This window comes from Microbacterium sp. 05N427, assembly GCF_056397105.1.
Map to the genome: position 1 here is coordinate 414453 of NZ_JBFTMT010000001.1, position 114380 is coordinate 528832.

A 114380-nucleotide genomic window follows, 5' to 3' on the forward strand; every position below is an offset into this window, starting at 1 on the left:
AGGTAATGGCTCACCAAGGCGTCGACGGGTAGCCGGCCTGAGAGGGTGACCGGCCACACTGGGACTGAGACACGGCCCAGACTCCTACGGGAGGCAGCAGTGGGGAATATTGCACAATGGGCGGAAGCCTGATGCAGCAACGCCGCGTGAGGGATGACGGCCTTCGGGTTGTAAACCTCTTTTAGCAGGGAAGAAGCGAGAGTGACGGTACCTGCAGAAAAAGCACCGGCTAACTACGTGCCAGCAGCCGCGGTAATACGTAGGGTGCAAGCGTTATCCGGAATTATTGGGCGTAAAGAGCTCGTAGGCGGTTTGTCGCGTCTGCTGTGAAATCCCGAGGCTCAACCTCGGGCCTGCAGTGGGTACGGGCAGACTAGAGTGCGGTAGGGGAGATTGGAATTCCTGGTGTAGCGGTGGAATGCGCAGATATCAGGAGGAACACCGATGGCGAAGGCAGATCTCTGGGCCGTAACTGACGCTGAGGAGCGAAAGGGTGGGGAGCAAACAGGCTTAGATACCCTGGTAGTCCACCCCGTAAACGTTGGGAACTAGTTGTGGGGTCCTTTCCACGGATTCCGTGACGCAGCTAACGCATTAAGTTCCCCGCCTGGGGAGTACGGCCGCAAGGCTAAAACTCAAAGGAATTGACGGGGACCCGCACAAGCGGCGGAGCATGCGGATTAATTCGATGCAACGCGAAGAACCTTACCAAGGCTTGACATACACGAGAACGGGCCAGAAATGGTCAACTCTTTGGACACTCGTGAACAGGTGGTGCATGGTTGTCGTCAGCTCGTGTCGTGAGATGTTGGGTTAAGTCCCGCAACGAGCGCAACCCTCGTTCTATGTTGCCAGCACGTAATGGTGGGAACTCATGGGATACTGCCGGGGTCAACTCGGAGGAAGGTGGGGATGACGTCAAATCATCATGCCCCTTATGTCTTGGGCTTCACGCATGCTACAATGGCCGGTACAAAGGGCTGCAATACCGTGAGGTGGAGCGAATCCCAAAAAGCCGGTCCCAGTTCGGATTGAGGTCTGCAACTCGACCTCATGAAGTCGGAGTCGCTAGTAATCGCAGATCAGCAACGCTGCGGTGAATACGTTCCCGGGTCTTGTACACACCGCCCGTCAAGTCATGAAAGTCGGTAACACCTGAAGCCGGTGGCCTAACCCTTGTGGAGGGAGCCGTCGAAGGTGGGATCGGTAATTAGGACTAAGTCGTAACAAGGTAGCCGTACCGGAAGGTGCGGCTGGATCACCTCCTTTCTAAGGAGCATCTGACTCTTCGGAGTCCAGAACCCAGTTCGAAGGCGTCTGTTCTTCGCTGGGAGCTCATGGGTGGAACATTTGACATGGCATCAGCGCAGCTGATCTCCGTTAGTACGTCGGGCCCTTTGGGGTTCGGTGGGAACGTGGGGGTGGGTGAGCGGGGTGTCTGCACGCTGTTGGGTCCTGAGGGACCGGATGTGGGAACACATGCGGTTTTTCTGGCCTTCTTATGTCTGCCTTTGTGGTGGGTGTTTGAGGGACCGCCCGTACTTTGAGAACTACACAGTGGACGCGAGCATCTTCGAGACGATCTTCGGATTGTCTCGTATTGATGATCTTAAAGATCATTAGTCAATTTCGAGCCGGGCCTTTCGGGGTTCGGTTTCCGATTCTTGATGAACTCATGTGATTTCAAGTCTTTAAGAGCAAACGGTGAATGCCTTGGCATCTGGAGCCGAAGAAGGACGTAGCAATCTGCGATAAGCCTCGGGGAACTGATAAGCGAGTTTTGATCCGAGGGTGTCCGAATGGGGAAACCCCGCTGGGCGGCGTGCCGACCTAGTGACTCCCGCCTGAATATATAGGGCGGGTAGAGGGAACGTGGGGAAGTGAAACATCTCAGTACCCACAGGAAGAGAAAACAACATGTGATTCCGTGAGTAGTGGCGAGCGAAAGCGGATGAGGCTAAACCGGGTGTGTGTGATAGCCGGCAGGCGTTGCATGCCCGGGGTTGCGGGACTTTTCTGATTGTTCTGCCGAACTTTCAGCGTTACAAGCAGGTATAGACGAACGGCTTTGAATGGCCGGTCATAGAGGGTGCGAACCCCGTAGTCGAAATGCCTGGCTTGGCGCGAAGAGTATCCCAAGTAGCACGGGGCCCGAGAAATCCCGTGTGAATCTGTCAGGACCACCTGATAAGCCTAAATACTCCCAGATGACCGATAGCGGACAAGTACCGTGAGGGAAAGGTGAAAAGTACCCCGGGAGGGGAGTGAAATAGTACCTGAAACCGTTTGCTTACAAACCGTTGGAGCCTCCTTAGTAGGGGTGACAGCGTGCCTTTTGAAGAATGAGCCTGCGAGTTAGCGATACGTGGCGAGGTTAACCCGTGTGGGGTAGCCGTAGCGAAAGCGAGTCTGAATAGGGCGATTCAGTCGCGTGTCCTAGACCCGAAGCGAAGTGATCTATCCATGGCCAGGCTGAAGCGACGGTAAGACGTCGTGGAGGGCCGAACCCACTTAGGTTGAAAACTGAGGGGATGAGCTGTGGATAGGGGTGAAAGGCCAATCAAACTTCGTGATAGCTGGTTCTCTCCGAAATGCATTTAGGTGCAGCGTTGCGTGTTTCTTGCCGGAGGTAGAGCTACTGGATGGCCGATGGGCCCTACAAGGTTACTGACGTCAGCCAAACTCCGAATGCCGGTAAGTGAGAGCGCAGCAGTGAGACTGTGGGGGATAAGCTTCATAGTCGAGAGGGAAACAACCCAGACCACCATCTAAGGTCCCTAAGCGCGTGCTAAGTGGGAAAGGATGTGGAGTTGCTGTGACAACCAGGAGGTTGGCTTAGAAGCAGCCACCCTTGAAAGAGTGCGTAATAGCTCACTGGTCAAGTGATTCCGCGCCGACAATGTAACGGGGCTCAAGCACGCCACCGAAGTTGTGGCATTGACATTTATGGTAGGCCTTCGTGGTCCAGCCGTGTTGATGGGTAGGAGAGCGTCGTGTGGCGAGTGAAGCGGCGGAGTGATCCAGCCGTGGACGCTACACGAGTGAGAATGCAGGCATGAGTAGCGAAAGACGTGTGAGAAACACGTCCTCCGGAAGACCAAGGGTTCCAGGGTCAAGCTAATCTTCCCTGGGTAAGTCGGGACCTAAGGCGAGGCCGACAGGCGTAGTCGATGGACAACGGGTTGATATTCCCGTACCGGCGAAGAACCGCCCAAGCTAATCCAGTAGTGCTAAGTATCTGAATCCTCATGACCGGATCCTTCGGGTGATGGCTTGAGGCCTAGCGTACGACCCCATTCTGGTGCGGTTAGCGTATTAACAGGTGTGACGCAGGAAGGTAGCCCAGCCAGGCGATGGTTGTCCTGGTGCAAGTGCGTAGGCCGAGAGATAGGCAAATCCGTCTCTCATTAAGGCTGAGACACGATGCGGATTGAAAGTGGGTGATCCTATGCTGCCAAGAAAAGCATCGACGCGAGGTTCTAGCCGCCCGTACCCCAAACCGACTCAGGTGGTCAGGTAGAGAATACCAAGGAGATCGAGAGAATCGTGGTTAAGGAACTCGGCAAAATGCCCCCGTAACTTCGGGAGAAGGGGGGCCACCCGCTTATACGGATTTACTCCGAAAAGGGTGTGGTGGCCGCAGAGACTAGTGGGTAGCGACTGTTTACTAAAAACACAGGTCCGTGCTAAGTCGCAAGACGATGTATACGGACTGACGCCTGCCCGGTGCTGGAAGGTTAAGAGGACCGGTTAGCTTCGGCGAAGCTGAGAATTTAAGCCCCAGTAAACGGCGGTGGTAACTATAACCATCCTAAGGTAGCGAAATTCCTTGTCGGGTAAGTTCCGACCTGCACGAATGGCGTAACGACTTCCCAACTGTCTCAACCGCGAACTCGGCGAAATTGCATTACGAGTAAAGATGCTCGTTACGCGCAGCAGGACGGAAAGACCCCGTGACCTTTACTACAGCTTGGTATTGGTGTTCGGTGTGGCTTGTGTAGGATAGGTGGGAGACTTTGAAGCCATGACGCCAGTTATGGTGGAGTCATTGTTGAAATACCACTCTGGTCACTCTGGATATCTAACTTCGAACCGTAATCCGGTTCAGGGACAGTGCCTGGTGGGTAGTTTAACTGGGGCGGTTGCCTCCCAAAAAGTAACGGAGGCGCCCAAAGGTTCCCTCAACCTGGTTGGCAATCAGGTGTCGAGTGTAAGTGCACAAGGGAGCTTGACTGTGAGACTGACAGGTCGAGCAGGGACGAAAGTCGGGACTAGTGATCCGGCAGTGGCTTGTGGAAGCGCTGTCGCTCAACGGATAAAAGGTACCTCGGGGATAACAGGCTGATCTTGCCCAAGAGTCCATATCGACGGCATGGTTTGGCACCTCGATGTCGGCTCGTCGCATCCTGGGGCTGGAGTAGGTCCCAAGGGTTGGGCTGTTCGCCCATTAAAGCGGTACGCGAGCTGGGTTTAGAACGTCGTGAGACAGTTCGGTCCCTATCCGCTGCGCGCGTAGGAAGTTTGAGAGGATCTGACCCTAGTACGAGAGGACCGGGTTGGACGAACCTCTGGTGTGCCAGTTGTTCCGCCAGGAGCACCGCTGGTTAGCTACGTTCGGGATGGATAACCGCTGAAAGCATCTAAGCGGGAAGCCGGCCTCAAGATGAGACTTCCATACCTTCGGGTGAGAGGCTCCCAGCCAGACTACTGGGTTGATAGGCCAGATGTGGAAGCGTGGCAACACGTGCAGCTGACTGGTACTAATAAGCCGATGACTTGATAACACACCGTTCTTGGTGCTTGCGTCCACTTTGTGGTTCTCGACGTACGGTCGAAACCGCGAACATAACAAACATTACGTTTGTGCTTGTTCGAGACACGTCAATAGTGTTTCGGCGGCCATAGCGTGAGGGAAACGCCCGGTCACATTCCGAACCCGGAAGCTAAGCCTCACAGCGCCGATGGTACTGCAGGGGGGACCCTGTGGGAGAGTAGGACACCGCCGGACTTCCTTTAACAGAAAGGCCACCCAACGCAGGGTGGCCTTTCTGCCTCGAGGTTCGCCATCGACGCGGCGGCCGCGCGGGACTAATCTGGGCGTCAGACGGGCCGTTCGCCCGCCTTCCCCGGTGGACGAAGGAGCGCGAGATGGACTCGATGATGATGGACTCGATGAAGAGCATGGACATGATGCCCGGCATGCAGGCGATGGACATGGCGCTCATGCAGGCGTGCATGGATGCGTGTTCGGCGTGCGAGCAGGCCTGCACGGTCTGCGCGACCCAGATGATGGACTGTTCTCCGGCCTGCATGAACTGCGCGGACATGTGCAACACCATGATGCGCGCGATGATGCGTATGCAGGGGATGACGCCCGCGGTCATGATGTCGATGCTGGACGCGTGCATGGCGATGTGCCAGCTCTGCATGGACATGTGCATGAAGCACGAGGCTCACAGCGACGTGTGCCGGATGTGTGCTGCCGCGTGCAAGGCGTGCATGGACGCCTGCATGGCGATGCGCGACTCCATGGTGGCGGCCTGAGCACTGCGCAGGCTCCCAGCCGCCTCCCGCTGCGGTTGGCCTAGGATCGAAGCATGCTCGTTGTTCGAGGCACCCGTTCGGTGTCGAAGGAGGTCGCTGGCGCATTCCGCGCCGGTGACAGAGGCTGACGCTCCTGCCGGTGGGTTCTCCTGCCGGCCCGATCGTCGCGCCCGCGTGAGTGTTCCGCGGGTCATCCTCCGGCTGCATTCGGCTGCCGCCTCTCCCGCTTGCCCTCCGCAGGCGATCTGACACCGCACAGAGAGTACGTCATGCTTCCCATCGACGAGCGCGCCCTTCGCGCCTCCTTCCGCAACACCTCCCGCAAGGAGGCCTCCTCCGTGACCTTGCCGCCCGAGTTCGCCCGGATCGACTTCTCGGCACTCGATTTCCTCGGGTGGTCCGACCCGAAGATGCCACGACGGGCGTACGTCGCCGTGCACCGCGACGAGGGCTCGCCGGTCGCGGTGATGCTGCAGCAGGCCGAGCAGCGCACTCTGGCCCGCGCACAGTGCTCGTGGTGCGAGGACGTGACGCTGCGCAACGACGTTCAGTTCTTCGCCGCGCGCAAGGTCGGCCCCGCGGGCCGCAACGGCGACACCCTGGGCGTGCTGATCTGCGCGAACTTCGGCTGCTCGGCGAACGTGCGGCGCTTGCCGGCGCTCGCCTACGAGGGCTTCGACCGCGAAGCAGTGCGCGCGCAGCGGATCCTGCGCCTGCAGCAGCACGTGCAGGGCTTCCTTCGAGAGCTCGGCGCGTAGCCGTGAGCGCGCCCTTCGTCTCCGTCGCGGAGACGAAGGGCGCCTTCCGGAGTCAGTGGCGGGCGACGTTGTAGCGCAGGGCGCCGATCGCGAGCACGTCCCAACGGGTGTGCACGGCGACGGGCTGCCCCGGCTCGACCTCGAGGGCGGCGCCGCCGGCGTTCCACAGCGTGAGCGTCTCGCCGTCGAGCGTGGTGACGTCGACGATGCCCGCGGCGCGGTCGACGCCCGAGACGAGCGCGTCGGTCCAGCCCGCGGTCGTCGCGGCGGCGAGACGCGCCTGGATCAGGTGCAGAGCATGCCCCGGAGCGAAAGACGAGCAGACGTCGCCGTGAGCGCACATGCACGCCGCAGCCTCACGCACCGGAAGGGGCGAAAGGGGGGTGCGGGGCGTGGTCACGATGGTCTCCTCACAGGATCGGTCCGATCAGGCTACGTCCGGGCGTGTGAGGGGTGGTAGCGGCGGTGAAATGCGCCGACACACTTCGCCGTGGTCGAGTTGCGACGGTCGCGACGGCGAGGCGTGCTCAGAGCCGGGGCGTCCGTGGCGGCGCCGTGCGGCGGTCCCCGTCCGCGCCGATCGCCTCGAAGCCTGCGCCGAGCCGCAGCAGCGCCGTGTCGTCATAGGCGCGGCCGATGAAGGTGAGCCCGATCGGCATCCCGATGTCGGCCATGAGGCCCATCGGCACCGTCACGCTCGGGATCCCGAGGTGGCGCATCGGCAGGTTGCCGTTCGCGATCCAGGTGCCGTTGCGCCAGCCGAGGTCTGCGGAGGCGGGGTTGACGTCCATGTCCGCGGGACCGACATCGGCGACCGCAGGGAAGGCGACGGCGTCGAGGCCGAGCTCGTCCATCCACTGCTCGAGGTCGATCCTGCGCGTCTCCTCGAGACCGGTCAGTCCCTCCTCGAGCTCGGGGATCGACGTGATCGTCGCGTCGGGATGCTGGCGCACCCAGTCCGGGTACTCGGCGATGTCGTCGTCGAAGCCCGTATAGCGGTCGGGCAGAGCGCCGGCCGGGTGGGGGAAGATCGTCGCGCCTTCGACGTCGGCGAGGCTGCGCAGCTGCGGATCCCCGTTCGCGTCGAGGAAGTCCTGCCAGCCCCATGCCGACAGGTCCACGATCTCGCGGCGCAGGTACGCCGGCGTAACGAGTCCGCGGGTGGCGATCGTGGGGGCGCCGGGACGGTCGCCCTCGTAGTTCGTGACGACCGGGAAGTCGACCGCCACGACCTCGGCGCCCGCGCGCTCCAGATCCGCTCTGGCCTGCTCCCAGCGGTCGATGACCGACGCGCGCGTGTCGATGCGCTGCCCGGTCGGTCCGCCGATGCCGGGACGCTCGGCCGTGCCCGCGTCGGGATCGGCGTTGATGTACATGCGGGGGATCCCGATCCGCTTCCCGGCCAGCGCCGCGGCCGCGTCCGCGGCGAGGGCGGGATACGCAGCGGGGCGGACGGCCGAGGAGGCGGGCAGGGCGATCCACGGCTGAGCGCGCCAGAAATCGCCACGGGTCTCGACATCGTCGGCGACGATCACGTCGAGGATCTCGAGCAGATCGGACATCGTGCGTGCGTGCGGAACGACGACATCCATGGTCGGAACGAGCGGCCAGTTGCCGCGCACCGAGATCACGCCGCGCGACGGGGTGTAAGCGCACAGCGCGTTGTTGGTCGCGGGCCCGCGCCCGCTCGACCACGTCTCCTCGCCGAGGCCGAACGCCGCGAAGCTCGCTGCGGTGGCGGTGCCGGATCCGTTCGAGGACCCGGACGCGAACGGCGCGGTGAGGAACGCGGCGTTGTAGGGGCTCTCCGCGCGGCCGTACACGCCACGTTGCATGCCGCCGTTCGCCATGGGCGGCATGTTCGTGAGGCCGAGGCAGATCGCGCCGCCTGCACGGAGACGCTCGATCGTGAACGCGTCGCGCTGGGCCACGAGCTCGGCGAAGGCGGGGGAGCCCGCGGCGGCGGTGAGCCCTCGCACGAGGTAGCTGTCCTTCGCGGTGTACGGGATCCCGTCGAGCGGGCCGAGGACCTCGCCGCGGGCGCGCCGGGCGTCGGCCGCCTCGGCCTCGCCACGCGCCTCGGGGTTGTGCACCACGACCGCGTTCAGCGCGGTCTCGGAGCCGGCGCCGTCGTAGGCGTCGATGCGGGCGAGATAGGCGTCGACGAGCTCGACGGCCGTGGTCTCGCCGGTCTCCAGGGCTTCACGCAGGCGTGCGATGGGGGTCTCGACGACGTCGAACATGGACTGTCCTTCGGGGGCTCGGTCGCTGCGCGAGGCAGGGCGATGGTGGATGCGGTTCGGGCGATCCGAGGCCGCGGCGCCCGCCAGGTACGAGGCGGGTGCCGCGGGAACCTCAGCGGCCGAGGGAGGGCTGCTGCTGGGTGATGCAGTGCACGCCGCCGCCGCGGTCGAAGAGCGGGCGGGCATCGACGGTCACGACACGGCGGCCGGGGTACGCCTCGGAGAGGACGTCCCTGGCGCGCGTGTCGGCGACGTCGTCACCGAACCCGCACGCGATGACGCCGTCGTTCGTGACGAGGTGATTGACGTAGCTCCAGTCCACGAAGCCCTCCTCGTCGCGCAGCGTCGACGGAGCCGGCAGATCGACGAGCTCGAACGGACGGCCCGCGGCGTCCGTCTGCGTGGCCAGGTGCGCGCGCAGTGCGGCGGACACCTCGAAGTCGGGATGCCCGGGATCCTGCTGCGCGTGCAGGAGGATCCGTCCAGGGGACGAGATCGCGGCGACGATGTCGACGTGGCCGTTCGTGCCGAAGTTGTCGTAGTCGCGCGTCAGGCCGCGGGGCAGCCAGATGGCCTTCGTTGCGCCGATCGTGCGGAGCATCTCGGCCTCGACGCGCTGCTTGTCGAGATAGGGGTTGCGCCGCGGGTCGAGCTGCACGGTCTCGGTGAGCAGGACGGTGCCCTCGCCGTCGACGTGGATCCCGCCTCCCTCGTTCACGAGAGCGGAGCTGATGAGCTCGGCACCCGCCTCGGCCGCGATGATCCGCGCGTGCTGCGCCGCGTCGTGCCAGCGCGCCCAGGCCGGGGCGCCCCAGCCGTTGAAGACCCAGTCCACGGCGCCGAGGGCGCCGGGGCGCTCCGGGTCTACGACGAACGTGGGACCTGCATCGCGCATCCAGAACTCGTCGACCGGCGCCTCGAGGATCGTCACGTCGGACGACAGCATGCGCCGGGCGCGGGCGAGCTCGCTCGGATCCACGAGGATCGACACCGGAGTGAACTCGGAGACGGCGTGCGCCACCGCGGTCCAGGTGGCATAGCCCTCCTCACGGAGCGCGTCGGTGTCGCCGAGGGTCTCGCCCTCGGCAGGGAAGGCCATCCAGACGCGGTCGTGTCGGGCGGTCTCGCTGGGCATCAGCCAGGGCATCGGTGCTCCTCGGATCGGGTTCGTCGGGCTTATTGAACAAGCGGCCAACTAGCGATACGGTATATCCCCATGAGCACCTCGTCAACCCCACGGTCGAAGCGGATGCCGCCGGAGCAGCGGGAGAGGGCGATCCTCGACGCGGCGGTGGCCCTCGCACGTCAGGGGGGGATCGCCGGACTCACCGTGCGCACGGTGGCCGCGGCCGCAGGTGTGACGCCGGCCCTGGTCGCCCACTACCGGCCGAGCATGGACGCGTTCGTCGCCGAGGTCTTCGGTGCGATCGTCGGGGCGGAGCGCGAGGAGGTCGTCGCCGTCGGTCGCGCCGGCACGGGCCTTCGTCCGCGGATCACCCGCATCGTAGAGACGCTGCTCGACGGCGATCGCGACGATGTGACCCTGGTCTGGGTGCAGGCCTGGGCGGCGGGCGCGCGCAACGACGAGCTCGCCGCCCGGGTGCGGCTCGAGATGGACCTCTGGCAGCAGGACCTCGAAAGGATCGTCGTCGACGGGGTCGCTGCAGAGGAGATCTCCGCGGAACGGGCCGAGGGCGCGGCGTGGCTCCTGCTCGCGACCGTGGACGGGATGAACGCGCACTCCCTCGTGAAGTGGGCGCCGGAAGACCGCGCCGCGCTCGCGCGCCGCACGGTCGCCGCCGTCCTGGGCTGAGCCCCGCCCCCGCCCCCGCCCCGCCGGACGCGCACCGCGCCGGACGGCTCCCCGTGACCGCGAGACCGAACCCGCGTCCCGAAACCGCCGATCAGATCCGCTGTCTCGCGACGCAGGTTCGGTCTCGCGGAAAAGGGGCTCGCGGACGAGGGGCTCGCGGGCGAGGGGGCGGTGGGGTCAGGGGTGCAGGATTCGGAGGGCGGCGGGGGTGTCGGCGACGGTGAGTTGGGGCGGGTAGAGGGACATGACCTGGATGGCGGCGGCGTGATTGGCCGGATCCGAACCTGCGCACGCGTCGGCCGCGATCGTGACGCGCGCTCCCGCGTCGGCGGCGGCCAGCGCGGTCGAGATCACGCAGCAGTCCGTCGAGACGCCGGCGAGCACGACGGGGGCAGACCCCAGGAGCCCCTCCAGCTCCGGACCCCACTTGCCGAACGTGGGCAAGTCGAGCGTCGGATGGGGAGAGAGGCTCCGCGCCTCGGGCACGAGGTCGTAGAGCGGGTCGTCAGCCGGCCGGTCCGCGAAGGGCCAGGCCGCGAAGTAGTCGCCCCACGACGTGCTCCGATCCGCGGTGGGCAGCCAACGGGTCACGAGCACCCTGCCCGCTGCGGCATCGGCGAGACGGCGGATGTTCTCGAAGGCCGCCGGGAACATCGGGGATCCCCATGCAGAATCCGGCGCCGCGAAGATGTGCTGCGGGTCGATCACGACGAGCCAGGGCTCATCGGGCTGCGCGAGAGGCGCCCTGGCCTCGGACGCGGCCCCCGGAGACGTCGGCGTCATGCCTGCTCCTGGCGGCGGATCCTCCCGGCGCGGGCGAACCAGGCCACCACGAAGCCCAGCACGAGCGCGAAGAAGACGCCGAGGTTGGCGTAGGCCCACTCGCCGTCCTTGCCGCCGATCACGCCGAGGAAGTAGCCCTGCCAGTTGTTCCACGGTGCGGCGTCGGCGAAGTTGTTGATCACGAAGCCCCAGCCGATGACCGACGCGACGACGAGCGTGCCGATCGAGACGCCGTCCCAGGCGCCGTAGCGTCCGCGCGCGTCGAAGAGCGCCTCGTCGTCGTAGTCCTTCTTCCGGCGCAGGATGTCGGCGATCAGGATCCCGGCCCAGGCCGCCATCGGAACGCCGAGCGTGATGAGGAACGACTGGAAGGGACCGATGAAGTTCTGCGCGAAGAACACCACCACGATCGTGCCGATCGTGAGGATGACGCCGTCGACCGCCGCGGCCGCGGGCCGGGGGATCCGTATGCCCAGGCTCAGCAGCGTGAGGCCCGACGAGTAGATGCCGAGCACCGCTCCCGAGACCAGGGTGAGGATCGCGACGATGAGGAACGGGAACAGCGCCCACGTCGGCAGCAGGGTCGCGAGCGCGCCGATCGGGTCGGCGGCGACCGCGGCGCTGAGTTTGTCGTCAGAGCCCGCCAGCAGCAGGCCGAAGAACACCAGCACGATGGGAGCGACGGATCCGCCGATCGTGTTCCAGGCGACGATCTGGGTGTCGGACGCCGTGCGCTTCTGGTAGCGCGACCAGTCGGCGGCGATGTTGATCCAGCCGAGCCCGAAGCCCGTCATCACCATCACCAGCGCGCCGATCGTCTGGGCGAGCGTGCCGTCCGGATGCGCGAACGCCTTGGTCCAGTCGATGCTGTTGACCGTGAGGATGAGGAACAGGACCGTGAACGCCCCGGTCAGCCAGGTGAGCACCGACTGCAGCTTCATGATCGTGTGGTAGCCGAGCACGGACGCGCCCACGATGAGCGCCGCGACGAGCACGGTCGCGATGAGGTGCACCGCGACGTCGCCGTCGGCGCCGACCCACCCGAGCGCGTGCAACACGGTCGTGGTCGCGAGCACGGCGGTGATCGTGAGCGACGTCTCCCAGCCGATCGAGGTCAGCCACGAGACGATGCCGGGGATCTTCTGCCCCTGCACGCCGAACGCGGCCCGGGAGAGCACCATGGTCGGTGCGGATCCGCGCTTGCCGGCGATCGCGATGAGTCCGCACAGCGCGAACGACACGATGATGCCGATGGCCGCGACGACCGTCGCCTGCCACAGCGAGATCCCGAACCCGAGCAGGAAGGATCCGTAGGACATGCCGAACACTGAGACGTTCGCAGCGAACCATGGCCAGAACAGGTCGCGGGGGCGCGCGGTGCGCTCGGACTCGGGGACGATCTCGATGCCACGCCGCTCGATGAGGGCGGCGGATCCGGGCTGGGAATCGGCGGACATGGCTTCATCCTGGCAGGGGTTGCGATCGTGTGGGCGCTCCGCCCGGAATTCGGTGCCCTGAGCGCCCCCGTCCCGCGGCGCGATCAGCGGTCCTGCGGTCCTCTCAGGCACTGTGGCGGGCTCGGGGCGACGCGGTACGATATCGCCGACCCGTTGATCCGGCGCGGCACTCTGCTCGTCGCCGGGCGCCCGTCGGCTTCCGGGTCGGAAGGATCCTTCATGGACGCCGCGCGCATGCATGCCGCCTCGCCCGAATCCGCCGCGATCGTCGATGCCGTGCTCGACTACTCCCGTCGCCGGATGCTCGCCACGGATGTGCCGCTCGACAAGCCGCAGCCCGAAGCCGAGCTGCGCCGCCTGGTCGGCACGACCATCACCGACCAGGGGCTCGGCGCCCAGCGCGCGCTGAGCGTGTTCGAGCACATCCTCGCCCCTGCCAGCCTCACCACGAGCCACCCCGCGTACCTGTCGTTCATCCCGACCGCACCGACCGTCGCATCGATCGCGTTCGACCTCGTGGTCTCCGCCTCCGGACTCTACGGCGGCAGCTGGCTCGAGGGCGCCGGTGCCGTGCATGCCGAGAACGAGGTGCTCGCGTTCCTCGCGGCCGAGTTCGGCCTGCCCGCGACCGCCGGCGGCGTGTTCGTGCAGGGCGGCACGATCGGCAACCTGTCGGCGCTCGCCGCCGCGCGAGACCGCGCCGCGCGTCGCCTGACCGAGGCCGGCCGGCCTCTGCCCGCGCGGTGGAAGCTCGTGTGCAGCATCGAGGCGCACTCCTCGAACAAGTCCGCCGCGAAGATCATGGACGTGGACGTCGTCGCCGTGCCCGCAGGGCCGGACGGCAGACTGCGCGCCGATGCCGTGCGCGAGGCGCTCGAGGAGCACGGCGAGGCCGCGTTCGCCGTGGTCGCCACGGCCGGATCCACGAACTTCGGCATCGTCGACGACATCGCCGGGATCGCGGCGCTCAAGGACGAGTTCGACTTCTGGCTGCACATCGACGGCGCCTACGGCCTCACCGCGATGCTCGCGCCCGAGGCGCGGGAGTGGTTCGCGGGCGTGGAGCGCTCCGACTCGCTCATCGTGGATCCGCACAAGTGGCTCTACGCGCCGTTCGACTGCTGCGCGCTGCTGTACCGCGACCCCGAGGACGGCCGCCTCGCGCACACCCAGCACGCGGAGTACCTGGACACCCTCACCGCGTCCTCCGAGTTCAGCCCGTCGGACTACTCGATCCAGCTGACTCGGCGCCCGCGCGGCCTGCCGCTGTGGTTCTCGCTCGCGACCTACGGCGTGGACGCGTACCGCACCGCCGTCTCGGCGACGCTGTCGCTCACGCGCCGGATCGCCGACGAGATCGCCTCCCGTCCGGAGCTGCGCCTGGTGCGCGACCCGCAGCTGTCGGTCGTCGTGTTCGAGCGCGAGGGCTGGGAGCGCGCCGACTACGACCGCTGGTCCGACGAACTGCTGCAGACCCAGCGCGCGCTCGTCGTGCCGAGCTCGCACGCCGGCCGCACGAACACGCGCTTCGCGATCCTCAACCCGCTGACGACGTTCGAGGATCTGGTCGGGATCCTGGACACGATGCGCTGACCCTTCGTCTCGCTGCGCTCGCTCAGGAACCGGTGGCCGGTCGGTCCCTGAGCGTCCTTCGTCTCGCTGCGCTCGCTCAGGAACCGGGTGCCAGCCGGTCCCTGAGCGTCCTTCGTCTCGCTGCGCTCGCTCAGGAACCGGTGGCCGATCCGGTCCCTGAGCGAGGAGCGCAGCGACGAGACGAAGGGCCGGGGTACCGGCTCAGCCTGCGAAGAACGCCTTCGCGACGGCGGTGAGGTCGTGCAGGTCGCTGACGCCGGCGAGCTCGCGCGCGGAGTGCATCGACAGGATCGGGATTCCGACGTCGACCGTGCGGATCCCGAGGCGGGTCGCGGTGATCGGGCCGATCGTGGATCCGCAGGGCACGTCGTTGTTCGAGACGAACTCTTGCGTCACGACGCCGGCGGCGTCGCACCAGCGGTGCCAGGCGGCGGCGCCCACCGCGTCCGTGGCGTAGCGCTGGTTCGCGTTGATCTTCAGGATCGGGCCGGATCCGAGGACCGGCTGCACGACCGGGTCGTGCTTGCCGGCGTAGTTGGGGTGCACCGAGTGGCCCACGTCGCTGGACAGGCACCACGACGCCGCGTACGCGCGATGCACGTCGACGGCGTCGGCGCCGAGGCCCGCATAGACGCGCTCGAGCACGTCCTGGAGGATCGGGCCGGCGGCGCCGGAGCGGGAACCGGATCCGAGCTCCTCGTGGTCGAACGCCGCGAGCACCGCGATCGCGTGCGGGTCGCCGTGCGCCGAGATCTCGCCGAGCGCGACGACGCCGGCGTGCACGGAGGCGAGGTCGTCCAGGCGCCCGCTCGCGAAGAACGCGTCGTCCTTGCCGAATACGGCTCCGCGCGCGCTGTCGGCGACGACGGCGTCGAAACCGCGGATCTCCTGCGGATCGACCCCAGCCGCGTCGGCCAGCTCGGCGAGCAGGTCGGCCTCCTCGGGGTCGCCGAGACCCCACACGGGCTGCGTCTCGTTCTGCTTGTCGAGTGCGAGACCGTTGTTCACGCCGCGGTCGAGGTGGATCGCGAGCTGCGGCAGCCGCAGCAGCGGTCCCGTCGCGGCGAGAACGACGCGGCCGTCCGCGAGCGCGAGCCGTCCGGCGAGGCGCAGCTCGCGGTCGAGCCACGAGTTCAGCAGCGGCCCGCCGTACACCTCGACGGCCGCCTGGAGCCAGCCCTTGGCGCCGGTGGTCGGACGCGGCTTGAGCTTGAAGCCGGGGGAGTCGGTGTGGGCGCCGAGCACGTGCGTCGGAGTGGTGGCGGTGGCTCCCGCCGGCACGACCCAGGCGATGGCCGCGCCGTCGCGCACGATCACGAAGCGGCCGCCGGCCTGCGCGGGCCAGGCCTCGGTCTCGTCGAGGCGGGTGAAGCCCTGCTCCTCGAGGCGCCGGGCGACCTCCTCCGCCGCGTGGTAACTGGACGGCGAAGCGGCGACATAGTCGGCCAGATCCTCGACGTGCGTGCGAGCGGAGGCGACGTGGGACATGAGGATCCTTCCGGGGCGGGTGCGCGACCGCCGAGGCGGCGCAGAGCACCTTCGATGCTATCCCGGCGTGCTCGTCGGCGTCCGGGGCTCATTGCGGGCGCTCAGGTCGCAGTTTCCGCTCTTCCGGCCGCCATTTTGGCGCCGAAAGTGCGACCTGAGCGGGTGGGATGACGAAAAGGGAGCGGATCCGTGCGGACCGCTCCCTGTGGTTCCAGGGTATCAGCGGGGGTGGGGCTTGCGGCAAGGCCCCCCTGCAGGGGCAGACTGTGTGGTTTCGCCCAGGAATCGGAGGATCCGTGCGCCCTGAATCCACCCCTGTCACCGCCCTCGTCACCGACCCGCAGACCCCCTCGTGGTCGCCGTCGGTCTTCGCCCTGCCGCCCGCGCTCTCCCGCAAGGCGGCTCCGACGCTCATCGCCGACGACGACGCCCACCTCATCGCGGTCCGCAGCCGCCTCGCCGAGGAGATCGCGGCCCTGGAGGAGAGACTCGTCCGGCTCCGCGCCGCCGCCGCCCGGCTGGGGCAGGAGGCGCTCGATCGCGACCTCGAGATCCATCGCTCCAGCTCGCGGCTGCAGTTGCTGCGCCGGTTCGGCGTCGACCTGTGCCTCGGCCGTATGGTCGTCGCCGGCGACGCGCAGGACGCGGCGGCCGCCGACGCCGCGGCCGCCGACGGCGCGGCCGGACCCGAGACCGTCTACATCGGGCGCATCGGGCTGTCCGACTCCGAAGGGCGACGCCTGCTCGTCGACTGGCGGGCGCCCGCGGCCGAGCCGTTCTTCGCCGCGACGCATGCGGATCCGGAGGGCCTGATCAGCCGCCGCCGGTACCGCTGGACCTCGCGACGCATCACCGACTACTGGGACGAGGTGTTCGACCCCGAGGGGCTCGAGGGGGCGGCTGCGCTCGACGATCAGTCCGCATTCATCGCCAGTCTGGGAGCCTCGCGCTCGCCTCGGATGCGCGATGTGCTCAGCACGATCCAGGCGGACCAGGACGCGATCATCCGGGCCTCGTCCCGCGCGCCTCTCGTCGTGGACGGCGGACCCGGCACGGGCAAGACGGTCGTCGCGCTGCACCGGGCCGCCTACCTGATGCACGCCGAGCAGCGGCTCGGCCACGGCGGGATCCTGTTCATCGGCCCGCACCAGCCCTACCTCGCATACATCGAGGACGTGCTGCCGGGGCTCGGCGAGGACAGCGTCCGGGTGTGCACGCTGTCGGATCTGGTCAGGGAGGGGCGGGCAGGCGACCGCATGCCGGACGAGCGGGATCCGCTCGCGAGGACGCTGAAGTCGGACGCGCGCCTGCTCGACGCGGTGACCGCCGCGGTCCGCTATCACGAACATGCCCCGAGCGCGCGGCTGTTCGTGGAGACGCCGTGGCGCGACGTGATCGTCGAGCCGGCCGTGTGGACCGAGGCCTTCGACGCGCCGGAGCCCGGCACTCCGCACAACGACGCGAGGGACGTCGTGTGGGAGACGCTGATCGGCGCCCTCGTGGAGGACAACGCCGATGAGGACGTGCCGCCGCGGCAGCTCGATCGTGCCCTGCGGCAGAGCGACGCGCTGCAGCGCGCGTTCGTGGCGGCCTGGCCCGTGCTGGACCCGGCCGGCGTCGTCGCCGATCTCTGGTCGACCCCGGCGTACCGGCGCATCTGCGCGCCTTGGCTCGCCGATGACGAACGGGCGGCGCTGCGGCGGGAGGACGCCAGGGCGTGGACGCGCCAGGATCTGCCTTTGCTCGACGCGGCCCGCTCGCTCACCGGCGATCCCGAGGGAGCGCGGCGGCGACGACGGCAGGAGGCGGTGACCGCAGAGGAACGGGAGCAGCGCGACCGGGTGCTGGACGAGCTGCTCGCCGCGGACGACGACAAGGAGAGCGCGATCACCGGGTTCTTCTTCGGCGACGAGAGCGCGGGTGTGCGCGCGATGCTGCAGGACGAGGCCGCTCTGCCGCGCCTCGACTCCGATGCGCTCGCCGGTCCGTTCGCGCACGTGATCGTCGACGAGGCGCAGGAGCTCAGCGACGCCGAGTGGGCGATGCTGCTGCGTCGCGTGCCGTCGCAGAGCCTCACGATCGTGGGCGACAGGGCGCAGGCGAGGCACGGGTTCCGCGAGTCGTGGACCGAGCGGCTGGAGCGGGTCGGCCTGCGGCGCATCGAGCAGGCGTCGCTGCGCATCAACTACCGCACGCCCGAGGAGGTCATGGCCGAGGCCGAACCCGTGATCCGCGCCGCCCTGCCCGACGCGAACGTGCCGATCTCGGTACGCGCGAGCGGGGTCCCCGTGCGCCATGCGACGCCCGCGGACCGCGACGGGATCCTTGCCGCCTGGCTCGCGGCGCACGACGACGGCATCGCCTGCGTGATCGGCGACGACCGGCCCTACCCTGATCCGCGGGTGCGGTTCCGCACGCCGGTGACCGGGAAGGGACTCGAGTTCGACCTCGTCGTGCTCGTGGATCCGGAGTCCTTCGGCGAGGGCATCGAGGGCGCGGTGGACCGCTACGTCGCGATGACCCGCGCGACCCAGGAGCTCGTCGTGCTCGACCGGGGTCGTTGAGCGCCCTTCGTCTCGTCGCTGCGCTCCTCGCTCAGGGACCGATCCATGGACCGGTCCCTGAGCGACACTTCGACTCGCTGCGCTCGCTCAGTGCGAGTCTCCGCGAGACGAAGGGCGCCCGACGGCCCGAGAGTCAGAGCGCGGCGCCGACGAGCGCCTCGCCGAGCGGGCTGCGCAGGTGCATCATCCGCGCCCCGTCGCGCGTGCTCGCGATCAGGCCGGCGTCGCGCAGGACCGTGAGGTGGTGCGAGGCGGTGGACACGGCGATCCCCGCCTCCTCCGCCACGCGGGTGGTCGTGCGCGGCACGTGCGCGGCGAGCAGGATGCCTGCGCGGACAGGGCCGACCAGCGCCCCGAGCGCGTGCACGAGGTCGTCGGCGTCCCTAGCCCAGCCGGCGGTCACGCCGCGGGCGGGGTAGTACAGCGTCGGCTGAGCGGGCTGCTCCGTGATCACCATGCAGCCCCAGGAGGACATCACGGAGGGGACCAGCACCAGCCCGCTGCCACGGCAGTCGACGTCTTCGCTGTGCCGGCGCAGTCGCACCCGCACGGATCCGTCGCCCCAGCTCACCCAGGGGTGGATGCCGGAGGCCATCGCGGCGAGCCCCTCGGTCGCGACGCTGCGGGACCGCTCTGCGACGTCCGCGCGCAGGATCCGCTCCAGCTGCGGCCAGACCGGGGCCATCGCGCTCTCCCAGACCTCGGCCCAGGCATCGGCGATGACGGTGCGGGCCCGTTCCGGACGGTCCCGCATGCGGCGCAGAGCCTCCTGTCGCCGACCGGAGGAGCGCACGACCATCTTTCCCAGGTCCACGCGCATGCCGGCGACGGGAGCGGATCTGATCGCCGCGAGCTCTTCGTCGGGGGTGAGGTCCCAGCGGGCGGTCGTGGTGAGGAAGTCCGGCATGTAGCCGTCGGCGCCGATCACCTGTGCGAGTACGCCGAATGCTTCACGCGGGACCCGACCGCGGAATTCCTTCAGCCATCCCCACGCGAGCGGGTACTGCTCGGGGCGCAGCAGCACGCGGACCGCGTGCGCGAGTTCGTGCCCGGGGGAGATGCCGAATCGCACAGCCTGGATGTCACCGGGACTGAGCCGGAAGTCGACGCGATGGTGCTCCCACTCCACGCCCTCCATGTTTCGATCCACATCGAAACTCTACGACGCGAACGACACCCCCGCGAGAGTGGGAGCACCCCCACCGAGAGGACCAGATCATGAGCAGCATCGCCCCCGACATCGCGGTCGTCGCCCCCGAGGAGATCCGCCTCGGCACCGGCAATGGACGACGCTTCGAAGGCGCCGAGCACGGCGCCGGCGTCTCGTACTTCTACGTCGACAACCAGCCGGGGCAGGGATCCCTGCTGCACTGGCACCCCTATCCGGAGACCTGGGTCGTGCTGGAGGGCGACGCTGCGTTCACGGTCGGCGACCGCACCATCACGGCGACCGCGGGCGACACGATCACCGGCCCCGCTTTCGTGCCGCATCGCTTCGAGAACGCGGGATCCGGCACAATGCGACTGATCGGCATTCACGCCTCCGCCGTCATCATCCAGACCGTGGTCGACTGACCCCAAGGAGAAGAACATGTCCTTCCAGGCATATCTCGACGCCGTCGAGACGAAGACCGGCCTCACCCCTCGTCAGATCATCGACCTCGCCGCCGCGCAGGGCTTCGCCCCGACACCAAGGCGACGCCGATCCTCGAGTGGCTGAAGACCGAGTACGACCTCGGGCGCGGTCACGGCATGGCGATCGTGCACGTGATCACGAAGGGCCCGTCCATCAGCACGAAGCACGTCGGCACCGATGGCGTGCACCGAGATGCGAGCGATACGCTCTGGCTCGATGGCAAGGACTCGAACCCGCTTCGCGGTTGATTCCTCCCACCCGCTACCAGCAAGGACACCGCACATGGCCGTTCGCGCCGACCTCAACATCTCGCTCGACGGATACGCCACGACGACCGATCAGACCCCGCAGAACCCGTTCGGCGAGGACTGGGGCCGTCTCGTGGCCGCGTACACGGCCACGCGCACGTTCCGCGAGCGCGTGCTGGGCGATCCGTCCGGCGGCGCGACCGGCGTCGATGACCGCTACGGCGCCGCGTACTTCGAGAACATCGGCGCGGAGATCATGGGCGCGGGCATGTTCGGGCTGCACAACTTCCCCGACGACGCGGAGTGGCGCGGCTGGTGGGGCGAGGAGCCGCCGTTCCATTGCCCGGTGTTCGTGCTGACGCGCAGCACGGGCCGCGCGCCCATCTCGTTCGCCAACGGCACCGAGTTCCGCTTCCTCGATGCCGCGCCGGAGGAGGTGCTCGCCCTCGCGACGTCGGCGGCCGCAGGTGCGGACGTGCGCATCGGCGGCGGCGTCGATACGGTGCGCTCGTTCCTGGCCGCGGGGCTCGTCGACCGCCTGCACGTCGGGATCACGCCGATCCTGCTCGGGCGAGGCAAGAATCTGTGGGCGGATCTGCGCGGGCTCGAGAGCGACTACGCGGTCACGAGCGAGGTCTCCGAGAGCGGCATCGTGCACGTGACGTTCGCCCGCGACTGAGCAGACCTGCGCGCGTCGCGTTCGCCGGCCGGCGGGGCCGGCGGTCGCCGGCGGTCAGGCCGCGTGGCGGGAGCCGGCGTCGCCGGATCCGTTCGATCCCGAGCCGTTCGCGTCGGATCCGTTCGGGTCCGTCCCGTTCAGGTCCGCCCCGTCGGCGGCGGGAGCCTCGGCATCCTCGATGTCCTCATCGGAGGGGGCGGATGCGACCTTCGACGAGCGCTTCTCGTAGATCGCACGCGACGCGTCGGAGAGCGGGTTGCGCAGGAACAGCAGCGAGATGCTGATGCCGATGAGCGCGGCGAACAGGGCCGCCAGCCACCAGAACTCCCGGAAGATGGGGAAGAAGAACCACAGGATCCCCAGCGGCACGAGGAACGCCAGCAGGCGCAGCACCGAGTACACGAGCAGGGGAGGAAGTTTCACGCCTTCAGTCTAGGAGGGCGCGTTCGGCACGCGCTGTGAGGCCCCTATGGTGATGCCCGGTCCGCGGGTTCTGCGGAGTGCAGCGGGGCGGATTCGCGGGCCGCAGGCATGCCTACACTGGGAGGGTGGCACGTTTCCTTGTGATCGGCGGTTTCCTGGCCGCGGTCTTCTGGGTGTTCAGCATCGTCGACTGCATCGTGCAGCCGGCGAGCCGGCACCGCGGGGTGCCCAAAAGCGTGTGGATCGCGATCGTCGTCCTCTTTCCCGTGATCGGCGGCCTGCTGTGGTTCACGATCGGGCGCACCCGGCGCGGCCGCACCGCGGATCAGGAGCGCTACCTGCCGCTCGACGACGTCGATCCTGCCGCTCGGCCCGCCGACCGGATCAGCGCTGCCGAGCAGGAGCGGCTGATCCGGGAGCTCCAGGAAGAGCTTTCCCGTTTCGACGACCGCGGCGACACCGACACCCCCGGCCCGCGCCCGTGACGGCGCCGCCCTCTGCGGATCCCATCGCCGCGGCGGCGGGGTCCGCAGGGCGTGAGGGGTCTCCTGCTCCTTCGCCCGCTGCGTCTCCCGCGTCCGAGGCCGCTGTGCGCCTGCTGAGCAGCCTTGTCGCGCACGGCGTCCGCGACATCGTGCTGTCGCCCGGCTCGCGCTCCCAGGCGCTCGCGCTCGCCGCGGTCGCCCTCGCCCGGTCCGGATCCGTGCGCGTGCACGTACGGATCGACGAGCGCGTCGCCGGGTTCACCGCCCTGGGCCTCGGCCGCGGATCCGGCGTGCCCGCGGCCGTCCTGTGCACCTCGGGCACCGCCGCCGCCGGATACCTGCCCGCGGCGATGGAGGCGTTCCACGCCGGGGTGCCGCTGATCCTGCTCACCGCCGACCGCCCTCCCGAGCTGCGCGGCATCGGGGCGAACCAGGCCACGACCCAGCCGGGCATGTACCGACCATGGGCGCGCTCGAGCATCGACGCCCCTGTGCCGGGGGAGACGGAGCCGGCACGCTTCGAAGCGCTCGCCGCCGATGCCGTGGCCGTGGCCCTCGGCGCCCCGGGCGAAGGGCTCGACGGCGTCGCCGGACCCGTGCACCTGAACCTGCCCACGCGCGAACCCCTGTCCGGATCGATGCCGGATCCGCTGCGCGCCGCGCTCGGATCCGCTCCTCGCCCCGCGCCCGGGGAGCCGCTGCGGGTCGGCCGGGGCCCGCGCACGCTCGTCGTCGCCGGGGCGGACGCCGGTCCCGACGCCGCGCGGATCGCCGGCGCCGGCGGTTGGCCGTTGATCGCGGAGATCGTGAGCGGTTCCCGCTTCGGCGCTCACGTGGTCCCCGCCTACCGCATGCGGCTGCGAGACACCGTGCTCGCCGACCGGATCGAGCGCGTGATCGTCTTCGGGCATCCGACGCTCAGCCGCGAGGTCGCGGCCCTGCTGCGCCGCACCGACCTCGAGGTGATCGCCGTGCGTCGCGGCGGCGAGCGGCTGAACCTCTCCGGCGCCGCGGTCGATGCGCGCGCGGTAGAGGTTGACATGGGCGCGGGCTCAGGCACGGACTCCGGCGCGGGCGCGGAGGCGTGGCTGGCCGCGTGGACCGGGTCCGAGGCGCTGTCCGCGGACGGCGTCGGTGCCGGTGCTGGTGCCGGTGCTGGTGCTGGTGCTGGGATCGACGGGCCGCTGGACCGCGCCGCGCTCGTGCAGGCGGTGTGGGCGGCGACCGGATCCGAGGATCGTCTGCTCTTCGGATCCTCCCGGATCGTCCGCGTGGCGGACCAGATCCTCAGGGGCAAGGACGTGCGCGTGCACGCCAACCGCGGGCTGGCCGGCATCGACGGCACGATCGCGACGGGCATCGGCATCGCCCTCGCCGCGGACGCCGGCTGCGCCGACCGTGCGCCCGAAGGGACAGGTGCCACGGGAGTCACCCGGGTGCTCCTCGGCGACCTGTCGCTCCTGCACGACGTCGGATCCCTGTTGCTGCCCGGTGATGAACCGGCCCCGCGCATCCAGGTCGTCGTGGGCAACGACGGGGGAGGGACGATCTTCGACGGGCTCGAGGTCGCCGGCACCGCCGCGGCGGAAGACCTCGACCGAGCCTTCTACACGCCGCAGTCCGTCGCCCTGGCACCTCTCGCCGCCGCGTACGGATGGGCCTATGCGCGGGCGGCGACCCCCGAGGATCTCGAGCGTGCGCTGTCCGCGGAGATCGCGGGACCGCAGCTGATCGAGGTGCCGCTGGCGCGCTGACCGATCTGCCGCGCCGAGCCCGCGGGTTTCTCCGGGGTGCCAGGGCCGGGCGGGTTTCGGAGGGGTGCCAGGGCCGGCGTGTGTGAAACTCAGTCGATTCGGGGCTCTGCGCCGTTCGTCCGCGGGGTGAGGGGCGGTATCGACTGAGCTTCGCACGCCGCGGGGTCGGTTCGGGCATCATGGGGGCATGAGCCAGCACTCCGCCGGGTGGACTTCCCCGGCCGCCGATGTCCTCCGCGTCACGCCCGCAGGTCTCGCCGGAGTGGACCCGGAGTCCACGCCCGGGTACCAGGGGAAGAAGGCGGACGGCGCCGAGTCGCTGGCATCCGGGCTCACCGCGCTGGGCGACCTGCAGGAGCGGCTCTTCGCGCGCTCCGCGGTGGGCGAGGCGCAGGCGAGCGTGCTGCTCGTGCTGCAGGCGATGGACTCGGCGGGCAAGGGCGGCATCGTCCGGCACGTCGTCGGCGGTGTGGATCCGCAGGGCATCGAGCTCGCCGCGTTCAAGGCGCCGACCTCTGAAGAGCTGCAGCACGACTTCCTCTGGCGCATCGAGAAGCGCCTGCCCGCGGAGGGAAAGATCGGCGTCTTCGACCGTTCGCACTATGAGGATGTGCTCATCGGGCGGGTGCGCGCGCTCGCGCCGGCAGAGGAGATCGAACGCCGCTACCGGGCGATCGTCGACTTCGAGAAGCGCGTGGCGGACTCCGGCACCCGCATCATCAAGGTCATGCTGCACATCTCCCGCGACGAGCAGAAGCAGCGCCTCATGGAGCGGCTCGAGCGCCCCGAGAAGCACTGGAAGTTCAATCCCGGAGACACGGACGAGCGTCTGCTCTGGGACGACTACATGGCGGCGTACGACACCGTCTTCGAGCGGACCTCGACCGACGACGCGCCCTGGTACGTGATCCCGGCGAACCGCAAGTGGTACGCCCGCCTCGCGGTGCAGGAGCTGTTGCTGGCCGCGCTCGAGGACATCGACCCGCAGTGGCCGATCGCCGACTACGACGTCGCGGCCGAGAAGAAGCGCCTCGCCGCGAGCTGACCAGCGGTCCGGTCGGGTGTGACCCCCGTTTTGGGGCACATCCTCCCGTTTTGGGGCGTGTCATGACGTGGAATCCGGGTGTGAGACGCCCCGAACCGATGGATCACGCCCCAAAACGGGGGTCGAGGATCCGGATCCTGGACTCTGGGGGCACGCCTCGGAGGTGGGGCCGTGTGCCGCAGCGCGCGGACTGGGCGCGAGGTCCCGGTCCCGGTCCCGGTCCCGGATCCGGATCCGGATCCGATCCCGTCCTGGTCCTGCCCTGGTGCTTGGTTTGGGGCGTGCTCTCTCGTTTTGGGGCGCGTCTCGCCGTGAAATCCGGGGCTCCCGCGCCCCAAAACGGCAGCCCGCGCCCAAACCGGGGATGGAGCAGCCGTGACCGGCGCGGCTGCGGTCGGGGCGGCCGAGGATCGAGCGGCCGGAGCCGGGGCCTCGGCGCCCCCTCGGGGCGCCGGCGCCCCCTCCTGTGCGCGTCCCTGCGAGGGGGCGCGGACGCTGCGAGGGGGCGCGGACCGGGGTGTGCTCGTCCACATGAGGGAGCGCTCACGCGCGGGGGCGCGGACGCAGCGCGGCGGACGCAGCGCGGCGGGCGTGACGGGCGGAACTCGGCGCGGGGCGAGGCCCCGGATCCCCTGGCCACCCCGGCCACCGCGGCCACCCTGGCCATTCGGGTTATCCGGAGTCATCCTCAGGGGTGCCCGGAGTCATCCTCCAGAGGGATGTGCGCGGGCCCCGCCGCGCCATAGGTTCGAAGGCATGATCACAGCAGAGGGCCTCAGCAAGAGATACGGACCCAAGACCGCGGTCGACAACGTGTCGTTCACCGTCCAGCCGGGTTCGGTCACGGGCTTCCTCGGACCGAACGGCGCCGGCAAGTCGACCACGATGCGCATGATCGTGGGTCTTGACCGCCCGAGCGCGGGCCGTGTCACCGTGAACGGCCAGGAGTACCGCCGTCTGCACGCGCCCCTCACCGAGGTCGGCGTGCTGCTGGACGCCAAGGCCGTGCACACGGGCCGTTCCGCCCGCAACCACCTGCGCGCGCTCGCCGCGACGCACGGACTTCCCTCGGCGCGCGTCGACGAGGTGATCGAGATCACGGGCATCGGATCCGTCTCCCGCAAGCGAGCGGGCGGGTTCTCCCTCGGCATGGGGCAGCGCCTCGGCATCGCGGCGGCGCTGCTCGGCGACCCGCACACGCTGATCCTGGACGAGCCGGTCAACGGCCTCGACCCGGAGGGTGTGCGCTGGGTGCGCGAGTTCGTGCGGCATGCCGCGTCCGAGGGTCGCACGGTGCTGCTCTCCAGCCATCTCATGAGCGAGATGGCGCAGACCGCCGATCACGTGATCGTGCTCGGTCGCGGCCGGGTGCTCGCGGACGCGCCGCTGGCGCAGCTCGTGCAGCAGTGGACCACCGCCCAGGTGCGGGTGCGGAGCCCCCGCGCCGCCGAGCTCGGCGACCTGCTGGTCGCCGCCGGCGCCGTGGTCAACCCCTCCGGCCACGACACGATCGACATCACCGGCCCCGAGTCGTGGTGGATCGGGGACCTCGCGGCCGAGCGCGGCATCCCGCTGCACGAGCTCACCCCCACCAGCGGCTCGCTGGAGGACGCCTACATGGCCCTCACCGGCGAGTCCGTCGAATACCGTACCCGCGCCGTGCCGGAAGCCGGCGCCCCGATCCCGGAGGTGGTCGCATGAGCGCCGTCGCTCCCACCGTCCCCGCCGTGCCCGGCCGGTTCCGCCTGAGCTTCCCGCGGAGCCTCCGCAGCGAATGGATCAAGCTCAGCACGCTGCGTTCGACCTGGTGGTCGATCGCGATCACCGCCGCGCTCACGATCGGCATCGCCGTGCTGATCGCGTTCGCCTTCACGTCGACCGGAGCGGTGCGCCAGGGCGTCAACGGGATCATGGCCGTCGTCTCGCCGATCCAGTTCACCGCGCTCCTCGCGGGGATCCTGGGTGCGATCGCGGTCACCGGCGAGTACTCCACGGGCATGATCCGCTCCACCCTCACCGCGGATCCGCGGCGCGGTCGGGTGCTGGTCGCGAAGGCCGCAGTGCTCGCGGTGTTCCTCTTCCTCGCCTCCCTGGTGATGTTCGTGATCGCGGCCGTCATCGTGTCGGGGATCCTCGGCGCGCACGGCCACGGGCTCGAGTGGGGTGCGCCCGACAAGGTGATCCTGCCGCTGCTCTCCGCCGCCGCGACGATGGCGGTGTGCGCGCTGATCGGCGTCTCGTTCGGCTTCATGCTGCGCTCGGGCGCCGGCGCGATCGCCGCCACGGTCGGGCTGCTGTTCGTGCTGCCGATCATGTCGAACTTCTTCGCCTTCGCCGGAGAGTCCTGGAAGTGGGTGCTCGACGCGGCGAACTACCTGCCGCTGTCGGCCGCGCAGAACGCGATCCTGCCCAGCGACACCGCACCGATGTCCGCAGGCGTCGCGTTCCTCACGCTCGGCGCCTGGGTGGCCGCGGGGCTGCTCGGATCCTGGGTGGTGCTGCGCTCGCGCGACGCCTGATCGCCTCGCACCGTCCTCATCCCGTCGCCCCCTTCGGCCGTTCGTGCCGGAGGGGGCGACGGCGTCCGCCGCCGCAGGCGCCGCGCACGGATGTGGTACCTGAGGACCACCCCGAGACGGGCGGGATCCTCCCCGAAGCGGATGTGCGGACCCGGTCGCGACCGATTTGCTGAGGATACGGCTCGTCGCAGGTGGCGACGGCCGTGGTGCCCTGCACTTGATCGTGATCGCCCTGGAGGATCCGTGACCCTGCTGACCCGACTCAGCCTCGCCAACCGCGCCGTCGTTGCCCTGTTCACTGTCCTCATCGTGGGGGCGGGGCTCTGGGCCACCGGAAGCATGAAGCAGGAGCTGCTGCCGTCCATGTCGCAGCCCGCGGCGATGGTGCTCGTGACCAAGCCCGGCGCCTCGGCGGAGACCCTCGACCACGACGTGGTGAAACCGCTGTCCGATGCGCTGGGTTCGGTGACCGGGGTGGACGAGGTGCGCACGAGCACCTCGAGCGGCAGCGGGCAGCTCACCGTGTCGTGGGCGTTCGGTCGTGACGACACCAAGATCCTCGCCGACCTCAAGGCCGCCGCGACGGCCGCCGGATCCGCCGCCGACGGCATCCGCACCGAGGTCTATGCGGGCAGCTCCGCCGACATCCCGGTGCAGAGCCTCGCGATCACCGGTGACGGCGACGTCGAGGCCCTGGCCGACCGGATCGACAAGACCCTCGTCCCCGCGATCGAGCACGTGCCGGGTGTGCGCGCCGTGCAGGTGTCGGGACGCGTCTCCGAGCGGGTGCTGGTGACCCTGGATCCGGCCAAGCTGTCAGCGCGGTCGGTCGATGCGGCGGCGGTGTCGGGGATCCTGCGCACCGCCGGCGTCGTGGTGCCTGCCGGCACCAGCAGCGACGGAACCCGCGCGATGGCGATCGAGGTGGGCCAGGAGGGCACGTCGGTCGAGCGCATCTCCGCCATGCCGATCCCGACGATGCAGGGGCCTGTGCCGCTCTCCGAGGTCGCCACCGTGGAGCTCGCCCCTGTCCCGCAGAGCACGATCTCGCGCTCCGACGGCCGTCCCGCGTTGAGCCTGACGATCACCAAGACCCCCGAGGCGAACGCCGTGCAGGTGTCGCACGCGGTGACCGCCGCGGTCGCGAAGACCCTGCCCTCCCTCGGCGCGAACGCCGCGAGCTCCGTGCTGTTCGACCAGTCCACGATGATCGAGAAGTCGACCCACGACCTGGCTGTCGAGGGCGGCCTGGGCCTCGTGTTCGCGGTGCTCATCATCCTGGTCTTCCTGCTCTCGCCCAGGGCGACCGTGATCACGGCCGTCTCGATCCCGCTGTCGCTGCTCATCGCGGTGATCGGACTGCGCGTCGGCGGCTTCTCCTTCAACGTGTTCACGCTCGCCGCACTGACCGTCGCGGTGGGCCGGGTGGTCGACGACTCGATCGTGGTCATCGAGAACATCGCCCGACGTCGCGGATCCGCACCGCTCACGCCCGCCGACGTGCTCGCCGCGGTGCGCCAGGTGGCCGGCGCCGTGACGGCGTCGACGCTGACGACGGTCGCCGTGTTCCTGCCTGTCGCCCTCGTCGGCGGCATGGCGGGGGAGTTGTTCCGGCCGTTCGCGCTGACCGTGACCATCGCGCTGCTCGCGTCGCTGCTGGTCTCGCTGACGATCGTGCCCGTGCTCGCATACTGGTTCCTGCGTCGTCCGGCCAAGGCCGCGGCCGCGGATGCCGCGCAGGCGGCGATGACCGCCGAGGAGGGCGCGGAAGGGGCGGGCACGGCCGGTCCGGATCCGCATCGGGCCGACAGGTCCGACACATCCTCCGCGACTGCTTCGGGCTCGGATCCGGTGGAGCAGGATCCCGCCGAGCGCGTCACGCGGATGCAGCGCGCGTATCTGCCCTCGCTGCTCTTCGCGCTGCGCCGGCCCGTCACCGTCGTGCTGATCTCGGTGGTGGTGTTCGCCGGCACGATCGTGGCCGCCGGCTTCCTGAAGACCGACATGCTCGGCAGCTTCGCCGACGAGCGTGCCGTGACCGTCACCCAGACGATGCCGCTGGACACCACGCTCGCCGTCTCGGACAAGGCGGCCACCGCCCTGGAGAAGAAGGTCCGCGACCTCGACGGGGTCGCGTCGTACCGCACCACCGCGGGCGAGCAGGGGGCTCCGGTCACGCTCGATATCGTGATCGCGCCGGATGCGGACCCCAAGGCCGTGCTGCCGCGGATCCGCACCGCGGTGGGCCAGCTCCCGGACGCCGACCGCATCACCGTGTCGACACAGGCGACGCAGACCACCTCCTCCTCGATCGACGTGATCGTGAAGAGCCCTGACGAGAAGGCGCTCGCGAGCGCATCCGAGAAGCTCACCGCCGCACTCGGCAAGGTCGACGGGATCGGCACGGTCAAGAGCGACCTCGCCGCCGATCTGCCGGTGCTGAAGGTCTCGGTCGACCCCGCACGGGCCGCGGCGCAGGGCTTCACCACCGCCGAGGTGGGCGCGGCGATCTCCGCCGCCGTGCAGGGCGAGAGGCTGGGCTCCGTCGGCATCGACGGCACCGCCACGGATCTGGTGGTCCGTGCGCAGTCCACGGCGACGGACCCGGAAGCGGTCAAGGCGCTCACCCTGCCGATCTCGGCGCTGCAGGCGCAGAAGACCCAGAAGGATGCGGCGGACGCACTGCAGCGCGAGCAGGAGGCGATGTCCTCGCAGGCGCGCACGGAGGCCGAGAACAAGGCCGACGAGCAGCTCTCCGCGCTCTACGATGCTCGCTCCTCGGGGGCGCAGGATCTGGTCGCGCTGCGCGAGCAGCTCGCGCGGCTGCTGGCCACGCCGCCGCCCGCGGACGCCAGCCCCGCGACGCAGGGCCAGCTCAGCGCGCTCGAGTACCAGAAGCTCGTCCAGCAGCTCACCCAGGCCGTGGCCGGGGCGGAGAGCGGGTTGAGCAACCTCGATGAGCAGATCTCCGGGGCGCGCACCGCGATCGCCGACGGATCGCGCCAGCAGGCGGAGACCGACCGGCTCACGCAGGCGCAGCGCGACCTCGAGCACCTGCGTGCGACGCCGATCCGCGTCGGCGACATCGCCGCGGTGGAGGTCGTCTCGGCCCCCGCCACGATCACCCGGATCGACGGCGCACGCGCGGTCACGATCTCGGCCACCCCCGCGGAGGGGGCGGACCTCTCCACGGCGTCGTACGGCGTGCAGACGGCGGTGGACGGGGTCGACCTGCCCGCCGGCGTGAGCCTGGACGAGGGCGGCGCCGCCGCCGAGCAGGCGCAGTCGTTCGGGGAGCTCGGCATCGCCATGCTCGCCGCGATCGCCCTGGTCTACATCGTGCTGGTCGCGACGTTCCGCTCGCTCGTGCAGCCGCTGCTGCTGCTGGTGTCGGTGCCGTTTGCCGCGACGGGGGCGATCGCGGGCCTGCTGATCACCGGAACGCCGCTCGGCATCCCGGCGCTGATCGGCATGCTCATGCTGATCGGGATCGTGGTCACGAACGCGATCGTGCTGATCGACCTCATCAACGAGTACCGACGTGGCGGTTCGGGGCTCGACGACGCCGTGGTGCACGGCGCGCGCCTGCGCCTGAGGCCGATCATCATGACCGCGTGCGCGACGATCTTCGCGCTGATCCCGATGGCGCTGGGCATCACCGGCGGCGGGGCGTTCATCTCGCAGTCTCTGGCGATCGTCGTGATCGGCGGGCTGGTGTCCTCGACCGTGCTCACGCTGCTGCTGGTGCCGGCGCTGGTCGTGCTCTACGAGCGCCGCGGCGACCGACGGCAGGCCCGGCGGGAGCGTCGGGAGGCCCGACGTCACGGCCGCAGCGCCGGCGTCGAGGTGTTCGAGAACGAGCAGGATCCTGCGACCTCGGAGGACCGTGGGAGACTGGCGACGTGACCGACGGCTCCGCGCGCGCCCTGGATCGCGCCGCGTCGCGCTGGCAGCGTCATCCGCACGCGGCGGATGCCCTCACGACGTTCAGCTGGGTCGTGCTGACGGCCGTGCCGATGTTCGCGGCGGAGTCGGCAGACCCCGCGATCTCGCCACGATCCGTCGGGCCGTGGGGCTTCGGGCTGGGACTCGTCGTGGTCGCGATCGTCGCGACGACGATGATGATGTTCCGTCGCCGCAATCCGGTGCTGCTCTTCCTCATCACGCTGACACTGCCTCTGGTGCTGCTGCCCTTCTCACTCGACGTGGGAGCGTTCGCGGTCGCCTACGCGGTGTTCGCGATCGCCGTGTACGACCGGATGTCCCGGGCGTGGATCGCGGGGGCGGTCGCCTACGCGGTGACCCTGATGCTGAGCGCCCTGCACCTGCTCACGGGATTCGGCTTCGCGCCGGTGAACCGCTCCGGGTCGCGACTGGACACCGCCCTGACCTGGGCCGCCTTCGACCTGCTGCTGCTCCTGGTCGCTCTGCTGTGGGGGCAGAACGCGGGCAACCGCCGCCGGTACGTTGCGGCGCTCGTGGAGCGGGCGCGGATCCTGGAGCACGAGCGCGATCAGGAGGCGCAGCTCGCGGCCCTGGCCGAGCGCTCGCGCATCGCCCGCGATGTGCATGACATCGTGTCGCATTCGCTGAGCGTGATCGTGCGGCTGGCCGACGGTACGAGGGCCGTCTTCGACGCGGATCCCGACCGCGCCCGTGAGGCGGTGGGCCAGATCGGAGGGGTCGCGCGTTCCTCCCTCGATGAGATGCGGAGGGCGCTCGGGGTGCTCGAGCGGCCCAACGGACAGGAGTCCGCACGCAGCGGCACGGGACTCGAGGACCTGCCGCGGCTCGCCGAGGTCTATCGCGGGATCGGGCTGCCGGTGCGGCTCGACCTCGACCTGGGGCGGGCGGAGCGGGATGATCCTCGGGGGCTCGCTGCCGTCGACGCGCAGGGGATCCCGGCGGGACTGCAGATGACGGTGTTCCGGGTCGTGCAGGAGTCCCTCACCAACGCGCTGCGGCACGCCGAGGCGCCCACCCAGGTGCGGGTCGACGTGCGGGTGACCGAGGACGAGATCCATGCCGAGGTCCGGGACGACGGCGCGACGACGCCGTCCGCGCCGGAGAGCATGCGCGCCGGGCATGCGGCCCCGGCGGAGCGCGGGCGCACGAGCGGATCCGCGTCGGTGACCCCGCCCGCCCCCGTCCGCGTCGGGCGCGGCCTGCTCGGGATGCGCGAGCGTGCCGCCCTCTACGGCGGATCGCTCGATGCCGGCCCCGTGGGCGCCCGCGGCTGGGCCGTGCGCCTCGCGCTGCCGAGGAGCGGGTCATGACGGCGGTGCGGGTGCTGATCGCCGACGATCAGGCCCTGATCCGCGCCGGTCTCGCGATGGTGCTGGGCGCGCAGCCGGACATCGAGGTCGTCGGCGAGGCGCAGGACGGCATCGAGGCCGTGGCCCTCGCGAACGTGCACCGGCCCGACGTCGTGCTGATGGACGTGCAGATGCCCCGCATGGACGGCCTCGAGGCGACGAGGGAACTCGTCGCGTCGGGCAGCGGGATCCGCGTGCTCGTGCTCACGACCTTCGACCTCGACGCCTACGCGTTCGGCGCGATCGACGCGGGAGCCAGCGGCTTCCTGCTCAAGGACTCGGATGCCGACGACATCGTCGCCGCGATCCGCGCGGTGGCCGCCGGCGATGCCGTGCTCGCCCCGCGGGTCACGTCGGAGCTGCTGCGGCGCTTCGGCGCGCTCGCGCGTGCCGCGGAGGATCCGGGCCGCCGTGCGAGGGAGGACGACCGTCGAGCCGCCGCCGCCCGGCTGCAGGTGCTCACCGACCGCGAGCGCGAGGTCTTCGATGCGCTCGTGCAGGGACTGTCCAATGCCGAGATCGCGGAGAAGCTCTGGCTGAGCGAGTCGACGGTCAAGACGCATGTGGGGCGCGTGCTGCAGAAGCTCGGCATGCGGGATCGCGTGCTGGCGGTCGTCTTCGCGTTCCGCAACGGTCTGACCGATCCGCACTGACGCACGGACTACGCTGAGACCGTGCTGCTGAGCGACAGGGATATCAGGGCGGGGCTCGACGCGGGGCGGATCGGACTGGATCCGCTCGAACCGTCGATGATTCAGCCGTCGAGCATCGACGTGCGGCTGGACCGCTACTTCCGGCTCTTCGACAACCACAAGTACCCCTTCATCGACCCGGGTGAGGACCAGCCCGAGCTGACGCGGCTGATCGAGGTGGATCCGGACGAGCCGTTCGTACTGCACCCCGGAGAGTTCGCGCTCGGTGCGACGTTCGAGCAGGTGTCGCTCTCGGACGACGTCGCCGCCCGCCTCGAGGGCAAGTCGTCGCTGGGCCGCCTCGGGCTCATCACGCACTCCACGGCCGGCTTCATCGACCCCGGGTTCACGGGGCACGTCACGCTCGAGCTCGCGAACGTCGCGACCCTGCCGATCAAACTGTGGCCGGGGATGAAGATCGGACAGCTGTGCTTCTTCCAGCTGTCCTCGCCGGCCGAGAACCCCTACGGTTCCGGCCCCTACGGCAACCGCTACCAGGGGCAGCGCGGCCCCACCGCCTCGCGCTCCTTCCAGAATTTCCATCGCACCGACGTCGGCACCACCGACGCGGGATCCACCGGAGGCTGACCAGACCATGGGCGAGACGGATCCGAACCCGGAGGAGCAGTCCGCACCGACGCCCTCCGTCACGCCCGATCAGGGGTCGGCCGCACCGCCCGCCGACGCCGCCGAGCTCGCCCCCGTGCCCGTGGAGAGCGAGGGACTGGCCGACATCCTGGCCGACCCCGAGATCGCGCCGGCCTCGGAGAGCGCGGAGCTGGCCGATCTGCTCGCCCCGCCCGCAGAGGCCGCGCCGGCGGACGAGACGCCCGGGCTCGCGGAGATCCTCGCCTCTCCCGACCCTGCGGTGTTCGGTGACGACGAGCCGGAGAGGGAGCGCCGGCGTCAGCGCCAGCGCGTCACCGAGACGGACGCCCCGCAGACCTCGATCCCCGTGGCCGCGGAGGGGAACCCGCGAATCCCGGTGACTGGTGCGGCGGACGTCTCCGCGACGGATCCCGGTCCCGCCTCCGGGCTTCCGCCGCTTCCCGCGCTGCCGCCGGAGCGGATCGATCCGCCGCTCGCCCCCGAGGTCGGGCGGGGCGGCTACCTCGGTCTCGTGGCGCTGGTGTTCCTGATCCTCGCGGTGCTGCTGATCGGCGCCATCGTGCTGATCGCCGTGCTCATCGCGAACGCGGCGTGGCCGTTCCCCGTCGCCGCCGGGCTGATAGCGGTGCTGCCGCAGGTGTGATGCCTGCGCGCGGCGCCCGCACTGTGCGCGTGCGACGCCTGCACGTCCTGGTGCGCGTGCGACGTCTGTACGACCCGGTGACGCCTGCACGACCGATCGGCCGGATCCATCGTGCAGGCGTCACGCGGTCGTGCAGACGTCGCACGATCCACGCGAGCGGAGTGCGAGTGATAGCGGTGCGGATCCGATCCGGACGATCGGTCGGATCCGCCGGACGCATGATCGGGCGCGCAACGGGCGCGCACGGAAGGCTGGAAAGCATGACCACCACCGCCCCTGTGCCCACGATCGCGGCCACCCCGCGCCGGCTGAACTATGGCGCTCTGCTCGCCATGATGGCGACGGCGTTCCTGCTCGTCACCGCAGAATTCCTCCCCGGCGGTGTGCTCACCGACATCGCGGCGGAGATCGGGGTCACGCCCGGTCAGGCCGGCCAGATGGTCACCGTGACCGCGCTCGCAGGGCTCATCGTGGCGCCGACCATCGGCCTCATGCTGCCCCGTCTGGACCGACGCTCGCTGCTGGTGTGGATGGCTGTCGGCGCGGCGGTCTCCAACCTGATCGTCGCGGTCGCGCCGAACCTGCCGCTGCTGCTCGTCGCACGCGTGCTGCTGGGCGCTGCACTGAGCGGCTTCTGGTCGATGTCGGTGACGGTCGCGGCGCGGATCGCCGGGCCGGAGCGCCTGGGCCGGGCGATGATGTTCAACTCGGCCGGCGTATCGCTCGCGACGGTCGCGGGTGTGCCGGCGGGCGTGCTGCTCAGCCAGGTGCTCGACTGGCGCGGAGTGTTCGCGATCGCCGCAGCGGCCAGCGTCGTCCTCGCGGTCCTTCTGCGGATCCTGCTCCCGAGCGTGCCCGCAGAGGGGGCCGCGCGGTTGTCGACCCTGGTCGAGACGTTCCGCCGTCGCGGCATCAGCCTGGGCGTTGTCGGCCACGTGCTGGTCGTGCTCGGGCACTTCCTCGCCTACACCTACATCCGGGTCGCCCTCGAGCGGGTGCACGAGGGCGGCGCCGCGATCACCGAGGGAACGATCATCCTGCTGCTCGCGCTGTTCGGCATCGGCGGCTTCATCGGGAACATCGCGATCGGCGTCATCGTCGACCGCCGTTACCGGACGCTCGCCGTGATCACTCCGCTCGTGATCGCAGGTGCGGTGCTGCTGATGAACGCGATGGTCGGATCCCTGTGGGCGATCGGCGCGGTCGCGTTCGTGTGGGGCTTCTTCTTCGCCTCGTGGCTGCTGATCGTGAACACCTGGATCGGACACCGCATGCCGGACCGGCTCGAGGCGGGCGGGAGCCTGGTGGTCATGGGGTTCCAGGCCGCGATCATGATCGCGGCGGGCGTCGGCGGCCTGCTGGTGGACGGCATCGGGATCGCCCAGGTCTACGTGATCGGCGCGGTCGTGCTCGTGGTCGGTGCGGTGCTGTTCGGGTTCTCGAGCAGGATGAGCGCTCGCGCGGATCGCTGAGACGGTTCTCGGCCCCGCAACTCTGAAGGACGATGGCAACTCTGCAGGAGGATCCGGGCGGATCCATCCTCAGAAGTTGCCATCGTCCTTCAAGGTGCGCGGGGATCTAGGCGGTGCGAGCCTCGCGCCACGCCGTCGGGGTCTGCCCGGTGCGGCGGCGGAAGGCGCGGCTGAAGCCCTCGTCGGAGCTGTAGCCGAGGTCGCGGGAGATCTCGCTGACGAGGCATCCGAGCACGAGCCGGTCCTGCGCGGCGCGGATCCGCACCTCGGTGACATAGCTCGCGGGTGACGTGCCGAAGGCGGCGCGGAAGCGCTCCGCGAACACCGTGCGCGACATGGCGCCGACACTGGCCAGTCCCTCGACGCTCCAGTCGTTGCCGGGCGCGGCGTGGATCGCGTCGATCACCTTCTCCAGGAAGGGGTCGCTCGTGCGCGCCGGCCACCCCGCGGGGGCGCAGCCGTGCGCGGCCCACGCTCGGATCACCGACGCGAGGACGGTGTTCGCCATCATGCGGCAGATCACGGCGTCTCCGTCGCGGCCCGCGGCCTCGAGGGCGGCGACGTCGACCGGCAGGGCCGTGAGGTCGATCCCGACCTGCGCGGCGAGGGCGGCGGCCGCCGGCTCGTGGTGGGCGAAGTCGCGCACCAGGGCCACGTCGGGCAGCGCGTTCGCGATGTGCGCCGCGTGCGGCACCAGGGTGAGCGTGGAGACCAGGATCCGCGTCTCAGGATCCGTCTTGAGCGATATCGGCGTCCGACCAGGGGTCAGCATGGCGTCGCCCTGGGCGAGCGACATCGGCTTGTCGCCGCAGCGGGTGTGCACGCTGCCCTCGATGACATAGACGACCGAGAGCGCATTGCGGTCCAGGGCGATGGTCTCGGCGGGATCCGGCGCGATGCGCACCTGCCGCCGCAGCTGCACATCGACGGTCGCGAGGAGGGCATCGACCGCGCCGCGGGCCTGCGTCGCAATGTCCGGCACGGCGTGCAGCGGCGGCATCCGGTCGGGCGCGACAAGGGTCATGTGAAAGGGAAACCGCGCGTGCGCGGGCTCTATTCCGCCGCGCGTGAGGGCGGCGTCGTCGGCGACCAGCCGGACAACGGGATCCGGCCCCTGCCGCGGAGCGCGGGCAGGGGCCGGATCGGACGCGCGAGGTCAGCCGTTGCGGTGGCGACCGTCGTGCAGGTGGATGTGGAGGTGGGCCGGGGAATGACCGGGCGCACCGTGCTCGGGCCCGCGCCCGCGGAACGGGTGCTCACCGCGCGCGTGCTCACGGTGCAGGCGCTCGCCGTCGGTGTGCCCGCCGCAGCGGTGCTCGTGACGGAGGTGCTCCTGGCGGAGGTGCTCGTGACGGAGGTGCTCGCGGTGCGGCCACTCGCGGCCGACGCCGGAACGCCCGCCGACGTGGCGACGGGGGAGGCGCTTGCCCTCCTCGTAGCCGAGGCCGCGGGCGAGCTTCTCGAGGGCGGCCGCCATCGCGGCGAACTCCTCGGGATCGAGAGCGCCGGCGACCTGCGCGCGGATCTCGTCGACGGCGGCGGTCAGGCGCGCCTTGGCGGCGGTGCCGTCTGCGGTGAGCGTCCAGCCGTCCGAGCCCTGCTCGACCCAGCCGAGCGCGACCAGGTGGCGCACCTTGCTGTCCGGGAGGTCCCGGCCGAGCGGGACGGTGCCGTCGACGGCGTTGAGGATCCGCCAGTCGCGGCGGGTGATCCCCTCGTCCTCGAAGGCGGTGGCGAATTCGGCCGCCAGAAGGCGATCGACGGCGGTGATCCAGAAGCCGAACGGGCGGCTCTGGTCTGCGGGCGTGTTCTCTGGGATGTTCTCTGTGCTGTTCATGCGAAGTCCTTCAGGTATCGGGGCGATGACGGGCGGCTCGTCGCGGTGGCGGCCGTCTCTCCGAGTTCGCTCAGATCCATGTCATCTGCCATGTACATGCAGTGTGACATGCAATTGGGTTCCATGTCAAGTCGCATGTAAAATCGGAGCATGCCTCATGATGCCGAGAACCCGGATCCGCTCGACGCGATCGTCGCCGCGCTCGGCCTGCTGCGCGGGCGGGGACCGCGACCGACCCGCGAGCACCGCCACGGGATGCACGATGGTGACCCGCGGTATGGGGAAGGGTTCCGCGGGCACGGCGGGCCGCACGGCGAGCACTCTGCGCACGGTGGTCCGCACGCGGATCCGCACGGCCGAGGCGCAGGGCCCTGGGGCGGCGGGCGCGGTGAGGCGCCCGCGCGGCTGCGCATGCTCGAGGCGCTGGCTTCGGGGCCGCTCAGCGTCAGCGCGCTGGGCGAGGCGATCGGCGTGGATCAGCCGCGCGCTTCGCGTCTCGTGCAGCAGGGTGTCGAGCGGGGCTGGCTGCGCCGCGAAGCGGATCCGGACGACGCCCGACGCACCCGGATCGTGCTGACCGACGAGGGGCGGCAGATGGGACGGGGCGTCCGCGGCGACCGGCGCGAGGCCCTGCGCGGTGCGATGTCGGCGCTGACCGCCGAGGAGCAGGCCGAGTTCGCGCGCCTGCTAGCCAAGGTCGCCGCGAACTGGCGCTGACCGGCAGGTGCTGACTGACTGGCGCTGACCGGCAGGTCCGTCGCTCAGGACGCGGTGACGGCGTGCGGGGTGCGCTGTCCTCCGGAATCGGCTGCATCGATGCCCGCGATCCCGGCGCCGACGAACGCGGCGATGGCGTCCAGCACCGGATCCGCCTGCAGTACGCGGTTGTGTCCGAACCCGTCGGTGCGCAGCAGATGCGAGCGGCCGGCGTGCGCGGAGTGCAGGCGCAGGGCGTCGGCGTCGGGCATGCGGCGGTCGGCGCGGTCGTGCACCACGAGCAGCTCGGTGCCGGAGGGCAGCGGGTCCTGCACCGCGTCGTACGCCGCCGCGATGCCCTCCCGGTCGAGGCCGAAGCGCGCGCCGAACCGCTGCTCGAAGCGCGCGGAGACCGTGGGCTCGAGGCGGAGCGTGCGGGAGAACTCCGCGAGGAACGCGGCCGGTGCGGAGGCGCCCGCGACGACCGCGATGCGGGGGGACGGCACGGTCGTGCGCGCCGCCGTGAGTGCGGCCAGCCCGCCGAAGGAGTGACCGACGATCGCCTGGAACGGGCCATCGCTGCGCTGCAGTTGCTCCGCGGTCGTGACCCAGTCCCGAAGGTCGGTGCGTCGTCCCGAGGAGTCTCCGTGCGCCGGGGCGTCGAAGGACACCACGCGGAAGCCGTCCGCGACGAGCTCGCGGACGAGCGGGGCGAACTGCGACGCGCGCCCCTGCCAGCCGTGCAGCAGCAGCACGGCGCGCTCGCCGCGTCCCCAGCGGTAGGTGACGACCTCGGATCCGCGGATCCGGATCCGTTCTCGCTGCGCGTCCCGATGCGTCGCGAGGTCGGCGTCGCGCACGGCCATGCGCGGTGCCGTCGTGAAGAACAGGTGCAGAGCGAGGCGGCCGGCGAGGCGCGGCGACACGGCTCCGGCAGCGTGGATGCCGCCGAGGATCAGGCGGGCGGAAGCGGGCATCGGTTCCCCTTCAGGAAAAGAATACGAACGGTCATACGTAGAATAAGCGAACGATCGTTCGTACACTAGGGTCATGTTGAAAGTCGCCACCCACGAAGCCGCCGACGCCGGGATCGCACGGGCTCAGACGTCGGACGGACGTCGCCTGCGCGGCGATGCCTCGCGGCGCACCGTGCTCGAGAGCGCGACCGACATCGCGTCGGTGGACGGCCTGGACGGCCTCACGATCGGGCGGCTGGCGACGGCGTCCGGGCGGGGCAAGAGCAGCATCGCGACCCTGTTCCAGAGCAAGGAGGGGCTGCAGCTCGCCACGGTCGCCGCCGCGCGGGAGGTCTTCACCGCGCTCATCGTCGAGCGCGCGCGCGTCGAGCCCCGTGGGGTGCGCCGGCTGTCCGCCCTGCTCCACAACGCCCTGGACTACTCCCGCGAGCGGGTCTTCACGGGCGGCTGCTTCTTCGCGGCGACCGCGGCCGACGTCGATTCCAAGCCCGGCCCGGTGCGCGACGCCGTGCGCACGGCTCTCGTGGACTGGTACGACTACGTCGAGGCGCAGGTGCGCCACGCGGTGTCGGCGGGAGAGCTCGACGCGGGCACGGATGCCGAGCAGCTGGCGTTCGAGCTCGTCGCGCTGAACGAGGAGGCCAACTCGCGTTCGCTGCTCCTCCAGGACGATCGCCCCTACGCCCTTGCGACACGCGCGATGCGAGACCGTCTGCGCGTCGCGGGCGCGGCACCGGAGCACCTGACCGCGCTCGACGCTTAAGGATCCGGATCCGGATCCGGATCCGGATGTGCTTCAGGTCGCACTATCCGCTCTCCATTGCCGCTTTTGGCGCAGAAAGTGCGATCTGAGCGGAAGCCCGCGCCCTGTCGGAATCTTGCCTAGTGCGAGAGGCGGACGCTCGACCGCGTCTCCTTCACCGGCAGGAGCAGCAGCAGGCCGGCCAGCAGGACGGCGACGATGCCGAGGATCCCGAACTTGGTGTTTCCGGTCAGGATGATCAGCAGCGTCCACGCGCCCTGAGCGATCCAGCTCGCCGCGCGCCCGGTCGTGGCGTAGAGGCCGAACACCTCGCCCTCGCGGCCGGCCGGCGTGACCCTGGCCAGGAACGAACGCCCCGCGGATTGCGCCGGTCCGACGAACGCGCACAGGATCAGGCCGCCGATCCAGTACGCGATCGGCCCGGTGTCGACCAGGGCGAACACCGCGATCCCCGCGATGATCATGCAGGCGAGCGAAATGATGATGAGCCGTTTCGGGCCCCAGCGGTCATCGAGGCGGCCCGCGAGGATCGTGGAGACGCCCGCGATGAGGTTGGCGGCCACCCCGAAGATCACGAGCTGGATGAACTCGAAGCCGAAGACGGTGCTCGCGATCACCGCGCCGAACGTGAAGACGGCGCTGAGCCCGTCGCGGAACACCGCGCTCGCCACCAGGAACCAGAACGTGGTGCGGGTGCTCGGATTGCGGTAGAGGCCGATGACGTCCTTCACGAGCAGCACATAGGAGGCGAAGAAGCCGACCTTCCGCTCCGGTCGGCCCAGCGACGGCTCCGGAACGTTCAGGAAGATCGGGATCGAGAACACGATCGCCCACACCGCGCAGCCGATCGCGATGATGCGGAACGGCAATCCGCCGTCCGCAGAGAGCCCGAACCAGTCCGACATGTAGAACACGATCACCAGCACGAGGGCGACGATGCCGCCCAGGTAGCCGAAGCCCCAGCCGAGACCCGAGATCCGTCCGACCGTCTTCGGGCTCGCGATCGAGATGAGCATGGCGTTCGAGTTCACCGAGGCGATCTCGCTGAAGACGACGCCCGCGGAGATCAGGGCGACGCCCAACCAGAACAGTGACGGCGTCGGCGTGACGAACCAGAGCCCGAACATGCACAGGATCAGGGCGCCGGTGTCGATCCCGAGCCACAGCTTCTGTCGTCCGGCCGCATCCGCGCGCTGGCCGAGCACGGGCGCGAGCAGCAGGATCGCGAGGCCGGCGATCGTGCCGCCGAGCCCGAGGCCGCTCGTGAGTTCTGCGATCCCGGCGACCCTGGCCGGATCCTTGTCCGCGAGCGAGGCGAGGTCAGCCGGTAGGAACGCGTCGGTCGTGAGGTAGAGCGCCGTGAAGATGAAGGTGAGGATCACCGAGTGGAACGGCTGCGTCGCCCAGTCCCACAGTGCCCAGGAGTAGATCTGCTTCTTCGGCGCCGGCTCGTCCCCGCGGAGGTCGAGGCCCACCACCGCGACGGCGCCGCTGTTCGCCGTCGCCTGGGGTTCGGGATGATCGCCGTTGCTCATGCAGGAAGTCTCGTGGGTGGCGGTGAACGAGAGGTAGCGGCGCGCCGGTGCGAGATCCGGAGCGGGTCGCGGCGTGCATGCGCGTTCCGAACTCAGTCGATTCCGTAGAGGATCCCGACGGATGGGCCTCATGAGGCGCCTCTTGACTGAGTTCGGAACGGATCTCGGGGCGGCACCGGCGGTAGCGTCGGATCTATGACCCGACCGATTGTGCTCGTCGAGGGGGAGAGCGATCGGCTCGCCCTCCTCGCCGCCGCGCGCGTCCGCGGGGACGACCTCCGCGCGGACGTGGTCTCGCTCGGCGGGATCACGAACCTGCGCTCCTGGCTCGAGCGGCGGGATCCGACGGTTCCGGTGCGCGGCCTCTACGACGCCGCCGAGCTGCGCTACGTGATCGGTGCGCTCATCGCCGGCGGGCTGCTGGCCGAGGGCCAGGCGGATCCGGCCGTCATCGCCCGGGCGGGGTTCTTCGGATGCGAGCGCGATCTCGAGGACGAGGTGATCCGCGCGGCCGGTCCGGAGCTGGTGCTGGAGACGCTGGCCGCCCGCGGCGAGCTGACGCTGTTCCGGGTCTTCCAGGGGCAGCCGGCCCAGCGGGTCCGCTCGGTCGAGGCGCAACTGCACCGCTTCGCCGGCACCGCGAGCGGCCGCAAGGCTCATTTCGCAGCCGACGTGGTGGCGGCCCTGACGCCGGACCGGATCCCGGATCCGCTGACCGCGGTGCTCGACGCCGCCGTGCACGGCTGAAGCTCACGGGGCCCTTCGCGGCGGCGTCACCCGCACCAGCACGCCGTCGCCCTCTCCGCCGATCGAGACGATCCAGGACGATCCGGTCCAGATCGCGGCGCGTGCACCGCACAGGAACGGAAGCTGCGCGGTCTCCGTGAGGGTGCCGCCGGCGGCCGACACGACGTGCAGCTCGCGACCGTCGGTGCACGTCGATGCGTGCTCGATCGAGGCGCGCGCTTCCGCCGATCCGCCGCGGACCTGGAACGTGGCGGGCGAATGAGTGGGGGGAGTGCCCGCGGGATGTCCCCACCACAGCGTCTCCTCCCTCGGCCCGACGGCGAGGATCGGGGCCGGCTCGTCCGAGCGGATCCGGTCGAGCATGCTGCCGTCGGCGGTGAGCAGGGAGAGCCCGTTCGGGGTGGCGAGGAGGATCGACCCATCCGAGAGGACCTCGATGGCGGTGGTCGCGGCGAACTGTCCGTATGCCGCCGAGGCCACGGCCATCGCCTCGGTGTGCAGCACCACGCGGGAGCCGTCGTCGAGACCGATCCGGACCATCTCGAGCCCCAGTGGGCCTGTCGTGCCTCTCGCCGCCGGCCGCAGCAGGCCGACAAGGACGTCACGGCCGTCGGCGGCGATGCCTGTGATCGACGCGATCCCGTCGTCGTCGATAACCGGCGCGACCTCGTGCCATGACATGTCGCCGGTGTCGAGCACGCCGAGCGGGCTGCGGAAGCGGGTGAGGGCGTTGCGGTCGGCGGTCAGTAGCCCCGTCGACGACAGCGGGGCGAGCATGGCCGGCTGTGCACCGGGCGCGCCGACGTCCACGGTGAAGTGCGCCAGCGTGTCGTCATCAGCGCCGACGTGCAACCCCGTGGTGCCGGAAACGCCCCAGAAGCCGCCGGATCCGTCGGGTGCGAGGGCCGCCTGTGCGTACGCGAGGTCTGTGGGCTTGATGGATCCGGCCGGCGTGAACGGGATCGGTTCGAGGGTCCACGCGGCAGGGTCGAACGGCGCGCTGCATCCGGTCGCCAGCCCGGCGAGGAGGGCGACGGCGACGAGGGCGGTGCGGCGGCGGGCTCTCATCCGCACAGGGTAACCGCGGTGCCTGACCGGATCTCGGATCCTCAGCCTGTGTAGTACTTCTACTAGATAGCGCGTACCGTGGTTGCATGGGAACCGTGACCAAGACCGAACTGAACCAGCAGACCGCGCGGGTGCTGGCGCGGGTCGCGGCGGGTGAGCACATCACCGTAACCGAACGCGGCAAGGCCGTCGCCGAGATCACCCCACCGCGGGAGTCCGCGTGGGATCGTCTGGTCGCGGCCGGCAAGGTGCAGCCGGCGACGGCGAGCGGGCCGCTGAACCTGCAGCCGCAAGATCTCGGAGCGACGACCGAAGAGATCATGGATGACGTGCGGGGCGAGCGCTGGTGATCTACCTCGACACCTCCGCCGCGGTCAAGGCTCTGCTCGGAGAGGAGCACAGCGACGCGGTGCGTGAGCTGCTCGACACGGAGGAGCGATTCGTCTCCTCACGACTGTTCGCCCTCGAGATCGCCTCCGTGACACGGCGCCGGAACGCCGACCGTGAGGCGTCCGCGAGACTCCTCGGCCGGATCGATCTCGTCACTCTCGATGACGCCGTCGTCGATCAGGCGGTTGCGGCCGGATCAGGTCTGCGCACCCTGGATGCCCTTCACCTCGCCACGGCCGTCCAGCTCGAAGATGTGATCGATGCCATGCTCAGCTTCGATCGCGAGCTGCTGCGCCGCGCAGAGCAGGCCGGGATCCCGCCCCACCCGCTCTGCGCCTGAATCGGCTCACCGGGGCTGTCCTCCCGTCGCAGAACTGGTCGCTAAAGGCGCTCTTTAGCGACCAGTTGTGCGACGGGAACTGGAGGTGATCAGTGTGCCGTCGCGACGCCGATCGAGTCGTGGATCATCACGGCGGCGACCCTGGCGCCGGCGCCCGCGGCCACGATGAGCTGCTGAGGCCCGGGGGAGGCGACGTCGCCCGCGGCGTAGAGGCCTGGCACGCTCGTGCGGCCGGCGCGGTCCGCGGCGAGGTGGCCGTGCGCGTCGAGGTCGGGCGCGAGCGCCGGCAGGAACGAGAGGTCGGTCTCCCACTCCGGGCGCACGAAACCGCCCTCGACCGCATGCTCGGATCCGTCGCCGAGGCGGATGCCCGTGAGCACGCCGCGCTCGCCGTACAGCTCCGTGATGGGGCTGCGTTCGACGCCGATCCCCGCGGACGCGAGCTCGGCCTCCTCCGCGGCGTCGACCACGTCGGCGCCGTTCGTGAAGACCGTGAGGTCGCGAGTCCACCGGGCGATGAGGCGGGCGCGGGCGGCCAGATCCGGCGTCTCGCCGATGAGCGCGAGCGCGTGGCCCTGCAGCTCCCAGGCGTCGCACGCCGCGCAGCTGAACAGGCTCACGCCGTAGAAGCCGCGCAGGTTCGGCACGTCGGGCAGCGTCTCGCGCAGGCCGGTGGCGAGCAGCACACGGTGCGCGGCGATCCTCGTCTCGGGTGCGCGTCGGCCGATCCCGGCGACGAAACCGGATCCCTCGGCCTCGATCTGGAACACGCGCTCCCTGGTGCGGATCGTGACTTGCGGGTAGGCGGCGAGCTCTTCGCGGGCGAGGCGCCGCAGCTCGTGCGGCGGGATCCCGTCGCGCGTGAGGAATCCGTGCGAGATGAGCGTCGCAGCGTTGCGCGGCCGGTCCGCGTCGACGACGAGCACGCGCGCGAGCGAGCGGGCGAGGTTCAGCGCAGCGGAGAGCCCGGCCGGCCCTCCGCCGACGATGAGCACGTCGTACGGGTCTTCATCCTCGCGCGGTTCCTGAGCGCCCTTCGTCTCGCTGACCGGTTCCTGAGCGCCCTTCGTCTCGCTGCGCTCGCTCAGGGACCGGTCGTCGTCAGGCATGGCCGTCCGCCTGCGGCGGGAGCGCGGCGACCAGGGGGTGGTCGAAGGCGTAGACGCCGACCTTGGCGGCTCCGCCCGGGGATCCGATCTCGTCGAAGAACTCGACGTTCGCTTTGTAGTAGTCGCTCCACTCGTCGGGGAGGTCGTCCTCGTAGTAGATCGCCTCCACGGGGCACACGGGTTCGCAGGCGCCGCAGTCGACGCACTCATCCGGATGGATGTAGAGGGAGCGCTCGCCCTCGTAGATGCAATCGACCGGGCACTCGTCGATGCACGCGCGATCCTTCACATCCACGCAGGGCAGCGCGATCACGTACGTCATCGGGTGAGCGCTCCGCTGCGCGAGATCTCGACCTGCTCCTCGCGCGGCACGACCTTGACCCGCTCTCGGGTGTGCGTGTGCGCGGCGCCCAGGGCGCGCTCGTGAGCGTCGAGCTCCAGCCAGCCGTCCCAGGTGGTCACCTCGACCTCGCGCTCGGCGAGGAGGTTCAGGACGTCGGCGGTCTCGGCGGGATCCACGAGGCGGCCCGCCGCGGCGTCCTCCAGCAGGTTCGCGATGGTCTCCGTCGCGTCGGACTTGGTGTGCCCGATGAGGCCGACCGGGCCGCGCTTGATCCAGCCGGTTGCGTACAGCCCGGGAACGCCGTCGACGCGGCCTGCTTCATTCGGCACCACTCCGCGCCGCGCGTCGAAGGGGGCGTCGACGATCGGCGAGCCGAAGTAGCCGACGGCCCGGTACACGGCGGTGATCGGATACTCGACGAACTCGCCGATGCCCGAGACGGATCCGTCCTCGGCCGGAGCCGTGCGCTCGAACCGCACCGACTCGACGCGGTCGGATCCGGTGATCTCGACGGGAGCGTGCCAGAAGTGCAGGTGCAGACGGCGGGTCGCACCCGTGCTCTCGCCCCGGTTCTCGGGGCGGTCGCGCCACGCGTTCAGGGTGCGCAGCATGATCTTCAGCTGGTTGTTGGGGGCTGTGGCCGGATCCACCCCCGCGAAGTCGGCGTCGTCCAGGATGATGTCGACTCCGGCGACCTCGCCCAGCTCGCGCAGCTCGATCGGGGTGAATTTGATGTCCGCCGGCCCGCGGCGGCCGAACACGTGCACGTCGGTGACGGCCGAGGCTTCGAGTCCTTGGAGCACGTTGTCCGGTACCTCCGTGCTGCGCAGGTTCTCCGGCAGCTTGGCGAGGATCCGGGCGACGTCGAGTGCGACGTTGCCGTTGCCGATCACCGCGACCTGCTCGTCGACGAGCGGCCAGGAGCGCGGCACGTCCGGGTGGCCGTCGAACCAGGACACGAAGTCGGCGGCGCCGTAGGATCCGGGCAGGTCGACGCCGGGGATCCGCAGTGCGGCGTCGCGGATCGCGCCGGTCGCGAGCACGACGGCGTGGTACCGGGCCTGCAGCTCGTCGAGCGACACGTCGCGGCCGACCTCGATGTTGCCGAGGAAGCGGATCGTGCGGCGGTCCCCATCCGAACGGTCCCTGCCCTTCGACAGGCTCAGGGACCGGTCGAAGGGCGCGTCGAGCATCTCGTGCAGCGAGTTCACGATGCCCTTGATGCGGGGGTGGTCAGGCGCGACGCCGTAGCGGATCAGGCCGTAGGGCGCGGGCAGCGACTCGAAGAGGTCGATTTCTACCGTGCTGTACCCGAGGCCGGCGGCGCCGGTGTCGTCGTCGGCACTGCCGTTGGCGCGGGCGGCCACGGCGTTCGTGAGGATGTTGCCGGCGTAGATGCCGGCCGGGCCGGCGCCGACGATCGCGACGCGGAGCGGGGCGGAGGGGTGAAGGTCGGTCACGGCTGCAGGGTCTTTCGGTCGGATCGGGCAGGGGCGGTCGCGCGCGCGGCCGCCATGGGCCGCGAAACCGAACTTCCGTCCCGAGACCGCTGATATTTAGCGCGGTCTCGGGACGCCGGTTCGGTCTCGCTGTCACTGGCGGCGGGGGCGGGCTCGGCGACGGCGACGGGGGCGGGCTCGGCGACGGCGACGGGGGCGAGGGAGGCGGCGTGGGGGCTCAGGCGCACCACGTCGCCGACGACGACGACGGCGGGGTTGCGCACCTGGCGCACGGCGGCGAGGGCGGCGATCGTGCCGAGCGTTGCGATCGTGACGCGCTCGCCGGATCCGTAGCCGTCCTCGACGATCGCGACGGGGCAGTCCGCTCCGCGGTCGCCGCGGGCCAGGATCCCCGCCGTGTGCGCGAGCGTGCCGATGCCCATGAGCAGTACGACGGTGTGGTCAGATCCTCCCGGCAGCTGCTCGATCGGATCGTGCGCGCTTGCGACCGTGAAGGCCGTCGCGACACCGCGGTGCGTGAGCGGGATGCCGGCCACGGCGGGGACCGAGATCGCGCTCGTGATGCCCGGCACGACCTGTACGGCGATGCCCTCGGCCTCGCAGTACAGCGCCTCCTCGCGGCCGCGGCCGAGCACGAACGGATCCCCGCCCTTGAGGCGCACGACCTCGCGCCCGGCGCGGGCGTGCCGCACCAGGAGGGCGTTGATCTCGTGCTGCGGCACAGGGTGATGCCCCGGGGTCTTGCCCACGTCGATCACCTCGGCGGCGATGATCACGCCCTCGGCCGCGAGCTGGTCCAGCACGGCGCGCGCACCGAGACGGTCGGCGATGATCACGTCGGCGCGCTCGAGGGCGCGCAGGCCGCGGATCGTGAGCAGGCCGGCGTCGCCGGGCCCTGCACCCACGAGGGTGACGGATCCGTTCGTCATCATGCACCTCCGAGCAGAAGTCCGCGCCGGCGCAGCACGGCCCGCTCGAGCGGCGCGAACAGCACCAGCTCGATGAGGATGCCGATCGCCAGGATCAGGATGATGGTGGCCAGCACACCGGGCAGGTCGGCGAGCTGGCGGGACTGGTCGAGCATGGACCCGAGCCCGAAGCCGATGGATCCGCCGGTTGCGATGATCTCCGCGGCCATCAGCGACCGCCAGGAGAACGCCCAGCCCTGCTTGAGGCCGGCGAGGTAGCCGGGAAGCGCCGCGGGAAGCACGATCGCCGTGGCCGCCTGCCAGCGGCTGGCGCCGAGCACGGTGCCCACCCGGCGCAGCTGCGGCTGCACCTGGTCGACACCGGCGAGCAGCCCGTTCACGATCGAGGGGATCGCGCCCATCAGGATCACGAAGTACACGGTCGCGTCGGACAGGCGGAACCAGATGATGGCCGCGGGCACCCAGGCGACAGACGGGAGCACCTGCAGCCCGGAGATCAACGGGCCCGCCGCTCGGCGCAGCAGTTTCCACTCCGCGAGCAGCAGGCCGATCGGCGTGCCGACCGCGATCGCGATGACGAAGCCGATGCCGCCGCGCTCGAGGCTGGTGAGCACCGACTCCTGCAGCCGACCCGACTGCCAGGCGTCGCCGAGAGCCCCCAGCACCTGCAGGGGGCTCGGCGCCATGTCGGGCCGGGGCCGCGCGATGACGACGTACAGCTGCCAGACCGCGAGCAGCAGGACGAGCAGGCCGACCGGCGGCAGGATCGCCCGCAGGCGCTCGCGCGTGCGGGAGACGGATCCGGGCTCTGCGGTCTGCAAGCTGTCCAGACCCGCTTCGAGGCGGGCGAGGTCGTCGTCCGCGGCGCCCACGCCCTTCGCCTCGTCGGTTCTTGAGCGAGACGAAGGACGCCCCTCGCTCAGGGACCGGCCTGTGTCAGCGGTCCCTGAGCGAGCGAAGCGGGACGATGGGCGTCCGGCCGGAACGGGGAGGGTCTTGTCAGTCGGCATTGCGGCGGATCTCCTTCCGCAGCTCGATGGTGATCTCGGCGGCCAGCGCCGAGACCTCGGGCGATTCGATGCGGCGGCCGCGGGTGCGGGCGACGCGCCATTCGCGTGAGATCCGGCCGGGGCGACTGCCGAGCAGCACCACGCGCTCGCCGAGACGGGCGGCCTCGCGCACGTTGTGCGTGACGAAGACGATCGTGCGGCCGGTCTCGCGCCACACGTTCTCCAGCACCTCGTGCAGCAGATCGCGGGTGATCGCGTCGAGCGCCGCGAAGGGCTCGTCCATGAGCAGCACGGGCCGGTCCTGGGCGAGGGCGCGGGCAAGGGCCACGCGCTGCCGCATGCCGCCGGAGAGCTCGTGCGGGCGCTTGTCGGCGGCGTCGGACAGGTTCACGATCCCGAGCAGGCGCAGCGCCTCGGCCCGCCGCTCTGCGCGGGGGACTCCGCGCAGACGCAGGGCGAGCTCGACGTTGCGCCGCGCGCTCAGCCACGGCATGAGGGCCGGATCCTGGAACATCACGGCCGTGCCCTCGTCGGGCGCGCGCAGCGAGCCCGACGTCACGGGCTCCAACCCTGCGATGAGATTGAGCAGAGTGGACTTGCCGCAGCCGCTCGCGCCGAGCAGACAGACGAACTCTCCCGGCGCGATTTCGAGCGAGACGTCGTCGAGCACGACAGGGCCGGATCCGTACCGCTTGGTGACGTGCGCGAGGCGCACCGCCGGATCCACCGGATCCGGCGCGGGAAGGACCGGGGTGACCCCGTCGAAGCTCGGCGCGAGCGGGGCGGTCATTTCTTCGTTCCCAGCCCGCCGTCGTCGACCGCGGGCTCGTTCCTGGCCTTGAGGGCGGTGTTCAGCGCGGCGAGGTCGAACAGGCCCTCGATCGAGCCCTTCGTCTGGGTGCCCGCGGTGACGCCGTTCTTCACGAGCGTCGCGAACGTGGCGGCGTTCGGATCCGCGGAGAACGACACGGCCGACAGGGACTTCGTGAGCACGTCGTCGGCCAGGGGCTTGCCGGTGGCCGTCTTCAGCGCGGCGTTCACGACGCCGGGAAGCTCGGTCGGGTGGGCCTTGATCCAGTCGAGGGAATCGAGGTGCCCGGCCAGCAGCTCCTTGACCGCGTCGGGGTGCTTGTCGGCGAAGTCCTTGCTCACGAGCAGCACCGTGGTCGGGAACTTCCCGTCGGGCCACAGGTCGCGCTCGTCCTGCAGCACGTGGGCACCCGCCTCGACGACCAGGCGCGAGGCCCACGGCTCGGGGAGCCAAGCCCCGTCGAGCTGCCCGCTCTTGAAGAGCGTGAGGGTCTGCGCGTTCTCGGTCGGCGTGATGTTCACGTCGCCGCCGCCCGTGACGCTGGTCTTCAGGCCCTTCGAGGAGAGCCAGGTGCGCAGCGCGACGTCCTGCGTGTTGCCCAGCTGCGGCGAGGCGAGCGTCTTGCCCTTCAGATCCGAAGCGCTGTTGATGCCGTCGCGCACGACGAGCGAGGCGCCGCCGCTCGTGGCCCCGGCGATCACGCGCGCCGAGGCGCCGCCCGACTTGATGAAGGTGTTGATCGCAGGGTTCGGCCCGATGTAGGCGGCGTCGATCGCGCCGGCCGAGAGCGCCTCGACGGCGGCGGGGCCGGCGTTGAACACCTCGGTGTGCAGCTTCGTGGCGCCGAGCTCCTTCTGCAGGAAGCCCTTCTCGACGCCGACGAGCGCCGGTGCGTGCGTGACCGTGGCGAAGTAGCCGAGGCGCAGCGTGTCGAGCTTCTCGCCCTTGTCGGCGGCGGCCGCCTGGCCGGAGGCGCAGCCGGCGAGCATCGCCATCGCGAGTCCGATGGTGGTGAGGGCCGTGCTGATACGTGCCGTGGTGCGGGTCTTGCGATTCACTGTCGCCTCCTTAGGCGTTTTCGGTGGGTGGTGCAGGGCAGGGTGCTCGTCCTTCGTCTCGTCGCTGCGCTCCTCGCTCAGGGACCGAAGGACCGAAGGACGCTCAGGGACCGAAGGACGCTCAGGGACTCCTAGCCGGCCGTGACGACGGTCGCGGCGGCGAGGGTGGCGCCGTCGACCGGGTGGATGAGCAGCAGGGCGCCGCCCTCCCGATCGTCGGCGTACGGCTCGAGGGGCAGGGCCGACGCGAAGCGGATCCGCACGCGGCCGATCTCGTTCACGGCCAGCTCGGCGGCGTCCTCGAGGGCGAGCGTGTCCAGGTCGCGGCGCGAGAGCACCTCGGTCACGATCGCCTGCACGGTCGAGGTGCCGTGCTTGGCGAGCACGCGGGCGCCCGGCGCGATCGGCCGTACGTCGAGCTGGAAGATCTCGACCTCGGCCTCCGCATGGCCGGTCGGCACGGTGCCGGCGGTCGCGATGAGGGCGCCGCGGGCGGCGTCCACCTCGTCGGCGAGCGTTACCGCGATCGACTGCGCGGTGTGCGCCGACTCCGCCACCCGGCCGGCGACCCTGATGCCGGTGACGGTCGTCTCGTGTCCACCGGGGAAGACCTGCACACGGTCGCCGACCCGGACGGATCCGCTCGACACCCGCCCGGCGAAGCCGCGGTAGTCGCGCAGGCCGTCGGCCTCAGCGTCGTCGATGAGCGCCGAGACGCTGCCCTGCGGACGGATCACGGTCTGCACCGGGAGGCGGAAGGCGGCGTCCTCCTCGGCCTGGCGGGCGGGGAGGGTCTCGAGCAGCTCGCGCAGCGTCGGGCCGTCGTACCAGGGGGTGCGCGCGGACCGATCGACGATGTTGTCTCCCTCGAGCGCCGAGACCGGGATCACGTGCGTGTCGATGAGGCCCAGTTCGGCGGCGACCGCGAGCGCCTGCTCCTCGACCGCGCGGAAGCGCTCCTCGTCGAAGCCGGTGAGGTCGATCTTGTTGACCGCGACGATCACGTGCGGCACGCGCAGCAGCGACACCACGGCGAGGTGCCGCCGGGTCTGCTCGACGACGCCCTTGCGCGCGTCGATGAGCACGACCACGGCGTCGGCCGTCGCGGATCCGGTGACCATGTTGCGGGTGTACTGCACGTGTCCGGGGCAGTCGGCGAGGATGAAGCTGCGCGCGTCGGTGGCGAAGTAGCGGTACGCGACATCGATCGTGATGCCCTGCTCGCGCTCGGCGCGCAGACCGTCGGTGAGCAGCGCGAAGTCGAACTCGCCGTGCGCGAAGCCGCGGTCGGCCGAGGTGCGGGCGACCTGCTCGAGCTGGTCGGCGAGGATCGCCTTCGCGTCGTGCAGCAGCCGGCCGACCAGCGTCGACTTGCCGTCGTCGACGGATCCGGCCGTCGCGAACCGGAACAGCGTGGTGTCGCCCAGCAGCGCGGTCCCGGACTTCTCTGACCGCGAGACCGAATCCGCGGCCCGAGACCGCAGTTCTGAAGCACCGTCTCGGGACGCAAGTTCGGTCTCGCGGATCTGGACGGGTGCGGACGGGGCGGGTGCGGACGGGGCGGGCGGGATGGCGGGGGTGCTCATCAGAAGTATCCGTTCTTCTTGCGGTCCTCCATGGCGGCCTCGCTGATCCGGTCGTCGGCGCGGGTGGCGCCGCGCTCGGTGAGGGTGGAACGGGCGACCTCGGCGACCACCTGGTCGACGGTCGCCGCATCCGATGTGACGGCTCCGGTGCAGCTCGCGTCGCCCACCGTGCGGTAGCGGACCACGCGGCGTTCGACCTGCTCGCCCTCGCGCGGCTGGGCGTGCTCGTTCACGGCCCACCACATGCCGTCGCGGCGGAACACCTCGCGCTCGTGCGCCAGATACAGTGGCGGCAGGGCGATCCGCTCACGGGCGATGTAGCGCCAGACGTCCAGCTCGGTCCAGTTCGAGATCGGGAACGCACGCACGTGCTTGCCTGGCGTGTGCCGTCCGTTGTACAGGCTCCAGAGCTCGGGGCGCTGGTTGCGCGGATCCCACTGGCCGAACTCGTCGCGCAGCGAGATGATGCGTTCCTTGGCGCGCGCCTTGTCCTCGTCGCGGCGCGCGCCGCCGAACACGGCGTCGTGCTTCCCGGCGGCGATCGCGTCGAGCAGCGGCTGGGTCTGCAGCACGTTGCGGGTGCCGTCGGGGCGCTCCGCCAGGCGGCCGTCGTCGATGTAGTCCTGCACGCGGGCGACCTCGAGCTTCAGGCCCAGGCGCTCCACGGTCTCGTCGCGGAACCGGATGACCTCGTCGAAGTTGTGCCCGGTGTCGACGTGCAGCACCGGGAACGGGATCCGGCCGGGGGCGAAGGCGCGGGCGGCGAGGTGCAGCACGAGCACGGAGTCCTTGCCGCCGGAGAACAGCAGTACGGGGCGCTCGAACTCGGCCACGACCTCGCGGATGATGTGGATCGCCTCGGCCTCGAGCAGGTCGAGTCCGGTGAGTCCTTCGTCTCGTCGCTGCGCGGATCCTGAGCGAGCGTCGCGAGACGAAGGGCCCTCAGGAACCGGGGCGTCGGTGCGCGCGGGCAGGGTGTCGATGATGCTCATACGTGGAGTCCGCATTCGGTCTTGGCGAGTCCGGCCCAGCGGCCGGAGCGGGGGTCTTCGCCCGCGGCGACGGGCTTGGTGCACGGCGCGCAGCCGATCGACGGGTAGCCGTTGGCGACGAGCGGGTTGACGACGACATCGTGCGCGGTGGCGTAGTCGATGAGGTCGTCGAACGACCAGCTCGCGACGGGGTTGACCTTGATCAGGCCGTTGCGCTCGTCGAAGGTGATCAGCGGCGTGTTCGCGCGGGTCGGCGCCTCGTCGCGGCGCACGCCGGTGAACCACACCTCGTAGCCGCCGAGGGCCTGGTGCAGCGGAGCGACCTTGCGCATCTCGCAGCACAGCGCCGGATCCCGGGAGAACAGATCCTTGCCGAACTCGGCGTCCTGCTCGCGCACGGTCTGCGCGGGCTTGACGTCGACGATGCGCACGTCGAGCGTGCGGGCGACCTCGTCGCGCGTGAACGTCGTCTCGAGGAAGTGGTAACCGGTGTCCAGGAACAGCACGTCGACGCCCGGGATCGCCTCGGCGACGAGATGCGGCAGCGTGGCGTCGGCCATCGAGCAGGCGACGGCGGCGAGGCGGGGCGAGATATTCGCGGCGACCCAGGCGGCGACCTCCGCGGGGGAGGCCTCGTCGGCGGCTCCGCTGCGCAGCTCGGTCGCGCCGCGCTCCGCGAGCGCGCGCAGCTCGTCGAGGCTGCGGCGGGCAGGGCGCCCCTCCTCTTGCTGCGCGGATGCGGAGCGGGCGTCCTTCGTCTCGCCTGCGGCTCGCTCAGGAACCGGGGGTGCGTCCTTCGTCTCGCCTGCGGCTCGCTCAGGAACCGGGGACGGTCGCTCAGGAATCGGGGTCGCGGTGCTCACTGCAGGGCCTCCTCGTCGGCGCGGTGCGCCCAGACGGCGAAGGTCTCATCGTCCTCGCGGTCGGCGAGGAACCGGCGCACGACGCGCTCCGTGTAGTCCGCGATGCCGTCGGCGGTGACCTTCAGGCCGCGCACCGTGCGGCCGAGCCCTGCCTCTTCCCGCAGGGGAGAGGCGAGTCCGCCGCCGAGGTGCACCTGATACCCGGGCACCTGCTCGCCGTCGATCGTGACGAGCTGGCCCTTGAGCCCGATGTCGGCGGTCTGGATCCGGGCGCAGGAGTTGGGGCAGCCGTTGACGTGGAGCGAGATGGGGTGCGGCAGGTCGATGCCGGCGAGGCGCTCCTCGAGCTGCTCGACGGCGGCGGCCGCGTTGACCTTGGTCTCCACGATCGCGAGCTTGCAGAACTCGATGCCGGTGCAGGCGATCGTGCTGCGTCGGAACAGGTCGGGACGCGAGGACAGCCCGAGTTCATCGAGCCCGGCGACGAGGGAGGGGACTCGGTCTTCCGGGATGTCCAGGATCACCAGCTTCTGGTGCGGCGTGGTGCGCAGCCGCGCCGATCCGTGCTCCTCGATGAGGTCGGCCAGCTTCGCCAGCGACGGGCCGGAGATCCGCCCGACGAGCGGGGTGACGCCGACGTAGAAGCGGCCGTCCTTCTGCCGGTGGATGCCCACGTGGTCGCCGCGACTCGTCGGCTGAGGTGCGGCCTCGCCGTCCGGGAGCGGCGCTTCCAGGTATTCGGTCTCGAGGATCCGGCGGAACTTCTCGGTGCCCCACTCGGCCAGCAGGAACTTCAGCCGGGCCTTGTTCCGCAGCCGCCGGTACCCGTAGTCGCGGAAGATCCTGGTCACTCCGTGCCACACGTCGGCGACGAGCTCTGGGGCGACGAACACGCCGAGGCGCTCGCCGAGGCGAGGGGTGGTCGACAGCGCGCCGCCGACCCACAGGTCGTAGCCCACCCCGAGATCGGGATGCACGACGCCGACGAACGCGACATCGTTGATCTCGTGCACGACGTCCTGGCTGGGGTGCCCTGTGATGGCCGTCTTGAACTTGCGGGGCAGGTTCGCGAGCTCGGGGTCGCCGATGAACCGGTCGGTGATCTCGTCGATCTGCGGGGTCGGGTCGATGATCTCGTCGGCGGCGATCCCGGCGACGGGCGAGCCGAGCACGACGCGCGGCACGTCGCCGCAGGCCTCGGTGGTCTGCAGGCCGACCGCCTCCAGGCGCCGCCAGATCTCGGGCACGTCCTCGACGCGCACCCAGTGCAGCTGGATGTTCTGCCGGTCGGTCACGTCGGCGGTGTCGCGCGCGAAGTCGACCGAGATCCCCGCGATGACGCGCAGCTGCTCGGTGGTCAGCTGCCCGCCGTCGATGCGCACGCGCAGCATGAAGTACTCGTCCTCGAGCTCTTCCGGGGTGAGCGTCGCGGTGCGTCCGCCGTCGATGCCCGGCTTGCGCTGCGTGTACAGACCCCACACGCGGAAGCGGCCGTGCAGGTCGGTCGGATCGATGCTCGAGAAGCCGCCCTTCGAGTACACCTGCTCGATGCGCTCACGCACGCTCAGACCGTTGTCGACCTGCTTCCACTCCTCGTTGCCGTTGAGCGGCGCCGTGCCGTCGATCTTCCACTGACCGTTGGGCTTGGACGACGGGCGCGGCGGGCGGGCGCGGTCGGTCGTCGGTCGTGCACCGCGCACGGCAGCAGTCGGTTCGGGAGACATGCGGACAAGCTACGTGCGGATCCGCCAGGACGCTCGTGTGTGTCAGCGCCGCCGACACGGGGCGTCATTGTTCGACATGGTGCAGATTCCTCCCGGGTGGATGCGGTTGGATGGAGCGCCGTCGCACGCGTCCTTTACGCGATCCAGGACACGACGACGGCACGGAACTCCGCGGAGAGCCCCGTGCCGCCGAGCGATCGTCGGGTCAGTGCGCGACGTACGGCACGCGCTCCCAGCTGATCGCGTGGTCCGCGCCGGGCCGGTTGATCGTCACCCGCAGCCAGTCCTTGTTGTTCGAGGATCCGTCCACGGTCACCCGAGTGAGGTTGTCGGCGGATCCGGTCACGCCGTAGGTGTCGAGCCAGTGCGATCCGGCGGCGAGGGGCTTGTCGGCGTTGTAGACATGGCTGTCGCCGTTGACGAGGTACACCTCGCCGTCGAACGCGCTCGCCTCGTCGACCAGCGTCTGCACGAGACCCTGGAACGCAGAGATGTCGGTCGGGGCCGGCGTGTAGGTCGGGTCGAACATGTCGGCCTGCAGCAGCACCATCACGGCGCGGTCGTGCTTCTGCTTCGCCGTCGCGAACGTGCTCTTCACGACCGAGGTCGCGTTCGCCATGCGCGCCTGCTCCGCGGCGAGCTGTTCGGGACGCGGGCTGGTGTCGCCGAGGCCCGCCCACGGCTGGACCCCGTCGTTGCTGCCCACCACGTGGATCACGGCGAAGTCGACGCCCTGACGGCGCAGGGTCACGTTCTCCGGGAAGCCGGCCGCGGTCTGCGCGTCGAGCTTCGCCGGGTTCTGCCCGAGGGAGACTCCGGGGTTAGAGAAGAACACGGAGCGGTCGTAGGCGAGGCGCTCGAGGGGGTTGTACGCGCCGTTGTTCGCACGGTGGCAGTCGGTCCACTCGTTGTCGCCCGGGGTGTAGACGAGGGGGTTGGTGAAGGTGTCGAAGTCGCCCTTGATCTGCTGGTAGAGGGCGTCGTCGCAGCGGGTGGATCCGTTCTTGATGTCGCCGACGTGGAACGTCATCGCCGGATCGGCGGCGTTGATCTCCTGGATCCAGTGCGGGAACAGCGCCTGCTGCGCGGCACCGTAGGGGACGTCGCCGATGACGGCGAACGAGTAGTGGCCCGGCTTGTCCTGTCCCGGGGCGTCTGCGGTCCCCGCGGCGAACGCGGGACTCGCGCCGGCCACGACGGCGGCCAGCGCGGCGGCGAGGGAAAGAAGCGCTCGAGAGGCGCGCATGCGTAGCTCCTTCGGTAGGCGTGGCGCTCCGAGGAGAGCGTCGAGAGCCACACTGCTCCGCTCGCGCGATGCCGAGGTTGCGACCGGATGAACAGGGCGGGAAGAAGTGCCGCGCTCAAGCCGACGCGAGGCCGCGATGTCGAGGGGCGTCCGCGCTCACCGACCGGACGGGGGCGGATCCGCGAGCCGTGCGGCGCCCGCGAGATAGCGGTCCACCACGAGGTCCACGAGCGGGTCAGGCGGCTCGCCGTCGTCTAACAGCGGCTCGGTGAGGGCGGACCCGGCCGCGCGCTCCGCGACGTCGAAGAAGTAGCCGTGCGCGAGCAGGTAGGTCGCCACGGGGGCGCCGGGATGCGCGACGAGGGCATCGGCGAGGTTCGGCTCCCGGGCGGCGAGGTAGGCGGGCACGACAGGGCGGCCGAGGCGCTCGCCCAGCTGCGCCGCCATCGCCTCGGCATCGGGCAGGGAGCGCGGATCCCGGGATCCCGCGACGGCGAGCACGACCGGACCATCGGCATCGGCATCGGCATCGGCATCAGCATCAGCATCGGCATCGGCATCGGCATCGGCGCCGGGATCGCGGCCGGGAGCGGGGGCTTCCGCGAGCCGGAGCGCGAGCACCTCCGCGAGCCGCGGGTCGGGCCCGAGCGGATCCGTCACGACCGCATCGCTGCGTTCCCGAGCGGCGCCGCCCAGATCCACCCGCACGTGGAAGCCCTGCGACAGCAGCAGCGGCATGACGACCACGGGCCCCTCGACCGCGGCCAGGGCCGTCGGCGCATCCGGCTCCTGCACGTCGACGAATCCGGAGTGCACGGCGACGTCGGGGAGGCGCTCGGCGACGCGGCGCACGAGCAGCGCGATCGCGGCGGCGCCGGCGGCGTCCGAGGTGCCGTGCGACACGGCGAGCAGTGCGGGGCGGGGCATGGTCGGAGTGTATGCGGATGTCCGTGGGTGGTGTTCGGAAGTCCTTCACACACCGACATCGACTCCGATGGGCGTCCGCGTCTTGTGCCGGTCCGCAAGCTCGGTTTTGGGGCGCGTCCCGCCACGTTCGGGTGTCCTGGCGCGCCCCGAACCGGCAGATCACGCCCCAAACAGGGGCGGGCTATCCGAACGACTCCGCGACCAGCTCGCCGAAGAGCTCCTCGGCGTCGACGTCCAGGCGCTGGCGGGCGAACCAGTCGCACACGTTGACGCAGTCGCGGTGCAGCAGGTCCAGGCCCTGCGGGTTCGCGACCGTATCAACGATCTGCGGGAGGTCGATCACGACCACCCGGCCGTCGTGGACGAGCAGGTTGTACGGGGACAGGTCGCCGTGCGCGACGCCGGCTCGCGCGAAGGTCCGCATGAGGGCGGCGACCTGCGCGAACAGATCGGGGAGCGCCGCCGGATCGTGCCGCACCTGGGCGAGCCGGGGCGCCGCGGCCCCGTCGGCGGATCCGATGAACTCCATGAGCACCTCGGTGCCGCTCACCTGCACCGGATAGGGCACGGGGGCGCCGAGCTCCCACATCCGGCGCAGCGCCTCGAACTCGGCCAGCGACCACTGCGCGGCGGCGACCCCGCGACCGTGCTCCGACTTCTTCGCGAGGGCGCGGGCGTCGCGGGAGTTCCGCGTGCGCCGGCCCTCGGTGTACACGGCGGAACGGTGGAACGTTCGGTGCTCCGTGCCGCGATAGCGCTTGGCCGCGAGGAGGGTGCGCTGGGCGGGATCGCCCGGCACCGCGCGCTCGAGGAGGAAGACGTCGGCCTCCTTGCCCGTCTTGAGGATGCCGAGCTCGGTGTCGACCGCGCCGGCCGAGGTCACCACCCAGCCGGGGCGCGGGTGGGGGCCGCGCTCGGTCGGAGTCGCGGCGGGCCAGGTGGTCCAGCGCTGGCCTTCGCCGAGATCGACGTCGGCGAAGGACAGGCCGAGATCGTCGTCATCGGAGGCGGAGAGGAAAGGGGAGGCAGAGGCATCCGAGGATGCGGAGAAAGGGATCACGAGAGGCTCCGGGGTCGGGGCCGCTCGCGAAGGGATCGGGCGGGCGGCCTCAGGGAAGAAGGTCGGTGAAGGGCGCGACAACAGCAGAGACGTTCATCGTCAGCTCCTTCCCTCGGATCCCGGGGTGGTCCCGGCGCTCGCCGAGTCTACGGGGCCGCGCGCCTTGCGCGGAAGCCCCGCGCGGAGGATCCCGAAGACCCATCGAAAGGTGGAGGCCTGCGGGAAGCGGCCGGCGGATCCCGATCCCTACGCTGGAGGGGACCCGACCCGAGGAGAGCCGTGTTCACCACTCCCGCCCGCCTTTTCCGCGTGCTCGCGATCGCGGAGGCCATCACCTGGACGCTGCTGATCGGCGCCCTGATCGGCCGCGCCACGGGTCTGCCGCCCGTGCTCGTGACGGTCGCCGGATCCATCCACGGCTTCGTCTTCCTCTCCTACGGCGCCACGGCGGTGCTGCTCGCGTTCCATCAGCGCTGGGGCGTCGGCGTCGCGATCCTCGCGATCGCGAGCGCGATCGTGCCCTACGCCACGATCCCCGCCGAGATCTGGCTGCACCGCAGCGGCCGTCTCGCCGGCGACTGGCGTCTGGAGCAGACCGAGGATCCGCGCGACGCGGCCTGGTACGACCGCACCATGCGCTGGTTCCTGCACCGTCCGTGGGTGCTCGCGCTGCTCATCGTCGCCGCGGTCGCCGCGCTCTTCGCGGTGCTGCTGCTGATCGGCCCTCCCGGCGGGAGCCACTGACCCCGAGCCGACCCGAGCCGAGCCGACCCGAGCCCCGAACCGACCCGAGCCGGAGAGTCAGACCGCAGCTGGGCCTGGATCGGGTGCGGGGTGCCGTGCGAGGATGTCGGTCATCCGCGCCCGCCGCCCTCTTCGGGAGTCGTCATGACCGTGCTCGAGATCCGCTCCTACGTCCTGCACCCCGGCGCGCGCGAAGGCTTCCACGACCTCTTCCACCGCAAGGTCATGCCGCTGCTCGCCGATCAGGGGATCCGCGTGGTGCGCTACGGCGCGAGCGAGCATGACGACGTCTCCTACGTCCTCATGCGCGCGTTCGATTCCACCGTCCACCGGGACGAGCAGGAGGACCGGTTCTACGGCAGCGCCCTCTGGCGCGAGGGCTATCGCGAGGAGGTGCTGGCGATGATCGCCTCGTATCAGGAGGTGGTCCTCACCCTGGACGAGGAGGCGGTCGACGCCCTCGGATCCTGAGCCTCCGGCGCACGGATCCCGGTGACCAAACTTGAGCCGACTGGTATCAAGTTTGTTTGACAAACTCTTCATGTCGGGCGTACCCTTGAGTCATCGCGACTCAGGTTTCGCAGGGGTCAGCTCCAGCAGAACCCGGGATCGCGCAGACTTTCCCGCAACTTCCGACTGAAGGAGAAAACAAATGGCACGTGCTGTCGGTATCGACCTCGGTACGACGAACTCCGTCGTCAGCGTCCTCGAGGGCGGCGAGCCCAAGGTCATCGCCAACGCAGAAGGCTTCAGGACCACCCCCTCGGTGGTCGCCTTCACCAAGGACGGGGAGGTGCTCGTCGGCGAGACCGCGAAGCGCCAGGCCGTCACCAACGTCGACCGCACGATCGCATCGGTCAAGCGCCACATGGGCACCGACTGGTCCTTCGACGTGGACGGCAAGAAGTGGACGCCGCAGGAGATCTCCGCGCGCATCCTGCAGAAGCTCAAGCGTGACGCCGAGGCGTACCTGGGCGACACCGTCACCGACGCCGTCATCACGGTCCCCGCGTACTTCAACGACGCCGAGCGTCAGGCCACCAAGGAGGCCGGCGAGATCTCAGGCCTCAACGTCCTGCGCATCATCAACGAGCCCACCGCCGCGGCGCTGGCCTACGGCCTGGACAAGGGCAAGGAGGACGAGCTCATCCTCGTCTTCGACCTCGGTGGCGGCACGTTCGACGTGTCCCTGCTCGAAGTGGGCAAGGACGACGACTTCTCCACCATCCAGGTGCGCTCCACCGCCGGTGACAACCGCCTCGGCGGCGACGACTGGGACCAGCGTCTCGTCGACTACCTGATCAAGCAGTTCAAGGACTCGACCGGCGTCGACGTCTCGGGCGACAAGATCGCGCTGCAGCGCCTCAAGGAGGCCTCGGAGCAGGCGAAGAAGGAGCTCAGCTCCTCGACGTCGGCAAGCGTCAACCTGCCGTACCTCTCGCTCACCGAGAACGGCCCCGTGTCGCTCAGTGAGACGATCACCCGCGCGAAGTTCGAGGACCTCACCAAGGACCTCCTCGACCGCACCAAGAAGCCCTTCGAGGACGTCATCCGCGAGGCGGGCATCAAGGTCGGCGACATCGCGCACGTCGTGCTCGTCGGTGGTTCCACCCGCATGCCCGCCGTGGCCGAGCTCGTCAAGCGCGAGACCGGCAAGGAGGCCAACAAGGGCGTGAACCCGGACGAGGTCGTCGCCGTCGGCGCCGCCCTGCAGGCCGGTGTCCTGAAGGGCGAGCGCAAGGACGTCCTCCTCATCGACGTCACCCCGCTGAGCCTCGGCATCGAGACCAAGGGCGGCATGATGACCAAGCTCATCGAGCGGAACACGGCCATCCCGACCAAGCGCAGCGAGACCTTCACGACCGCCGACGACAACCAGCCGTCGGTCGCGATCCAGGTCTTCCAGGGCGAGCGCGAGTTCACCCGCGACAACAAGCCGCTGGGCACGTTCGAGCTGACCGGCATCGCGCCGGCTCCGCGCGGCATCCCCCAGATCGAGGTCACCTTCGACATCGACGCGAACGGCATCGTGCACGTGTCCGCCAAGGACAAGGGCACGGGCAAGGAGCAGTCGATGACCATCACGGGCGGCTCGTCGCTCTCGAAGGACGACATCGACCGCATGGTGCGCGAGGCGGAGGAGCACGCCGCCGAGGACAAGAAGCGCCGCGAGTCGGCCGAGGTCCGCAACCAGGCCGAGACGCTGTCCTACTCGATCGAGAAGCTCATCTCGGAGAACGAGGACAAGCTCCCCGAGGACGTCAAGACCGAGGTCAAGGCCGACGTCGACGCGCTGAAGACCGCACTGGCCGGTGACGACGACGAGGCAGTGAAGACCGCGTTCGACAAGCTGAACCAGTCTCAGACGAAGCTCGGCGAGGCGATCTACGCGCAGTCCCAGGCCGACGCGGCCCCCGGCGCTCCCGAGGGTGCCCCGGCCGGTGAGGACGCGGCGTCCGATGAGGACGTCGTGGACGCCGAGGTCGTGGACGACGAGGACGAGAAGAAGTAATGACGGATCCCAAGGACTTCGAAGAGCCCGAAGAGGGCCGTGAGGTCGGCGGCCAGGGGTCGGACGCGAACGCGTCCGGCCCCGCGGCCGGGGCCGATGACCCGCAGGGCGCAGAAGAGCTCACGGTCGACGACATCCTGAACATCGCGCAGAACGACGACGCGCTCGCCGAGGATGCTGTGGAGGATGCAGCCCTCCACGACGCCGAGCACACCCTGCTCGTCGACCTCAAGCGCCTGCAGGCCGAGTACGCGAATTACCGCCGTCGCACCGAGGAGCAGCGCGGTGTCGAGATCCAGCGCGCGAAGGGCGAGGCCGCCAAGGGCCTGATCCCCGTGCTCGACGACCTCGACCGTGCCGCCGCGCACGGCGATCTGGAGGAGGGCACCCCCTTCGCCGCGATCGCCGACAAGGTGCGCTCGGTCGTCGAGCGCCTCGGAGTGGTCTCCTACGGTGAGAAGGGCGACGACTTCGACCCGCAGCAGCACGAGGCGATCTTCCAGCAGCCCACTCCGGGCGTTGCGAAGGCCGTCGTGCTCGAGGTCGTCGAGGTGGGCTACCGCCTGGGCGATGTCGAGCTGCGTCCCGCCAAGGTCGTCGTCGCCGTTCCCGCTGACCCTTCGGCGGGCTCAGGGACCGTTTAACCTATGGCTAGCCAGGACTGGTTCGACAGGGACTTCTACAAGACCCTCGGCGTCTCCAAGGACGTGTCCGAGGCGGATCTGAAGAAGACCTACCGCAAGCTCGCGCGCAAGTACCACCCCGACTCCAACCCCGGCGATGCCGCGGCGGAGGCGAAGTTCAAGGAGATCAGCGAGGCGTACTCGGTGCTCTCCGACACCGAGCAGCGTGCCGAGTACGACCAGATCCGCGCGATGGGCGCCGGCGGGGCGCGCTTCACGGCTCCGGGGAGCGCCGGCAACGGCGGCTTCGAGGACGTGTTCAGCGCGTTCGGCCGGGGTCGTGGCGGGCAGCAGGGCGACTTCGACGACATCTTCGCGATGTTCAACCAGGGCGGCGGATCCTTCGGATCCGGACGCTTCGGGCAGCCGTCCGGCGGCTTCAGGGGCTACGGAGGGCCGCAGAAGGGCGCCGACGTCACGGCCCGCACGACACTGTCGTTCGCGACCGCGGTGCAGGGTGAGACCGTGACGCTGCAGGGTGAGGACGGCCGACCGCTCAAGGTGAAGATCCCCGCCGGTGTGAAGGACGGGCAGAAGATCCGCCTCCGCGGCCGCGGCCGGCCTTCGCCCGACGGCGGCGAGAACGGCGACATCGTGGTGCAGGTCGCCGTCAAGCCCCACCCGGTATTCACCCGCGATGGGCTGAATCTGCGCGTCACCGTGCCGATCACCTTCACCGAGGCGGCGCTCGGCGCCACCATCGAGGTGCCGACCCTCGGCGGCGATCCGGTCAAGCTCAAGGTCGCGGCGGGAACGCCGTCCGGCCGGGTGCTGCGGGTCAAGGGCCGTGGCGTCACGACGTCCAAGGGAGTCGGCGACCTGCTCGCCGAGGTCCAGGTCGCGGTGCCGTCGCACCTCGATGATGCCGCGCGCGAGGCCCTGGAGCGCTTCCGCGCGGCCGAGCCCGCGGAGAACCCGCGCGCCGAGCTGCTGGCGAAGGCGCGGGCCTGACCATGGGGTCCCCGAGCGCCCTTCGTCTCGTCGCTGCGCTCCTCGCTCAGGGACCGGTTCGCCGCCGGTCCCCGAGCGCCCTTCGTCTCGTCGCTGCGCTCCTCGCTCAGGGACCGGTTCGTCGCTGCGCTCCTCGCTCAGGGACCGGTTCGTGGCCGGTCCCTGAGCGAGCGGAGCGAGACGAAGGGCGCCCGCTCGGCGACCGTGACCGCCCAGGAGGTGCGCTGTGCCTGATGAGCGCATGAGCGCCGACACCCCGGTCTTCGCGATCGCGGTCGCCGCCGAGCTCGCCGGGATGCACCCGCAGACCCTCCGGCAGTACGACCGGATCGGCCTGGTCGTGCCCGGCCGCACCCGTGGCGGATCCCGCCGCTATTCGATGCGCGACATCGAGCAGCTGCGCGAGGTCGCCCAGCTCTCCAGCGAGGGCATGAGCCTTCCCGCGATCGCGCGCCTGCTCGACCTTGAGGACGAGGTGCGCACACTGCACCGCCGCGTTGTCGAGCTCGAGCTCGCGCTGCGCGAGGAGCGCGCCAACCGCCCCGGCGTGCGGGTGTTCGCCGCGGGAACGACCGGATCCGTCATGGCCGTCCCGTCCGGGCGCCGGATCCGCCGCTCCACCGAGGTCGTGCTGTGGCGTCCGTGGGGGAGCCCTCCGGAGCACGCGGACGACCTCGCCGACGACCCGGACGACAGCGCCCGCTGAGCGCGAGCGGGCTCCGTCCGTGTGCCCGCCGGGGCGCCCGCGCGGGGGTCCTCCTACGGGGGATAACGCATCTGAAATCGATTTCCCGTGCGGAGCGCTCAAGGGGCCTGCAAAGCGTCCGAAAGGGTTACCCGGAGTTCCGCAGAAGACGAAATCGGCACTCGACCGCACGGAGTTGCTGATCTGACGAAAAGCGTCTTGTGTCTGAAATCGATTTCGCCTACTCTGAGTGCAACCCGGTCGATGCCGACTCAGCGCGACCGCGGACCCGGCCCCCCGTGCCGGACCCAGCACCGATTCGACGAGGAAGTCGTGTTCCCGAGGAGGAACCCATGAAGACGGACACACAGCGCACGCGCCGGGTGGTGATGGCCGCTCTCGGCGGCATCACGGCGGTAGGACTGCTCGCAGGCTGCGGCTCGAGCACCCCTGGCCAGGCCGCAGGCGGCGGAGGCGATTCCTCCGGCAAGACCACGATCGAGTTCTGGCACCGCACGTTCACTCCGCCCGAGAACGCCTGGTACAAGGACATCGTCAAGAAGTTCAACGCCTCGCAGGACAAGATCGTCGTCAAAGACACCGAGATCCCGGCCGATGCCTGGGACCAGAAGATGAAGGCCGCCCAGGCCGCGGGCAAGGCCCCCGACGTCTACACGCACTCCGGCAGCATCCAGGACGCGGTGAACGCCGGTCAGCTGTACGACCTCGGCAAGGTCGTCGACAAGTCGAAGCTCGGCGAGATCATCGACTCCGCGAAGTCGGTGTCCGAGATCGACGGAACCTACTACGCCTACCCGCTCCTGCAGGAGGCCCAGACGGTGCTGTTCTGGAACAAGGACATGCTCTCCAAAGCCGGTGTCGACACCGACAAGGCTCCCGCCACGTGGGACGACCTGCTCGCCGACTGCGCCAAGATCCAGCCGACGCTCGCCCAGGGCCAGTACTGCATCTCGCCCGCATCCGACGCGATCACCTTCGCCTGGTCGACCGTCGGTCAGCAGTACAACGCCGCAGGGCACACGGCGCTCACCGACGACTGGAAGTCGCCGAACATCGACAACGCCGCATACCGCGACCTGATGTCCAAGTACAAGGAGCTGTGGGACAAGGGGTACATGCCCAAGCAGGCGCTCGCCGCCTACGTCGAGGGCAAGGACTTCGGGCAGAAGAAGGTGGCCTTCAAGGTGTCCGGCTCGTGGATGATGTCCGAGATCGGATCCGACTACCCCGACCTCCTCGCCAAGACCGGGATCGGCGCCTTCCCGAGCGCCTCGAACGCCGACGGACGCACCGCCACCACGCTCGGCAACTTCAAGTGGGTCATCGACGCGAAGAGCAAGAACGCCGAGGCCGCGGGCAAGTTCCTGGAGTGGTCGCTCGCCGGCGATCCGCAGAACCTCGTGCCCTTCTTCGTGAACACGCAGTTCACCAAGGTCCCCGTACGCGCCTCGGTGCAGGACGCCGTCGCGAAGGACGAGGCCGCGGCCAAGGCCCCGTGGTCCAAGGTCATCACGAAGGACATCGCGCCGGACGCGATCCCCGAGCCCACCTACCCGTGGGACGTGTCGCTCGCGGTCGGGACGGCTATGGAGTCGGTGATGAAGGGCGCGGCCTCGCCGGATGACGCGATCAACACGGCCGACGCCGCGATCCAGAAGGTCATCCAGTCGCAGGATCTGCCCAGCAAGGCTCCCAAGAAGTGAGCGCGGCGCGGTCGGGGACCGCTGCGCGGCCGTCCCCGACCGCGCAGACCGCGTCCGGCACCACAGAACGACGGGGAGAGACGATGTCCACCGAAGCGATCGACGACCGGCGCACGGGCAAGCGCCGGCATGCGCGGTACCGGCATCGCGACACGAAGCTCGCCTATCTGATGCTCGCCCCCGTGGCGATCCTGCTCGGAATCTTCGTCGTCTGGCCTGCCGTGTACGCGGGGTTCCTGTCCTTCCAGGACTGGAGCTTCTACAAGGATCCGCAGTTCGTCGGCTGGAAGAACTACGCCGATGTGCTGACAGACCCGCTGTTCGTCGCGACGATCGGCCGCGGCTTCCTGTTCGTCCTGCTAACGGTGCCGCCGATGCTCGTGCTCGCGTTCCTGTTCGCGAGCCTCGTGGTGAGCCTCTCGCGCCGGATGGCGACGATCCTCAAGGTCAGCATCTACATCCCCACGATCATCTCCGGAGTCATCGCGTCGATCATCTTCGTGGTGATCTACGCGTACGACGGCGGGATCCTGAACGCGGTGCTCGCCGCCTTCCACATCGACGCGGTCTCCTGGATCGGGGATCCGGCCTGGTCGCTCCTCGCCGTGGCCGTGCCCGCGGTCTGGCTCGGCATGGGCCTGACCTCGCTCATCATGGTCGCCGCGATGGTCGACATCCCGACGGAGTACTACGAGGCGGCCGCAATGGAGGGCGCCGGCTGGTGGCAGAAGACCTTCTACATCACGCTGCCGCAGATGAAGAACGTGTCCCTGTACCTGCTCATCACGGGATTCGTCGCCGCCATCCAGCAGTTCGAGCTGCCCCTCGTCATGACCCAGGGCGGCCCGCTGGACTCGACAACGCTGCCGAACCTGTTCATCTTCAACCACTTCCGCAACGACGTGAACGTGGGCTACTCGATCGCCGCGGCGCTGCTGCTGTTCGTGGTGCTGGGATCCGTGTCGGCTCTGGTGTTCAAGTTCATCAACTCCGAGAGGCTGGTCGACTGATGAGCGCGACGCACCAGAGCACCGTGCCCGAGACCACCCGGATCGTCCTGGACGGCAAGGACCACCGTCGGATCAGGATTCCGCACGGCTTCGTCGGCTGGGCCGCGCTCGTCGGCAAGGGCGTGGCGGGCCTGATCTTCCTGCTCGCCGCGCTGTTCCCGCTCGCGTGGATGGTGATCGCCGGCTTCAAGGCCAAGACCGAGGTGCTGAGTACTCCGTTCCAGTTCTTCCCCGAGGTGTGGCACTGGGAGAACTACGGCAAGATCCTCGGCGACGAGACCTTCCTGCGCACTCTCGGCTGGACCTTCCTCGGGGCGCTCCTGTTCACGGTGCTCAGCCTCACGGTGAACTCGCTCGCCGCCTACGCGTTCGCCCGGCTCGAGTTCCGGTTCCAGCGGACGCTGTGGGTCGCGGTCATCACCACCATGTTCATCCCGGGGATGACGATCCTGCTCACGAGCTTCATCGTGGTGACGAAGCTCGCGATGCTCGACACGCTCGCGGTGCTGGTGATCCCGGGGGCGGCCAGCGCGGCATCGGTCTTCTTCATCCGGCAGTTCTACCTGAACATCCCGGCCAGTCTCGAGGAGGCGGCGATGCTCGACGGCTGCGGCCGATTCGGGATCTTCGTGCGCATCTTCCTGCCGCTGTCGAAGCCGCCGTTCGTCGTGATGGGGATCACCGCGTTCCTCGCGTACTGGAACTCGTACGTGTGGCCGATCATGACGATCACGTCGCCGGAGAAGTTCGTGCTGCAGCAGTATCTCGCCGAGTTCCGCACCGGGCGCGGCTCGAGCGAGCTCGGCCTGCTCATGGCCGGATCCGTGCTGGCCGCGGCGCCGGTCGTGATCCTGTTCCTGATCTTCCAGCGTCAGATCATCGGCAACATCAAGATGGCCGGACTCAAATAGCCCTGCCACGTTCTCGAAGAGGAGAAGGCCATGTCCGAAGAAGCGATCCGTCCTGCCCGCGGGCTGACCCGCCGGGGTCTGCTGCAAGGAGCGCTCGCGGCGGGAGCCGCGCTCGGCGTCTCGACGCTGGGCGTGGGCCCCGCCGCGGCCGCAGGGCTCACCGTCACGCGAATGAAGGTGCTCGCCGGCACGCAGGCCGGGGTGCAGTACGGGATCGGCGCGACCGATCTCGGGATCCCTGCGCGCACGCCCGACGGGCGGCTGCTCTTCGTGTTCGGCGACACCTGGGCCGATGCGTTGGGCGGCACGAACTGGCGCTCTCCGGTCGCGCTGTACTCCTCGACGGCGAACCTCGCCTCCGGGGTCGTGTTCAACGGCGCGGCGGGCGCGGGCGCGAACACGCAGGTCACTGCGCCGCAGCTCTGGTACTACCCGCACGACGCCTACTACGAGACCGTGATCCCCTCCGACGTGATCACGATCGGCTCACGGATGTACCTGCATGCGATCGTGAACGGGCCGACCTTCGGCGCGGTGCGCTGGACCGAGCTGTGGCAGTCCGACGACTCCGGGGCCACGTGGCAGCACACCGGGCTGAAGTTCCCCGCGGACATGGCCGGCGGGCACTTCCAGTGCATCACGTGGGGCCAGGGCAGTGACGGCTATGTCTACATCTACGGCACCGGCTTCCAGCGCGACAAGGGCATCGTGCTCTACCGGGTGCCGCAGAACAGCATGACGACCCTGTCGGCGTACCAGCCCTGGGGCTTCGCGAACGGTGCGTGGGGCTGGGGCAACCCGGCGACCGAGGTGCTGCCGGGGAAGTTCGGCGAGATGTGCCTGCGGCCGCTCGGTGGCAAGTGGATCCTGACGTGGTTCAACGCCGATGCCTACCGGATCGACGCGATGATCGTGAACACCCCGACCGACAACCTCTATACGGCCGCCAAGACCACGCTGCTGTGGGGCGGTGACTGGGGCGCCGAGGATGCGACCCACGTCGCCCAGCTCTACGGCGGGTACATCCTGCCCGGCTCGACGGTGTCCGACCTGCACCTGAGCGTGAGCCAGTGGAACACGGGGAACAACAGCGTCTATCACGTGGAGCAGTTCCGGATCCAGGGTCTCGCCTGAATCGGTGATATCGATTTCGCGCGAAAGTCGCTAGGGTGGCGACATGCGCCGTTGAACAGAGATTCCGCGGATCCTCGTGATCCTCCCCGACCGCCGTGCCGAGAGCCCGGGGTCGACGACTCTGTTCCCGCTGCGAGAGGAGACGGGCGATGATCGCCCTTCCCGAGAAGTACGTCCCGCCACCGTCCGGGGTGACCCCGGTGGGGTTTCTCGCCTGGCTCATCCGCATGCAGTGGACGACCGTGCTGCAGGGCGTCGTCTGCGACGTGATCTGGCTGCTCGGTCTCGCCCTCACCCCCTGGGCGATCGGCCGCGCCGTCGATGAGGGGCTGGTCGCCGGGGACTACGGCGCGTTCCTGGGGTGGCTGGGCGTCGTGGTGTGGCTGCAGCTGCAGCACTCCCTGATCCAGGGGCTCAGGGACAGGGCCGGATCCATCAACTACGAGCGAGGGGTGTGCCGGGTCGATCAGGTGATCGTGCACACGGCGACCCGGATCACGGTCGCCGCCGACCGTCGCCTCGGATCCGGTTCCGTCGTCACGATGGCGTCGAACGACGCGTGGTGGTTCGGGTTCGTTCCGATCAACGTGGGCACGCTGGTCTCGGCGCTCGCCTCGTTCATCACCGTCGCCGTGCTGCTGCTGCGCGACTCCGTGCTGCTCGGGGTGCTCGTGATCGTCGCAGTCCCCGCGTTCTCGATGCTGCAGGTGTTCCTCGTCGGCAACCTGCGGTCGCGGCAGAGCGTAGCGCGCGAGGCGACGCGGGAGATGAACACGGTCGCGATGGACACCGTGCGGGGGTTGCGGGTGGTCCGCGGGATCGGCGGGGAGGACTGGTTCTTCGACCGGTTCCGCCGGCGTTCGGATCGTGCGCGGGATGCGCAGAAGACCGTGGCCGGACCTGTTTCGCTCGCCGACGCCCTGAGCGTGCTCATCGCGGGAGTGCTGGTGGTGGGGCTCACTTGGATCGGCGCCGCAATGGTCGCGCAGGGCGAGCTGCGGGTGGGGGAGCTGGTTGCGTTCTACGGATATGCCGGCTTCATGGTCCTGCCCGTGACGCTCTTCAACCAGGTCATCCGCGTCGTCGTGCGCGGCCTGATCGCGGCCAAGGCGATCGTGGAACTGCTCGAGGTCGAACCGCTCTGGTCGGACGGTCCCCCGGCCGCATCGGACGGCGCGCCGGCACCAGCCGCGGAAGCACCTGCAGCGGTGCTGCGCGATCCGCAGACAGGCCTGGAGCTTCGGGAAGGAGAGTCCCTGGCCGTCGTCGTACGGGACCCGATCCGGGCGAGGACCCTCGTCGACCGCCTCGCTCGGATGTCCACCGACGACGGCGAGCCCGTGCGGCTGCGCGGGCGCCCGATGTCGGCAACGCCGTTGGTGCAGGTGCGTCGTGCTGTGGCGGTGTCGGACCCGGTGCCCTTCCTCTTCAGCGGCACGCTGCGGGAGCTGCTCGACCCGTGGGGTGCGCATGGCGACGAAGAGATCCTGCGTGCCGTCGCGGCGGTCGATGCGGCCGACATCCTCGAGCCCTTGGGCCAGGGCCTCGACGTCCGGGTCGGGGAACGAGGGGTGGAATTCTCCGGCGGTCAGCGCCAGCGGCTCGGCGCCGCGCGAGCTCTGCTCGCGGACGTCCCGATCCTCGTCCTGCATGATCCGACCTCCGCGGTCGACGCCGCGACCGAAGAGCGGATGGCCGCCGGGATCCGCGTCCATCGCGCCGGGGCCACGACGATGATCGTCACCACGAGCCCGCTCGTGCTGAGCGGTGCGGATCGGGTGGTCGTCCTGGATGCAGCGGGCATCGTCGCCGAGGGCACGCATGAACAGCTGGTCGGGAGCGACCCCGACTACCGCAGAGCCGTGCTGAGGGCGGAGGGGGTGGCATGACAAGGGGCCTGCCCCGGGCGAGCAGCGCCCGCGTGCGTCAGGAGCTGCGCGCGATCTGGCGCCGGCACAGAGGGCGATTCGTCGGCGTGGTGCTGCTCAACGGCGCGGCGGCTGCGTTCTCGCTCGTGCCGCCGCGGCTGGTCGGGCTGCTCATCGATCGGCTGGAGGCTGGCGCCGGGATCGGGGAAGTCGCGCTCTACGGCGCGGGCATGCTCGCGGGTGTGATCGCGCAGAGCCTGTTCGTGCTCACGGCGGCGAGGAGCGCATGGACGCTGGGCGAGGATGTGTTCGCCCAGCTGCGGCTCGCGTTCCTCTCCGAGGCATTGCTCGTGCCGATGGGCGTGATCGAGGAGGCCGGTACCGGCGAGCTCGTCACACGGACGACCCAGGACATCAACGCGGTCGGCGAGACCGTGCGATGGGCCCTGCCCGGGAGCCTCGTCTCGGCGCTCACCGTCGGGCTGACGCTCGTCGCGGCCGTCGCGGCGGCTCCCCTCATCGCCCCCGTCTATCTCCTGGCCCTGCCCGTGCTCGTGGTGCTGATGCGGTGGTACATGCGGCGCGCACCGGATGTCTACCGGCACCTCGGAGACAGCTACGGCCCCACGTTCGCATCGCTCGACGAGACTGCGAGCGGGGCGCGAGCCATCGAAGCGCTGCGCCTGCAGGAAGCCAGGCATCGGTCCCTGACTATGGCCCTCTCTGCGCACTGGAGCGCCGCGGTAGGACGCATCCGGCTGCGCCAGACGATGCTGCCGTGGGCCAACCTCGCTTTTGCGATCCCCGTCTTCTCCTCGCTGGCGTGGGGCGGGTGGCTGGCAGCGCACGGCCAGGTCAGCGTGGGAACGGTCGTGACGGTGACCCTTTACGCGGCCGCCCTCGTCGCACCTCTCGAATCCCTCATCGACTGGACGGACGAGTTGCAGCGCAGTGCAGTGTCGTTCGCGCGGATCCTGGGCGTCGGCGAAGCTGTCGAGCACGGGACCGCCACAGCCGCGGAACCGTCGTCGACCGCGGTCGAGGTGACGGCGGCGAGCTTCGCCTACCGAGCCGGGCGCGAGGTGCTGCATGGCGTCTCGCTGCAGGTCGTGCCGGGGGAGCGTCTGGCCATCGTCGGGCCATCCGGGGCGGGCAAGTCCACCCTGGCCCGCCTGCTCGCCGGGATCGACCGGCCCTCGGCCGGGCGTGTGACGGTCGGCGGCGTCGATGCCTCCGCGATCCCGCTCGCGCAGCGGCGCGGGCACGTTCTCCTGGTCGCCCAGGAGAGCCACGTGTTCGCCGCGACCGTGCGTGAGAACGTGCTCCTCGGTCGACTCGACGCGTCGGACGCGGAGGTGGCCGACGCGTTGGGCAGGATCGGTGCGCTCGAATGGATCGACGCGCTCGACGACGGCGGGGACACCGTGGTCGGATCCGGCGGGCATCCTCTCACCGGAGCGCAGGAGCAGCAGCTCGCGCTCGCCCGCGTGCTGCTCGCGGATCCGCACACGATCATTCTGGACGAGGCGACGAGCGCGATGGATCCCACCGCGGCGCGCGACCTCGAGGCCGCGCTGGCGGCGACCATGCAGGGGCGCACGGTGATCGCGATCGCGCACCGGCTGTCCACCGCCTACGACGCCGACCGGATCGCGGTCGTCGACGGCGGCAGGATCGTGGAGCTCGGATCTCACGACGAACTGGTCGAGGCGGGCGGCGCATACGCCCGGCTCTGGGCGCTCTGGCGCGACGACGGCGCCCGCTCCGACGGTCGCTGAACCTGTCGGGGCGGGCGCACCGTCCGGGATCCGGACGGGGGTCGAGGGCGCGGTCAGTTGGCCGGCGGCATCAGCACCGAGTCGATCAGGTAGACGGTCGCGTTGGCGGTGTGCACGCCGCCGCAGATCACCTTGGCGCCGCCCACCATCAGGTCGTCACCGCTGCCGGTCACGGTCAGATCCGCGCCCTGCACCGTCTTGTGCGTGCCGGCGATCTTCGACGGATCGATCTGGCCGGCGACGACGTGATAGGTCAGGATCGACGTCAGAGTCTTCGCATCCGTCTTCAGGCCGTCGATCGTCGCGGCGGGGATCTTGGCGAACGCGTCGTCGACGGGGGCGAACACGGTGAACTCGCTGCCGTTCAGCGTGTCGACGAGGTTGACGTCGGGGTTGAGCTTGCCGCTGACGGCGGAGACGAGGGTCTTCAGCATCGGATTGTTCGACGCGGCCACGGCGACCGGGTCCTGCGACATGCCCTGGATCGACCCTGCTCCGTCGGGCACGGCCTTGGCGTAGGCGGCGCATCCGGGGCCGACGAGGTCTGCGGCGGGATCCATGGTCGGCGCCGCGCTCGGCATGGCCGACGACGGCGCCGCTGAGGAGGACGACCCTGCAGAGGAGCCGGATCCCATCGAGCAGCCCGACAGGACGAGCAGGCCCGCGAAGCCGAGGGAAGCGGCGGCGGCGAACTTCTTGGTGGTGCGGAACATCGTGAACCTCCGGAGTTTCGCGTCGCGGCCTTCCCGCGGCGTCGAGCGTTCTTCGGAGCGCCAGGGCGATCGGATGGGAAACGGATCCGATCCGTGTCCGAGGCGCCCGGATCCAATCCGTTCCGGTCTCTCGTCCGAACTACCGACGACGGAAAGGCGGGCCCCATGGACCTGGTCATCATCGGAGTCCTGGGCGGGCTCATCACGGGGATCTCACCGTGCATCCTGCCGGTGCTCCCGGTCATCTTCCTGACGGGCGGAACGCCATCGGCGCGCAACGGAGAGGGCGGCGCGGCGGCGGATGTCCTGCCCGCACGGCGCAGCCGTCCGTTCCTCGTGATCGCGGGCCTGGTCCTGAGCTTCTCCCTCGTCACCCTGATCGGCTCGCTCCTGCTCGGCCTGCTGCACCTGCCGCAGGACGTGATCCGCTGGGCCGGGATCGCGGTGCTCGTGGTCCTCGGCATCGGCCTCATCGTGCCGCGGTTCGAGCAGGTTCTCGAGAGGCCGTTCCAATGGCTGCCGCGCAAGAACGTCGAGAACCGGGGGAGCGGGTTCGGGGTGGGCCTCGCGCTCGGGGCCGTCTTCGTGCCGTGCGCCGGTCCGGTGCTCGCCGCGATCATCGTCGCGGGCGCGACGGGTCGGATCGGCCTGGACACCGTGGTCCTCACTGTCTCGTTCGCGGTGGGTGTGGCGCTCCCGCTGCTGGTCTTCGCCCTGGCCGGCCGCGGAGTGATCCAGCGCATCCGCGCCTTCCGCAACCGCGAGCGGGGTCTGCGGATCACGGCCGGGATCGCGATGATCGCTCTCGCGATCGGCCTGGTCTTCAACGTGCCGCAGCTGCTTCAGCGCCTGGTGCCGGACTACACGGCCGGCTTTCAGGAGGGCCTGGCGAACTCGCCGCAGGGCGGCGCGCTCGGGCTCGGGGGCCTCGTGACCGACGAGAACCGGGACCTGGACAAGTGCACGAACGATGCGACCGCGCTGCAGAGCTGCGGGACGGCGCCGCAGATCAGGGGCATTCAGCAGTGGCTGAACACCCCAGCGGGAGCGCCGATCGATCTGAAGAGCCTGCGCGGCAAGGTCGTGCTCATCGACTTCTGGGCGTACTCCTGCATCAACTGCCAGCGCTCGATCCCCCATGTCGTGGCCTGGGACAAGGCCTACTCCTCAGCGGGACTGCAGGTGATCGGCGTGCACTCGCCCGAGTACGCGTTCGAGAAGGATCCGGGGAATGTGGCGGCCGGGGCGCGCGACTTCGGCATCGACTATCCCGTGGCTCTGGACAACTCGCTCGCGACCTGGACCGCGTACCGCAACCGGTACTGGCCGGCGCACTACCTCATCGACGCGAACGGCGTCGTGCGGCACATCTCCTTCGGAGAGGGCGACTACGCGACCACGGAGCGACTGATCCGGGAGCTGCTGCAGCAGGCGGATCCTCAGGCCGCATTGCCGAAGCAGACCGAGGTCGCCGACCGCACGCCGAAGGTCGGATCCACCACGAGGGAGACGTTCCTCGGCGCGACCAAGGCGGTGAACTTCGGCGGCGGGAGCACGTACCGCGCCGGTACGACGGACTTCGCCGTGCCGGCCGCCCAGCCCGATGACAGCTTCGCGCTGGAAGGCGCATGGGACGTGCAGACGCAGTACGCGACGCCGAAGGACCCGCCGGCGCAGGTCCGGCTGCGCTACCACGCCTCCGAGGTGAGGATGGTCCTGGCGGGCAGCGGCGAGATCACGGTCCGAGATGACGACGGCGCGACGAAGACGATCGCGGTCAGCGGGACGCCGCGGTCGTACGCGCTGCGCACCGGGCCCTCTTCACATCACGGCACCCTCACGGTGACCGTCCCCGCGGGAGTGCAGGCGTACTCGTTCACCTTCGGATGAGGACGGACGCGGCAATCGCGAGTGGCGTTTGCGCACGGGAGGACCGGGAGGTGAGGCATGCTGGACACGATGGTGATCGACGACAGAGAGCACGTGGAGCAGGACGGCGGCGATGATCCCGCGTCCGCCCTGCTGTCGCGCATCGCAGGCGGAGACCCGTCGGCGTTCGCCGACCTCTACGACCTGCTGTCGTCGCGCGTCTTCGGCCTCATCCTCCGCGTGCTGGTGAATCGGTCGCAGAGCGAGGAGGTGCTGCAGGAGGTCTTCCTGGAGATCTGGCAGACCGCCTCGCATTTCGCCGCCGATCGCGGACGGGGAAGGACCTGGATCCTGACGATCGCCCACCGCCGCGCGGTCGACCGCGTGCGCGCCTCGCAGGCCAGCGCCGACCGCGACGTCCGCGCAGGGGTGCGCGATCTCGACGTCGCCCACGACAGTGTGGCGGAGCAGGCGGAGCTGTCGATCGACGCGGAGCGGGTCGTCGACGCCCTCTCCGCGCTCCCGGAGGCGCAGCGCGAAGCACTCGTGCTCGCCTACTACGGCGGATACTCGCAGAGCGAGATCGCCACGATCACGGGCTCACCGCTGGGAACGGTGAAGACCCGGATGAGAGATGGACTCACGCGCCTGCGGGCGCACTGGGGGGTGAACGCATGAATGAGTCGGAATTCGCCGAACTGGCGGCCGGCCACAGCCTCGGTGCGCTGTCCGTCGCGGATGAGCAGCGCTTCCGCGCCGCTCTGGCGGAGCGCCCGGAATGGGCGGGCATCGTCGAGGACGACGCCGGCACGGCCGCGCTCCTCGCCGAGGGCACGCCCGCCGTCGCCCCGCCACCCGGGATCCGCGACGCGCTGCTCGCTCGCATCGCGGTGACGGCGCAGGAACCGGACGGCGCCGTGCGCGACGCGGTCGAGGCTCGGCCCGAGGAGGATCGTGCGGGTGCGGGTGCGGGTGCGGGTGCGGGTTCGGGTGCGGCGGGTGCGGCTGCCGCGGTGGCCGCCCCTGCCGGGGGTTCCGAGCGGTCCATCCGCCGGCCGCGGCGACTGCTCTTCGGACTCGCCGCCGGTCTCGTGCTGCTCGTCGGACTCGGCGTCGGCGCCTCCGTCGTCATCCCGCAACTGCTCCGCCCGGCGGCAGTGGTCGCGCTCGATCGGATCGAGAACGCGCCAGACGCCGCGGAGAAGACGGTCTCGCTCCCCGCGGGAGGGCAGGCCACGGCGCACTGGTCCGCCTCGATGGGGGCCGCGGTGCTGGTGGCCGAGGGACTCGGGCGGCTCGACACGACGCAGACCTACGAGTTGTGGTTCGTGCGCGGGAGCACGCCGGTTTCGGCCGGGGTGTTCGAGGCGGCGCAGGGCACCACGACCGCGCAGCTGAAGGGCGCCATGCGCGCCGGCGATGCGATCGCGGTCACGGTCGAGCCGGCCGGGGGATCCCCGACCGGCGCGCCCACGAGCGATCCCATCCTGGTCATTCCGACGTCCTGAGGTGCGTCCGTCACCGGGGAGAAGCGTGGCGGATACTGGGATGAACAGGACAAAGGAGGTCGGGGTGGTGGAACCGGAGTGGCTTCAAGGGGTTCAAGCCGAAGCGGCTCGTCTGCTGGGCCTTCCTGCGCCCTTGGTGTTCCCGCCCGTGCTCGTGGATCCGTTCTCGGCAGAGCTGGTGTTCTTCGCGGCCGATCGCATTCCGGAGGGGCAGTACTCGACGCCGTTGCCGGAGTTCGGTGTCCTTGGTGCGGAGATGCCCGCCTACTTCACCGACTACGAGTTCTCCGAGTACTTCCCCGGAGCCTGGCCTCTCGCGCTCGATGGCGGCGGCGGGTTCTACTGTCTCGACCTGCGCGACCTGGTCGCCGGTGTGGCCCCGAACGATGGATCAGCGTCGCTGGTGTGGTCGCACGCGGGGAACCTGGGCTGGCGAGAGGACGAGCACGTGGTCATCGCCACAGATATCGCAGAGTTCTTCGCGACCGCGGTGACCGGCCGGGCGTGATCTGAGAGCTGGCGAAGAGGAGCGCTCAGTGAGGAGCTCGTCGTCGCCGATGCGGGGTCGCCGATGTGTTTCGTGACCGGTCACAGAGATGTGCTATAAAAGCTCAGTCGAAGATCCGTTGTCACTGGGGCTGCGGGCCGGCGTACCGTGCACGCTGGGGGGCAGACGCGGACCTAAGGAGAAGGTTCCTCTATGCCTGAAATGAGTCTGTTCGAGAGCGCCGTCACGCCCGCATCGCGGCGTTTCGATCGTCGAACGGTGATGAAGACCGCCGCGTGGTCGGTGCCGGTGATCGCCGTCGCAGTCGCCACACCGATGTCCGCCGCATCTACCGCGCCGGTGGATCCGGCCTCGTGCGTCGCGCTGCCGACCGGAGGGTTCACCGTCACTGGCGGCAACCTGGTCTCGGACGGGGCATTGGGGACGTCGCCGACCACCGATGGCAATTTCGGTACGGGTTGGACTCCGCCGAAGGCCCCGGGTGGCGACGCTGTGTCGGGTTACACGCAGACGGATTTCGCGGTCGCTCCCACCCCTGCGAGCTGGTGGGCGTCCGGCGGAGACCCGCAGACGCAGATCGGGTTCCTGTCTCTGGACGACAACGACAATCGTGATGGCGTCTCGCAGACGCCATCTGTGGTCTCGAACATCTACTCGGTCCCCGTCCGGGGAGGCACGACGTACACGTTCAGCCTGCCGATCTTCGCGTCCGCCGACTTCCTCGGCCCGCAGTATCTCGACATCTCTGCGTCCGGGGCCGGTGTGAGCCAGCCGGGTATCGTTCAGGGCTACTACGGCAACCCTGCCATCGCCATCGTGCCGGCGGGACTCGGCAGTTACAGCCACTTCAGCGGCTCGCAGACGCCCACCACCACGTTCACGCCGTCCTCCGACGGAACTGTGGTCTTCACCTACACCTTCACCCTCGCATACGTGAACGCTGGAGCCCGCAAGAACGCGGATCTCTTCGTCACCGCCCCGGCGCTGACCGCTTGCGCCTGACTTCAGTGCCGCCCGCCGAGGGCGTCGCGGGGAGGTCGCGCCAGGCGGCAACGTCATGACCGACCATGCGCGCGCTCGGCTGAGGCGGTTTTCGGGGAGCAGGGATCGGTCGGAACTGCGTGGCTGCGCGACATCGGTCGTGCCGCCACGCAGTTCCCCGACCCACCTGGCCCGGGAGCGCCGAGCGCGGGTAGGAACGTGGGAGGCTCCGGATCTCGCCGCGGAGAACGGCTCCGGATCTGGCAGTGCTCCTCCCGGCCGATAACGCCGGCCGATTATCATCGTTCGATGATGACCGGCAGCTACCACGTGCGCACGACGCAGGAGAAAGACCATGAGCTCCTCCGCACCTTCCGGATCAAGAATGCGACGGAACACCCGATCTCATACGGGGCGACCCTGGAGACCACTCTGGCGATGACGGAGGGCGACTGGCGGCTCAGGGCACGGCGCGGCGAACAGGACGATGCGACGTCCTGTGTCGCGATCGAGTCGGGCTCCGGTCAATGGGTAGGGATGATGGCGGCGCAGAGTCACGACGATGACGGCACGGACCCCGTGCTCACCGGCGTCTACCTCGTCCCTGAGCACCGCGGCAAGGCGACGGGTGTCGCGGATCTGCTGTTGGCCAACGTGTTGGACTGGGTGGCGGCCCGGAAGGCGACCCGCCTTCGCCTTTACGTGTATGAAGACTCTGTCCCGGCACGACGCTTCTACGAGCGGCACGGGTTCTGGCCAACGGGCCGCTCCCGCCCGCACGCCTTCGCGAGCGGATCCGTCCTCGAGCTCGCCCGACCCATGACCGTGTAACGATCACCGACGAGTCACCACGGGTTCCGGCTGAACGCCCGACGTCGTGAGGATTTGCAGAGTCCCCTGGCGGCCCGCCGGCGCGCTACCTGAATGCCTCGACGTTCTCTGCGGCCCACCGGGCGAAAGAGATCGGTTCCTGCCCCGTGGTCTGTTGGAACCCTTCGGTGACCGTGTCGAGCCGCCCCTGGCGAACGGCGCGCCAGATGTCCACGAGAGCGTCGATGTAGGGCCCTCTCCCGGCCCATTCGACAGTGTCTGCATACGCCTGTCGGTCGGTGATCTCCTCGAAGCCGATGGACGTGCCGATCGCCCGGCCGATCGTGTTCGCCATCTCCCTGTACGACAGTGCTTCGGGACCCGTGACCACGAGTGCGCGGCCGTCGCGCCTGCGCGAGAGCAGCGCGGTCGTTGCGACGGCCGCGACGTCGTCCGGATGGATGAAGGCGATCTTGCCTTCTCCTGTCGATGACCGCAGGACGCCGGCGGTGCGGATGGGGTACGACCAGCTCAGCGCATTGGACATGAATCCGGCAGCGCGAATGAACGTGAACGGGACGCCGCTTTCCCGGACAGCCGCCTCGCCCGCCGTGTGCCAAGGCCCCGTGCCGATTCCGGTGAGAACGTCCAACGTCGACAGCTTGACGATGTGCTGAACGCCGGCCTGAAAGGCGGCGGAGGAGACGGCTCGATCCTGTTCGTCGAGGTTCGGTCCGTCTGTCAGCAGGAAGATCCCGTCCACACCGTCGAGCGCCGCAGCCAAGGCGCTCGACGTATCGAAGTCTCCTCTGCGGACGTCGACCTGATCGCCGAAGAGCAGGTGGGCTTTGCTTGCATCACGCACGAAGACGGACGTGCGTGCACCGGCATCGATGAGGCGCTGAGCCACCCGTGAGCCGATGTTGCCGGTGGCGCCGAAGACGAGGTAGCTCACGGGAGGCTGCTCCAGCCACGGATCACTTCGAGCGCGATGCGCTTCTGACCCTCCACGGTGAAGTGCACGCCGTCCCCCAGGAGCAGGTCGGAAGCGGGAGGTGTCCCCAACGCCTCGCCGACGTCGATGACGGGCGCACCGCTCTCGCGGATGATCGTGGCGACTCGTTCCAGGTCCTGGTTGCGGTAGCGAACCCCGAATCTCGCGAGGCCGGGGTGGTTCGCCACCATCGCCTCGTCGATCGAGGGGGGAGTGATCCAGATGGCGGTCGCCGAGGTCTCGCTGGAGACGCGGTGATGCAGTTCTGCGATGTTGCGCCGGGTCTCCTCGTGGTGCACGAGCGTCTTCGTGGGGCGCGGTCCCTGGGTGCGGGCGTCGTTGGTGCCGAGCAGGAAGAGGACCCAGTCGGGCTGCACGTTGATGGTGTTACCGATGCGCACGAGACCGTGGGTGGTGGTCTCGCCCGCGACGGCGTGGACGGACAGGGAGAGGGCGTCGTCACCGCGCCCCTTCGCCAGCACCTCCCTCAGGATCACCGCCCACGACTGGGGGTCTGATGTCAGGCTGTCGCCGAACGCCACCACATGGGCGCCCTTCCGGAGCGGGAGGCGGTCGACCATCGCGGCGACCGAGGGATCCGTCAGCAGCGCGCCCGCCGCTTCGGTGGCCTCCTCCTGCATGCGATCGAGCTCGGAGGTGTAGACCTCGTCCGGGATGCCGAGGAGCCGGGCATGGGCGCTCCGGTCCAGGCCGGCTCCGCCGGGGAGGGAGGCGAGGGTCCGTTCGGGTTGGATGAACTTCAACAGCCAGCGCAGGTGCTCGTTCGACATGGTGTTCCGCGTCCTTGCTCTTCTCGATTGCTTTCCTTCATCCTGTGGTCGGGGGAGGAGAGCCGTCCAAGACCGATCCTGCGCTCGGCGATACCGCACGGGTATCGGCCCCGGTCGCCGACGGATACGATGCGGGAGTGGAGACGCGTGAGTTGCGATACTTCGTCGCCGTCGCGGAGGAGCTGCATTTCGGGCGGGCGGCGCAGCGGCTCATGATGGCGCAGCCGCCGTTGTCGCGGGCGATTCAGCAGCTCGAACGACGGCTCGGGGTGGTCCTGCTGCACCGCACCCCCCGCGCGGTCACGCTGACAGCGGCCGGGGCCGTTCTGCTGCGGGAGGCCCGGCTCGCGCTGGACGCGGTGGAAGCCGCCGAGTCTCGTACCGTCCGAGCCGCTGCCCACCGGCCGCCCTTGGTGCTGGCCGCGAAGGCCGGCGCGTCCAGCGACCTGCTGTCTCAGATCCTCGACGCCTATGCGTCTGAACCGAGCGCGGTCGGAATCGACGTGACGCTGGTCGGACCGGGCCAGCCGGAGGCACTGCTGCGCACCGGACGTGCCGACGTCGCTCTGCTCCACCGGCCCTACGACGAGACGATCGGACTGAACACGGAGGCCCTGCACGCCGAACAGCAGGTGCTGGTTCTCCCCGCCGGCCACCCGCTCGCGCGTCGCCCGCACGTCTCGATGGCCGACATCGAGGCGTTGACGGATCCGCCCCTGCCGCGCTGGCCGGAACCTGACGGAAGCTATCCGGACGGCCCAGGCCCGCAAGTCCGCGACCACACCCAGCTGCTCCAGCTGATCTCGCTGGGACTGGCCTGCGCCGTCATGCCCGATTCGCTGCGGTCCCAACTCCGCGATGGTCACGCGCTGGTTCCCGTGTCGGACGCGCCTCTCGTCACGACCGTGGTCGCCTGGCCGCCGCACAGCACCTCCCCGGCACTTGCGGACTTCGTCCGGATCGCAACGCGGCTCCGGTCCGCCACGCATCCTCCGATCGTCCAGGGGGCGCCGTCACCGGATATTGAGCCCGCGTTCAGAAACATGACAGGGACGGCTCCGTAGCGTGTAAGACCGGGGCGGATGCCCCGAGCCGCGCTCGCCGCGGTGTCCTGCCACGAAGGAGCTGTCCGGAATGACGAACACCACGAAGCCCGCCGCCTCTCTCGGACTCCTGGTCCTGCGCCTCGTGATCGGCGGCGTCTTCGCCGCGCACGGCGCGCAGAAGATCTTCGAGTTCACCCTGCCCGGCACCGTCCAGGCGTTCGCGGGCATGGGCGCTCCGCTGCCCGAGATCGCCGGCCCCGCGATCGCGTTCCTCGAACTCATCGGGGGGATCCTGCTCATCGCCGGCTTCTTCACGCGGCCCGTCGGCGTGCTGCTGGCCGCCGACATGATCGGCGCCATCGTGCTCGTGCACCTCGGCAAGGGCATCTGGGTCGGCGATGGCGGCTGGGAGTTCGCCGCCGTGCTCGGTGCCGGCGCCCTTGCTCTGGCGTTCACCGGCGCAGGCCGCTACGGCCTCGACCGCGCCGTGCTGCGCGGTCCGGTGCGCGCTCTGGCCTGAGTCCGCTTCCGTCCTGGCGACGGATGCACGATCGCGAGACGGATGCACGACGGATCAGGCGATCCCGTCGTGCATCCGTAGCGGGGTCGCGCAGGTGAACCGCGCAAGCGGCCCTGTCCGGCGACGGGTGTCAGTCGCGCGGTGCGCGCGGGGGAGTGGATCCCAGGTCCGGCACGGGGGCCGTGCCTAGGTGCACCTCCAGGTCGTCGGCGCTGGGCGCCTTCGGTCGTCGCGCCGTCGGCCGGTCCAGGTAGAACATCGCAGTGGAGGCGATGTCGTCGCGCAGGGGAAGATAGCGCCAGCCGCTGCGCCACCCGAGCGCTTGGATGTCGACTTTCGGGATCCCGGTGGAGAAGTGGATCGGGTCGGCGAGATGCCAGCGATACATCCCGAAGCGCTGCTGCGAGACGTAGAGCCCGTCGGGGCGGATCACCTGCGGCATGCCCAGATACGGCGTCGAGAAGGGTGTGTACCCCTGGCCGGGGATGTCGAAGTTCCAGGCGCCACCGAAGTAGTCCTCGGTGCCGGTGCCGCAGATCGTCGGGTAGTCGGTGTCGTCGTCGAGGTAGAACTTGATCTCGCCCTCGCCCCACCACCCGTTGGAGTTCACGCCCCACGCGATGTAGGTCCCGACGTACTGGCCCTGCCCCTCGATCCCCTCCAGGATCGTGTGCGGCACGAGCTCCTCGAGCGGGTTCGAGCGCCGCCACTGCGCGTGGAAGTAGCCGTCGCGGGAGTGGTCCCCGCCGACCTCGTACGTCACCTGGTAGTAGACCCGCACATCGAGCGCCGAGGTGTTCTCGACCGTCAGGCGCGCGCCGTCGCGGAACGGCATGGGCCAGTAGGAGTTGAACCCGCCGTGCGGGTTCGCGGCGATCACCTGCGAGTTCACTTGCGCGAACACGCCCCAGCCGTTGCAGAAGAAGTCGCCGTAGGGCACCTCGACCGCGGGCTCGGACGCGCCGTCCCAGTACGCACGCAGGATGAGCGTGCGCCAGTTGTCGGTGTGCGTCGTGATCCAGATATGGGTGATCTTGCCGGCGCCTTCGATCGCGGCCAGATCGAACGTCTCGCCGGCCTTGATGTCGACGCTCGGCGAGATCTTCCAGCCCGGCCCGAGGTCGCGCGCGCAGTCCGCGCCCGTGCCCTCCGTCGCACGTCCGCCGCCGCCGACGGCGCCGTCGAAGTTCTCCGGAGAGATGGACCGGGTCTGCACGGTCCGCAGGGCGGACAGGGACGACAGGACGGGAAGGGTCATGGCGGGGTACACATCCTCGTGTCGGGCGGGTCGCGTCGGGCGGGGGGATCCGCGTGCAGGTCGTGGCAGCGCGTGCGGCCACCCTACCGATTCCCCGCGACTGTTGCAATCGATTTCATCGCGGTAGTGTGTCCTGACGGGCAACGGAGGGGGCGAGATGGCGACCATCTATGACGTGGCGCGACTCGCGGGGGTGTCCCCGGCGACGGTGTCGCGCGTCTTCAACGGTGTCGGCGTCTCCGAGGAGAAGGTCGCGGCTGTGCGTCAGGCCGCCGCGCAGCTGAAGTTCTTCCCGAACCGCACCGCCCGCACCCTGCGCCGGCAGAGCTCCGAGGTGATCGCCCTCGTGATCCCCGACATCGAGAACCCCTACTTCACCGAGATGGCGCGGGGCGTCGAGGACGTCGCCTCCGAGGCCGGATTCTCCGTGGTGCTGTGCAACTCCGACGCGCAGGTCGAGAAGGAGCAGACGTACCTGCGGATCGCGATCGCCGAGCACATGTCGGGCGTGATCCTCGCGGCGGCCTCCGACCGCACCAGCCTCGAGGAGATCATGGCGGCGGGGCGTCCGGTGGTCGCCGTCGACCGCGGCACCGGCTATGACATCGACGGCGTGGTGATGGCGAACCGCGATGCCGGGCGCAGTGCGACCGAGCAGCTGATCGAGGCCGGTTACACCCGCATCGCCCACATCGCCGGACCCGAGCACATCGAGACCGCGGTCGAGCGCGCCGACGGGTGGAGGATGGCCCTCGCGGCTCAGGGGCTTCCGGCGGATCCGGGTCTGCTGCGGTTCTCCTCCTTCCGGGTCGACGGCGGACGCGAGGCCATGGAGGAGCTGCTGGCCCTGCCCGAACCGCCAGACGCCGTGGTGGCGGGCAACAACCTCATCGGCGTGGGCGCGATCCAGGTGCTCACGGAGCACGGCCTCACTCCACCGGCCATGGGCGTCGCTGTCGTGGGCTCGCTGCCGTTCACGACGCTGTCGCCGAGCGTGGTCACCGTGGTGCGCCTTCCCGCGCGCCACATGGGCGTGACCGCGGCGCGCATGCTGCTGGACAGGATCGGCGGCGACGATCAGCCCGCGCGCACGATCGTGCTCCGCAACGAGATCCAGGCCGCGACCGTCTCGCGCTGAGCTCGGACTCAGGAGCGCCAGAAGCGCTCTGCGAGGGCCGCCACATCCTTGTCAAGGGCGGAGACCTTGACGTCCACGGCATCGAAGCGGGCATTCATCTCGGCTCGAAGTCCCGTGATCTTCCCGTCCATGGCTTCGAACCTGCCATCGAACCTCGCCTCGAGGCGTCCGATCTCGGATCGGAACGACTGCGAGAGCAGCGTCGTCATGAGCGTCATTCCGCCGAGCATGATCGCCGCGAAGACCCCGATCAGGGTCCATACCTGCGGTTCGGTCATGTTCATGCCTCCATACTCTTCGGTTCTGCCGAGCTTGTCACCCCCCGTCGGCGGATGTATCGGTTTCACGAAGTCGGTGAAAAGTGGCGGCAGATCCCGTTCTGTGCGGAGTGATTGCGGGCCGATTGCACTTGAAATCGATTTCGCGTAGTGTGATCGCCGTCCGGTCAGAGCGAGCGATCGAGGGAGATGCGCGTGCGGTGCACCATCGGTGTCGACATCGGCACCTCCAGCAGCAAGGGCGTCCTCGTCGATGCCCGCGGCGCGATGCTCGCCCAGGCGACGCGGACGCACGACGTGCGCCGTCCGCGCACCGGCTGGGTCGAGATGGACGGCGGGATCTGGTGGGACGAGTTCGTCTCCCTCGCCCGCGAGCTTCTCGCCGCGGCGCCGGACGCCGAGGTCGCCGGGGTCGGCGTGAGCGGCATGGGGCCGTGCATCCTCCTGGCCGATGAGGAGGGCGAGCCCGTGCGCCCCGCCATCCTCTACGGCGTCGACACCCGCGCCGGCGATCAGATCGATCGGATGACGGCCGATCTCGGGACCGAGGCGATCACGCGCGCGGGCGGATCCGCGCTCACCTCCCAGGCCGGCGGCCCGAAGATCCTCTGGATCCATGACGAGGAGCCGGGGGCGTGGAGACGCGCCCGTCGGCTCTTCATGCCCGCCTCCTGGCTCGTGCACCGCCTGACGGGCGCCTACGTGCTGGACCACCAGTCCGCCAGCCAGGTCTCGCCTCTCTACGACATCGACGGGGAGTGCTGGCACGACGAGTGGTGGCAGCGGTACGCCGCACCGATCGAGCAGCCCGCGCTGCTCTGGGCCGGCGATGTCGCCGGAGTCGTGTCGGCCGAGGCGGCAGCGATCACCGGGATCCCCGAGGGCACGCCGGTGATCGCCGGCACGATCGATGCCTGGACCGAGGCCGTCAGCGTCGGCGCCCACGGCGACGGCGACCTCATGCTCATGTACGGCACGACCATGTTCATGGTCTTCACCCGTCACGTGGCGACCGGCGAGGAGAGCCTCCGCACGCCGTCGATGTGGACCACCGCCGGCGCCTTCGCGGGCACCCGCAACCTCGCCGGCGGACTGTCCACGTCCGGCGCGCTCACCGCCTGGCTCAAGGACCTCACCGGATCCGACTATCCCGAGCTGCTGGCCGAGGCCGAGACCTCGGGGGCAGGCGCGCGCGGCCTCGTGCTGCTGCCGTACTTCGCGGGGGAGCGCACGCCCATCCAGGATCCGGACGCACGCGGTGTGATCGCCGGCCTCACACTGGCGCATGGCCGGGGCGACCTGTACCGGGCCGCGCTCGAGGCCACCGCACTGGGCGTGCGGCACAACGTGCAGACCATGCGTGACGCGGGCGCGGATATCCGGCGGATCGTCGCGGTGGGCGGCGGTACGCAGGGGCGTCTCTGGCTGCAGATCGTGTCCGACATCACGGGCCTCGTGCAGGAGGTGCCGCAAGTGACGATCGGCGCGAGTTATGGCGCGGCCTTCCTCGCCGCCGGCGCCGTCTCCGATCCCGCCCCGACGATCCGGGACTGGAATCCGGTCATCGCGACGATCGTTCCGGATCCCTCCCTCGCCCCGGTCTACGACGCGCTGTTCGACCGCTACCTACGGCTCTATGCGGGCTCGGCCGAGGTCGTGCACGAGCTCGCCGCGCAGCAGAGGGCCGCCGACGAGAAGGAGGCGGTCGCATGACCCGCCGTGCCCGTCCCATCCCGCACACCTCCGAGCGTGCGGCGTTCCTTCTCGGCGGTATCGGCACCGGCAACGTGTCGCTCGGCGCCCGCGGCGAACTGCGCGACTGGGAGCTGGAGAACCATCCCGACATGGACCGCCGCAATCCCCGCACCTTCTTCGCGATCCGCGTCGCTCCGGAGGGGGCGGATCCGGTCACACGGGTGCTCGAGGCGCGGGTGACCGGCCGGCGCGACCTCGACGCGGGATTCTCGTTCGACGACCTCGCGGGTCTGCCGCGACTCGACGGCGCCACGATGCACGGCGAGTACCCCGTGGTCGACATCGACTTCACCGACCGAGTGCTGCCCGTCGAGGTGTCGTTGCACGCCTTCACGCCGCTCGTGCCGCTCGACGCCGACGCCTCGGGCATCCCCGCGGCCGTGCTGCGCTACCGAGTCGTCAACCCCGGAGTCGCGCCGGTCGCGGTGACGGTCGTCGGCAGCATCTCGCACACCGCGGGCCGCGGCGAGCCGGGACCGGACGCCCCCTGGGGGATGCGCGGCACGCAGACCGTGCGGTGGCGCGAAGACGCCGACGTGCGCGGCCTCGACTTCGGCATCGACCTGCCCGAGGATGATCCGGGCTACGGCACGCTCAGCCTCACCACGACCGACGCCTCCACCACGGTGAAGCCGCAGTGGGTCACCAGCTACTGGCCCGATGGGGCTCGCATGTTCTGGAGCGATCTCACCACCGATGGACTGCTCGATCTCGAGCCGCGCCTCACGCTCGAGGACCGGCCGCGAGGCCTGTTCGCGGAGCAGGAGGGCCGGTCCCTGAGCCTGTCGAAGGGCAGGGACCGTGCGGATCCGGATGCGCGTCCGCTCACTGAGGAGGAGATGCTCGCGAAGCTGCCGCGCCTGCGCACCGGATCCCTCGGGATCGTGCACACGCTCGCTCCTGGCGAAGCCCGTGACTTCGAGTTCGTGCTGAGCTGGTCGTTCCCGAATCGGCGCCGCGGCTGGCACGGGCACATCATCATGGACGACGAGCCCGCGACCCCGTCCCCGAGTGAGCGCAGCGCCCTTCGTCTCGCGTCGCTCGCTCAGGAACCGACGGCGGGGGACGAGGAGGGCAGCGTCCTTCGTCTCGCTTCGCTCGCTCAGGAACCGTCGGCTTCGCCCGCTCAGGAACCGACGGCTTCGCTCGCTCAGGAACCGTCGGCTTCGCTCGCTCAGGAACCGTCGGTGGATCCGGCGCTGCCGCCGATCGTGCGCAATCACTACGCGACGCTCTGGTCCGACGCCTGGGCGGCCGCGGCCCACCTGCACCGCGAACTGCCCGCGCTCGAGGCCGCCACCGACGCGTTCGTCGAGGCCCTGTACGGCGGCACTCTGGATCCCGTGCTCGCCGAAGCCGCCGGGGCGAACATCGCCGCGGTGCGCTCCACCACCTGCTTCGTCTTGGAGTCGCCGAACCCGGCCCTTCGACAGGCTCAGGGACCGGGGGAGGGGCCGGTGTTCGCCGCGTGGGAGGGATCCTTCGATCACGGCGGCTCCTGCGAGGGCACCTGCACGCACGTCTGGTCGTACGCGCAGACGGTCGCCTGGCTGTTCCCCGCGCTCGAGCGCAGCGCCCGCCGGCCCGAGTTCCTGCTCGAGACGGATGAGGACGGTGCGCAGAAGTTCCGCGGAAATCGGATCTTCGGATCCTCGTCGTGGTTCATGGGCCCGGCGGTCGATGGCCAGCTCGGCACCTTCCTGCGGCTGCATCGCGAATGGCGCTTCTCGGGCGATGACGCGTTCCTGCGCGAGCTCTGGCCGGCGGCGGTGCGCACCCTCGAGCACGCCACCCGGGAATGGGACCGCGACGGTGACGGCCTGCTGGACGGCGAGCTGCACAACACGTACGACATCGAGTTCCACGGAATCGACCCGCTCGCCAACGGGATCCACCTCGCCGCGCTCCGCGCAGGATCCCGGATGGCCGCCCACCTCGGCGAGGCGGAACGCGCCCGTGACTGGGCGGCGCGCGCCGATCATGTCGCCGCGGCCATGGACGATGTCCTGTTCAACGGAGAGTACTACCGCCAGGTGATCGACGACGCCGACGTGCACCGCTACCAGTACGGCGACGGTGTGCTGTCGGATCAGCTGCTCGGGCAGTTCCACGCCTGGGTGAACGGGCTCGGCCTGCTGCTGCCGGCGGACCACATCGACAGTGCGCTCGCCGCGATCGTCGCCCACAACCATCGCGCGGACCTCTCCGCGCACGAGAGCACGCAGCGCGTGTACGCCCTGAACGACGAGGGAGGGCTGCTGCTCGCGTCCTGGCCGCGCGGGGGCAGGCCGGCGATCCCGTTCGTCTACTCCGACGAGGTGTGGACCGGGATCGAGCACCAGGTCGCCGCGTCCTTGCTCTACGCGGGGCGGGTCGACGACGCGCTGCTCGTCGAGCGGACCCTGCGGGCGCGCTACGACGGGGTGCACCGCAATCCGTGGAACGAGATCGAGTGCGGCAACCACTATGCGCGCTCGCTCGCGTCCTGGGCGCTGCTGCTCGCGGCGAGCGGCGCGCAGTGGGATGCACCTGCCCGCGAGCTGTCCTTCGCTCCCGCCGCGGGAGCATTCGCGGACAGCGGGATCCAGCGCTTCCTGTTCACCACCGGCACCGGCTGGGGGCGCGCCGAGATCGACGCCGACCGGCTCGTGCTCCGCCTCGACGGCGGCGTGCTCGACATCGCTGAACTGCGTCTGCATGATGCCGTCCTCGTGCATGACCTGCGCCTCGACGCCGGCGAGGCCCGATCCTTCCCCATCCCGGTCCCCGAGCGGTCCTTTCCCATCCCGGTCCCCGAGCGATCCTTTCCCATCCCGGTCCCCGAGCGATCCTTTCCCATCCCGGTCCCCGAGCTCGTCGAGGGGCCGTCCACCAGCAACCGGAGAATCTCATGACCTACGCCATCCCTGCGCCGACCGAGCGCCCCGCCTCCGCGCCGAAGACCGCCTACCTGATCACGTCCGGCGACCTCCGCGAATCGGCGAACGTCGCGGGGTGGCCGGTGCAGGCGGCGACGGAGGCGGCCGTGACCGCAGCCTTCGAGGATCTCGGCTGGACCGTCATCCGGCCCTTCGGCGTGGATCCGGCCACCGGTCACGGCTACATCTCGAGTCAGCGCATGGGCATGGAGGTGTTCAAGGGGATCCCCGAGGATGCGCCACTCATCGTCGCGACCGCGAACTGGCAGTACTCCCACCACGTGCTCGCGGGCCTGCGCACGCACCGCGGTCCGATCCTCACCACGGCCAACTTCGCGCCGGACTGGCCGGGGCTCGTGGGGCTGCTCGGCCTCAACGCCGGACTCACGAAGATGGGGAAGCCCTACGCGACGATCTGGTCGGTCGACTTCACCGACGCCTGGTTCCGCACGGGGCTCCAGGAGTGGACCGAGACCGGACGCATTACGCACGACGCCTCGCACGTGCGTGCGCTGCCCGCACTGCCGGAGAGCCCGGAGCAGCAGCTCGGCGCGGCGCTCGCCGCGCAGCTGCGGGCGGACAAGGCCATCATCGGCGTCTTCGACGAGGGCTGCATGGGCATGTACAACGCGATCTTCGACGACGAGTTGCTGAACGCGACCGGCATCTACAAGGAGCGCCTTTCGCAGTCGGCGCTGTACGCGGAGATGCTCGAGGTCGCCGACGCCGAGGCCGACGCCGCCTACGACTGGCTGATCGAGCACGGCATGACGTTCGTGTACGGCGAGGACGCGGCCACCGAGCTCACGCGAGACCAGGTGCAGTGGCAGCTGAAGATGTACATCGCGGCGCTCCGCATCGCCGACGACTTCGGCCTGGATGCGGTCGGGATCCAGTATCAGCAGGGCCTCAAGGACCTCGTCCCCGCATCGGACCTCGCGGAGGGGATCTTGAACTCCACCGAGCGTCCGCCGGTGACCTCGCGGGACGGATCCCGGATCCTGCACTCCGGGCGCGCATTCCCGCACTTCAACGAGGCGGACGAGGGCGTCGCGGTCGACGCGCTCGTGACCGACCGGGTGTGGCGAGCGATGGGTCTGGTGCCGGACAACACGCTGCACGACGTGCGGTGGGGCGAGGACTACGACGGTGAGTTCGTGTGGGTCTACGAGATCTCCGGATCCGTCCCCGCCTCGCACCTGGGCGGCTGGGACAAGGCCGAAGGCTGGCGGCAGGGGCACGTGTTCTTCCCTGCCGGCGGCGCCACGATCAACGGTGTCTCGAAGCCCGGGGAGGTCGTGCTCTCTCGCATCTTCATCGCCGACGGCGTGCTGCAGGCCGATGTGTTCCGGGGCACCGTCGTGGAACTGCCGGCCGAGGAGACGCGGCGCCGCAAGGATGCCACGAACCCGGAGTGGCCGATCGCGCACGTCGTGCTGCACGGCCAGAGCCGGGACCAGTTCATGGCCCGGCACAAGGCCAATCACGCCCAGCTCGTCTACGCGCCCGACGCCGAGACCGCGGACAAGGCGCTCGTGGCCAAGGCCGCGATGCTCGACGGCATGGGCATCAGAGTCAACCTCGTGGGGGACGTGAACGTCTGACGCGCGCCCCGGCGGTTGGCCCGGGGCGGGACGGATGCACGATCGGGACACGGATGCACGACGGATCCGGCGATCCCGTCGTGCATCCGTGCCCGGATCGTGCAGGTGAACCGTGGTGACTCGTCAGGCTCGCGGCAGCAGCCCCGCCACCAGGGTGTCGACCACGTCATCGGTCGGCGTCTCGGGGTCGATCGACGAGGTGAGCCGGTCCAGAACCAGGCCCTCGATCGCGTAGTGGAACAGTGCGATCTCCGCGCGTCCGCCCGGGAGTCCCGCGGCCGCGTTGAAGGCGATGTCGCCCTCGAAGCCCGCGCGCTGCCACTCCTCGAGTGCGGCGGCGAGCTCGGGTCGGCGTGCCGCCTCCAGTCGCAGCTCGAACAGGGCGAGCGTCACCTCGCGTTCCCCGAGCAGACGGCGCACGATGTCGCGCAGGTAGTCGCCGAACAGGGCAGGGCTCGGCGTCTGCGCGGCGCGCCGCGCGAGATCGTCCGGGGTGGGGGCGAGGCGCTCCCCGATGCGCTGGAACAGCCCGGCGATCAGCGCCTCCCTGCTGCGGAAGTAGTTCGACGCGGTGCCGGTCGGCACGCCCGCCTCGTCGTCGACCGCGCGATGGGTGAGTCCGCGCGACCCCTCCCGTGCCAGCACCGCGATGCCGGCATCGGCCAGGGCGCTCCGGCGTGCTTCGTTCTTGGCCATGCCCTCAGAGTAGCGCAACCACAACAGTTGTTGTAGTCTCCAATCACTGCATCTGTTGTGGATGGTGCACGAAGAGCGGAGGATCCATGCGAGAACTCACCTACTACGTCGCCGTCAGCCTGGACGGCTTCATCGCGGGGCCCGAGGGCCAGTTCGACGCCTTCGTCTTCGAAGGCGACCACATGACGGCGATCAACACCCGCTTCGCCGATGCGATCCCCACGTCGTTCGCCGAGGCGCTGGGTATCGCGCAGGACTGCTCGACGTTCGACACCGTCCTGATGGGCTGGAACACCTACGCGGTCGGCCTGCCGGCGATGCCCAGCCCGTACGGGCACCTGCGGCAAGTGGTCTTCACCCGACGGGATCCGGATCCGGTCGACGGCGTCGATTTCACGGACCGCGACCCGATCGACGTCGTGCGCGAGCTCAAGACCCAGGACGGTGCCGGTATCTGGCTGTGCGGGGGCGGCGCGCTCGCCGCATCGATCGTCGGAGAGATCGACCGCCTGGTGCTGAAGGTCAATCCCGCGCTGTTCGGCGACGGGATCCCGCTGTTCGGGCGGAGCGGCTACGCCCCCGCGGCCTTCACCTGTACGGCCGCCACGGCGTTCGACTCGGGCGTGACACTGCTGGAGTACCGCCGCGGGGCCTGAATGCGGGCGACGGATGCAGGACCTCGCGACCGATGCACGACGGATCCGGCGAAGGGATCGTGCATCCGTCGCCGGTCCATGCATTCGTCGCAGCCCTTGAGGCGGGAGCGGGAGCGGGGGAGGATCGGATCCATGGCGACGATCGACGATGTCCGCGCTCTGGCCCTCGCACTCCCCGGCGTGGAGGAGAAGGTCGGCGGGCACACCGGCGAAGCCGCCTGGCGCTGCAACGGCGGCCAGATCGCGTGGATGCGCGGGCCGTCGCAGACGGATCTGCGTCAGCTCGCCGAGCTCGGGTGCTCCTGGCCCGACGGGCCGGTGCTCGCAGTGCGCACCGAGACGGTCGCCCTCGCCGGCGAGCTCGTGACCGCGGATCCGGCAGTCTTCTTCACGATCCCGCACTTCGCAGGCTACCCCGCCGTGCTGCTGCGGCTCGACGCGATCGCGCGCGACCACCTCGGCGAACTCCTGGCCGACGCGTGGCTGCTGCGCGCCCCGAAGGCCGTTGCGCGGGCCTGGCTCGACGAACGCGGGCTCACCTGAGCCTCGAGAAACCACATCTTGCACGAGACACCACGGCAGCGATGGTGCCTCGTGCAGGATCTGTTTTCTCGGCGGCGGCGGCTCGCGCGTCGTCGAGGCGGGCGAGTCGAAGTGCGCAGGGCGTGGGCGGAATCATCGCCGCCGATTCACGTTTCCTACGGATAGTAACTGTTCGACGTACCGACCGACGGAGACGAAATGCCAGCTGATCCCGAACCCCGCAGCGACGCGAGGACGCCGTCAGGACCCGTCGCACTCGACGTGCGTCACGGCGACTTCACTCTCGAGCGCCATCTCGATGCGGCGCCCTCGGCGGTGTTCGCCGCATTCGCTGAGGAGACGATCCGGCGGCGTTGGTTCCGCCTGCCTGGAGCGCGGGCGGCCGAGCGCCACGAGTTCCGCGTCGGTGGCGGCGTGGATGCCACCAGTACCTTCTCGCTTCCCGGCGCTGCGCCGGAGCGGCTCGCCTACCACTCCCACTACCTCGACATCGTCCCCGATCGCCGGATCGTGTTCTCCTACACCTCGACCGTGAATGATGTGCCGCGGTGGGCGTCGCTGGTGACCGTGCTGTTCGCCGACGACGAGACCGGCTGCCTGCTGACCTGGACCGAGCAGGTCGCCTTCCTGGCCCGCACCGGAGACGGAAGCGATGACTTCCCGCACTTGCGCGGCGGTACGGCGCTGCGCCTCAACGGCCTCGCCGCGGTCCTCGGTGCCGGCTGACCCGATCCGCGAAAAACCACTTCCGGCACGAGACTGCACGGCAGCGACGATGTTTCGTGCAGGATCTGGTTTCTCGCCGGATCCGCCCCCGGGCCAGGCCCGTTCAGGCCGGCGGCAGCCGTAGCACCGGCCCCACTTCGCCGACGGCGAGGTCGTCGGCGGTGCGCAGCGTGCGGGCGATCTCGTCCACGGCGGAGATCACCGTGCCGAACCGCTCCCGGTCGGCGCACACGGCCTGCAGTGTGACGAGGTGGGTGCCGGTGTCCCAGGTGTAGGTCGCGAACGGCGGCGCCGCCTGCCCGGAGGGGCCCGGCTGTGGCAGCGGCACCACGAGCTTCTCGCCCGAGCCGAGGTAGGGGTTGCGGAACTCCTCGGTGTCGTCGTACTCCATCGGCATCATGGCGCGCGCCGTGCGCACCTGCGGTGTCAGCTCCTGCACGCTCGCCATGGCCACGATGAGCTCGGGCTCGGCCTTCCAGGTCCACACCAGCACGCGCCCGTCCGCCTTGCGCATGAGGAAGGGGGTCGCCTGGCTGAGCGCCCACGCTCCGAAGCCGGATCCGGGGCGAGCCTCGGCGCCGACCGCGGCGCCGGCCTGGCCGAGCAGCATCCGGATCGCCGCTTTGCGGTGCCGGCGGCCGCGCAGGCCCAGGGATCCGGTCACGGGGATCCAGCGTGCGGGGTCGGCGTCGGCGAGCAGGCGCATGCTCAGAGCGTAGGGGGCGAAAGTGGGGGTCAGCCGTGCGTCCGCCGCGTGAAGAAATATGTACACCGCCTCTACTATTCGATTGGGAAAGCGCATACCATGGTGCCCGAATCCTTCCCCGAACGACCCGGAGGCCGATGATGTCCCCCCTCGAAATGAACCGCCGCGCTCTGCTCGGACTGCTCGGAGCAGGCGCTCTCGTCGCCGTCGCGGGCGAATCCGCGAGCGCCCGCACCCTGCCCGGGAGCGTCCGCACCGCGGCCGACGATCCGCTCGCGGTGCTCATCCAGCGCCGCACGATCATGCTCGCCGGCGACGGCAGTGCGGCGTCCGTTCCCGAGCTCGCCGGCGTGCTGAGCGCGATGAGCGACGCGGCGACCGCGTCGTGGAACGCGATGGTGCGCCCCGCAGCGTCCCCTGGGATCTGGAGCGACCTCCCGCTCGCAGGCGTGACCGGCACCGTTCTGTCCGGGAACATGGGCGTCACCTTCAACCGCATCTTCGACCTCGCGCTCGCCTACGCCACCGCGGGGTGCGCGCAGCACGGCGATGCCGCGCTCGCTGCCGACCTCGTGGACGCCCTGAGCTGGCTCAGCGCGAACGTCTACAAAGCGGGCAAGTCCGCGGTCGGCAACTGGTGGTTCTGGGAGATCGGCGTGCCTCGCAAGGCGGCCGACATCTGCATCCTGCTGCACGAGGTGGTTCCGGCCGACGTGCGCACCGCGCTCCTGGCCGCCGCGCGGTACTTCACGCCGGATCCGAACTGGCGAGGCCGCGGCACGAGCCTCGCCGAGACGGGCGCGAACCGCACCGACAAGGCGCTGTCCTGCGCACTGCGCGGGATCCTCGATGGGCGTCCGGACGAGATCGCGCTCGCTCGAGACGCCCTCAGCGACACGGTGCGCGCGGGGAAGAACAGCGTGTTCGGCTACGTCACGAGCGGCGATGGCTTCTACGTCGACGGATCCTTCGTGCAGCACACGTACCTGCCCTACGTCGGTACCTACGGCGTCGTCACGCTGGGCGGTATCGCCGAGATCCTGGGGCTCCTCGGTGGGAGCGACTGGGACGTGACGGATCCGAAGAAGTCCGTGGTCCTCGACGCCGTGGAGGCCGCCTACGCGCCGTTCATCTGGAACGGCCGCATGATGGAGGCCGTGCGCGGACGCGCCGTGTCCCGGCAGGCCGAGCCCGATTACGTCGACGGCGCCGCCGCGATCACCGCGATCCTGCTGCTCGCCCGGGGCGCGGGCGACTCGTACCGCCCGCGCTATCTCTCGCTCGTGAAGGGCTGGCTGCAGCGCTGCACCGATGAGAAGCTCTACGGCCTGCCCACGCAGACCGTGGCGAAATCGCTGCTCGTGACCTCGATCCTCGGCGATGACACGGTCGCCCCGGCCGACGCGCCTGTCTACACGAGGGCGTTCGGCGACCAGGACCGCCTCGTGCACCATCGCCCCGGCTTCAGTACCGTGGTCAACCTCTCCTCCAAGCGGATCGGCCGCTACGAGTGGGGCAACCGCGAGAACAACGTCGGCTGGTACCAGGGCGACGGGCTGACCTTCTTCTACAGCGCGGCGGATCCGGCCCAGTACAGCGCCGACTTCTGGCCGACGATCGATCCGTACCGGCTGCCGGGCACGACGGTCACGGCGGCGCCGAGGGCGAACGGCGCGACGGATGGCACGGGCATCCCGCGCGCGTTCCAGGCGTTCGGGGGCGGCCTCGCGCTCGACGAGCGCTGGGGGATCCAGGGCATGGACCACCTGAACTTCGACAAGTCGCTCAGTGCGCGCAAGTCGTGGTTCTTCCTCGACGACAAGGTCGTGTGCCTGGGATCCGCGATCGCGTCGACGTCGGGCTACGACGTGTTCACCACGATCGACAACCGCTCGTTCGCGCCGGGAACCGTGCCGAACGTGCGCACCGACAACCGCAATCGCGTGCTCGCCGCGGCTGACGGGGCGGTGACGGTCAAGCGCAACGTGCACATCATGGGCCACGGCGGATACGTCTTCCTGAAGGGCGAGAACGTCTCCGGTGCGATCGACGTGCAGGTCGTGCCGCGCTCCGGCGACTGGCAGACCATCAACTCCGGATCCGACACGGGCGGCACGACCGACGTCAAGAACCGCGAATACGTCACGGTGACGCACCACCACGGCACGAACCCGTCCGGCGGGGGCTACGCCTACATGGTGCTGCCGAACGTGGCGCACTCCGTCACGTTCACGGAGTCGGATGCGCCCACCGTCGAGGTGCTGGCGAACAACGCGCAGGCGCAGGTGATCCGGGTGGCCGGCCAGGGCCTCGTCCTCGCGAACTTCTTCCAGGCGACGCCGAACGGCACGACGCCGTCTTACGGCGTGACGGTCGGCGGGCCGTGCTCGGTCGCCGTGCGCACCGACGCGGGGCGCACCACGGTCGCGCTGTCGGATCCGAGCCGCACGCAGGCGACCGCGCGGGTCGTGCTCGCCGGCGTCGCGGAGTCGACCGTGGTCGAGAGCGACGACGGGGTGCGGGTCGTCAGCACGTCGCCGCTCACCCTGGAGTTCGACCTCGACGGGCACGGGCACGCGAAGAGGATCGTTCTCGGCGCCTGAGGGGCATCGGGGCGGCGTGGTTCGCGCCGCCCCGCGACCGTTCTCAGGATGGATTTGCTGGATCCGCGGGAAATCGGCCAGGTCGACCGCGGAAGCGGGATCCATCCTGAGAACGGTACGTCGCCCCGCCCGTCCGCCCGTTCGCCCGCCCGTTCGCCCGCCCCGCAGGCAGCCGCCCCGCAGGCGGCCACCCGCGGCCCTGAGCGGCCATCCGGATCCGCCTCCCTCGGATCCCCAGCCCCCTCGGGTAGAGTGGCCAGCGCCCGATCCAGGCCATCTCCGCGGGGTTCGAGCGGCCGATGTGCTTCGACAAGCTCAGCAACCGGTCGCCGGCGCCGCGGCCCAGCAAAAGGCAGCAATCACGTGACTTCCCCCGGCGACCATCGCCCCTCGGACAGCCCCGACACCGCAGCGAACGCCCCGGCCGAGCCCGCGTCCGTCCCGGCCGAGCCCGCCGCGGCGGCGCCTCGCCCGCTGCGGATCGTCATCGGCGCGGACACCTTCGCTCCCGACGTGAACGGAGCCGCCCGGTTCACCGAGCGTCTCGCCGCCGGCCTCGTGCAGCGCGGCCACGACGTGCACGTCGTCGCCCCCAACCAGGCGTACCGCACGGCGAAGCCCCGCATCGAGGTGATCGAGGGCGAGGCGATGACCCTGCACCGGCTGCCTTCGGTGCGCTGGGCGCCCCACGACTGGCTGCGCTTCGTGTGGCCGTGGCGCTCGAAGCACTACGCCCGCACCGTGCTCGACGAGGTGCAGCCGGACGTGGTGCACATCCAGTCGCACATCGTGATCGGACGCGGTCTTGCGCGGATCGCGCACGAGCGCGGCATTCCGGTGATCGCCACGAACCACGTCATGGCGGAGAACATCCTCGACCACACCACGATGCCCAAGTTCATCGACGACATCGTGCTCCGCTTCGCCTGGGCCGACGCGAGCCGCACGTTCGCGCTCACGCGCGCCGTGACCACGCCGACCCGTCGTGCGGCCGACTTCCTCGAGCGCACGATCGACGTCGAGGGCGTCATCCCGATCAGCTGCGGGATCGACCGTACGCAGTACACGCCGGTCATCGGTCCGCGGCAGAAGAACCGCATCGTGTTCGTCGGCCGCCTGACCGCCGAGAAGCAGGTCGAGGTCATCCTCAAGGCGATGACCAAGCTGGATCCGGCTCTCGACGTGACCTTCGACATCGTCGGCGGCGGGGACCAGCGCAAGCAGCTCGAGTCGCTCGCCCAGCAGCTCGGCCTGCAGGATCGCGTGACCTTCCACGGCCGCACGACCGATGCCGAGCTGCGCGGGCTGCTCAGCCGCGCGTCGCTGTTCGTGATCGCCTCGATCGCCGAGCTGCAGTCGATCGCGACCATGGAAGCCATGGCGTCGGCGCTGCCGATCGTTGCGGCCGACGCCGTCGCGCTGCCCCACCTCGTGCACGACGGCGAGAACGGCTACCTCTTCGAACCCGGCAACGCCAATGAGCTGGCCGCGCGGTTGACCGACGTGCTCACCGCGGATCCGGCCGAGTACGAGCGCATGCAGCGCGCCTCGCTCGACGGCGTCGTCGTTCACGACATCAACCGCACGCTGGACACCTTCGAGGCGCTGTACCGCGACGAGCCGCTGCCGGAGTAGCCCGGATGCACATCGTCTTCTTCGGCGACCAGCACGCCGAGTCGCTGGGCGGGGCGCAGGTCTCGATGCGGCTGCAGCGGAAGTACCTGGAGCGGGCGGGTCACACCGTCACGATCGTCGCGCCGCGGATGCACGCCGCCCTTCGACCCGCGCAGGGGTCGGCGGGGTTCGCCGGGGCCGAGGCCGGGGCCGGGGGCGACCCGGGATATGTCGACCTTCCGTCGATCCCGATCACGGCCGACCGCGAGTACTCGCTGACCTGGCCGGGGCGGCGCACCGACCGCTTCCTGGACCGAGCGCTCACGCGCCGTCCGCCGGTCGATCTCGTGCACGTGCAGGCCGACTTCTGGGGCGCCTACATCGGACACCGCTTCGCGCACCGGCACGGCATCCCCGCTGTACACACGATGCACAACCGCGTGGACGTCGGCATCGCCGCCGTGACGCCGCTGCACACGCCCGTGCTCGGGGCGCTGAACCTGTGGCGGCGTACGGCCCTCCGAGGCGTCGGGGCCCAGCCGCGCGGCGCCGACGGCTGGGCGTATCTGGCCGGGATCGCCGCGGAGTCGCGTGCCGTGACTGCGCCGTCGGGGCACTTCGCGCGCCGGCTCGAACAGCACGGGGTCTTCGGATCCGTGGACGTGATCTGGAACGGCATCGACGACGAGGTGCGCGAGCAGGTGCTCGCCGCCGCGCCCGTGGAACGCGTCCCTGGCCGGCCGCGGTTCATCTGGCTCGGCCGGATGAGCCCGGAGAAGCGGCTGCTGCCGTTCTTGGAGGCCGTCGTCGCGAGCGACGTGGACGCGGACATCGAGATCGTCGGCGGCGGGGGAGAGCGGCGTGCCGCCGAGCGGATCGCCGCGCGCGCGGGGCGTCCTGGCATCCGCTTCGCGGGACGGATCGGCTACGCCGACGTGCTCGGCCGGATCGCTGCGGCCGACGCGGTGGTGCAGACCTCGATCGGGTTCGAGACCCAGGGGATGACGCCGTTCGAGGCCGCGACCCTCGGCACCCCGACGATCGTGAACGATCCCGACATCGCCGGCGAGCTTCGCGGCGGGCTGTGGGCCGTGCCCGCCGCTTTGGATGAGCCTGTCCGAGTTGCCGCGCTCGCCGAGACGCTTCGCCTCGCCGCGTCCGAGATCGCAGCCGGGCGTGCTCCGGAGCCGGATCCGCAGGTCGCTGCAGACTTCCGGCAGTCGTCCCGGACTGCGGCGATGCTCGAGGTCTATGAGCGGGCTATCTCGGGCTGAGAACGGGGAACGAGAGCCAAATACGGCGCCCGTGCTGGGGTCGACGTCTCCCACTCGTAGCCTGGTTTTGGAAGAACATGAGTCCACCCCGGACAGGCCGCGTGTTCTGACCGAGTCGGCCAGCCACGCCCGCATCCCAGTAGGCTGCATGTCGTGGCCGATAGGCAGATCTTGCGAGCATGGGTGGTCGAGTCTTTGCGCACGCTGCATGGCAGCGGGACCATAGTCGAAGTTTGCCGACACGTATGGCAGGTGCACGAGCACGAGCTGCGAAGCTCGGGCGATCTTTTCTTCACGTGGCAGTACGACATCCGGTGGGCGGCCCAGTATCTCCGAAATAACGGGTACCTGCACTCCGTCGAGGGCGACCGGCGTGCTCCTTGGGAGCTCGCGGGCAAAGGCTGGGAAGCAGATCTGGCTAAGTTGGCGATCGATAGCAACGTCAAGACGAGGGACCAGCCTGGCTGACGGACCTCAGTGGCACGCGCTCCCCTGAGGCCTCGTTGTTAGCAGGCCAGCCGGTGATTGTCCGACCTGGCCACCGCGCCGCTCAGATGTCTGCGCCCGAGTGCCATATTCTCTGACCAACGAGGGCGAAGGGCAGGCCATTGGATTTTCAGATGTATCCCGTGTTCGCGGATTGGGCGAACCGGTACGGCGTCGATGCGGCTGTTGACAAATTCAAAGGTGCAATGCCGCAACACGCGGAGCAGTATGCGGCTTATTTCGCCGATCAGGTTGCGAACATCGAGAGCGGCGGGCCAGCGATCCTGAAGGCTGGCGGTGCGGCGTGGTACGCCGGCCCAACGGCTGAGGCGATCTACTGGAACCCCCTGAAAGAAGCCTTCATCGGGTCCGGCTTCAAGACGAGCGTGGTCGAAGACGTGGACCAATCCTCTAACAAGGTCGTCGCACACACCCCCAAGCCGAGTGACGCGCGATTTGATGGTAAGGGTCTAGTCGTCGGTTACGTGCAGAGCGGCAAAACGACGAACTTCACGTCAGTCATCGCGAAGCTCGCTGACCAGGAGTATCGATTCATCATCGTGCTCGCGGGTGTACACAACGGGCTCCGAAAGCAAACGCAAGCGAGGTTGTCTGCTCAACTGCACGCCCCCAATGCCACGCATTGGCACCTTCTCACTGACGAGAATGGTGACTTTCTGCAGCCACCGAGTCCCCCCGTCTCCGTCTTCAGCAGTCAACGCACGGTGCTGGCGGTCATCAAGAAGAACGCTCGTGTCCTCCAGCGCCTCATCTCCTGGCTGGATACGGAGTCAGGACGGTCGCGGCTTGCGCAAATGCGGGTTCTGATCATTGATGACGAGGCGGATCAGGCGTCGGTCGCGACGCCGTCCATCAACCCGAAGATCAGAAAGCTCCTCGAGCTCACCCCGCGCCACACATACATCGGCTACACGGCGACTCCGTTCGCGAACGTTTTCATTGACCCCAACTCGGATGACCTGTATCCAAAATCGTTCATCCTCAATCTCCCGCGGCCTGAGGGCTACTTCGGCCCCGAAGCGATCTTTGGGAACGAACTTCCGCCTGACGATCCGAAGAGCGACGACGGGTATGACATGATCCGGATCGTTCCCGCATCAGAAATACCACTCCTTCGTCCAAGAAATCGAGCGGATGCCGTTTCCTTCACGCCCGCCATTACCCCGGAGCTGCGCAACGCGTTGCTCTGGTTCTGGCTGGCAACGGCAGCGCGGCGCGCTCGTGGTGACGCGAACGCTCACAGCACGATGCTGATCCACACGGCGATTCCAATTGCGGTGCATGAGGCTTTCAAGCTGCCCATCACCAACCTTCGCGATGAAGTCCTAGCGGACCTCTCGAACCCCGACGCGCAGATCCGCGCCGAACTTCGGGCGCTCTGGGACGCGGAGTCTCCCCGCGTTCCGTCAACAGCCTGGGGCCGTGCGCAGAACCGGTTCGAGGATGTGGAAGGGTTCGTCGTTGAGGTCGTAGTAAGCACGAATGTCATCCTTGACAACTCGAGGAGCGACGAACGACTCATATATGACCCCGATGAGCCGACAGTGGCCATTGCGATCGGCGGGAACACGCTCTCGCGTGGGCTCACGCTCGAAGGCCTCGTCGTCTCATTCTTTGTGCGCTCTGCGAACACCTACGACACCCTCATGCAGATGGGCAGATGGTTCGGTTACCGCACGGGCTATGAAGACCTTCCCCGAATCTGGATGACACAAGAACTGCGGCACTACTTTCGACATCTGGTAACGGTCGAACGCGAAATGCGTGAAGACATTGAGCACTACCAGCGTCAGGATTTGACCCCCCTCGATGCGGCCGTGAGAATCCGGACGCACCCAAGTTTGCGGATCACCGCCAAGATGGGCGCGGCCTCACCGCAGTACGTCTCATTCGCTGGCCGGCGCCTCTACACGCGGTATTTCAAACCCCAGGACGAATCGTGGCTCACAGCGAACGTTGTGGCCACATCGGAACTCCTCGAGACCTCGAGCGTCGCCCCATCTGAGCGGAACGGTCGTGCCACCCTTTTCCATCAAGTGCCCTGGACTGCGATCACGCGTTTCCTTGCCCAGTACGAGGTGCACGAAGACTCCCCTGACCTGGATCGCAAGCTGATGGTGAAGTTCATCCAGGAGCAGGCGCTCGGTACCCCAGCGGCATTGGACCGATGGACGGTCGCCGTGGTCGAGGGAGCGAATCCCGAGGGCACGTTCGACCCGCTGAGCCTCGGCGGTCGGGACTGGAATCCGGTGATTCGTGCACGGCTGCCCGGCGACGCCGAGAAAGCCGACATCAAGAACGTGATGAATAAGGGAGATCGGGGGCTAGATCTCGGGCGCACCACTAGGGAGCTCGACCTCATGAGCGAACAAGAGCTGATCTCGCTGCGCGACCACCATGGCACGCGCAGCGATCAGGGATTGCTAGTGATCTATCCGATCGATGCCAAGAGCGAGCCTCAAACGGAAAGGTCGAAGGAATCCCGCCGTTCCCTGGACGCAGTCGCTCCGGTTGTGGGCATCGGAATCGTCTTCCCTGGAGCACCTGAAGAGCGCAAGCAAATGAGGGCGGAGAAGGTGTCGGTCGATCTGTCTGATGTGACGCCGGAAGATTCTTCGGCATACGAGGAGGACTTCGAAGGGACATCGGAGGGCGTGAGTTGAGCGCCACCTCGGATGGCCGGCAATTGCTCGCTGGCTCCTGGCATGCGTTCGGTGACCGCCCCGAAGTGGGCATGTCCTCGCTTCCGTTGGAGCGATATCGCAATCTAGGCGCCCGGATCGCTGTCGACCCCGATCGCAACAGACACCTTCTCGTCCCGACCGGACTTCCGCATCGTGCCTGGACCGAGATCGCGTCGCCAGTCAGAGACTGCGTTCGAATCCTGACTTTTGGAGACTCTGCGTGCACGTACCTGGACGTCAGGTGCGATGAGAGTCAGCTTTTCGACGTGTTCGACGAGCTCATCGTCGACGTACTCGATGCCGTACCGGACGCACCTGATCCTGGCGAGAGCGTTGATGCTGCTCTTGCTCGCTGGCGAGCGATGTTCCGCGCGATCGCAGGAAACAAGTTCGGGCGTGCGCGGCGTTTCGGCCTCTTTGCTGAGCTTCTTGTCCTCGAACAGGCCCTGTCGAATTCGGGTTCCGGTGCTCTCCAGTCTTGGACCGGACCGTCTGGCGGCTCGCATGACTTTGAGTTCCCTCGGGCATGCCTCGAGGTGAAAGCAGCCGGAGCTGAGTCGGCCACCATAACCATCCATGGGTTCGCCCAGCTGGATCAACATCGCGACGTCCCGTTGGAGTTGATGGTCTACATCCTCGCCGAGTCCGCGGGAGGCCGCACGATCGGTGAACTGGTCAGCGCCATTGAGGCGGAACTGGGGAGCGGTGCTCTGCGAGTCCATCTGGCAAGGCTCGGCTACGGCACCTCAACGCTTGATGAGCGCCTTTCCGTGGTCGACAGCTTTGCGGTGCGCATCGATGGGAGCATCCCTGCACTCTCGAGTCGTACTGTTGCAGCTGAGGTCCGGGACCAGATCCGACGTGTCGACTACGATCTGTCGGTCGCAGATCTCAGCCTGCTAAGGGACGCGCGTTCGACCGCCGCGGTCGTTTCGGGCGCGGCATGAACGCCGCGTGGAAGTCACAGCGCTTCGATGCCGAGGGTTCGACTACTGCGTCGGGCATTCTCAGACAGCTCGGGCGTCCAAGCCTCGACGAGTTCACCATCCTTGTTCGCGAGGCCGCCCAGAACAGTTGGGATGCACGCCGTGGAGACTCGGACGTGCACTTCGCGATTCGCGTCGAGCGGCTGGGAGATCGTGCGGCGATATGGCGCGAGCTACTACTTCCCGGGCCGCCAGCGCTTTCGATCGAGGGGTTTGAGAATGCGCTCAGCCCGGATTCGTGCATCCTCGTGGTCTCTGATCGGGGTACTCAGGGGCTCAGCGGGCCTGTGCGTGCAACGGAACGACCCGCCCCCGATGAACGCAATGACTTCGTTCAGTTTCTTCGCAATGTGGGTGAGCCGCGGGACACGGAGCTCGGTGGAGGAACGTACGGCTTCGGTAAGGGGATCTTCTATCGCACGAGCTCAGTCCGCACCATCTTGGCGGATTCGCGGATCAAGCGGGGCGACTATTTTGAAGAGCGCTTCATGGGTGCAGCGCTCGGAAGCGATTACTACGACGCGGCTGATGAGCGATTCACGGGGCGCCACTGGTGGGGTCACATCACCGATGACATTGTCGATCCGATTACGGGCTTTGCCGCCGCGGAGATGGCAGCGGCGCTTGGGCTTCCTGCGTTTGACGCGGACCAGACAGGAACAAACATCGTCATACTGGGCGCCGATCTTGCCCTCGTCGCCGAGACTGGAGCGCCGGGATTCCCAGACACCGAGACGCTCGGCGGCCACCTCGCGTCGGCGATGTTATGGAACCTCTGGCCGAAGTTCCGCGCAACGTCGCCGGACGCCGAACACGCGATGACCTTCTCCGTCCATGTCGAGGGAGCAGAGCTGGCGATCCCTTCGCCGCTCGATGTGCCAGCCCTTAAGCCGTTCGTCGAGGCGTTCCGCTCCCTGAATGGTGGATCGATGCGCAGCTACCGGCGATCTACGCCGCCGCGCATTCACTGCGGAGATGTCGCGGTGGGTGTGGGACTCGCGCCCGCCAGTGAACCCGCGGTCGTCCACTCCGCTCGCCCTTTCGACGGCGCGCCACGCCACGTCGCGCGTATGCGACAGGCCGGGCTCATTGTCGACTACGTCGAGGGTCCAAGTCACCCTGACGCGTTGTTCTGCTACGCGGGAGTGTTTCGTTCGTCGGTTGAGGCCGATTCCTACTTCGCAGAAGCTGAACCCCCGACACACGACCGATGGAACCCGGAAGGTCTGGGCCGTGAGGCGCGCTTGGTCGTACAGGGGGCCCTCCGTTTCATTCGAGACGACCTCACGAGGCGATTCGGAACGCAGCCGACATCCGGCGCACACAGTTCGCAGGGGCTGGGGAATGGGTCGCGAAGGCTGTCGGGTCTCGTTGCGGGAGTCAACGCGACGGGAGCGGACCCTGTGGGAGCTGATCCGCGTGCAGGAGGCGGGCGGATGGGTGGGGCGAGCGGGATCGTCCCTGCGCGACTCGTCGGAGATCCATGGGTGGCGCCTTACGGTGAAGCTCTCGCAATCTTCTCCAAGGTGAGAGTTGAAGTGCCGGCTGTGCTGGCGTCGGTCAAAGCATGCATCGATGTTGTGCTAGACGGCGGTGGGCGCGAAGGGGAACCCCCTCCCGGAGCGTCGAGTCCTCGCGTAATCCGGTGGCTGGCGGCGAATACTCGAGGAGTTGTCCGCGATGGCGACGTCCTCGAGGATTTCGGGGGCCTGCAGGATTGGATCGTTGTCGCAGAATTTTGCGACGACGCGGTAACGAGACTTCGGCTCGAGTTGGTAGGGGCATCAGATGGCACGTGACGTCTGGCCTTTCCGTCGCGCAGGCAGCGCGTCGCTCGAATTCCAGCCGTGGCATCTGAGCGGCTCGGATCCGGTTCTGCTTCCCGGATATCTCGAGGGCTGGGATCCGCTCACGGACGTCCACCTGGATCGGGTCGTTCGCTGCGACCTGCACGCACTCAAGTCAGAAGCCGGACTGGCGGCGACCGACGAGCTCATCCTCAGCGTCAGTTGGGTGAACCGACAGTCGTTCATGACCGAGTCCATATACCGCGCAAGTCTTGGCAGCGACCAACTCGTCCGGGTCGCGCTGCCGGCAACTCGCCTCGGCGGATCCATCACGCTGCGAACGACCGTTGCCGTCGCCGCCACTGATCTCAACCGACCGCTGGGAGTGGCGCGCTGGGCGGGCTCAGTCCTCGCTAGTCACGAGCAGGTGGTGATGCTCGAAGGCACCGGGCCGATGTTTCCCCTCGCGGAGGTCGACTTCGCCGCCATGGTGTATCCGCCGGAAGCTAGTTGGGTACTTCAACTTCCCGATGATCTATCGCTCCCTGTGCTCGGGGCTGTCCTCCTCCTCGTCAATTCACGCGACGGCGAGCTGATTTCCGCGTTAGCAGCTAGCAAGCCGGACACCCGTCAAACGGCCATTCTGGAGAACCTCGAGGGACAGGTCGCTTCCTTCTTGATCGAACACGCAGCTGCCTTGCGGGCCGAGCTGGAGGCGGAAGTCTGGTCCGAACAGTCGGTAGGGGAGTTCCTGATCAGGTATCTGGCCATCGGCTCGACCCGCGGTCTCCTCGGCCTCGTCGGCGGCGCCGATCGCGGGTTGCTCTCTTCAGGGCTTGAGGCGGCGGCGCGGGCCGAAGGATTCGGCCGGAGGTTCTCTTGACCATCCTTTACCCGAGGCTGCCCCGTGCCGAGGCCCAGCGACTGTTTACATCTGTCGCGGAGTTGTCACCTTCCCGAAGTCACCACGGCCAGATCTTCGCGCCCGTAGGTGGACAAAGGGCGACCGCGGAGCTCGTGGGCAAGTTGTCAGACCGTGTGCGCGACCTAGCGGGGGACTTTGGCTTCCCCAATCCGCTCGCGCCAGCAGACCGGTTGCCCTTCGATCGCCGATCGGCGACGCTCTTGGTCGACTCGATGGACATCTCCTGGAGCGAGGCTGCCGCTCATGACCTCTGGTCCTTTCTTGCTCTCGTTGTTCTGCCAGATGTCACTCGATGGCGCTTCGGCGAGAGCAATGTCGAGCGTTGGATTGCCAGCGATCTGACGCGTCACACTTGGGCCAGGGTGTGGTGGCGAGGCACCGTATTTGCGTCGCGCCCAGATCTTCTGGAACGATTGACCGAAAGTGACTTGAATCAGATCCTCGAACGCAGAGTCGTCGGCGGAGATCCTCGCTTGGTCACAGGACTTGCACAAGCAGTGCTCGAGTTCGAGGCAAGACGACCGGGCCACCGTCGCGCACTAATTCGAGACGCTGCCGGCCGATTGAGGCGCCGCCTTGCGTTCATTGATGCTCGGGCGCTCGAGGACTCAGATGCGCTCGAGCTGTGCCGTGAGCTCGTGGCCGAAGCGGGACGGTATTTGCCGAGTGAGCTGGAAGCAGAGTGAGCGGCTAGCTATATGTGGCCTGATCACCGGTGCGGAAGTGACGACTCGCTGACCTCTCGAGACGCTTCGTTTAGGTCTGGGTCGCGGACGACCGGTTCCCATAGCGTTACCGGCGGTGTGGCAAGACAGCGGTGGCCACAGCAGCGGCCACCCGGTCGGGGTCGGCGCGGACCTCATGCTCCCAAAACCTCAACGGCGTCCAGCCGTTAGACCGCAGCTGCTCATCTGTCTCGATGTCACGCTCACGATTCCGTAGTAGCTTCGCGAGCCAGAAGTCACCGTTCCTTAAGGGAGCTTGATAGTGCTCGGGACATCCGTGCCAGAAGCACCCGTCGATGAAGACCGCGATCTTCGCTCGGGTGAACACGATGTCGGCGGTCCGCCGTACGGTGACAACTGGTCGGACTGACACGCGATAGCGGAGGCCGAGAGCGTGGAGACGACGACGGACGGCGAGCTCCGGTGAGGTGTCGCGCCCGCGGTTCGACTGCATAGATGCGCGTGTGCCGGGCGTGCTCGCCCAGGATTCGCTACGACGACGTGGCGTCGCGGACTCGCCAGCTGCCATCCCTCCATCCCTCCGTGTCAACAGTAGATTGGACGCAATGACTCTGCAGCTCCCGGCCGAGGTCGATGCGACCGTCGATTCTGACCGTGCGGCGCAAACGATAACGATGCTGGACCTCTTCGCGGGCGCGGGCGGGCTGACAGCAGGATTTCATGCAGCATCCGATCGTTTCCGAGTGAAGCGCGCCGTCGAGCTCGATACTGCGGCCGCCGCCACTTACGCTGCGACGTTCGGTGAAGATCTGGTGTACCGAGGCGGTATCGAAGGCTGGCTCCGAGACGAAGACGTTCCGAACGTCGACCTTATCGTCGGAGGGCCGCCGTGCCAGGGCTTCTCGATGCTGGGCAAGCGGGACACCACAGACAAGCGCAATTACTTGTGGCAGGAGTACGCAGCGACGATTCTGCGGGCCCAGCCGAAATACTTCGTAGTCGAGAACGTCGCCGCTTTCGCGAAGTCTCAGCAGTTCCGCGACTTCACCGAGTCGACGCAGTCGGACGGGATCCTGCGCGACTACACCTTCGAGTGGGACATCCTGAACGCTGCTGACTACGGCGCATTCCAGGCCCGCAAGCGAGCGATCCTGATCGGCCGCCGCCGGGATCTTCCGGAGATCGGTATGCCAGAACCGACGCACGTGGGGAGGCACCGCACCGTGCGGCAGGCCTTCATGAGCATTGCTCCCACCGTCACCGAGACCAGACTCGACGGACGCACCATGACGTTCTTCGGAGTTGACCTTCCAGGGGTATTTCGGCCCTTCGAGCTTCACGTGGGACGCGAATACGCCGAGATCTCCAAGCTGCGCTTTCCGGAGATCCCCGAGGGTGGCAACAGGTTCGATCTCCCCGATCGGCTGAAGGCGCGGTGCTGGCTCGGCCACACCAACGGGTCTGGCGACGTGATGGGTCGACTCCATTGGGACAAGCCTTCGGTCACGATCCGCACTGAGTTCTTCAAGCCCGAAAAGGGACGCTATCTCCACCCGACCGAGCATCGCGCCATTACTCATTACGAGGCTGCGGTCCTGCAGGGCTTCCCTGACACACATCGGTTCGTCGGTTCGAAGACGGCGATTGCACGACAGATCGGGAATGCCGTTCCCGTGCCCCTGGGCGCCGCGATCGGCCGGCGGATCGCCAGCGTGCTCTAATCGGAACCCGTGGACGATTCGACGAGTTCGATCCGCCGGCGGAGGTGTGACAGGATGCTCAGCGCATCCAGACAGTCCTGATACGTGAAGACGCCAGCTTCTTCGAGTTCTCGCACTCCCTCGTGTTGGATCGGGTTCCGGAATCCTGTCCACAATGCCTCAGAGATCAATCGCTGACCGCCTCGCATGTTCTTCTGTGTATCCGGCGACAGCCCGATCGATGCGAAGGGAGCGATGATGTCGATAAGAGGATCATCGTCCTTGAGCGCGGACTGGATGACACTGAACTCGGGCATTCCCTCAGGTCTGGCCGCAATCCGACGGACGTCCCTGACGTATGCCTTTATCGCCTCGACGACGGCGTGATGATACTGGCCATCGCGGTACTCACGTTCCGAAGCCCGCTGGATCGACGGATGGAGCGTGCGCCAGTGGAAGTCTGCATACTCTGGCGCGATCGCCTTGATGCCCTCGACTAGCTTCAGGCGCCGGGCATCATCGATGTCGTTATCTGGGGAGACGACCTCCTCGAGAAGGCTCTCGACCGCGGCGGCTTGCTTTTCGCCCTTGATCGTCGACTTCCATGCGTCGACGTCGATACCAGCACCACGACTCGCGCGGTCCTTGTTCTCGCGCTCGCGGAGCGCGCGCCGCTTCTGTGCAGCGCTGCGGATCACGTCTGCCATGTACTCACGGAGCGTGGCGGCCTGCTCCAAGTCCCAGTTGACGGATCGTCGATCAGTCGCGATGACGTCGGCGCCGGAGTCGAGCTCGTCAGCTTCGACGAAGCCCGTGATGTAGGAGAAGGCGTGTGACGACTCGGGGACACCGAAGTACTCCGGCTCGTTGGCCATGCGACCGCGAACGTAGAGCGTGACGCCGCGCATTAGCGCGGGAAGGGGTTTGGTCGCCGCGATAATAGTCCCAGTTAGTTCGCCGACCAGCTCCGGGGGGTTTGCGAACTCATCCGGCACCGACCACTGGACTTGTTGATCGATGGAGTCGTAGCGGAGCTCGCGATTCACGGGGATCCGCTCGTCGCCTTGCTGCACAACGAGATGGAAGTCGGCGTCCTGGTAGTTGAAGAGACGCGAAAGACTGATAGCAAGTCCACGCGCTTTCACCGCAGTCTTCCGCGTCAGATCGGTGAGGCGGATACGTGTGAAGTGTGACGCCGCGTCGGCCGGTCGCATACGCACGGCTGGCCTGTATTCGGATCCAGATGCACCAAGGATGTCCTCCCACACCATGGTGACCTCCGCGTACTCTGGACTCCCCGCACGCTTCGTTTCGACAACGATCGTGTTGCCGATGCCGAACACGGCGAGCTTGCCGAGACCTTTACGCCCTGCGACTCGTCTCCTGCCTGACTCGGACAGGTCACCGTGCTCCTGCGCCCGTCGATTGCGTCCGATCGTCAGGTAGTTGGTCTGCAACTCCTCGAGGGTCATTCCATGACCGTCGTCGGCGACGATCAGCGAGTCACCCGAAACATCGAGGATGACTTGAACCGAGGTCGCATCGGCATCGTAGGAGTTCGCCACCAACTCCGCGACAGCGTTCGGAAGATGGGAGTACATCTTGAACCCGAGATGCTCAATCGTCATCGGGTCGAACTTCAGGCGCAGATCTGCCACGTGATTCTCCTCCTTCGAGTTCTTCGAGCAGCCTATGGTCGACGGTCTTCTTCAACTAGTCGGCGCGCGGCCGAGGTCGGCTGCGGGCGGGAACGGTTGCTGCGGATCGCTCATGCCGTCGACGCTACTGGCGCCGGTGCTTCCACGACATGGGCAGCACTGCTTATGTCAGCTCAGCCGAGGGTGCCGCTCAGGCGATGAGCGCCGCCGCCAGCGCGTCCTCGATGTCCTCGCGCGAGACCGCCGGAGCGTCAGTGAGCATCGACCCGAACGTCCGCGGATCCCACGCCAGCCCCAGCGCGGCGTTGGCCTCCGTGAGCACCGCGACGAGGTGGTCGACAGGGCCAAACGCGAGCACGCCGCTGAGCAACCGTGCGCCGCGCACACCGCGCTGCGAGGTGCCGACGAGCTTCACGGCGCCGCGGGCGTTGATGCTGTACTCGCCGGGGCAGTACTCGCCGGGCACCTCGCCCAGCCGGGCGTCGATGCCGAGCCCGCGCAAGGCGTCGACGATCGTCCTGCCCGCCTGCGCGAACAGGGCGGTGGGGTCCGCATGCGATTCCTCGCGCTCGACGAGGTCGAAGACGAGACACGTCTCGTCGTAGGCGGCGGCGCGGCCGCCGGTCGGGCGGATCGCCGGAGTGAACCCGAGTCGTTCCGCCGCGGCCACGGCGACCTCGTAGCCGGGCATCAGGCTCTCCCGCCGGGTCAGAGCGAGCGTCCGCGCCGGCGGGTAGAGACGAAGCAGCCGCTCAGGACCGCCTCCGGATGCGACCTGACGCAGCAGCTCGACGGACCGCTCGAGGTCGTCCGTGCCGGGGGACGCCTGCCGGATCACGTCTCCGGGGATCGGGACGAGGCGATCGGAGGATCCCGCCGGTGTCGTCACATCAGCCCCAGTGCGCCGGCGCCGGAAGCGCGTGGTCGCGCACCTCGACGCCGCCGGGGCCGACCGACGCCGTGCAGTAGAGGAGGGACTGCGTCGGGTAGCCGTGCGGACGGTTGTCCCGGATGATCGCGCGGTCGTCGGAGGGATCCAGCTCCGCCGTCATCGCGAGCAGCCGGATCCACGACTCCGGCCACTCCTCGTCGCGGGTCGGATGCGCGCGGAACTCCGGGAGCCAGCGCGCGATGCGGGCGGTGTCGGGGTCGTCGAGGTCGGAGTGCGCGATCATGTGCACGCCGGGCGGCACCGGAGTCTCGCGGAGTTCCGTGCCGTCCCAGGACAGCACGCGGGCGCCGTCGGGGGAGACCTCGAGCAGGTTGAAGCCGTGCATGCGCTCCGACCCGGTGGGCGAGGTACCGGTGACCGACGCCGGCGCCAGGGTGCCGCGCGAGACGGCCTGATCGTCGGGGAGGTCGAGCACATCGGCGCGGTTCAGCAGCACCGCCAGCCGATGCGAGGCCGGATCGACCGCGAGCCACGCGCCTCCTGCACGGCGGTCGCGGATCCCGATGACTCCGGGGCGGTCGGGCCACCACTCGCCGAGCGCATCCCACTCGCGGAGCGGATCCTCATCCCGCACGGCCAGCAGCCGCACCATCGGTCCCTGGGCCCGTCGAAGGGCGTCGACCTCGATCACGACCGTGCACACGCGCCTCAGTCTAGGCACCCACGCCCCCTCGGAGCGTCGACGCCCCCTCGTACGTACGTCTGCCAAGGGGGGCGTCTGCGCTTCGTGGGCGCGCCGACGTGGGAAGCGATCAGCCGCAACCCGGTCACCACGAGCGTGCACGACGACGTGGCGAAGGTGCGTCACGTCGCCCTGGGGCAGGGCGCCGACCTGGTCGTGGTCGCCCCCGCCACTGCGAACACGATCGCGCGCATGGCCGCGGGCATCGCGGACAACCTTCTCGGCACGACGCTCCTGGCGACGACCGCTCCCGTGCTGATCGCGCCAGCGATGCATGCGGAGATGTGGGCCCACCCCGCGACGCAGGCGAACATCCGCACCCTGGTCGAGCGCGGCGTGCATCTGATCGGGCCGGACGACGGCGAGCTCGCGGGCGGCGACAGCGGCCCAGGTCGGATGAGCGAGCCCGAGGCGATCGCCGTAGCCGCGGTGCGTCTGCTCGCCCCGCAGGACCTCGCCGGCCTCACGGTCGTGGTCTCCGCCGGCGGCACGCGCGAGCCGATCGACCCCGTGCGCTACCTCGGCAACCGCTCCAGCGGGCGGCAGGGAGTGGCCCTCGCCGTCGAGGCCGCAACCCGCGGCGCCGAGGTCGAGCTCGTCGCGGCGAACCTCGCGGGGGACGTCCTCGCCGAGGCGGGCCATCCGCGGATCCGGATCCGTCCTGTCGCGACGGCCGCGGAGCTCGCGACCGCGATGAAGGATTCGGCGGCCAGGGCGGACGCCGTGGTCATGGCGGCCGCGGTCGCCGACTACCGGCCCGCGCAGGCCGCGGCGCACAAGCTCACCAAGGAGGACGGGATCCTCGAGCGGATCGAGCTCGTGGAGAACGAGGACGTCCTGGCGGCCCTCGGCGCCGCCCGTCGTGCCGGCAAGGCGCCCACGGGACAGGTCATCGTGGGGTTCGCCGCGGAGACCTCCACGGATCCCGAGGCCCGGCGCGAGCGCGCCCGGCGCAAGCGCGAGCGCAAGGGCGCCGACCTGCTCGCGGTCAACCTCGCCGACGCCGAGCACGGGTTCGAGAAGCAGGAGAACGCGGTCGAGGTCATCGGTTCCGACGGGGCCGTGGTCGC

Annotated in this window: 98 protein-coding genes, 3 rRNA genes and 1 pseudogene (2 of these 102 cut by a window edge); 64 read left to right on the forward strand and 38 right to left on the reverse strand. The window is 69.2% G+C overall.

What is annotated here, in order from left to right; genetic code table 11:
• The 5 genes from AC1DG4_RS02000 to AC1DG4_RS02020 form a co-directional block, all read left to right on the forward strand.
• Positions 1 to 1269: ribosomal RNA gene (locus tag AC1DG4_RS02000) — 16S ribosomal RNA — on the forward strand (it extends 241 nt beyond the left edge of the window).
• 412 nt (positions 1270 to 1681) lie between these two features.
• Positions 1682 to 4784 (forward strand): 23S ribosomal RNA (locus AC1DG4_RS02005).
• Positions 4785 to 4891: 107 nt separating this feature from the next.
• A 5S ribosomal RNA gene (gene rrf / locus AC1DG4_RS02010) occupies positions 4892 to 5008 on the forward strand.
• Together the 16S, 23S and 5S rRNA genes form the textbook arrangement of a ribosomal RNA operon.
• Positions 5009 to 5148: 140 nt before the next feature.
• Positions 5149 to 5544: a four-helix bundle copper-binding protein gene (locus AC1DG4_RS02015; RefSeq protein WP_477375286.1), complete on the forward strand. Its 396-nt coding sequence runs from the start codon at positions 5149 to 5151 to the stop codon at positions 5542 to 5544.
• Positions 5545 to 5813: 269 nt separating this feature from the next.
• Positions 5814 to 6302, forward strand: coding sequence for an FBP domain-containing protein (locus AC1DG4_RS02020; protein ID WP_477375288.1), 489 nt, complete (start codon positions 5814 to 5816; stop codon positions 6300 to 6302).
• A 52-nt stretch (positions 6303 to 6354) separates the two neighbouring features.
• Here the strand turns inward: AC1DG4_RS02020 and AC1DG4_RS02025 are convergent, their stop codons facing one another.
• The 3 genes from AC1DG4_RS02025 to AC1DG4_RS02035 all read right to left on the reverse strand — a co-directional run bounded on the left by AC1DG4_RS02025 (position 6355) and on the right by AC1DG4_RS02035 (position 9692).
• Positions 6355 to 6702, reverse strand: a complete 348-nt coding sequence (locus tag AC1DG4_RS02025) for a hypothetical protein (RefSeq protein WP_477375290.1) — start codon at positions 6700 to 6702, stop codon at positions 6355 to 6357.
• A 127-nt stretch (positions 6703 to 6829) separates the two neighbouring features.
• Entirely contained in the window at positions 6830 to 8545 is a 1716-nt protein-coding gene (locus AC1DG4_RS02030) for an amidase (protein WP_477375292.1), read from the reverse strand.
• Positions 8546 to 8657: 112 nt separating this feature from the next.
• A complete protein-coding gene (locus AC1DG4_RS02035) occupies positions 8658 to 9692 on the reverse strand; it encodes an agmatine deiminase family protein (protein WP_477375294.1) in 1035 nt (344 codons plus the stop codon).
• A gap of 69 nt (positions 9693 to 9761) precedes the next feature.
• Here AC1DG4_RS02035 and AC1DG4_RS02040 point away from each other — a divergent pair, with 69 nt between their 5' ends.
• Positions 9762 to 10358 (forward strand): TetR/AcrR family transcriptional regulator, encoded by a 597-nt coding sequence (locus tag AC1DG4_RS02040; protein WP_477375296.1) that lies wholly within the window; start codon positions 9762 to 9764, stop codon positions 10356 to 10358.
• 177 nt (positions 10359 to 10535) lie between these two features.
• On the opposite strand, the gene AC1DG4_RS02045 is transcribed toward AC1DG4_RS02040, so the two are convergent.
• Together AC1DG4_RS02045 and AC1DG4_RS02050 are read right to left on the reverse strand one after the other, a co-directional pair.
• Complete coding sequence (locus AC1DG4_RS02045) at positions 10536 to 11141, reverse strand: cysteine hydrolase family protein (RefSeq protein ID WP_477375298.1); 606 nt, start codon at positions 11139 to 11141, stop codon at positions 10536 to 10538.
• A complete protein-coding gene (locus AC1DG4_RS02050) occupies positions 11138 to 12598 on the reverse strand; it encodes a purine-cytosine permease family protein (protein ID WP_477375300.1) in 1461 nt (486 codons plus the stop codon). Before AC1DG4_RS02050 ends, AC1DG4_RS02045 begins: the two co-directional genes overlap by 4 nt.
• Before the next feature lie 219 nt (positions 12599 to 12817).
• Between AC1DG4_RS02050 and AC1DG4_RS02055 the strand changes: the two genes are divergently transcribed.
• Positions 12818 to 14191: a pyridoxal phosphate-dependent decarboxylase family protein gene (locus AC1DG4_RS02055; protein ID WP_477375302.1), complete on the forward strand. Its 1374-nt coding sequence runs from the start codon at positions 12818 to 12820 to the stop codon at positions 14189 to 14191.
• A 201-nt stretch (positions 14192 to 14392) separates the two neighbouring features.
• On the opposite strand, the gene AC1DG4_RS02060 is transcribed toward AC1DG4_RS02055, so the two are convergent.
• Positions 14393 to 15679, reverse strand: a complete 1287-nt coding sequence (locus AC1DG4_RS02060) for a M18 family aminopeptidase (RefSeq protein ID WP_477375304.1) — start codon at positions 15677 to 15679, stop codon at positions 14393 to 14395.
• A gap of 296 nt (positions 15680 to 15975) precedes the next feature.
• Here AC1DG4_RS02060 and helR point away from each other — a divergent pair, with 296 nt between their 5' ends.
• Positions 15976 to 18243, forward strand: coding sequence for an RNA polymerase recycling motor ATPase HelR (gene helR / locus AC1DG4_RS02065; protein ID WP_477375306.1), 2268 nt, complete (start codon positions 15976 to 15978; stop codon positions 18241 to 18243).
• 133 nt (positions 18244 to 18376) lie between these two features.
• Here the strand turns inward: helR and AC1DG4_RS02070 are convergent, their stop codons facing one another.
• Positions 18377 to 19393 (reverse strand): ArsR/SmtB family transcription factor, encoded by a 1017-nt coding sequence (locus AC1DG4_RS02070; RefSeq protein ID WP_477375308.1) that lies wholly within the window; start codon positions 19391 to 19393, stop codon positions 18377 to 18379.
• Between the two features lie 68 nt (positions 19394 to 19461).
• Between AC1DG4_RS02070 and AC1DG4_RS02075 the strand changes: the two genes are divergently transcribed.
• The 3 genes and pseudogenes from AC1DG4_RS02075 to AC1DG4_RS02085 all read left to right on the forward strand — a co-directional run bounded on the left by AC1DG4_RS02075 (position 19462) and on the right by AC1DG4_RS02085 (position 20806).
• Positions 19462 to 19818 carry a cupin domain-containing protein gene (locus AC1DG4_RS02075; RefSeq protein ID WP_477375310.1) on the forward strand — a complete coding sequence of 119 codons (357 nt, stop codon included), beginning with the start codon at positions 19462 to 19464 and terminating at the stop codon, positions 19816 to 19818.
• Positions 19819 to 19834: 16 nt separating this feature from the next.
• Positions 19835 to 20127, forward strand: a pseudogene (locus AC1DG4_RS02080) (DUF4287 domain-containing protein).
• 34 nt (positions 20128 to 20161) lie between these two features.
• Positions 20162 to 20806, forward strand: coding sequence for a dihydrofolate reductase family protein (locus AC1DG4_RS02085; protein WP_477420161.1), 645 nt, complete (start codon positions 20162 to 20164; stop codon positions 20804 to 20806).
• Between the two features lie 54 nt (positions 20807 to 20860).
• Here the strand turns inward: AC1DG4_RS02085 and AC1DG4_RS02090 are convergent, their stop codons facing one another.
• Positions 20861 to 21229, reverse strand: coding sequence for a DUF4229 domain-containing protein (locus tag AC1DG4_RS02090; protein WP_477375314.1), 369 nt, complete (start codon positions 21227 to 21229; stop codon positions 20861 to 20863).
• A 125-nt stretch (positions 21230 to 21354) separates the two neighbouring features.
• Here AC1DG4_RS02090 and AC1DG4_RS02095 point away from each other — a divergent pair, with 125 nt between their 5' ends.
• The 11 genes from AC1DG4_RS02095 to AC1DG4_RS02145 all read left to right on the forward strand — a co-directional run bounded on the left by AC1DG4_RS02095 (position 21355) and on the right by AC1DG4_RS02145 (position 35763).
• Positions 21355 to 21714, forward strand: a complete 360-nt coding sequence (locus AC1DG4_RS02095; protein ID WP_477375316.1) for a PLDc N-terminal domain-containing protein — start codon at positions 21355 to 21357, stop codon at positions 21712 to 21714.
• A gap of 104 nt (positions 21715 to 21818) precedes the next feature.
• Entirely contained in the window at positions 21819 to 23468 is a 1650-nt protein-coding gene (gene menD / locus AC1DG4_RS02100) for a 2-succinyl-5-enolpyruvyl-6-hydroxy-3-cyclohexene-1-carboxylic-acid synthase (protein ID WP_477375318.1), read from the forward strand.
• Between the two features lie 187 nt (positions 23469 to 23655).
• On the forward strand, positions 23656 to 24513 hold the full coding sequence (locus tag AC1DG4_RS02105) for a polyphosphate kinase 2 family protein (protein WP_477375320.1): 858 nt from the start codon (positions 23656 to 23658) through the stop codon (positions 24511 to 24513).
• Positions 24514 to 25269: 756 nt separating this feature from the next.
• On the forward strand, positions 25270 to 26214 hold the full coding sequence (locus AC1DG4_RS02110) for an ABC transporter ATP-binding protein (RefSeq protein ID WP_477375322.1): 945 nt from the start codon (positions 25270 to 25272) through the stop codon (positions 26212 to 26214).
• The gene (locus AC1DG4_RS02115; protein WP_477375324.1) at positions 26211 to 27032 is read left to right on the forward strand and encodes an ABC transporter permease; all 822 of its coding nucleotides are present in this window, start codon (positions 26211 to 26213) and stop codon (positions 27030 to 27032) included. Before AC1DG4_RS02110 ends, AC1DG4_RS02115 begins: the two co-directional genes overlap by 4 nt.
• Before the next feature lie 243 nt (positions 27033 to 27275).
• On the forward strand, positions 27276 to 30938 hold the full coding sequence (locus AC1DG4_RS02120) for an efflux RND transporter permease subunit (RefSeq protein WP_477375326.1): 3663 nt from the start codon (positions 27276 to 27278) through the stop codon (positions 30936 to 30938).
• Entirely contained in the window at positions 30935 to 32308 is a 1374-nt protein-coding gene (locus tag AC1DG4_RS02125) for a sensor histidine kinase (RefSeq protein ID WP_477375328.1), read from the forward strand. The genes AC1DG4_RS02120 and AC1DG4_RS02125 overlap by 4 nt, the downstream gene beginning before the upstream one ends.
• On the forward strand, positions 32305 to 33000 hold the full coding sequence (locus AC1DG4_RS02130) for a response regulator (RefSeq protein WP_477375330.1): 696 nt from the start codon (positions 32305 to 32307) through the stop codon (positions 32998 to 33000). Before AC1DG4_RS02125 ends, AC1DG4_RS02130 begins: the two co-directional genes overlap by 4 nt.
• Before the next feature lie 21 nt (positions 33001 to 33021).
• Positions 33022 to 33627, forward strand: coding sequence for a dCTP deaminase (gene dcd / locus AC1DG4_RS02135; RefSeq protein WP_477375332.1), 606 nt, complete (start codon positions 33022 to 33024; stop codon positions 33625 to 33627).
• Positions 33628 to 33634: 7 nt separating this feature from the next.
• Positions 33635 to 34291, forward strand: a complete 657-nt coding sequence (locus AC1DG4_RS02140; protein WP_477375334.1) for a hypothetical protein — start codon at positions 33635 to 33637, stop codon at positions 34289 to 34291.
• 260 nt (positions 34292 to 34551) lie between these two features.
• The gene (locus AC1DG4_RS02145) at positions 34552 to 35763 is read left to right on the forward strand and encodes an MFS transporter (RefSeq protein ID WP_477375336.1); all 1212 of its coding nucleotides are present in this window, start codon (positions 34552 to 34554) and stop codon (positions 35761 to 35763) included.
• A 106-nt stretch (positions 35764 to 35869) separates the two neighbouring features.
• On the opposite strand, the gene AC1DG4_RS02150 is transcribed toward AC1DG4_RS02145, so the two are convergent.
• Positions 35870 to 36787, reverse strand: coding sequence for a helix-turn-helix transcriptional regulator (locus AC1DG4_RS02150; protein WP_477375338.1), 918 nt, complete (start codon positions 36785 to 36787; stop codon positions 35870 to 35872).
• A 132-nt stretch (positions 36788 to 36919) separates the two neighbouring features.
• The gene (locus AC1DG4_RS02155; protein WP_477375340.1) at positions 36920 to 37600 is read right to left on the reverse strand and encodes a MarR family winged helix-turn-helix transcriptional regulator; all 681 of its coding nucleotides are present in this window, start codon (positions 37598 to 37600) and stop codon (positions 36920 to 36922) included.
• Positions 37601 to 37750: 150 nt separating this feature from the next.
• Here AC1DG4_RS02155 and AC1DG4_RS02160 point away from each other — a divergent pair, with 150 nt between their 5' ends.
• Positions 37751 to 38317 carry a MarR family winged helix-turn-helix transcriptional regulator gene (locus AC1DG4_RS02160; RefSeq protein WP_477375342.1) on the forward strand — a complete coding sequence of 189 codons (567 nt, stop codon included), beginning with the start codon at positions 37751 to 37753 and terminating at the stop codon, positions 38315 to 38317.
• Between the two features lie 44 nt (positions 38318 to 38361).
• Here AC1DG4_RS02160 and AC1DG4_RS02165 read toward each other — a convergent pair whose 3' ends face one another.
• Complete coding sequence (locus tag AC1DG4_RS02165) at positions 38362 to 39273, reverse strand: alpha/beta fold hydrolase (protein WP_477375344.1); 912 nt, start codon at positions 39271 to 39273, stop codon at positions 38362 to 38364.
• Between the two features lie 73 nt (positions 39274 to 39346).
• On the opposite strand from AC1DG4_RS02165, the gene AC1DG4_RS02170 reads away from it, so the two are divergent.
• Positions 39347 to 40036 (forward strand): TetR family transcriptional regulator C-terminal domain-containing protein, encoded by a 690-nt coding sequence (locus tag AC1DG4_RS02170; RefSeq protein WP_477375346.1) that lies wholly within the window; start codon positions 39347 to 39349, stop codon positions 40034 to 40036.
• A 119-nt stretch (positions 40037 to 40155) separates the two neighbouring features.
• Here the strand turns inward: AC1DG4_RS02170 and AC1DG4_RS02175 are convergent, their stop codons facing one another.
• A complete protein-coding gene (locus AC1DG4_RS02175; protein ID WP_477421034.1) occupies positions 40156 to 41571 on the reverse strand; it encodes an MFS transporter in 1416 nt (471 codons plus the stop codon).
• 195 nt (positions 41572 to 41766) lie between these two features.
• Here AC1DG4_RS02175 and AC1DG4_RS02180 point away from each other — a divergent pair, with 195 nt between their 5' ends.
• Entirely contained in the window at positions 41767 to 42318 is a 552-nt protein-coding gene (locus AC1DG4_RS02180) for a hypothetical protein (RefSeq protein WP_477375350.1), read from the forward strand.
• A gap of 3 nt (positions 42319 to 42321) precedes the next feature.
• Here AC1DG4_RS02180 and AC1DG4_RS02185 read toward each other — a convergent pair whose 3' ends face one another.
• A complete protein-coding gene (locus AC1DG4_RS02185; protein ID WP_477375351.1) occupies positions 42322 to 43386 on the reverse strand; it encodes a hypothetical protein in 1065 nt (354 codons plus the stop codon).
• An 86-nt stretch (positions 43387 to 43472) separates the two neighbouring features.
• On the opposite strand from AC1DG4_RS02185, the gene AC1DG4_RS02190 reads away from it, so the two are divergent.
• A complete protein-coding gene (locus AC1DG4_RS02190) occupies positions 43473 to 43736 on the forward strand; it encodes a type II toxin-antitoxin system Phd/YefM family antitoxin (RefSeq protein ID WP_477375353.1) in 264 nt (87 codons plus the stop codon).
• Positions 43733 to 44116: a type II toxin-antitoxin system VapC family toxin gene (locus AC1DG4_RS02195; RefSeq protein ID WP_477375355.1), complete on the forward strand. Its 384-nt coding sequence runs from the start codon at positions 43733 to 43735 to the stop codon at positions 44114 to 44116. Before AC1DG4_RS02190 ends, AC1DG4_RS02195 begins: the two co-directional genes overlap by 4 nt.
• Before the next feature lie 89 nt (positions 44117 to 44205).
• Here AC1DG4_RS02195 and AC1DG4_RS02200 read toward each other — a convergent pair whose 3' ends face one another.
• From AC1DG4_RS02200 to AC1DG4_RS02265, 14 genes are all read right to left on the reverse strand, one after another.
• Positions 44206 to 45225: an NAD(P)/FAD-dependent oxidoreductase gene (locus AC1DG4_RS02200; RefSeq protein WP_477375357.1), complete on the reverse strand. Its 1020-nt coding sequence runs from the start codon at positions 45223 to 45225 to the stop codon at positions 44206 to 44208.
• Positions 45218 to 45547, reverse strand: coding sequence for a ferredoxin (gene fdxA, locus AC1DG4_RS02205; protein ID WP_477375359.1), 330 nt, complete (start codon positions 45545 to 45547; stop codon positions 45218 to 45220). The genes AC1DG4_RS02200 and fdxA overlap by 8 nt, the downstream gene beginning before the upstream one ends.
• Positions 45544 to 47028, reverse strand: a complete 1485-nt coding sequence (locus AC1DG4_RS02210) for an FAD-dependent oxidoreductase (RefSeq protein WP_477375361.1) — start codon at positions 47026 to 47028, stop codon at positions 45544 to 45546. Before AC1DG4_RS02210 ends, fdxA begins: the two co-directional genes overlap by 4 nt.
• The gene (cobA, locus tag AC1DG4_RS02215; RefSeq protein ID WP_477375363.1) at positions 47025 to 47957 is read right to left on the reverse strand and encodes a uroporphyrinogen-III C-methyltransferase; all 933 of its coding nucleotides are present in this window, start codon (positions 47955 to 47957) and stop codon (positions 47025 to 47027) included. Before cobA ends, AC1DG4_RS02210 begins: the two co-directional genes overlap by 4 nt.
• Positions 47957 to 48829, reverse strand: coding sequence for an ABC transporter permease (locus AC1DG4_RS02220; RefSeq protein ID WP_477375365.1), 873 nt, complete (start codon positions 48827 to 48829; stop codon positions 47957 to 47959). Before AC1DG4_RS02220 ends, cobA begins: the two co-directional genes overlap by 1 nt.
• 127 nt (positions 48830 to 48956) lie before the next feature.
• A complete protein-coding gene (locus tag AC1DG4_RS02225; protein ID WP_477375367.1) occupies positions 48957 to 49757 on the reverse strand; it encodes an ABC transporter ATP-binding protein in 801 nt (266 codons plus the stop codon).
• The gene (locus tag AC1DG4_RS02230; protein ID WP_477375369.1) at positions 49754 to 50836 is read right to left on the reverse strand and encodes an ABC transporter substrate-binding protein; all 1083 of its coding nucleotides are present in this window, start codon (positions 50834 to 50836) and stop codon (positions 49754 to 49756) included. The genes AC1DG4_RS02225 and AC1DG4_RS02230 overlap by 4 nt, the downstream gene beginning before the upstream one ends.
• A gap of 131 nt (positions 50837 to 50967) precedes the next feature.
• Positions 50968 to 52422, reverse strand: a complete 1455-nt coding sequence (locus AC1DG4_RS02235) for a sulfate adenylyltransferase subunit 1 (protein ID WP_477375371.1) — start codon at positions 52420 to 52422, stop codon at positions 50968 to 50970.
• Positions 52422 to 53414: a sulfate adenylyltransferase subunit CysD gene (gene cysD / locus AC1DG4_RS02240; protein WP_477375373.1), complete on the reverse strand. Its 993-nt coding sequence runs from the start codon at positions 53412 to 53414 to the stop codon at positions 52422 to 52424. The genes AC1DG4_RS02235 and cysD overlap by 1 nt, the downstream gene beginning before the upstream one ends.
• Entirely contained in the window at positions 53411 to 54103 is a 693-nt protein-coding gene (locus AC1DG4_RS02245; protein ID WP_477377300.1) for a phosphoadenylyl-sulfate reductase, read from the reverse strand. The genes cysD and AC1DG4_RS02245 overlap by 4 nt, the downstream gene beginning before the upstream one ends.
• Positions 54104 to 54273: 170 nt before the next feature.
• A complete protein-coding gene (locus AC1DG4_RS02250; RefSeq protein ID WP_477375375.1) occupies positions 54274 to 56001 on the reverse strand; it encodes a nitrite/sulfite reductase in 1728 nt (575 codons plus the stop codon).
• 205 nt (positions 56002 to 56206) lie between these two features.
• Entirely contained in the window at positions 56207 to 57247 is a 1041-nt protein-coding gene (locus AC1DG4_RS02255; RefSeq protein ID WP_477375377.1) for a hypothetical protein, read from the reverse strand.
• A 156-nt stretch (positions 57248 to 57403) separates the two neighbouring features.
• Complete coding sequence (locus AC1DG4_RS02260; protein WP_477375379.1) at positions 57404 to 58174, reverse strand: sirohydrochlorin chelatase; 771 nt, start codon at positions 58172 to 58174, stop codon at positions 57404 to 57406.
• A 181-nt stretch (positions 58175 to 58355) separates the two neighbouring features.
• Positions 58356 to 59234, reverse strand: coding sequence for a serine protein kinase RIO (locus AC1DG4_RS02265; RefSeq protein ID WP_477375381.1), 879 nt, complete (start codon positions 59232 to 59234; stop codon positions 58356 to 58358).
• Between the two features lie 279 nt (positions 59235 to 59513).
• Here AC1DG4_RS02265 and AC1DG4_RS02270 point away from each other — a divergent pair, with 279 nt between their 5' ends.
• From AC1DG4_RS02270 to AC1DG4_RS02325, 12 genes are all read left to right on the forward strand, one after another.
• Positions 59514 to 59978, forward strand: a complete 465-nt coding sequence (locus AC1DG4_RS02270; RefSeq protein WP_477375383.1) for a DUF3817 domain-containing protein — start codon at positions 59514 to 59516, stop codon at positions 59976 to 59978.
• A 144-nt stretch (positions 59979 to 60122) separates the two neighbouring features.
• Positions 60123 to 60449 carry an NIPSNAP family protein gene (locus tag AC1DG4_RS02275; protein WP_477375385.1) on the forward strand — a complete coding sequence of 109 codons (327 nt, stop codon included), beginning with the start codon at positions 60123 to 60125 and terminating at the stop codon, positions 60447 to 60449.
• A 181-nt stretch (positions 60450 to 60630) separates the two neighbouring features.
• Positions 60631 to 62490: a molecular chaperone DnaK gene (gene dnaK, locus AC1DG4_RS02280; RefSeq protein WP_477375387.1), complete on the forward strand. Its 1860-nt coding sequence runs from the start codon at positions 60631 to 60633 to the stop codon at positions 62488 to 62490.
• Positions 62490 to 63134, forward strand: a complete 645-nt coding sequence (locus AC1DG4_RS02285) for a nucleotide exchange factor GrpE (protein WP_477375389.1) — start codon at positions 62490 to 62492, stop codon at positions 63132 to 63134. Before dnaK ends, AC1DG4_RS02285 begins: the two co-directional genes overlap by 1 nt.
• Positions 63135 to 63137: 3 nt before the next feature.
• Positions 63138 to 64124: a DnaJ C-terminal domain-containing protein gene (locus AC1DG4_RS02290; RefSeq protein WP_477375391.1), complete on the forward strand. Its 987-nt coding sequence runs from the start codon at positions 63138 to 63140 to the stop codon at positions 64122 to 64124.
• Positions 64125 to 64365: 241 nt separating this feature from the next.
• A complete protein-coding gene (locus AC1DG4_RS02295) occupies positions 64366 to 64830 on the forward strand; it encodes a heat shock protein transcriptional repressor HspR (RefSeq protein WP_477377302.1) in 465 nt (154 codons plus the stop codon).
• A gap of 332 nt (positions 64831 to 65162) precedes the next feature.
• Positions 65163 to 66533, forward strand: coding sequence for an ABC transporter substrate-binding protein (locus AC1DG4_RS02300; protein WP_477375393.1), 1371 nt, complete (start codon positions 65163 to 65165; stop codon positions 66531 to 66533).
• Positions 66534 to 66616: 83 nt separating this feature from the next.
• Positions 66617 to 67543 carry a carbohydrate ABC transporter permease gene (locus AC1DG4_RS02305; protein ID WP_477375395.1) on the forward strand — a complete coding sequence of 309 codons (927 nt, stop codon included), beginning with the start codon at positions 66617 to 66619 and terminating at the stop codon, positions 67541 to 67543.
• Entirely contained in the window at positions 67543 to 68454 is a 912-nt protein-coding gene (locus AC1DG4_RS02310) for a carbohydrate ABC transporter permease (RefSeq protein WP_477375397.1), read from the forward strand. The genes AC1DG4_RS02305 and AC1DG4_RS02310 overlap by 1 nt, the downstream gene beginning before the upstream one ends.
• 30 nt (positions 68455 to 68484) lie before the next feature.
• On the forward strand, positions 68485 to 69588 hold the full coding sequence (locus tag AC1DG4_RS02315) for a DUF4185 domain-containing protein (RefSeq protein ID WP_477375399.1): 1104 nt from the start codon (positions 68485 to 68487) through the stop codon (positions 69586 to 69588).
• Positions 69589 to 69737: 149 nt separating this feature from the next.
• A complete protein-coding gene (locus tag AC1DG4_RS02320; RefSeq protein WP_477375401.1) occupies positions 69738 to 71477 on the forward strand; it encodes an ABC transporter transmembrane domain-containing protein in 1740 nt (579 codons plus the stop codon).
• Positions 71474 to 73234 (forward strand): ABC transporter ATP-binding protein, encoded by a 1761-nt coding sequence (locus AC1DG4_RS02325; protein WP_477375403.1) that lies wholly within the window; start codon positions 71474 to 71476, stop codon positions 73232 to 73234. Before AC1DG4_RS02320 ends, AC1DG4_RS02325 begins: the two co-directional genes overlap by 4 nt.
• Positions 73235 to 73287: 53 nt before the next feature.
• On the opposite strand, the gene AC1DG4_RS02330 is transcribed toward AC1DG4_RS02325, so the two are convergent.
• On the reverse strand, positions 73288 to 73947 hold the full coding sequence (locus AC1DG4_RS02330; protein WP_477375405.1) for a fasciclin domain-containing protein: 660 nt from the start codon (positions 73945 to 73947) through the stop codon (positions 73288 to 73290).
• Positions 73948 to 74112: 165 nt separating this feature from the next.
• On the opposite strand from AC1DG4_RS02330, the gene AC1DG4_RS02335 reads away from it, so the two are divergent.
• The 6 genes from AC1DG4_RS02335 to AC1DG4_RS02360 all read left to right on the forward strand — a co-directional run bounded on the left by AC1DG4_RS02335 (position 74113) and on the right by AC1DG4_RS02360 (position 79644).
• Positions 74113 to 75837, forward strand: a complete 1725-nt coding sequence (locus AC1DG4_RS02335; RefSeq protein WP_477375407.1) for a cytochrome c biogenesis protein DipZ — start codon at positions 74113 to 74115, stop codon at positions 75835 to 75837.
• Between the two features lie 57 nt (positions 75838 to 75894).
• Complete coding sequence (gene sigK / locus AC1DG4_RS02340; RefSeq protein ID WP_477375409.1) at positions 75895 to 76494, forward strand: ECF RNA polymerase sigma factor SigK; 600 nt, start codon at positions 75895 to 75897, stop codon at positions 76492 to 76494.
• Positions 76491 to 77324 (forward strand): anti-sigma factor, encoded by an 834-nt coding sequence (locus tag AC1DG4_RS02345; protein ID WP_477420163.1) that lies wholly within the window; start codon positions 76491 to 76493, stop codon positions 77322 to 77324. Before sigK ends, AC1DG4_RS02345 begins: the two co-directional genes overlap by 4 nt.
• Before the next feature lie 40 nt (positions 77325 to 77364).
• Positions 77365 to 77832, forward strand: coding sequence for a hypothetical protein (locus tag AC1DG4_RS02350; protein WP_477375413.1), 468 nt, complete (start codon positions 77365 to 77367; stop codon positions 77830 to 77832).
• Between the two features lie 192 nt (positions 77833 to 78024).
• Complete coding sequence (locus tag AC1DG4_RS02355) at positions 78025 to 78834, forward strand: hypothetical protein (protein ID WP_477375415.1); 810 nt, start codon at positions 78025 to 78027, stop codon at positions 78832 to 78834.
• 288 nt (positions 78835 to 79122) lie between these two features.
• A complete protein-coding gene (locus AC1DG4_RS02360) occupies positions 79123 to 79644 on the forward strand; it encodes a GNAT family N-acetyltransferase (RefSeq protein ID WP_477375417.1) in 522 nt (173 codons plus the stop codon).
• 85 nt (positions 79645 to 79729) lie between these two features.
• On the opposite strand, the gene AC1DG4_RS02365 is transcribed toward AC1DG4_RS02360, so the two are convergent.
• Both AC1DG4_RS02365 and AC1DG4_RS02370 read right to left on the reverse strand, forming a co-directional pair.
• Entirely contained in the window at positions 79730 to 80578 is an 849-nt protein-coding gene (locus AC1DG4_RS02365; RefSeq protein WP_477375419.1) for an NmrA family NAD(P)-binding protein, read from the reverse strand.
• Positions 80575 to 81408: an SGNH/GDSL hydrolase family protein gene (locus AC1DG4_RS02370; protein ID WP_477375421.1), complete on the reverse strand. Its 834-nt coding sequence runs from the start codon at positions 81406 to 81408 to the stop codon at positions 80575 to 80577. Before AC1DG4_RS02370 ends, AC1DG4_RS02365 begins: the two co-directional genes overlap by 4 nt.
• A gap of 137 nt (positions 81409 to 81545) precedes the next feature.
• Here AC1DG4_RS02370 and AC1DG4_RS02375 point away from each other — a divergent pair, with 137 nt between their 5' ends.
• Positions 81546 to 82472, forward strand: coding sequence for a LysR family transcriptional regulator (locus AC1DG4_RS02375; protein ID WP_477375423.1), 927 nt, complete (start codon positions 81546 to 81548; stop codon positions 82470 to 82472).
• Positions 82473 to 82542: 70 nt separating this feature from the next.
• Positions 82543 to 82974 carry a DoxX family protein gene (locus AC1DG4_RS02380; protein ID WP_477375425.1) on the forward strand — a complete coding sequence of 144 codons (432 nt, stop codon included), beginning with the start codon at positions 82543 to 82545 and terminating at the stop codon, positions 82972 to 82974.
• Positions 82975 to 83104: 130 nt separating this feature from the next.
• Here the strand turns inward: AC1DG4_RS02380 and AC1DG4_RS02385 are convergent, their stop codons facing one another.
• Positions 83105 to 84232, reverse strand: a complete 1128-nt coding sequence (locus AC1DG4_RS02385; protein ID WP_477375427.1) for a glycoside hydrolase family 172 protein — start codon at positions 84230 to 84232, stop codon at positions 83105 to 83107.
• A gap of 157 nt (positions 84233 to 84389) precedes the next feature.
• On the opposite strand from AC1DG4_RS02385, the gene AC1DG4_RS02390 reads away from it, so the two are divergent.
• Positions 84390 to 85370 (forward strand): LacI family DNA-binding transcriptional regulator, encoded by a 981-nt coding sequence (locus AC1DG4_RS02390; RefSeq protein WP_477375429.1) that lies wholly within the window; start codon positions 84390 to 84392, stop codon positions 85368 to 85370.
• An 8-nt stretch (positions 85371 to 85378) separates the two neighbouring features.
• Here AC1DG4_RS02390 and AC1DG4_RS02395 read toward each other — a convergent pair whose 3' ends face one another.
• Positions 85379 to 85654 carry a hypothetical protein gene (locus AC1DG4_RS02395; RefSeq protein ID WP_477375431.1) on the reverse strand — a complete coding sequence of 92 codons (276 nt, stop codon included), beginning with the start codon at positions 85652 to 85654 and terminating at the stop codon, positions 85379 to 85381.
• Between the two features lie 183 nt (positions 85655 to 85837).
• Here AC1DG4_RS02395 and AC1DG4_RS02400 point away from each other — a divergent pair, with 183 nt between their 5' ends.
• Genes AC1DG4_RS02400 through AC1DG4_RS02410 form a run of 3 tightly spaced genes read left to right on the forward strand, consistent with a single transcriptional unit; the run spans position 85838 to position 91925 of the window.
• Positions 85838 to 87361, forward strand: coding sequence for an FGGY-family carbohydrate kinase (locus AC1DG4_RS02400; RefSeq protein ID WP_477375433.1), 1524 nt, complete (start codon positions 85838 to 85840; stop codon positions 87359 to 87361).
• Positions 87358 to 90297, forward strand: coding sequence for a GH116 family glycosyl hydrolase (locus AC1DG4_RS02405; RefSeq protein WP_477375435.1), 2940 nt, complete (start codon positions 87358 to 87360; stop codon positions 90295 to 90297). Before AC1DG4_RS02400 ends, AC1DG4_RS02405 begins: the two co-directional genes overlap by 4 nt.
• Positions 90294 to 91925 (forward strand): fucose isomerase, encoded by a 1632-nt coding sequence (locus AC1DG4_RS02410; protein ID WP_477375437.1) that lies wholly within the window; start codon positions 90294 to 90296, stop codon positions 91923 to 91925. Before AC1DG4_RS02405 ends, AC1DG4_RS02410 begins: the two co-directional genes overlap by 4 nt.
• 123 nt (positions 91926 to 92048) lie before the next feature.
• On the opposite strand, the gene AC1DG4_RS02415 is transcribed toward AC1DG4_RS02410, so the two are convergent.
• The gene (locus AC1DG4_RS02415) at positions 92049 to 92621 is read right to left on the reverse strand and encodes a TetR/AcrR family transcriptional regulator (protein ID WP_477375439.1); all 573 of its coding nucleotides are present in this window, start codon (positions 92619 to 92621) and stop codon (positions 92049 to 92051) included.
• 86 nt (positions 92622 to 92707) lie between these two features.
• On the opposite strand from AC1DG4_RS02415, the gene AC1DG4_RS02420 reads away from it, so the two are divergent.
• The 3 genes from AC1DG4_RS02420 (at position 92708) to AC1DG4_RS02430 (ending at position 94546) form a co-directional block, all read left to right on the forward strand.
• Positions 92708 to 93277, forward strand: a complete 570-nt coding sequence (locus AC1DG4_RS02420; RefSeq protein ID WP_477375441.1) for a dihydrofolate reductase family protein — start codon at positions 92708 to 92710, stop codon at positions 93275 to 93277.
• 132 nt (positions 93278 to 93409) lie between these two features.
• Positions 93410 to 93820 (forward strand): MmcQ/YjbR family DNA-binding protein, encoded by a 411-nt coding sequence (locus AC1DG4_RS02425; RefSeq protein WP_477375443.1) that lies wholly within the window; start codon positions 93410 to 93412, stop codon positions 93818 to 93820.
• A gap of 198 nt (positions 93821 to 94018) precedes the next feature.
• Positions 94019 to 94546 carry an SRPBCC domain-containing protein gene (locus AC1DG4_RS02430; RefSeq protein ID WP_477375445.1) on the forward strand — a complete coding sequence of 176 codons (528 nt, stop codon included), beginning with the start codon at positions 94019 to 94021 and terminating at the stop codon, positions 94544 to 94546.
• A 103-nt stretch (positions 94547 to 94649) separates the two neighbouring features.
• On the opposite strand, the gene AC1DG4_RS02435 is transcribed toward AC1DG4_RS02430, so the two are convergent.
• Complete coding sequence (locus AC1DG4_RS02435) at positions 94650 to 95252, reverse strand: hypothetical protein (RefSeq protein ID WP_477375447.1); 603 nt, start codon at positions 95250 to 95252, stop codon at positions 94650 to 94652.
• A 140-nt stretch (positions 95253 to 95392) separates the two neighbouring features.
• Here AC1DG4_RS02435 and AC1DG4_RS02440 point away from each other — a divergent pair, with 140 nt between their 5' ends.
• The 8 genes from AC1DG4_RS02440 (at position 95393) to AC1DG4_RS02475 (ending at position 108318) form a co-directional block, all read left to right on the forward strand.
• Positions 95393 to 97855 (forward strand): polysaccharide lyase 8 family protein, encoded by a 2463-nt coding sequence (locus tag AC1DG4_RS02440; protein WP_477375449.1) that lies wholly within the window; start codon positions 95393 to 95395, stop codon positions 97853 to 97855.
• A 474-nt stretch (positions 97856 to 98329) separates the two neighbouring features.
• Positions 98330 to 99490: a glycosyltransferase gene (locus AC1DG4_RS02445; protein ID WP_477377304.1), complete on the forward strand. Its 1161-nt coding sequence runs from the start codon at positions 98330 to 98332 to the stop codon at positions 99488 to 99490.
• Between the two features lie 5 nt (positions 99491 to 99495).
• Positions 99496 to 100743, forward strand: coding sequence for a glycosyltransferase family 4 protein (locus AC1DG4_RS02450; protein WP_477375451.1), 1248 nt, complete (start codon positions 99496 to 99498; stop codon positions 100741 to 100743).
• Positions 100744 to 101363: 620 nt separating this feature from the next.
• Complete coding sequence (locus tag AC1DG4_RS02455) at positions 101364 to 103913, forward strand: Z1 domain-containing protein (protein ID WP_477375453.1); 2550 nt, start codon at positions 101364 to 101366, stop codon at positions 103911 to 103913.
• A 23-nt stretch (positions 103914 to 103936) separates the two neighbouring features.
• Positions 103937 to 104881 carry a PD-(D/E)XK motif protein gene (locus AC1DG4_RS02460; RefSeq protein WP_477377306.1) on the forward strand — a complete coding sequence of 315 codons (945 nt, stop codon included), beginning with the start codon at positions 103937 to 103939 and terminating at the stop codon, positions 104879 to 104881.
• Positions 104878 to 106719: a hypothetical protein gene (locus AC1DG4_RS02465; protein WP_477375455.1), complete on the forward strand. Its 1842-nt coding sequence runs from the start codon at positions 104878 to 104880 to the stop codon at positions 106717 to 106719. Before AC1DG4_RS02460 ends, AC1DG4_RS02465 begins: the two co-directional genes overlap by 4 nt.
• Positions 106709 to 107590, forward strand: a complete 882-nt coding sequence (locus AC1DG4_RS02470; RefSeq protein ID WP_477375457.1) for a hypothetical protein — start codon at positions 106709 to 106711, stop codon at positions 107588 to 107590. Before AC1DG4_RS02465 ends, AC1DG4_RS02470 begins: the two co-directional genes overlap by 11 nt.
• On the forward strand, positions 107587 to 108318 hold the full coding sequence (locus AC1DG4_RS02475; protein WP_477375459.1) for a DUF6339 family protein: 732 nt from the start codon (positions 107587 to 107589) through the stop codon (positions 108316 to 108318). Before AC1DG4_RS02470 ends, AC1DG4_RS02475 begins: the two co-directional genes overlap by 4 nt.
• Before the next feature lie 106 nt (positions 108319 to 108424).
• Here the strand turns inward: AC1DG4_RS02475 and AC1DG4_RS02480 are convergent, their stop codons facing one another.
• Positions 108425 to 108886 carry a very short patch repair endonuclease gene (locus AC1DG4_RS02480; RefSeq protein ID WP_477375461.1) on the reverse strand — a complete coding sequence of 154 codons (462 nt, stop codon included), beginning with the start codon at positions 108884 to 108886 and terminating at the stop codon, positions 108425 to 108427.
• A gap of 37 nt (positions 108887 to 108923) precedes the next feature.
• Between AC1DG4_RS02480 and AC1DG4_RS02485 the strand changes: the two genes are divergently transcribed.
• Entirely contained in the window at positions 108924 to 110039 is a 1116-nt protein-coding gene (locus AC1DG4_RS02485) for a DNA cytosine methyltransferase (protein ID WP_477375463.1), read from the forward strand.
• Here AC1DG4_RS02485 and AC1DG4_RS02490 read toward each other — a convergent pair.
• The 3 genes from AC1DG4_RS02490 to AC1DG4_RS02500 all read right to left on the reverse strand — a co-directional run bounded on the left by AC1DG4_RS02490 (position 110036) and on the right by AC1DG4_RS02500 (position 113271).
• Positions 110036 to 111676 carry a TIGR02391 family protein gene (locus AC1DG4_RS02490; RefSeq protein WP_477375465.1) on the reverse strand — a complete coding sequence of 547 codons (1641 nt, stop codon included), beginning with the start codon at positions 111674 to 111676 and terminating at the stop codon, positions 110036 to 110038. The genes AC1DG4_RS02485 and AC1DG4_RS02490 overlap by 4 nt on opposite strands.
• A gap of 190 nt (positions 111677 to 111866) precedes the next feature.
• A complete protein-coding gene (locus AC1DG4_RS02495; protein WP_477375467.1) occupies positions 111867 to 112565 on the reverse strand; it encodes a lipoate--protein ligase family protein in 699 nt (232 codons plus the stop codon).
• A gap of 1 nt (position 112566) precedes the next feature.
• Positions 112567 to 113271 (reverse strand): NRDE family protein, encoded by a 705-nt coding sequence (locus AC1DG4_RS02500; RefSeq protein WP_477375469.1) that lies wholly within the window; start codon positions 113269 to 113271, stop codon positions 112567 to 112569.
• Between AC1DG4_RS02500 and coaBC the strand changes: the two genes are divergently transcribed.
• Positions 113227 to 114380: the 5' portion of a bifunctional phosphopantothenoylcysteine decarboxylase/phosphopantothenate--cysteine ligase CoaBC gene (gene coaBC, locus AC1DG4_RS02505; protein ID WP_477421037.1), read on the forward strand. Its footprint extends 70 nt past the window's final position; 1154 of the gene's 1224 nt are visible here — the first part of the coding sequence; it begins with the start codon at positions 113227 to 113229; its stop codon lies off the right edge, out of view. The genes AC1DG4_RS02500 and coaBC overlap by 45 nt on opposite strands.

What these genes read in the sequence shown, in the direction of transcription:
- AC1DG4_RS02015 (WP_477375286.1), top strand. Translation starts at nt 5,149, where the DNA reads ATGGACTCGATGATGATGGACTCGATGAAGAGCATGGACATGATGCCC.
- AC1DG4_RS02020 (WP_477375288.1), top strand. Translation starts at nt 5,814, where the DNA reads ATGCTTCCCATCGACGAGCGCGCCCTTCGCGCCTCCTTCCGCAACACC.
- AC1DG4_RS02030 (WP_477375292.1), bottom strand. Translation starts at nt 8,545, where the DNA reads ATGTTCGACGTCGTCGAGACCCCCATCGCACGCCTGCGTGAAGCCCTG.
- AC1DG4_RS02035 (WP_477375294.1), bottom strand. Translation starts at nt 9,692, where the DNA reads ATGCCCTGGCTGATGCCCAGCGAGACCGCCCGACACGACCGCGTCTGG.
- AC1DG4_RS02040 (WP_477375296.1), top strand. Translation starts at nt 9,762, where the DNA reads ATGAGCACCTCGTCAACCCCACGGTCGAAGCGGATGCCGCCGGAGCAG.
- AC1DG4_RS02045 (WP_477375298.1), bottom strand. Translation starts at nt 11,141, where the DNA reads ATGACGCCGACGTCTCCGGGGGCCGCGTCCGAGGCCAGGGCGCCTCTC.
- AC1DG4_RS02050 (WP_477375300.1), bottom strand. Translation starts at nt 12,598, where the DNA reads ATGTCCGCCGATTCCCAGCCCGGATCCGCCGCCCTCATCGAGCGGCGT.
- AC1DG4_RS02055 (WP_477375302.1), top strand. Translation starts at nt 12,818, where the DNA reads ATGGACGCCGCGCGCATGCATGCCGCCTCGCCCGAATCCGCCGCGATC.
- AC1DG4_RS02060 (WP_477375304.1), bottom strand. Translation starts at nt 15,679, where the DNA reads ATGTCCCACGTCGCCTCCGCTCGCACGCACGTCGAGGATCTGGCCGAC.
- AC1DG4_RS02075 (WP_477375310.1), top strand. Translation starts at nt 19,462, where the DNA reads ATGAGCAGCATCGCCCCCGACATCGCGGTCGTCGCCCCCGAGGAGATC.
- AC1DG4_RS02085 (WP_477420161.1), top strand. Translation starts at nt 20,162, where the DNA reads ATGGCCGTTCGCGCCGACCTCAACATCTCGCTCGACGGATACGCCACG.
- AC1DG4_RS02105 (WP_477375320.1), top strand. Translation starts at nt 23,656, where the DNA reads ATGAGCCAGCACTCCGCCGGGTGGACTTCCCCGGCCGCCGATGTCCTC.
- AC1DG4_RS02110 (WP_477375322.1), top strand. Translation starts at nt 25,270, where the DNA reads ATGATCACAGCAGAGGGCCTCAGCAAGAGATACGGACCCAAGACCGCG.
- AC1DG4_RS02115 (WP_477375324.1), top strand. Translation starts at nt 26,211, where the DNA reads ATGAGCGCCGTCGCTCCCACCGTCCCCGCCGTGCCCGGCCGGTTCCGC.
- AC1DG4_RS02130 (WP_477375330.1), top strand. Translation starts at nt 32,305, where the DNA reads ATGACGGCGGTGCGGGTGCTGATCGCCGACGATCAGGCCCTGATCCGC.
- AC1DG4_RS02140 (WP_477375334.1), top strand. Translation starts at nt 33,635, where the DNA reads ATGGGCGAGACGGATCCGAACCCGGAGGAGCAGTCCGCACCGACGCCC.
- AC1DG4_RS02145 (WP_477375336.1), top strand. Translation starts at nt 34,552, where the DNA reads ATGACCACCACCGCCCCTGTGCCCACGATCGCGGCCACCCCGCGCCGG.
- AC1DG4_RS02150 (WP_477375338.1), bottom strand. Translation starts at nt 36,787, where the DNA reads ATGACCCTTGTCGCGCCCGACCGGATGCCGCCGCTGCACGCCGTGCCG.
- AC1DG4_RS02155 (WP_477375340.1), bottom strand. Translation starts at nt 37,600, where the DNA reads ATGAACAGCACAGAGAACATCCCAGAGAACACGCCCGCAGACCAGAGC.
- AC1DG4_RS02160 (WP_477375342.1), top strand. Translation starts at nt 37,751, where the DNA reads ATGCCTCATGATGCCGAGAACCCGGATCCGCTCGACGCGATCGTCGCC.
- AC1DG4_RS02165 (WP_477375344.1), bottom strand. Translation starts at nt 39,273, where the DNA reads ATGCCCGCTTCCGCCCGCCTGATCCTCGGCGGCATCCACGCTGCCGGA.
- AC1DG4_RS02170 (WP_477375346.1), top strand. Translation starts at nt 39,347, where the DNA reads ATGTTGAAAGTCGCCACCCACGAAGCCGCCGACGCCGGGATCGCACGG.
- AC1DG4_RS02175 (WP_477421034.1), bottom strand. Translation starts at nt 41,571, where the DNA reads ATGAGCAACGGCGATCATCCCGAACCCCAGGCGACGGCGAACAGCGGC.
- AC1DG4_RS02180 (WP_477375350.1), top strand. Translation starts at nt 41,767, where the DNA reads ATGACCCGACCGATTGTGCTCGTCGAGGGGGAGAGCGATCGGCTCGCC.
- AC1DG4_RS02185 (WP_477375351.1), bottom strand. Translation starts at nt 43,386, where the DNA reads ATGAGAGCCCGCCGCCGCACCGCCCTCGTCGCCGTCGCCCTCCTCGCC.
- AC1DG4_RS02190 (WP_477375353.1), top strand. Translation starts at nt 43,473, where the DNA reads ATGGGAACCGTGACCAAGACCGAACTGAACCAGCAGACCGCGCGGGTG.
- AC1DG4_RS02200 (WP_477375357.1), bottom strand. Translation starts at nt 45,225, where the DNA reads ATGCCTGACGACGACCGGTCCCTGAGCGAGCGCAGCGAGACGAAGGGC.
- fdxA (WP_477375359.1), bottom strand. Translation starts at nt 45,547, where the DNA reads ATGACGTACGTGATCGCGCTGCCCTGCGTGGATGTGAAGGATCGCGCG.
- cobA (WP_477375363.1), bottom strand. Translation starts at nt 47,957, where the DNA reads ATGACGAACGGATCCGTCACCCTCGTGGGTGCAGGGCCCGGCGACGCC.
- AC1DG4_RS02225 (WP_477375367.1), bottom strand. Translation starts at nt 49,757, where the DNA reads ATGACCGCCCCGCTCGCGCCGAGCTTCGACGGGGTCACCCCGGTCCTT.
- AC1DG4_RS02235 (WP_477375371.1), bottom strand. Translation starts at nt 52,422, where the DNA reads ATGAGCACCCCCGCCATCCCGCCCGCCCCGTCCGCACCCGCCCCGTCC.
- cysD (WP_477375373.1), bottom strand. Translation starts at nt 53,414, where the DNA reads ATGAGCATCATCGACACCCTGCCCGCGCGCACCGACGCCCCGGTTCCT.
- AC1DG4_RS02250 (WP_477375375.1), bottom strand. Translation starts at nt 56,001, where the DNA reads ATGTCTCCCGAACCGACTGCTGCCGTGCGCGGTGCACGACCGACGACC.
- AC1DG4_RS02255 (WP_477375377.1), bottom strand. Translation starts at nt 57,247, where the DNA reads ATGCGCGCCTCTCGAGCGCTTCTTTCCCTCGCCGCCGCGCTGGCCGCC.
- AC1DG4_RS02260 (WP_477375379.1), bottom strand. Translation starts at nt 58,174, where the DNA reads ATGCCCCGCCCCGCACTGCTCGCCGTGTCGCACGGCACCTCGGACGCC.
- AC1DG4_RS02275 (WP_477375385.1), top strand. Translation starts at nt 60,123, where the DNA reads ATGACCGTGCTCGAGATCCGCTCCTACGTCCTGCACCCCGGCGCGCGC.
- dnaK (WP_477375387.1), top strand. Translation starts at nt 60,631, where the DNA reads ATGGCACGTGCTGTCGGTATCGACCTCGGTACGACGAACTCCGTCGTC.
- AC1DG4_RS02285 (WP_477375389.1), top strand. Translation starts at nt 62,490, where the DNA reads ATGACGGATCCCAAGGACTTCGAAGAGCCCGAAGAGGGCCGTGAGGTC.
- AC1DG4_RS02290 (WP_477375391.1), top strand. Translation starts at nt 63,138, where the DNA reads ATGGCTAGCCAGGACTGGTTCGACAGGGACTTCTACAAGACCCTCGGC.
- AC1DG4_RS02295 (WP_477377302.1), top strand. Translation starts at nt 64,366, where the DNA reads ATGAGCGCCGACACCCCGGTCTTCGCGATCGCGGTCGCCGCCGAGCTC.
- AC1DG4_RS02300 (WP_477375393.1), top strand. Translation starts at nt 65,163, where the DNA reads ATGAAGACGGACACACAGCGCACGCGCCGGGTGGTGATGGCCGCTCTC.
- AC1DG4_RS02305 (WP_477375395.1), top strand. Translation starts at nt 66,617, where the DNA reads ATGTCCACCGAAGCGATCGACGACCGGCGCACGGGCAAGCGCCGGCAT.
- AC1DG4_RS02310 (WP_477375397.1), top strand. Translation starts at nt 67,543, where the DNA reads ATGAGCGCGACGCACCAGAGCACCGTGCCCGAGACCACCCGGATCGTC.
- AC1DG4_RS02315 (WP_477375399.1), top strand. Translation starts at nt 68,485, where the DNA reads ATGTCCGAAGAAGCGATCCGTCCTGCCCGCGGGCTGACCCGCCGGGGT.
- AC1DG4_RS02320 (WP_477375401.1), top strand. Translation starts at nt 69,738, where the DNA reads ATGATCGCCCTTCCCGAGAAGTACGTCCCGCCACCGTCCGGGGTGACC.
- AC1DG4_RS02325 (WP_477375403.1), top strand. Translation starts at nt 71,474, where the DNA reads ATGACAAGGGGCCTGCCCCGGGCGAGCAGCGCCCGCGTGCGTCAGGAG.
- AC1DG4_RS02330 (WP_477375405.1), bottom strand. Translation starts at nt 73,947, where the DNA reads ATGTTCCGCACCACCAAGAAGTTCGCCGCCGCCGCTTCCCTCGGCTTC.
- AC1DG4_RS02335 (WP_477375407.1), top strand. Translation starts at nt 74,113, where the DNA reads ATGGACCTGGTCATCATCGGAGTCCTGGGCGGGCTCATCACGGGGATC.
- sigK (WP_477375409.1), top strand. Translation starts at nt 75,895, where the DNA reads ATGCTGGACACGATGGTGATCGACGACAGAGAGCACGTGGAGCAGGAC.
- AC1DG4_RS02345 (WP_477420163.1), top strand. Translation starts at nt 76,491, where the DNA reads ATGAATGAGTCGGAATTCGCCGAACTGGCGGCCGGCCACAGCCTCGGT.
- AC1DG4_RS02350 (WP_477375413.1), top strand. Translation starts at nt 77,365, where the DNA reads ATGAACAGGACAAAGGAGGTCGGGGTGGTGGAACCGGAGTGGCTTCAA.
- AC1DG4_RS02355 (WP_477375415.1), top strand. Translation starts at nt 78,025, where the DNA reads ATGCCTGAAATGAGTCTGTTCGAGAGCGCCGTCACGCCCGCATCGCGG.
- AC1DG4_RS02360 (WP_477375417.1), top strand. Translation starts at nt 79,123, where the DNA reads ATGATGACCGGCAGCTACCACGTGCGCACGACGCAGGAGAAAGACCAT.
- AC1DG4_RS02370 (WP_477375421.1), bottom strand. Translation starts at nt 81,408, where the DNA reads ATGTCGAACGAGCACCTGCGCTGGCTGTTGAAGTTCATCCAACCCGAA.
- AC1DG4_RS02380 (WP_477375425.1), top strand. Translation starts at nt 82,543, where the DNA reads ATGACGAACACCACGAAGCCCGCCGCCTCTCTCGGACTCCTGGTCCTG.
- AC1DG4_RS02385 (WP_477375427.1), bottom strand. Translation starts at nt 84,232, where the DNA reads ATGACCCTTCCCGTCCTGTCGTCCCTGTCCGCCCTGCGGACCGTGCAG.
- AC1DG4_RS02390 (WP_477375429.1), top strand. Translation starts at nt 84,390, where the DNA reads ATGGCGACCATCTATGACGTGGCGCGACTCGCGGGGGTGTCCCCGGCG.
- AC1DG4_RS02395 (WP_477375431.1), bottom strand. Translation starts at nt 85,654, where the DNA reads ATGAACATGACCGAACCGCAGGTATGGACCCTGATCGGGGTCTTCGCG.
- AC1DG4_RS02400 (WP_477375433.1), top strand. Translation starts at nt 85,838, where the DNA reads ATGCGCGTGCGGTGCACCATCGGTGTCGACATCGGCACCTCCAGCAGC.
- AC1DG4_RS02405 (WP_477375435.1), top strand. Translation starts at nt 87,358, where the DNA reads ATGACCCGCCGTGCCCGTCCCATCCCGCACACCTCCGAGCGTGCGGCG.
- AC1DG4_RS02410 (WP_477375437.1), top strand. Translation starts at nt 90,294, where the DNA reads ATGACCTACGCCATCCCTGCGCCGACCGAGCGCCCCGCCTCCGCGCCG.
- AC1DG4_RS02415 (WP_477375439.1), bottom strand. Translation starts at nt 92,621, where the DNA reads ATGGCCAAGAACGAAGCACGCCGGAGCGCCCTGGCCGATGCCGGCATC.
- AC1DG4_RS02420 (WP_477375441.1), top strand. Translation starts at nt 92,708, where the DNA reads ATGCGAGAACTCACCTACTACGTCGCCGTCAGCCTGGACGGCTTCATC.
- AC1DG4_RS02425 (WP_477375443.1), top strand. Translation starts at nt 93,410, where the DNA reads ATGGCGACGATCGACGATGTCCGCGCTCTGGCCCTCGCACTCCCCGGC.
- AC1DG4_RS02430 (WP_477375445.1), top strand. Translation starts at nt 94,019, where the DNA reads ATGCCAGCTGATCCCGAACCCCGCAGCGACGCGAGGACGCCGTCAGGA.
- AC1DG4_RS02435 (WP_477375447.1), bottom strand. Translation starts at nt 95,252, where the DNA reads ATGCGCCTGCTCGCCGACGCCGACCCCGCACGCTGGATCCCCGTGACC.
- AC1DG4_RS02440 (WP_477375449.1), top strand. Translation starts at nt 95,393, where the DNA reads ATGTCCCCCCTCGAAATGAACCGCCGCGCTCTGCTCGGACTGCTCGGA.
- AC1DG4_RS02450 (WP_477375451.1), top strand. Translation starts at nt 99,496, where the DNA reads ATGCACATCGTCTTCTTCGGCGACCAGCACGCCGAGTCGCTGGGCGGG.
- AC1DG4_RS02455 (WP_477375453.1), top strand. Translation starts at nt 101,364, where the DNA reads ATGTATCCCGTGTTCGCGGATTGGGCGAACCGGTACGGCGTCGATGCG.
- AC1DG4_RS02465 (WP_477375455.1), top strand. Translation starts at nt 104,878, where the DNA reads ATGAACGCCGCGTGGAAGTCACAGCGCTTCGATGCCGAGGGTTCGACT.
- AC1DG4_RS02470 (WP_477375457.1), top strand. Translation starts at nt 106,709, where the DNA reads ATGGCACGTGACGTCTGGCCTTTCCGTCGCGCAGGCAGCGCGTCGCTC.
- AC1DG4_RS02480 (WP_477375461.1), bottom strand. Translation starts at nt 108,886, where the DNA reads ATGGCAGCTGGCGAGTCCGCGACGCCACGTCGTCGTAGCGAATCCTGG.
- AC1DG4_RS02485 (WP_477375463.1), top strand. Translation starts at nt 108,924, where the DNA reads ATGACTCTGCAGCTCCCGGCCGAGGTCGATGCGACCGTCGATTCTGAC.